Annotated in this window: 84 protein-coding genes (1 of these 84 cut by a window edge); 24 read left to right on the forward strand and 60 right to left on the reverse strand. The window is 44.5% G+C overall.

The features are described from left to right. The 5 genes from HFA01_RS05010 to HFA01_RS05030 form a co-directional block, all read right to left on the reverse strand. Nucleotides 1-1,372: the 5' portion of a GAF domain-containing sensor histidine kinase gene (locus HFA01_RS05010; RefSeq protein WP_146813842.1), read on the reverse strand. 149 nt of this gene lie to the left of the window's left edge; the window shows 1,372 of its 1,521 coding nt (coding positions 1-1,372); it begins with the start codon at nucleotides 1,370-1,372; the stop codon falls past the left edge of the window. Nucleotides 1,373-1,412: 40 nt separating this feature from the next. Next, on the reverse strand, nucleotides 1,413-1,931 hold the full coding sequence (locus tag HFA01_RS05015; RefSeq protein ID WP_146813844.1) for an NADPH-dependent FMN reductase: 519 nt from the start codon (nucleotides 1,929-1,931) through the stop codon (nucleotides 1,413-1,415). A gap of 105 nt (nucleotides 1,932-2,036) precedes the next feature. Beyond that, a complete protein-coding gene (locus HFA01_RS05020; RefSeq protein ID WP_146813846.1) occupies nucleotides 2,037-2,522 on the reverse strand; it encodes a hypothetical protein in 486 nt (161 codons plus the stop codon). A gap of 69 nt (nucleotides 2,523-2,591) precedes the next feature. Beyond that, entirely contained in the window at nucleotides 2,592-3,302 is a 711-nt protein-coding gene (locus HFA01_RS05025; RefSeq protein ID WP_146813849.1) for a helix-turn-helix transcriptional regulator, read from the reverse strand. Between the two features lie 107 nt (nucleotides 3,303-3,409). After that, on the reverse strand, nucleotides 3,410-3,955 hold the full coding sequence (locus HFA01_RS05030; RefSeq protein WP_146813851.1) for a GNAT family N-acetyltransferase: 546 nt from the start codon (nucleotides 3,953-3,955) through the stop codon (nucleotides 3,410-3,412). Between the two features lie 198 nt (nucleotides 3,956-4,153). Between HFA01_RS05030 and HFA01_RS05035 the strand changes: the two genes are divergently transcribed. After that, nucleotides 4,154-4,987: a hypothetical protein gene (locus tag HFA01_RS05035; protein WP_146813853.1), complete on the forward strand. Its 834-nt coding sequence runs from the start codon at nucleotides 4,154-4,156 to the stop codon at nucleotides 4,985-4,987. Nucleotides 4,988-5,095: 108 nt separating this feature from the next. Here HFA01_RS05035 and HFA01_RS05040 read toward each other — a convergent pair whose 3' ends face one another. The 10 genes from HFA01_RS05040 to HFA01_RS05075 all read right to left on the reverse strand — a co-directional run bounded on the left by HFA01_RS05040 (nucleotide 5,096) and on the right by HFA01_RS05075 (nucleotide 11,896). Continuing rightward, entirely contained in the window at nucleotides 5,096-5,353 is a 258-nt protein-coding gene (locus HFA01_RS05040; RefSeq protein WP_146813855.1) for a hypothetical protein, read from the reverse strand. A 72-nt stretch (nucleotides 5,354-5,425) separates the two neighbouring features. Beyond that, complete coding sequence (locus tag HFA01_RS18830; protein WP_167506168.1) at nucleotides 5,426-5,581, reverse strand: hypothetical protein; 156 nt, start codon at nucleotides 5,579-5,581, stop codon at nucleotides 5,426-5,428. Between the two features lie 143 nt (nucleotides 5,582-5,724). Continuing rightward, a complete protein-coding gene (locus HFA01_RS05045) occupies nucleotides 5,725-5,898 on the reverse strand; it encodes a PspC domain-containing protein (RefSeq protein WP_146813858.1) in 174 nt (57 codons plus the stop codon). 47 nt (nucleotides 5,899-5,945) lie between these two features. Beyond that, nucleotides 5,946-6,170 (reverse strand): hypothetical protein, encoded by a 225-nt coding sequence (locus HFA01_RS05050; RefSeq protein ID WP_146813860.1) that lies wholly within the window; start codon nucleotides 6,168-6,170, stop codon nucleotides 5,946-5,948. 109 nt (nucleotides 6,171-6,279) lie between these two features. Next, nucleotides 6,280-6,597, reverse strand: coding sequence for an LSm family protein (locus HFA01_RS05055; protein ID WP_146813862.1), 318 nt, complete (start codon nucleotides 6,595-6,597; stop codon nucleotides 6,280-6,282). Nucleotides 6,598-6,741: 144 nt separating this feature from the next. Next, nucleotides 6,742-7,035, reverse strand: coding sequence for a hypothetical protein (locus HFA01_RS05060; RefSeq protein WP_146813864.1), 294 nt, complete (start codon nucleotides 7,033-7,035; stop codon nucleotides 6,742-6,744). Nucleotides 7,036-7,044: 9 nt separating this feature from the next. Further along, a complete protein-coding gene (locus HFA01_RS18835) occupies nucleotides 7,045-7,200 on the reverse strand; it encodes a hypothetical protein (RefSeq protein ID WP_167506169.1) in 156 nt (51 codons plus the stop codon). A 15-nt stretch (nucleotides 7,201-7,215) separates the two neighbouring features. Further along, nucleotides 7,216-10,632: a hypothetical protein gene (locus tag HFA01_RS05065; protein ID WP_146813866.1), complete on the reverse strand. Its 3,417-nt coding sequence runs from the start codon at nucleotides 10,630-10,632 to the stop codon at nucleotides 7,216-7,218. 108 nt (nucleotides 10,633-10,740) lie between these two features. After that, a complete protein-coding gene (locus tag HFA01_RS05070) occupies nucleotides 10,741-10,980 on the reverse strand; it encodes a hypothetical protein (protein WP_146813868.1) in 240 nt (79 codons plus the stop codon). Between the two features lie 28 nt (nucleotides 10,981-11,008). After that, nucleotides 11,009-11,896: a TIGR01777 family oxidoreductase gene (locus tag HFA01_RS05075; protein ID WP_146813870.1), complete on the reverse strand. Its 888-nt coding sequence runs from the start codon at nucleotides 11,894-11,896 to the stop codon at nucleotides 11,009-11,011. Between the two features lie 205 nt (nucleotides 11,897-12,101). Between HFA01_RS05075 and HFA01_RS05080 the strand changes: the two genes are divergently transcribed. Together HFA01_RS05080 and HFA01_RS05085 are read left to right on the forward strand one after the other, a co-directional pair. Then, a complete protein-coding gene (locus tag HFA01_RS05080) occupies nucleotides 12,102-12,560 on the forward strand; it encodes a LytTR family DNA-binding domain-containing protein (RefSeq protein ID WP_146813872.1) in 459 nt (152 codons plus the stop codon). After that, nucleotides 12,557-12,970, forward strand: coding sequence for a DUF3021 domain-containing protein (locus tag HFA01_RS05085; RefSeq protein ID WP_146813874.1), 414 nt, complete (start codon nucleotides 12,557-12,559; stop codon nucleotides 12,968-12,970). Before HFA01_RS05080 ends, HFA01_RS05085 begins: the two co-directional genes overlap by 4 nt. 47 nt (nucleotides 12,971-13,017) lie before the next feature. Here the strand turns inward: HFA01_RS05085 and HFA01_RS05090 are convergent, their stop codons facing one another. The 4 genes from HFA01_RS05090 to HFA01_RS05105 all read right to left on the reverse strand — a co-directional run bounded on the left by HFA01_RS05090 (nucleotide 13,018) and on the right by HFA01_RS05105 (nucleotide 18,793). Further along, on the reverse strand, nucleotides 13,018-13,668 hold the full coding sequence (locus HFA01_RS05090) for a lysozyme family protein (RefSeq protein WP_246139275.1): 651 nt from the start codon (nucleotides 13,666-13,668) through the stop codon (nucleotides 13,018-13,020). A 183-nt stretch (nucleotides 13,669-13,851) separates the two neighbouring features. Continuing rightward, nucleotides 13,852-15,030 (reverse strand): type III PLP-dependent enzyme, encoded by a 1,179-nt coding sequence (locus HFA01_RS05095; RefSeq protein ID WP_146813876.1) that lies wholly within the window; start codon nucleotides 15,028-15,030, stop codon nucleotides 13,852-13,854. A 21-nt stretch (nucleotides 15,031-15,051) separates the two neighbouring features. Beyond that, nucleotides 15,052-16,980, reverse strand: a complete 1,929-nt coding sequence (locus tag HFA01_RS05100) for an IucA/IucC family protein (RefSeq protein ID WP_246139276.1) — start codon at nucleotides 16,978-16,980, stop codon at nucleotides 15,052-15,054. Next, nucleotides 16,961-18,793, reverse strand: a complete 1,833-nt coding sequence (locus HFA01_RS05105; RefSeq protein WP_167506170.1) for an IucA/IucC family protein — start codon at nucleotides 18,791-18,793, stop codon at nucleotides 16,961-16,963. The genes HFA01_RS05100 and HFA01_RS05105 overlap by 20 nt, the downstream gene beginning before the upstream one ends. 212 nt (nucleotides 18,794-19,005) lie before the next feature. Here HFA01_RS05105 and HFA01_RS05110 point away from each other — a divergent pair, with 212 nt between their 5' ends. After that, nucleotides 19,006-19,749, forward strand: a complete 744-nt coding sequence (locus HFA01_RS05110; RefSeq protein WP_146813880.1) for an IucA/IucC family C-terminal-domain containing protein — start codon at nucleotides 19,006-19,008, stop codon at nucleotides 19,747-19,749. Nucleotides 19,750-19,952: 203 nt separating this feature from the next. On the opposite strand, the gene HFA01_RS05115 is transcribed toward HFA01_RS05110, so the two are convergent. The 6 genes from HFA01_RS05115 to HFA01_RS05140 form a co-directional block, all read right to left on the reverse strand. Beyond that, nucleotides 19,953-21,098 carry a mannitol-1-phosphate 5-dehydrogenase gene (locus HFA01_RS05115; protein ID WP_146813882.1) on the reverse strand — a complete coding sequence of 382 codons (1,146 nt, stop codon included), beginning with the start codon at nucleotides 21,096-21,098 and terminating at the stop codon, nucleotides 19,953-19,955. 1 nt (nucleotide 21,099) lies between these two features. Further along, on the reverse strand, nucleotides 21,100-21,537 hold the full coding sequence (locus tag HFA01_RS05120; protein ID WP_146813884.1) for a PTS mannitol transporter subunit IIA: 438 nt from the start codon (nucleotides 21,535-21,537) through the stop codon (nucleotides 21,100-21,102). Between the two features lie 13 nt (nucleotides 21,538-21,550). Then, nucleotides 21,551-23,644 (reverse strand): BglG family transcription antiterminator, encoded by a 2,094-nt coding sequence (locus HFA01_RS05125; protein ID WP_146813886.1) that lies wholly within the window; start codon nucleotides 23,642-23,644, stop codon nucleotides 21,551-21,553. Between the two features lie 382 nt (nucleotides 23,645-24,026). Then, the gene (locus HFA01_RS05130) at nucleotides 24,027-25,502 is read right to left on the reverse strand and encodes a PTS mannitol transporter subunit IIBC (RefSeq protein ID WP_146813888.1); all 1,476 of its coding nucleotides are present in this window, start codon (nucleotides 25,500-25,502) and stop codon (nucleotides 24,027-24,029) included. Nucleotides 25,503-25,677: 175 nt separating this feature from the next. Beyond that, the gene (locus HFA01_RS05135; protein WP_146813890.1) at nucleotides 25,678-26,025 is read right to left on the reverse strand and encodes a hypothetical protein; all 348 of its coding nucleotides are present in this window, start codon (nucleotides 26,023-26,025) and stop codon (nucleotides 25,678-25,680) included. Continuing rightward, the gene (locus tag HFA01_RS05140) at nucleotides 26,022-26,453 is read right to left on the reverse strand and encodes an NAD(P)(+) transhydrogenase (Re/Si-specific) subunit beta (RefSeq protein ID WP_146813892.1); all 432 of its coding nucleotides are present in this window, start codon (nucleotides 26,451-26,453) and stop codon (nucleotides 26,022-26,024) included. The genes HFA01_RS05135 and HFA01_RS05140 overlap by 4 nt, the downstream gene beginning before the upstream one ends. A 137-nt stretch (nucleotides 26,454-26,590) precedes the next feature. Here HFA01_RS05140 and HFA01_RS05145 point away from each other — a divergent pair, with 137 nt between their 5' ends. Together HFA01_RS05145 and HFA01_RS05150 are read left to right on the forward strand one after the other, a co-directional pair. Continuing rightward, entirely contained in the window at nucleotides 26,591-28,225 is a 1,635-nt protein-coding gene (locus tag HFA01_RS05145; RefSeq protein ID WP_146813894.1) for an acetolactate synthase large subunit, read from the forward strand. Nucleotides 28,226-28,234: 9 nt separating this feature from the next. Beyond that, the gene (locus tag HFA01_RS05150; protein ID WP_174787802.1) at nucleotides 28,235-29,668 is read left to right on the forward strand and encodes an aldehyde dehydrogenase family protein; all 1,434 of its coding nucleotides are present in this window, start codon (nucleotides 28,235-28,237) and stop codon (nucleotides 29,666-29,668) included. Between the two features lie 35 nt (nucleotides 29,669-29,703). Here the strand turns inward: HFA01_RS05150 and HFA01_RS05155 are convergent, their stop codons facing one another. The 3 genes from HFA01_RS05155 to HFA01_RS05165 all read right to left on the reverse strand — a co-directional run bounded on the left by HFA01_RS05155 (nucleotide 29,704) and on the right by HFA01_RS05165 (nucleotide 32,038). After that, nucleotides 29,704-31,011 carry a Glu/Leu/Phe/Val family dehydrogenase gene (locus HFA01_RS05155; RefSeq protein ID WP_246139277.1) on the reverse strand — a complete coding sequence of 436 codons (1,308 nt, stop codon included), beginning with the start codon at nucleotides 31,009-31,011 and terminating at the stop codon, nucleotides 29,704-29,706. A gap of 90 nt (nucleotides 31,012-31,101) precedes the next feature. After that, complete coding sequence (locus HFA01_RS05160; RefSeq protein WP_146813898.1) at nucleotides 31,102-31,284, reverse strand: hypothetical protein; 183 nt, start codon at nucleotides 31,282-31,284, stop codon at nucleotides 31,102-31,104. A 127-nt stretch (nucleotides 31,285-31,411) separates the two neighbouring features. Beyond that, a complete protein-coding gene (locus tag HFA01_RS05165) occupies nucleotides 31,412-32,038 on the reverse strand; it encodes an FMN-dependent NADH-azoreductase (protein WP_146813900.1) in 627 nt (208 codons plus the stop codon). A gap of 303 nt (nucleotides 32,039-32,341) precedes the next feature. Here HFA01_RS05165 and HFA01_RS05170 point away from each other — a divergent pair, with 303 nt between their 5' ends. Then, nucleotides 32,342-32,527: a YjzC family protein gene (locus HFA01_RS05170; RefSeq protein WP_146813902.1), complete on the forward strand. Its 186-nt coding sequence runs from the start codon at nucleotides 32,342-32,344 to the stop codon at nucleotides 32,525-32,527. Nucleotides 32,528-32,584: 57 nt separating this feature from the next. Here HFA01_RS05170 and HFA01_RS05175 read toward each other — a convergent pair whose 3' ends face one another. Both HFA01_RS05175 and HFA01_RS05180 read right to left on the reverse strand, forming a co-directional pair. Continuing rightward, complete coding sequence (locus HFA01_RS05175) at nucleotides 32,585-32,809, reverse strand: hypothetical protein (RefSeq protein ID WP_146813904.1); 225 nt, start codon at nucleotides 32,807-32,809, stop codon at nucleotides 32,585-32,587. Between the two features lie 97 nt (nucleotides 32,810-32,906). After that, nucleotides 32,907-33,887, reverse strand: a complete 981-nt coding sequence (locus HFA01_RS05180) for an aminoglycoside phosphotransferase family protein (RefSeq protein WP_146813906.1) — start codon at nucleotides 33,885-33,887, stop codon at nucleotides 32,907-32,909. A 212-nt stretch (nucleotides 33,888-34,099) separates the two neighbouring features. Between HFA01_RS05180 and HFA01_RS05185 the strand changes: the two genes are divergently transcribed. The 4 genes from HFA01_RS05185 to HFA01_RS05200 are packed head-to-tail and all read left to right on the forward strand — an operon-like array spanning nucleotide 34,100 to nucleotide 38,649. Beyond that, a complete protein-coding gene (locus HFA01_RS05185) occupies nucleotides 34,100-35,335 on the forward strand; it encodes a Zn-dependent hydrolase (RefSeq protein WP_146813908.1) in 1,236 nt (411 codons plus the stop codon). 15 nt (nucleotides 35,336-35,350) lie between these two features. Next, the gene (locus HFA01_RS05190; RefSeq protein ID WP_146813910.1) at nucleotides 35,351-36,961 is read left to right on the forward strand and encodes an amidohydrolase; all 1,611 of its coding nucleotides are present in this window, start codon (nucleotides 35,351-35,353) and stop codon (nucleotides 36,959-36,961) included. Beyond that, nucleotides 36,958-37,179: a DUF3311 domain-containing protein gene (locus HFA01_RS05195; protein WP_146813912.1), complete on the forward strand. Its 222-nt coding sequence runs from the start codon at nucleotides 36,958-36,960 to the stop codon at nucleotides 37,177-37,179. Before HFA01_RS05190 ends, HFA01_RS05195 begins: the two co-directional genes overlap by 4 nt. Continuing rightward, nucleotides 37,180-38,649: a sodium:solute symporter family protein gene (locus tag HFA01_RS05200; RefSeq protein ID WP_146813914.1), complete on the forward strand. Its 1,470-nt coding sequence runs from the start codon at nucleotides 37,180-37,182 to the stop codon at nucleotides 38,647-38,649. It begins immediately after the preceding gene. Nucleotides 38,650-38,789: 140 nt separating this feature from the next. On the opposite strand, the gene HFA01_RS05205 is transcribed toward HFA01_RS05200, so the two are convergent. From HFA01_RS05205 to HFA01_RS05215, 3 genes are all read right to left on the reverse strand, one after another. Then, nucleotides 38,790-39,350, reverse strand: a complete 561-nt coding sequence (locus tag HFA01_RS05205; protein WP_146813916.1) for a histidine phosphatase family protein — start codon at nucleotides 39,348-39,350, stop codon at nucleotides 38,790-38,792. 518 nt (nucleotides 39,351-39,868) lie between these two features. Next, on the reverse strand, nucleotides 39,869-41,335 hold the full coding sequence (gene panF / locus HFA01_RS05210; RefSeq protein WP_146813918.1) for a sodium/pantothenate symporter: 1,467 nt from the start codon (nucleotides 41,333-41,335) through the stop codon (nucleotides 39,869-39,871). Continuing rightward, nucleotides 41,332-41,592 (reverse strand): YhdT family protein, encoded by a 261-nt coding sequence (locus HFA01_RS05215; RefSeq protein WP_146814015.1) that lies wholly within the window; start codon nucleotides 41,590-41,592, stop codon nucleotides 41,332-41,334. The genes panF and HFA01_RS05215 overlap by 4 nt, the downstream gene beginning before the upstream one ends. A gap of 298 nt (nucleotides 41,593-41,890) precedes the next feature. On the opposite strand from HFA01_RS05215, the gene HFA01_RS05220 reads away from it, so the two are divergent. Continuing rightward, a complete protein-coding gene (locus HFA01_RS05220; protein ID WP_146813920.1) occupies nucleotides 41,891-42,193 on the forward strand; it encodes a hypothetical protein in 303 nt (100 codons plus the stop codon). Nucleotides 42,194-42,386: 193 nt separating this feature from the next. Here HFA01_RS05220 and HFA01_RS05225 read toward each other — a convergent pair whose 3' ends face one another. The 8 genes from HFA01_RS05225 to HFA01_RS05260 form a co-directional block, all read right to left on the reverse strand. Next, on the reverse strand, nucleotides 42,387-42,914 hold the full coding sequence (locus HFA01_RS05225) for a GNAT family N-acetyltransferase (RefSeq protein ID WP_146813922.1): 528 nt from the start codon (nucleotides 42,912-42,914) through the stop codon (nucleotides 42,387-42,389). 55 nt (nucleotides 42,915-42,969) lie between these two features. After that, on the reverse strand, nucleotides 42,970-43,356 hold the full coding sequence (locus HFA01_RS05230) for a VOC family protein (protein ID WP_146813924.1): 387 nt from the start codon (nucleotides 43,354-43,356) through the stop codon (nucleotides 42,970-42,972). Beyond that, nucleotides 43,341-44,030 carry an HAD family hydrolase gene (locus HFA01_RS05235; RefSeq protein ID WP_146813926.1) on the reverse strand — a complete coding sequence of 230 codons (690 nt, stop codon included), beginning with the start codon at nucleotides 44,028-44,030 and terminating at the stop codon, nucleotides 43,341-43,343. The genes HFA01_RS05230 and HFA01_RS05235 overlap by 16 nt, the downstream gene beginning before the upstream one ends. Beyond that, nucleotides 44,027-44,470, reverse strand: a complete 444-nt coding sequence (locus tag HFA01_RS05240) for a GNAT family N-acetyltransferase (RefSeq protein WP_146813928.1) — start codon at nucleotides 44,468-44,470, stop codon at nucleotides 44,027-44,029. Before HFA01_RS05240 ends, HFA01_RS05235 begins: the two co-directional genes overlap by 4 nt. Nucleotides 44,471-44,474: 4 nt before the next feature. Continuing rightward, nucleotides 44,475-44,900: a DUF1801 domain-containing protein gene (locus HFA01_RS05245; protein WP_146813930.1), complete on the reverse strand. Its 426-nt coding sequence runs from the start codon at nucleotides 44,898-44,900 to the stop codon at nucleotides 44,475-44,477. A gap of 108 nt (nucleotides 44,901-45,008) precedes the next feature. Continuing rightward, nucleotides 45,009-46,550, reverse strand: a complete 1,542-nt coding sequence (locus HFA01_RS05250) for a methyl-accepting chemotaxis protein (protein WP_146813932.1) — start codon at nucleotides 46,548-46,550, stop codon at nucleotides 45,009-45,011. Between the two features lie 143 nt (nucleotides 46,551-46,693). Then, nucleotides 46,694-47,836: a D-alanyl-D-alanine carboxypeptidase family protein gene (locus HFA01_RS05255; protein ID WP_246139278.1), complete on the reverse strand. Its 1,143-nt coding sequence runs from the start codon at nucleotides 47,834-47,836 to the stop codon at nucleotides 46,694-46,696. Between the two features lie 283 nt (nucleotides 47,837-48,119). After that, nucleotides 48,120-49,283 carry an iron-containing alcohol dehydrogenase gene (locus HFA01_RS05260; protein WP_146813934.1) on the reverse strand — a complete coding sequence of 388 codons (1,164 nt, stop codon included), beginning with the start codon at nucleotides 49,281-49,283 and terminating at the stop codon, nucleotides 48,120-48,122. 245 nt (nucleotides 49,284-49,528) lie between these two features. On the opposite strand from HFA01_RS05260, the gene HFA01_RS05265 reads away from it, so the two are divergent. Next, nucleotides 49,529-50,341 carry an alpha/beta fold hydrolase gene (locus HFA01_RS05265; RefSeq protein ID WP_146813936.1) on the forward strand — a complete coding sequence of 271 codons (813 nt, stop codon included), beginning with the start codon at nucleotides 49,529-49,531 and terminating at the stop codon, nucleotides 50,339-50,341. Between the two features lie 358 nt (nucleotides 50,342-50,699). Here HFA01_RS05265 and ilvA read toward each other — a convergent pair whose 3' ends face one another. From ilvA to ilvE, 9 genes are all read right to left on the reverse strand, one after another. Continuing rightward, nucleotides 50,700-51,659, reverse strand: a complete 960-nt coding sequence (ilvA, locus tag HFA01_RS05270) for a threonine ammonia-lyase (protein ID WP_146813939.1) — start codon at nucleotides 51,657-51,659, stop codon at nucleotides 50,700-50,702. A 14-nt stretch (nucleotides 51,660-51,673) separates the two neighbouring features. Further along, nucleotides 51,674-52,279: a 3-isopropylmalate dehydratase small subunit gene (gene leuD, locus HFA01_RS05275; RefSeq protein ID WP_146813941.1), complete on the reverse strand. Its 606-nt coding sequence runs from the start codon at nucleotides 52,277-52,279 to the stop codon at nucleotides 51,674-51,676. A gap of 4 nt (nucleotides 52,280-52,283) precedes the next feature. Then, nucleotides 52,284-53,696 (reverse strand): 3-isopropylmalate dehydratase large subunit, encoded by a 1,413-nt coding sequence (leuC, locus tag HFA01_RS05280; protein WP_146813944.1) that lies wholly within the window; start codon nucleotides 53,694-53,696, stop codon nucleotides 52,284-52,286. Nucleotides 53,697-53,717: 21 nt separating this feature from the next. After that, nucleotides 53,718-54,824 (reverse strand): 3-isopropylmalate dehydrogenase, encoded by a 1,107-nt coding sequence (leuB, locus tag HFA01_RS05285; RefSeq protein WP_146813946.1) that lies wholly within the window; start codon nucleotides 54,822-54,824, stop codon nucleotides 53,718-53,720. A gap of 16 nt (nucleotides 54,825-54,840) precedes the next feature. Next, on the reverse strand, nucleotides 54,841-56,385 hold the full coding sequence (locus HFA01_RS05290; protein ID WP_146813948.1) for a 2-isopropylmalate synthase: 1,545 nt from the start codon (nucleotides 56,383-56,385) through the stop codon (nucleotides 54,841-54,843). Further along, nucleotides 56,372-57,403, reverse strand: coding sequence for a ketol-acid reductoisomerase (gene ilvC / locus HFA01_RS05295; protein WP_146813950.1), 1,032 nt, complete (start codon nucleotides 57,401-57,403; stop codon nucleotides 56,372-56,374). Before ilvC ends, HFA01_RS05290 begins: the two co-directional genes overlap by 14 nt. A gap of 24 nt (nucleotides 57,404-57,427) precedes the next feature. Beyond that, complete coding sequence (gene ilvN, locus HFA01_RS05300; protein ID WP_089654003.1) at nucleotides 57,428-57,949, reverse strand: acetolactate synthase small subunit; 522 nt, start codon at nucleotides 57,947-57,949, stop codon at nucleotides 57,428-57,430. After that, entirely contained in the window at nucleotides 57,946-59,661 is a 1,716-nt protein-coding gene (gene ilvB, locus HFA01_RS05305; RefSeq protein WP_146813952.1) for a biosynthetic-type acetolactate synthase large subunit, read from the reverse strand. Before ilvB ends, ilvN begins: the two co-directional genes overlap by 4 nt. Nucleotides 59,662-60,122: 461 nt before the next feature. Further along, the gene (gene ilvE, locus HFA01_RS05310; RefSeq protein WP_146813955.1) at nucleotides 60,123-61,025 is read right to left on the reverse strand and encodes a branched-chain-amino-acid transaminase; all 903 of its coding nucleotides are present in this window, start codon (nucleotides 61,023-61,025) and stop codon (nucleotides 60,123-60,125) included. A 502-nt stretch (nucleotides 61,026-61,527) separates the two neighbouring features. On the opposite strand from ilvE, the gene HFA01_RS05315 reads away from it, so the two are divergent. Next, the gene (locus tag HFA01_RS05315; protein ID WP_146814020.1) at nucleotides 61,528-61,641 is read left to right on the forward strand and encodes a YjcZ family sporulation protein; all 114 of its coding nucleotides are present in this window, start codon (nucleotides 61,528-61,530) and stop codon (nucleotides 61,639-61,641) included. A gap of 507 nt (nucleotides 61,642-62,148) precedes the next feature. Here the strand turns inward: HFA01_RS05315 and HFA01_RS05320 are convergent. Both HFA01_RS05320 and HFA01_RS05325 read right to left on the reverse strand, forming a co-directional pair. Further along, nucleotides 62,149-62,385: a hypothetical protein gene (locus HFA01_RS05320; RefSeq protein ID WP_146813957.1), complete on the reverse strand. Its 237-nt coding sequence runs from the start codon at nucleotides 62,383-62,385 to the stop codon at nucleotides 62,149-62,151. A gap of 240 nt (nucleotides 62,386-62,625) precedes the next feature. Beyond that, a complete protein-coding gene (locus HFA01_RS05325; RefSeq protein ID WP_146813959.1) occupies nucleotides 62,626-62,865 on the reverse strand; it encodes a ferredoxin family protein in 240 nt (79 codons plus the stop codon). 270 nt (nucleotides 62,866-63,135) lie between these two features. Between HFA01_RS05325 and HFA01_RS05330 the strand changes: the two genes are divergently transcribed. From HFA01_RS05330 to HFA01_RS05340, 3 genes are all read left to right on the forward strand, one after another. Next, on the forward strand, nucleotides 63,136-63,993 hold the full coding sequence (locus tag HFA01_RS05330) for a thermonuclease family protein (RefSeq protein ID WP_146813961.1): 858 nt from the start codon (nucleotides 63,136-63,138) through the stop codon (nucleotides 63,991-63,993). A 243-nt stretch (nucleotides 63,994-64,236) separates the two neighbouring features. Beyond that, nucleotides 64,237-65,250: a TAXI family TRAP transporter solute-binding subunit gene (locus tag HFA01_RS05335; RefSeq protein WP_146813963.1), complete on the forward strand. Its 1,014-nt coding sequence runs from the start codon at nucleotides 64,237-64,239 to the stop codon at nucleotides 65,248-65,250. Nucleotides 65,251-65,311: 61 nt separating this feature from the next. Further along, entirely contained in the window at nucleotides 65,312-67,282 is a 1,971-nt protein-coding gene (locus HFA01_RS05340) for a TRAP transporter permease (RefSeq protein WP_146813965.1), read from the forward strand. Nucleotides 67,283-67,299: 17 nt separating this feature from the next. On the opposite strand, the gene HFA01_RS05345 is transcribed toward HFA01_RS05340, so the two are convergent. Then, entirely contained in the window at nucleotides 67,300-68,208 is a 909-nt protein-coding gene (locus HFA01_RS05345; RefSeq protein WP_146813967.1) for an EamA family transporter, read from the reverse strand. Between the two features lie 492 nt (nucleotides 68,209-68,700). On the opposite strand from HFA01_RS05345, the gene HFA01_RS05350 reads away from it, so the two are divergent. Both HFA01_RS05350 and HFA01_RS05355 read left to right on the forward strand, forming a co-directional pair. Beyond that, nucleotides 68,701-70,380, forward strand: a complete 1,680-nt coding sequence (locus HFA01_RS05350) for a serine hydrolase domain-containing protein (protein WP_174787803.1) — start codon at nucleotides 68,701-68,703, stop codon at nucleotides 70,378-70,380. Nucleotides 70,381-70,538: 158 nt separating this feature from the next. Then, on the forward strand, nucleotides 70,539-70,865 hold the full coding sequence (locus HFA01_RS05355) for a nucleoside triphosphate pyrophosphohydrolase (protein ID WP_146813969.1): 327 nt from the start codon (nucleotides 70,539-70,541) through the stop codon (nucleotides 70,863-70,865). Between the two features lie 46 nt (nucleotides 70,866-70,911). On the opposite strand, the gene HFA01_RS05360 is transcribed toward HFA01_RS05355, so the two are convergent. Then, nucleotides 70,912-71,391, reverse strand: coding sequence for a site-2 protease family protein (locus HFA01_RS05360; RefSeq protein WP_146813971.1), 480 nt, complete (start codon nucleotides 71,389-71,391; stop codon nucleotides 70,912-70,914). 360 nt (nucleotides 71,392-71,751) lie between these two features. Between HFA01_RS05360 and rlmN the strand changes: the two genes are divergently transcribed. Together rlmN and HFA01_RS05370 are read left to right on the forward strand one after the other, a co-directional pair. Continuing rightward, nucleotides 71,752-72,837 (forward strand): dual-specificity RNA methyltransferase RlmN, encoded by a 1,086-nt coding sequence (rlmN, locus tag HFA01_RS05365; protein ID WP_146813973.1) that lies wholly within the window; start codon nucleotides 71,752-71,754, stop codon nucleotides 72,835-72,837. 320 nt (nucleotides 72,838-73,157) lie between these two features. Then, the gene (locus tag HFA01_RS05370) at nucleotides 73,158-73,586 is read left to right on the forward strand and encodes an excalibur calcium-binding domain-containing protein (protein ID WP_167506171.1); all 429 of its coding nucleotides are present in this window, start codon (nucleotides 73,158-73,160) and stop codon (nucleotides 73,584-73,586) included. A 121-nt stretch (nucleotides 73,587-73,707) separates the two neighbouring features. Here HFA01_RS05370 and HFA01_RS05375 read toward each other — a convergent pair whose 3' ends face one another. Genes HFA01_RS05375 through ccmA form a run of 3 tightly spaced genes read right to left on the reverse strand, consistent with a single transcriptional unit; the run spans nucleotide 73,708 to nucleotide 76,119 of the window. Beyond that, a complete protein-coding gene (locus HFA01_RS05375; RefSeq protein WP_146813977.1) occupies nucleotides 73,708-74,367 on the reverse strand; it encodes a TetR/AcrR family transcriptional regulator in 660 nt (219 codons plus the stop codon). A gap of 31 nt (nucleotides 74,368-74,398) precedes the next feature. Next, nucleotides 74,399-75,409, reverse strand: coding sequence for an ABC transporter permease (locus tag HFA01_RS05380; RefSeq protein WP_146813979.1), 1,011 nt, complete (start codon nucleotides 75,407-75,409; stop codon nucleotides 74,399-74,401). Next, nucleotides 75,406-76,119 (reverse strand): heme ABC exporter ATP-binding protein CcmA, encoded by a 714-nt coding sequence (gene ccmA / locus HFA01_RS05385; RefSeq protein ID WP_146814024.1) that lies wholly within the window; start codon nucleotides 76,117-76,119, stop codon nucleotides 75,406-75,408. The genes HFA01_RS05380 and ccmA overlap by 4 nt, the downstream gene beginning before the upstream one ends. Before the next feature lie 260 nt (nucleotides 76,120-76,379). On the opposite strand from ccmA, the gene HFA01_RS05390 reads away from it, so the two are divergent. The 3 genes from HFA01_RS05390 to HFA01_RS05400 all read left to right on the forward strand — a co-directional run bounded on the left by HFA01_RS05390 (nucleotide 76,380) and on the right by HFA01_RS05400 (nucleotide 78,048). Beyond that, on the forward strand, nucleotides 76,380-76,562 hold the full coding sequence (locus HFA01_RS05390) for a hypothetical protein (RefSeq protein WP_146813981.1): 183 nt from the start codon (nucleotides 76,380-76,382) through the stop codon (nucleotides 76,560-76,562). A gap of 65 nt (nucleotides 76,563-76,627) precedes the next feature. Then, on the forward strand, nucleotides 76,628-77,245 hold the full coding sequence (locus tag HFA01_RS05395) for a DedA family protein (RefSeq protein ID WP_146813983.1): 618 nt from the start codon (nucleotides 76,628-76,630) through the stop codon (nucleotides 77,243-77,245). Then, entirely contained in the window at nucleotides 77,236-78,048 is an 813-nt protein-coding gene (locus HFA01_RS05400; protein ID WP_146813986.1) for an undecaprenyl-diphosphate phosphatase, read from the forward strand. Before HFA01_RS05395 ends, HFA01_RS05400 begins: the two co-directional genes overlap by 10 nt. A 27-nt stretch (nucleotides 78,049-78,075) precedes the next feature. On the opposite strand, the gene HFA01_RS05405 is transcribed toward HFA01_RS05400, so the two are convergent. The 3 genes from HFA01_RS05405 to HFA01_RS05415 form a co-directional block, all read right to left on the reverse strand. Next, nucleotides 78,076-78,330: a phage holin family protein gene (locus HFA01_RS05405; RefSeq protein WP_146813988.1), complete on the reverse strand. Its 255-nt coding sequence runs from the start codon at nucleotides 78,328-78,330 to the stop codon at nucleotides 78,076-78,078. A gap of 119 nt (nucleotides 78,331-78,449) precedes the next feature. Beyond that, on the reverse strand, nucleotides 78,450-79,583 hold the full coding sequence (gene ald / locus HFA01_RS05410; protein ID WP_146813990.1) for an alanine dehydrogenase: 1,134 nt from the start codon (nucleotides 79,581-79,583) through the stop codon (nucleotides 78,450-78,452). Nucleotides 79,584-79,598: 15 nt separating this feature from the next. Next, the gene (locus HFA01_RS05415; protein WP_146813993.1) at nucleotides 79,599-80,945 is read right to left on the reverse strand and encodes an aspartate aminotransferase family protein; all 1,347 of its coding nucleotides are present in this window, start codon (nucleotides 80,943-80,945) and stop codon (nucleotides 79,599-79,601) included. Nucleotides 80,946-81,228: the final 283 nt, after the last annotated feature.

Below are 81,228 nucleotides of genomic sequence, written 5' to 3' on the forward strand. Positions count from 1 at the left end.
CGTCATCCGCTTCGATTTGAAATCCACTCCCATAATCCGTCACCGTCATGCCCGCTCCTCCTTCTGTATCAAAAAGGTGGACCATCACCTCTTTCGTATTCGCGTGTTTCGCGACATTGTTCATCGCTTCCTGACTAATACGCCATAGCGTTTCTTCTGCCTGACGCGACCAGTCAGGGAGACGTTCCATATCAAACTGAACACAGAGCCCAAGGTGCTCGCCATATTTCTTCATAGCTGATAGCAATCCCTCTTCCAGCCCCACCGGGCGCAACTGCCATATTAAGGAGCGCATTTCTTTCAAAGACTGCTGTGACATGGACCACATGTCATCCATCAATTCTCCAAGAGACGAGTCGTACTTGGACACCATTTCCTTCGCGCCTTTAGCCGTCAAAGATAAGGAGAAAAGTTTCTGATTCACTGAATCGTGCAAATCACGGGCCAGTCGTTTCCGCTCTTCATGAAGCAGCAACTCCTGTCGTTTCTCTTTTAGATTGATATTTTCATAAACGAGCGACAAATGCCGTCCCAGTGCGATCAGAAATTCATCATCACTAGGTTGAAATGAAGTGCTCTCTTGTGGTTGGATCCAAACGGCACCTCGAACCCCTTTTTCTCTGGTGATTGGTATAACTGCAAAATCCTCTTGGAGTCTCACCTCACCCGACATCACGAAAGCAGGCTTCGTACCTAGCTGATTTTCTATGTAACAACCAACCGAAGACCAGCCGAAAGTCTTTTGTCCTTCCCTCTGTAAAATCTCCCGCAATTCATAAAAGTCATCCGCAGACCATAAAAAACCGGCCAGCTGGTTCAATTTTTCAAAGCTTTCTGCACGCCTCCGCTCGTCTTGATACAAACGTGTCCTGCGTATGGCTGTACCAATTTGGAACCCTAGCGATTGAAGCAGCGTCAATTCTTCCTGAGAGAATTTTTCCTTTCGAGGGGAAGCAACATTCAACAAACCGAAAGATTCTTCCCCATCTCCAAGCGGAATTGTGGCATGGTGGGTAATCCCATTCGTGTCCCCCCAGGCATGCTGGATGGCTTCATTCAGTCGTTTACATTCAATGATGTTGACCGGCTGATTCAGCTTCCCATTGCGATAACGGCTCAAGCAGTAACAATCTCCACTGCACATCGGCTTATAGTCCCCCCATGATAAAGCAGGAGGAAGTCCATGATGCGCAGCGAGTACATATTCTTCTGAGTGATCAAGGAGAAACACCCAACCTGCATCCAGTTTCGTCAATTCCAGCAACTTTTCCAGTACGGTCTGAAGCATCGTCGTCATGTCGTTACAACGGTTAAGCGTTTCAGCAATGACTTTCATAATGTTCAATTCTTCTACCCGTTCATATCCACTCATTGTTCCACCCCCTATTGTCGAATTATAAAGTAACACCCATTCAACTACTCTTCACGTTCAGAAAACGAACAGCCATAAATTCCGCCAACAATAGATCGAGCTTCTCTTCCATCTCCACTCTCAAACGATCCCCTTCAAAATGTTCCGGATCAAAAATCAGCTGTCCTGGAGCCACAGCTGCGTAAAGTCCACGTCCAACGGTGCGCATCTGGTTCAGCGCATTGATGCCGCCTTTCCCACCTCCGGAAACAGCAAGCAGCAATGTGGGTTTCCCTTTAAATTGTGAGCCACTTAAAAACTCGAGCGCATTTTTTAACGCGCCACTCATACCATTATGATATTCCGGCGATACCCATATAAAACCATCCGCTTCCGCGACAATTCTCCGCAGCCACTGGACAGAAGGGTGTTTTTCCTGTGACTCTTCTCCATTAAATAAAGGGAGATCCAGCCTACTTAAGTCGACCAGCGTTCCATTCAATTTATGCTCTAGTGCCTGAGCGACAACCTTTGTCCGTCCATTCTTCCTCGGCGTTCCACTAAAAATCACGATACTCATTATTCATAACCTCCTTACTTATTAGGTTATGGGAAAAAGCAACAACTTGAATCCGAGAATGGAAGGAAGATCATCTACACCATTGGACCGAAAACATGCGTTCGTTTATAGAGATAGGAAATCATCCGGTTGAATGGATGGAGCCGGCGGAAGGGGTTGAACATCCCCGCCTTCTCCTGGAGGGAGGGGACGGATGTGGATGCTAGCATAAAAGAGTTCGAAGAAAGCTTTTCTGGACATGAACGTGGTTTCTTCATTTACAACCAAGTAGACGTTTTCCCTGTCCTCCCCATAATAGATGTGGATCAGTTCTTCATCTCCGAAGTCCAACGTTCCTAGTTTCTCTCTTTTCGTCCATTCACCTTTAACAGGGGCCGCTCCATAGATTCCCTCCATAATCGTCACCATCTCTTTGATGGATTCGACCTCTACTTTTCTTTTCATCTCAGAATCATGAAGAATGATGGTTGATGGAACTTGGATGAGATCTACGTCCCTAGACTGCTCTAAAGCCTCCTCTTTGACGAGAAAAGCATCGACAGGCATGGCACCAAGCAGTAAAAAAATAATGACGAGGGTCAACTTCTTCATCCACTCACCCTTTCTGGGATTTTATACAAAAAACACTTGAACCTTCATGGATCCAAGCGTCTCTCGCTGCTATTTTTTGAATAAGGACATGATTTTACCGAGGGTTCCACGGGAATGTTTGACCGAATGTTCCAATCGTTCATTGAACTCGCTTTGAGAGCGCCACTCTTTCTTCTGTTCTTCGCGCATCTCCCGGATTTCATTTTGGAGAAACTCCGACTTTTCCTGTTCTTCACGCAACAGTTCTTCATATTGTTCTTTCTGCTGCTGCATCATCTTATCCATTTTCGTATGCGTCTTTTGTGAAAAATTCCCGACTCCGGAGCTGATCACATGGTGATCCTGTTTTAAACGGGATACAGTCGTTTTCAGTTCAGCCATATCATTTTTCAACTGGACGTTCATTTCTCTTGAGGCCGCAAGCTCACTGGCAAGGAAACGGAACATCTCTTTCATCTGATCGGAATCCTGCATCTCCGTTCCGTCATATGTATCGGAAAGGGCGAGTTCGCGAGACTCATAGCCTGCGAGAAGCTCCTTCTGTTCTTCTACAATTTCTTTAATTTTATCTTCTTTCGGCATTTCTGTATCACGGATTTTTATGAGAGCCTCGACATCTGACCTCACAAAGATCCGTCGGTCGCCGTCTTTGAAAAACTCATACCCGTTCTGTTCCAAAAGCTGCCCATACCGTCTGACCGTGGTTGTGGCGATCCCGACTTCTTCAGCTACTTCCTTTGTAGAGAAAGCGCGTTCGTTCGGTTGTATATCGTGTCGCATATCGGGCCTCCTTTTCTATCTATGAAATGGTTAACAAACTTCACTACTTCTATTATAAGAGTTTTTCGACTTTCTGCCCATCCACATTCCGTTTTATTTTTCCCCTATTAATCTTCTTTGTTTGACTTGATTCCTAAGAATTTCTCCATACGAATGTCCGCCCACTTGCTTCCGTTCCAATACGTGAAATCCGGAATTCTAGCAATTTCTTTATACCCAAGGTTCCTGTAAAGCTTCTGGGCCTTTTCATTAAATTCAAACACGCCGAGCTCCACCCGGTCTAATCCCTTCTCTTTGATTCGATCCTCCAGGTACATCATGGCTTCGAATCCTATTCCTTTCCCTCTACCAGCTGCCTCCCCAATGGTAATTCCAATCCAGGCTGTATCCTGTTCTTTTTTATGTAGATGACCAGGGTTGATCATGTAATTCATTTCTCCAACAAGTTCATCATTCATATAGATAAGGAAAATCTCATGATTCTTCAACCGCTGTTTCAAATTTTCGGTTGTCACTTCATACCTTTTCTCCAAGGCGTCTTGATCCGGATTCGGCCGAACCATCGGAATGAGCGATGTATCATTTTCCCACCGATCATATGCCGATGCGATCTGTGACGTTGGCTCAGTCAGCTTTTTAAATGTAACTTCCATGACTACTTCCCCCTTTCACTACATAACTCCCATGATTTTATCCGCCAAATTTCCCATGCTATAGTTTTTCGGAGTGTTTTCTATATATATGGGAGTCTCTATCAAATCCTTGTACTTCTATTAAAACATATCCCAACCCTTTCAAGCATAGATTCATTGGTTTACAATAAGATGAGCTTGAACATCAGGAGGTCGAATGTGAGGAAAACAACACTCATGATCCTTATGCTTCTTACCGTTCTCACCGGTTGCATGAATGAATCAATGAATAAGGATGCTCAGGAAAAAAAGAAAGAGGAGAACAGCCAGTCCTATACCGCTGACAACGTCTATCAGTGGCTCCATGAGTCGAACTTGCTGGAAGGAGAAAAGGAGCCTTTGCCGGATAGCGTCAAGGAACACGGCCAATTCGTGAACGGCTACTCTATAGGAGATATCGACATCATCGAATATGAAACCGCTGAAGGAACAGAGCATCTTAAAGATCACCCGATCGCGCTCGTCCATGAGAATATCGTTCTCATGTTCCTTGGCCAGATGTCACAAAAAGATAGCTTTCAAGCTGTCCTCGAAGCAAGAAAGCCCCTTGATGGGCTTTATAGAGGCTACTTTAACTCTGCAGAACAACAGTCTTTTGTCCGTCAATTCCGAGATGAGTCAACCAATGGATTCAAAGAAACGGTCCACCATTTTTACAAGCTGGAAGATTCATTGAAGTCTGATACGTTCACAAGGTTCATGTATCAAAAAGAGGTGACATGGAAAGGGACACTTGTCCAAACTTCCCCTGATCTTCTCGTTGTCTATGCAGGCGACGCTTACAATGGAGAGAATTGGCTGAATATCAAAACGAACAGCACAGAGATGCTGCCCTACACCTTTGTCGTTGAAACCAAGAACCTTGAGAGACAATCATTGGAGTTTAATGTGGTGAGAGGAGACACCATTACTGTCAAAGGGCAGATCAATAAGCAGGGATCTTTAAAGAAGGAGACTCATTGGGGAATGGAGAACGGATTGGTCATTCAATAAGGGGTTCAGACAATTGTAGAACCCCTTTACAAAAAACACATCCCTTTAATCATAGGCATGAGATGGTCAAGATTCATGCCATTATTACAACCCTCCCAAATATCCTCTTTATGGAACGGGTACAGGGACGAACTCGAACAGATACGCAAAAAACAATACAAATGCCATAAAGGAAACGATCAGCTTACGCTTTCTGAATTCGATGATAGCAAATAATGCAATGCCTACTATGGTTAAACCATAGAAAACAAAATCGAACCAACGCTCTTCTATATAGAAAATTTTCACTGTATATAATAGCCAGTAAAAAACCACTGCATAAAGGTACCACATTGTATGTTTAGACTCTTTTTTCTCATCTGTCATGGCTACTCCCCCACAAAGGAAAAATGGTTGCATCTTTTTTATGTCGTTTTCATTTTCCCTTTCTCAAACGAATCATGATCCATCCGTGTATTGGTGAAAATGCGGCTTGCTGAAATAAACAGCCGTAAGCAAAAAGAAGAGCGAAGCAAGCACACCTGTTGCAGCCTGGTTCATGAATAGAGAAATGGGAATAACAATCGATGCCAATAGAAAAAAGATTTTCTTCATATTTTGCCCCTTTCCTCTTTCCCTTTTGAAAATGATTTACTCTCCTATAACTCACCGACTTCGCAAGAGGGTTCCTTCGCTTCTCCTCTAAAAAGCCAAGTAGTCTTGAAGGTGATTAGATGTGAAATTATGTAAAGGGAACCCTAAAGGGAAGGACGCTCTACATCCATCGTATTTGCAAGAAGGATGTAAAAGAAGAAAGAGATCGGGAATGTAACAATAAATAAAAGACGAATGGCCATAGGATAAAGACCCATCGAATCAGCAATGCCTGCACAAACCCCATGCAACGAATGGTTCGTGACGGATCTTTTCATTGTTCAATCCCCCTTTACACCCATACACACCATATCGATCTTCTCGATCATACCGACCCTTCCCCCTGTTCATATATTTTTCTCGCATCCGCCTTTTTCTGCGCCTGCCACGTCCGAATCATATTGGGAACCCCGACACTCATACTGACCAATAAACTCCACATCACGTACCGCCATTCTCCTGTAAATAAGGCAACCACAATAAAAAAGGCGAGCTGTCCCACAAGGGCAAACCATGAGGCAATCCAGGCAAACGTCAGGTTTTCTTTCATCCCATCCCCACTCTCTTATGGTAAATGATTCCTTTTACTCATCGTATCACAAAAATAGTGAATCAGAACAAAAAAAGCCACTGAATCTTTTCAGTGACTTTTATGATTTTCACCACCAATATGGATAATAATACGGCCACCACCTGCGGATTCCCCAAAACGGAAAGCCGAACAGCCCGAACGGTCCAAAGAATGGGAAAAACAGACGACTCTCTTCCTGGTTGAGGCTCCTATTCTGTCCCTGCTGGCTGGTCGGCATGAGTAGATTCATTTGGTTTTGATCATAGCTGTGCAGCAGTCCTGTATGTGTCTGCCCATCAGCCATTTCAATTTGTACCATTTGATAAAGGTTTTGCCTACAGAAGTCATGAACATTTTGAGGCTGGCTGCTACTTCCCTGCATCTGTGGGCTCCCTGTATTATTCACCACATCACCCTCCTTTAACTCCTCACATTTTATGCTGGGAGCCCAGGAAGGTGATAGAAAAACAAAGACCGAGCGCAAGATTTATCCAGGTTTTTAAAAGCTTGCCTCCTAGGTAACAGAGTGTTTCTGTCATGTGGAATGATGTCAAGATTCGTTTATCTTTTCAACCTTCCCTGCCTTCCCTCGAGGAGGCTGGCTGTCCAATACTTCACCCTCCAGCCAAATGTTGTAAGCTTTATCTTTTTCAATTGTGCCTTGTTCAACAGTCACTATAATTTCTTGTACATTCAACTTTCCTTCTTCATTCCTCACAAGGACTTGTTTGGAAGAAATGATATCGATTGCGGTACCTCTGATATCTGGAGATCGATCATAATTTTCTGCAGGACCACATGAGGTCAATAGAAAAACGAATAGGAACAGCATGAATAACCGCATAAATCCTCCTTATAGAAAAAGATTTCTCAAGTACAGCACACCATAGATGACTCCTCCCAGAAACCCAATAAATAAACCAACCATGATAAATCCATAGGTGAACCCTTTAATCATGGAAATGAAATCAAGCGCCATGTTTTCTAATGTATTTAAAATAAATCTCATGTGACGACTCCTTCTCTATTGCCAGTTCATAAATGCCTTCCAAAGCTTTTTCCACTTTTGTTCCATAGGCTTCTCTGATTCCGAACGTTGTTTCTGCCATTCATTGTAACTTGCAATCCCGATCAGAACGAGCCCGGCAATCAATAGGTAGACCCACCATGGAAGGTTGCCCCAGTACGGGCGCGTCTGGTAGATGATGTTAAAAATAAGCACACCCATCCCAATAAGGAAATAAGATTTGATTCGGAGCTGCATGCCGGCAACCATCGAGGTGAGCGACAATCCTCCGATGATCCAGGCATCCCAGATGGTGTGGCTCTGGATGGCATCAAGGACAAGATAGCCTGAGATGAAAAGCAAGGCAGCGAACTGAACATAGTTCATCGTCTCCGCAGCCGCAGACCATATGTTTTTCCTGACAAACAGAAGGACAAACAAAACCGGCAGCGTCTGTATTTCCGCAATGATTAAATCAGGAATGTAGTCATTATGTGCAGCAACGATCATCAAATAAGCGCCGTACAAACTGGCTGCCGTACCTGTATAAAAGACGTTCTGAATATATTTTTCGGAACACTTCTTTCCACCAAGATAAAACCACAAGCTGAGCAGCACAACAGGAAGAACGCGTATCCACACACTTTCATCCCACAAGGTGTACAAATTTAAATAGCCGATATATAAAAGTGCCGTCCATGTATAGGCATCAGCATTGATTCCAGGGCCGAAAAGTCTTTTTTGCAAAACCTTTCCTGCTCCAAGAAGTAGAACGATTCCTAAAGCCAGCACAACGATCATGTCCACATCCGTCCAAAACACCCGGAGTTTCTCCCATAACCCGAAGGTGAGGACCAATGGGACGAAGCGGACGATCGGCCATGGTCTCTGATGCAGGAAGAAAAGGTTGAAAACGGTGTAGGCAAGCACCAGCATCCATTCTCCCTCCGCTTCAAAAGGAACGTCACTGATGATGACGAACAGACCTAAAATGGAAAATGGAATGATGTACCACTCCATCCGTTTTTTCCACTGGGCAGAAACGAAGAACCAGACAAGCGCATACAAGAAGCTGCTGGCTAAAAACGCATACTCATAAGGAATTTCAACCCACCCTAGTTCTTTCGGAAGCGTGACAACGAAGAGGTATCCCGTTGTCAATGCAGCATACAGCATGGTTTTTGTTCCAGATTCTCTACCTGCTTTCAAAGTGCTGAAGACGTACACCGTTAATGGAATGATCAACAACACAGGATGTACATTCTCCGTTCCCAGCTGATCCAATAGAATAAGCAGGACAATGAACGGCTGAACGAGATGTCCCAGTAAATAGAAATGAGGACGCATCCCTTTCGATTTTCGCTCTCCCCATTCTCCGACGGCAATCAAGAGCACAGGAGCGAAGACCATATACATCAGTATGTTAGAAAATGAATCGATACGCAGTGGACTGATCAATGATGTATAAAAACCAAGGGATGCGACAGAAACGAAACTCCAGTAGCACGTTTTATTTGAGTAGCGGACAAGCAGGTACATCATCCCGATGCCTGTAATCAACAGGAGCGGCCTTACAAGGATTGGATCAACTCCATCATCTACGAGCAGGAGCAGCATGGCAGCTACGTAAGTCCCCTGGGCGATATAAAAAGTCGACATCTCAAAGTCGCCTTCTTTCGCCTTTTTCCATAAAAAGTGAAGACCAAGAAGAAGTCCGCCTGTCAAAGCCATATGGAAGGAAATCGAATACCCTTCGCTGTAGGCAGGCACCCACTCAAGAAATTTTTGATAAAAGATGACGGAAGCAGCGAGCAATCCAGACGGAAGCGTCCAGACTGCCGTACGCTTCCTATCGTCATGTGAATCACTCTTTTTCACGAAAAAGGCAAGCAGACTGACGATGAGCAGCATGAGGGCACTATACCCGTACTGCAGGTCATAGAGAGCGAAGTATAAACACCCCGTCAACACAAATAAAGACGTGTAAAGGTTGCTATCCTTCAGTTCCCGCAGCCACTTGACTTTTGTCCAGATTCCTCCGTATAAAAAGAGGAGAGATGCAGCTGTGAACAAAAAGAAATACCAAGGTCCTACTTTTATTAAATCCCATAGCTGTGCCGCAGAAACAAAAAAGAACAAAGATGCGAAATAAGGAAAAATCACATGGTTTGTCACATTGGCTAAGACAAGATAATTGACCATGATCACAAGGTAGGCCACGAGCAAGAGCCATGAACTGCTTTCGTCCTTGATCAGAATGCTCTCATATGTGATGTAGATGAACGCTAATAAGGAAACCACTCCGCTCGTCCATCGGAATACCTTTTCAATGAAAGTATGGCTCCGGAACGTGAATGCAAATCCGAGATAAATCAGTCCAATCAGCGCATATACGAGTGAATCCACAGCATATAACGGAGTATTCTCTACAAGTTGGTACACGGCATACACAAGCATCACAGAAAAGACAAACTGGTACTCCTTCGTCTTGTAAACAAAAACCATCGCCATATAAACACTTGCTGTCAGCAGCAGATTAAAACTGTAAAAAACCTCATTTTCATAGAAAAACAGCATCAACAATGTGGAAATGACTATATTTAACTGGGCGAACAAAGGCACCTCTTTGATGAATAACTCGAGGTGGTTCCTATTTTTCAATGTGATATATGCGAAAAGCAATCCGGCATTGTACAACATCAAGCCAAGATAAAAAGCATCGAGAGATAACGGGAGAGCTCCAAGTAGGAACCCTACGGAAAGCGACAGAAATAAGAGGGCAATCCATACATAAAGGCGCGAACGATGGACAAATGCGTGCCTTAGGTATAAAGGAAGTGGAATCGCCGTCCCCATCAACCCGAGCAGGTGCCTTCCTTCCCCATCCAAGGATAAATAGGGGCCAAAAAGCTCAAAGTACCCAATGGCCACAATGATAATGGGAATAAGCAGGCTTCCGAGTGTTAAAAATGCGAAAGCCGTCTGCTTGATTTTCAAAAATCGACCGGTCCCATAGCTTAGAGTGAAGAAAAAGAGGGACACACAGGAAATGGAAACGACCTTCGTCGCAGCTCCCATCTGATCCCACTGACTTGTCGCAACGATTAAGCCTGTGATCAGCAGGATGGAAACCCCTAAGATCAGAGTCCAAGTGATGTTCCGTTCCCGTATTTGTTCCGGCGTGCGTTCCTTTTTCTTTTTATCAGGCTTCGGTTTCGGCTTTGGTTTTGGCTTCGGCTGTGTGGTTGATTGGGTTTGAACCTCTTCCGTTCCCATCTTTCGACCGGGCTCTGGAGATTCATAGTCTGCCAGATACGCCCCCTGCGCCTGCATCAGTTTTGAGAATTCTTGGTCGGTTATGTACCCATTTTCCTTCAGGTGATTCAATTGTTCACGGAATACTGTCTGTTTCTCTTCCTTTGACAAGGCTGTCATTTCTTTTCCCTCCCCCTCTTGTTATCATAGTGTAATATTACACTTAAACCTTCATTTCTTCAACATTCTTCCATTAAAAAAGAAGGTTGCCCACTTCTGGAGCAACCACTACCTTATTTCAACCAAATACTTAAGAGGAGTCCACTCCCCATCTAAGACCATGGCTACTTTTTCTGCAGCTTCAGGGACTTCATACGTCGATTCTGATATAATTTTTGGTTTTCCTTTAGCAGATACGCTGTTCAACCCATCCACTTCCACCAACAGGCCAACCAGCCACAGCTGCCACTTTTTCATCTTCCCCATGGAAACACTGAACTTACATTTTTTGTAATTACATAGTAACATACTTGAAATATTATCCTAGTCTTCCATTCTATTTGCTTATGATTTCCTCCAAGGTTCGATCAAGCGTCGGATATTGAAAAGTGAATCCCTCTTCTTCTAATCTTTGCGGGATCACCCATCTGCTCTTCAATACAAGCTCAGTTTCCGTTCGAATGAGGGCCGAACCAATTTCAAGCATCCACTTCGGTGCAGGCAGCCCGAAAGACCGGTCAGACTTTTCCCGGAGAAGGCGCATCAGTTCTTCATTGGTGACAGGGTTTGGAGAAGAACAGTTAAAGACTCCTTCTAACTCTTGATTCTCCTTTATAAACAGGCAGATCCGGAAGAGGTCTTCCACATGGATCCAGCTGAACATCTGCTTGCCAGAACCCTGAGGACCACCGAGCCCAAATCTCACCAAGTTTTTATAAGGAGTCATCACACCGCCTTCATCTCCTAACACGATGGCTGTCCGGAGTGCGGCTTTTCGCGTATCAGGCGTGCGGAAAGCGAAAAAGTTTTCTTCCCAATTCGTAGCCACATCCACGGAAAATCCAGTCCCGATTTCTCCTTCTTCTTCCGTCATCGGACGATCCTCCGCGTGACGATAGATGGTGGCCGTACTTGAGTTCAGCCAGACTTCCGGTGGATGATCGCATTTTTGAACCGCTTCTCCAAGGATATTCGTAGTGACGACTCTTGATATCATGATCTCATTCTTGTTTTTAGCGTTATAACGGCAGTTGACCGATTTCCCTGCAAGATTGATGAGGATGTCCGCGCCATCAATAGCCTCGATGATAAGCTCTTGATCCTCCCAATGAATGTACCCTTTCCTTCTGGAGATGACTTCCACCTCATACCCCAGGTCCTTGAATCTTTTTTGAAAATATTCTCCTATAAAACCGGTCCCTCCAGCCAGGACAACTTTTTTCATTTCGAAAGACTCCCTTCTTAGCGTTTATTTCTTCTTCTATCCATTCTACGGAGTCCCCGTTTATTTGTACAATTTTCCAATGCAAGTGAACGACTACTAGAAACCACTGACCTCTTCTTTCGTGCCACATACCTCCCAGTCCATGACAGATCACCCCTTCCCATCTATACTGACAATAGAAAGACAGACGGGAGGCAGAGGGAGAATGAAACTGATTATAGATATCAATGAATCGTATGATGAAACAAAGGTAACCGTGGAGTGTAAGGAAATCGACCCATCCATTAGAAAAATCCTTGATGCTTTGGAGGAGAAGAAACAAGACTTGGTGATCGGAGATCGAGCGGATCGTCAGCACCTGCTCAAGCCCATAGACATCGAGTATTTTTACACAGAAAAAGAAATCGTCCATGCCGCTCATAAGGATGGGCCGTACAAATTAAAAGAAAAGCTTTATGAACTGCAAGACGCGCTGCCTTCCGACCAATTCATCCGTATTTCAAAATCCGTCCTCGCTAATGTATATAAAATCAGTCATTTTGAGCCCTCTTTCCATGGCACGTTGGTCGTTCATTTTCATTCCGGCAGCAAAGAGTACGCGTCCAGGCATTATGTAAAAGAAATCAAAAACACGTTAAAAATGAACAGGAGGAAAGAAAAATGAAAACATTTTTATTCAGAAGCATGGTCGGCATTTTCTTCGGTGCATTTCTCGCGATTCTTATGACGTTCGCTGTCATTTGGTTCGGGGATGTGCAAACACTCTCGGGTAATGCCTTTATCCGAAATTCGATTGGCAGTATGTTCTGTGGCTGGTTTTTCTCTGTAACGCCTTTATATTTTGAGATCCCAACACTCAAACTCTGGCAGCAAACTCTTTTACATTTCCTTACCGTCTCGCTGCTCTATTTCATCATCAGCTTCGGCATTGGATGGATCCCCTTTCAATTAACAGCTGCCCTCTTATCCATCCTTTCATTTTTGCTCATTTATTTGATCATATGGATCGGCTTCTATCTTTATTTCAGGTCCGAATCTAAGAAGTTGAATGAGGAATTGAATCAACTCCAATAAAAAAACGACGACAACCTTTGTAAGGTTGTCGCCGTTTTTATCCTCCATCAGGAAGAGGTCGCAAGTAGGTCCCCATCTTCTTCATAGTGGTCGAGTACAGCATCTACATAATAAATATCTCCATAACAAGCATCGTACTGTTCAGCTTCTTTACGGATACAGCTGTATTTACCTGTATGTTTTAATTCTTCATATTTCTTGGAGGAAAATTCAATGGCTAATTCCTGCGTATATTCCCCACCATGGTTCATGACAAAATCAATAAACCCTGCACCAAAATTGTATGATTGAAGCGCTAGTTTCACATCGCCATCAGCACGTTCCAATGTCTTTGCGAAATAAGCAACCCCTTGCTCGATAGACTTTTCAGGATTGTTAATACAGCCAACTTCCCCACAATGGGATTCTGACGCCTGCATCGGATCGTCTCCACGTCCACCTGACTCCTGGGTCATCAAAGCGAGCAATATTTCCTTGTATTCCCTGATCCCTTCCTGTTCCGCGTACGTTTCAACTTCATCTTCATACTGCAGCACTTGCTGAGGGAGGTCCGGTTCTTTTTCGACCTTTGTTGAGCTGCTGAACATTCCATCCCCAAGCTGACTTTTCAGGGTTAAGAAAACGAGTCCGAGTAGAAAGACGGGGAGAAGGAAGGCTCCCCATGAGCGGCCTATGTTTCTATTATTCTTTTTATTCACCCTTCTCCTCCTCTCTTCGAAGCTATTCTATTTATATCTTACCATTTTCTGTTTGAAAGCACCGTTTATAAGCATCCAATAGAGCCGATTGGAAACGACGTATTTCCTCTTCATCTAGTCAGTACCCTTTTTCATACCCCAGGATTGCTTATTGCACAAAAAAACCGCCACAAAATGTGACGGCTATTGCTTTTCTTCCAAATAGATGAATTCCGGCTCGGGGTGACTTAAAAATTCATGATGTGAAATCGTCCATGCATAAGCACCAGCATAATCAAAAATCACTACATCTCCCGCTCTCAGTTCTTCTACATATTCACTTTTCACAAGAACATCATTCGGTGTACATAACTCTCCGGCGATGGTCACTTCCGCACCCTTCATACCCGGCCTTTCATAGGGGGCTTCCCATTCCTCGATAGGATGAACCCGGAAAGGGTGACTCATTTTCCAGGCAGCAGGGAGTCGAAGGTGATGGGAGCCGCCCCGGATGAGGGCAAAATGATGATCATGGTTAGCCTTTACATCGATGACCTCCGTCACATAGGATCCGGCAGCGGCCGTCATGTACCTTCCAAGTTCAAGCACTAAAGTCAGCCCGTCCATTTGGGATTCCATTTTATGAAGTCCTGAAGTGAATAAACTCCAATCAAACGCCTCTTCCGGATTCCAATAATTGATGCCAATGCCTCCTCCGACATCGACCGTGTGGATGTCCAATTCAAAGCGGTTCTGCCAACTTTTCGCTTTTTCCAAACACATGGACACAAATTGCACATGAGCCTCAGCATTCAAGTTGTTGGACATGGCATGAAAGTGAAAACCTTCCACTCTTACATGATCCATCTGAAGCGCCTTTTGTATGATCTGTGGTACTTCACGTTCATCAACACCGAATTGAGTCGGAACGCCGGACATCATATGATGACTTTCCGGGACATCACGACTCAAATTGACGCGGATCAAGACCGGGGTGACAGCTCCTCTTTCTTTTGAAAGCCATTCAATGCGATTTAAGTCATGGAAACTTTCAACGTTAATGGCTTCCACTCCTGCATCAATCGCTTCCTCTATTTCTTCCTGTTTCTTTGCAGGGGCTCCAAAAAGCACTGTTTTTTCTTGATGCACTTTATGCAACTCCCCGCCCGAAGCAACTTCAAATCCATCCACAATCGGGGCGAGAGTTCCTAGAATACGTGGATCAGGATTCGCTTTCACCGCATAAAAAAGCCGGCAAAAAGCCGGGAGACCGCTTTTTAACGTGTTCACATGCTTTCGTAATCGACCTAAATCATAAACATAAGCACAAATGGGCCTCCCATGTACTCGTTTTTTATTTTCAATATACTGATCAATTCTCATGACTACATCCTCACTCTTTCTTCAAGCTAAAGGGTTTGGCACTTCGGTGTACGCATCCCCTCTACTATTGCTCAGTCTCATTTGGGTCAAGGACTTATGCATGACCCACGGCTGGAATAGGAACGTTCGATCTTCCGCCACTTGGCCCGCCAAATCATTCGCCAGTTCCAAACGATCCAGTTCTTCCTGTACCACTCTTTTTACTTCCATCCAAAATGTTTCTCCCGCTAGTCCGGAATACCGCACAAGCTGACGGATGATTTCTCCCAAATGGTTTTGAAAGACAGTGTAATACAGTTTGTTATGCATCGAAGAAAGGTCATTCGTCACACTGACCGAATCTGCAGCGAACTTTGGGGAGATCCCCTGTTTGCGAAGGCGTTCCGGATAAACCCTCGCTCCGCCCCAGTCCCGGAAAAAGAAGCGGGTTAAACGGCCATTCTTAAATACAGGAACACTGTTCTGAAGATGTCCTTCCAGTGCCACTCCATACTTGACCATCATCGTCATATAACCTGGCAGCACTTTTTTTATATAATGACAGAAAAACTCGTTGGCCGCCTGGGTCCGATTAAGGTGATGTTTCGTCTGAAATTCCTGGACCAGCTCATGCAGGATTGTCAAGCCACTAATCGGGGACTTGGCGTACAAGCTCATTCCAGCAACTGCGACTTCTCCTTCTTCCAGGTGCGGCTGGAGAGATTCCCGGACTAACATCGTCAAATTACGGCTTTTTAACCGCTCCTCAGACCGGAAAGCAGCTCCACCCCATTCATTTAAGGGGACAAAGAAGCGCAAATGGGACTCTCTTTCTTTAATATCTTGTATCATTTTTGAAAAAACGGTAGCATTCATCGCTGTCTGTGTAGAAATCGAACGGACGGTCGACGTCATCTGGCTGTTTACAGCAAGCTTTAGCACAGGTGCGTCTTTCCTTTTAGGAGCTACCGTCCGGAACGAAGAAGTCGCCTCTACATTCATAGGTCGTGAAGATAAAAGGATCACTTCTTCATCTTCAATCTCCTTTTGGTAAATCTCCGGTATGGCATGGTCGTACTGCCAAGGGTGGACAGGCAAAATCGTGTACAGACTCTTCTCGTATCCCAGCTCCTTTAATTCCTTGTGTCCAGCCTCAACGCTTTCTGGAAAACTGGATTCAAACGTTGCTCCTGTACTCAATATCAAGGACTTCTTCACGGCCGCCATGCGGATCGGAAACGTCTGATGAAATTCTGGGGAGTATCGGAACGTATCTTCATAGGTCAGTCCGATTTTCGTCTTGGCCCCAGGATGAAGGTGGTGCCCATCAACGACAAGCTGTTCGAAAAATAGATGAGCGTCTTCCCCTTTTTTCAACACATAGTCGATGGATGTATTCACATCCATACTGGCAGCTTCTGTGCGAACGGTCTGCTTCCATTCCTCATGAATAGTTAGAGCGAGGGCAAGGTTTGCCGTTCCATTATTCAACTCCTGGACAAAAGTGTCGCGATTTGGGTAGTCCTCTTTTTTAAACAAAAGAAAGACGAGCTCTGAGGCGGAAGATACGGCGCGAAGTCCTCGCTCCTCAATCAGCAAAGGTACATCGACTTCGACAAAGCGGAAAGCCGATTGATGGATGACCGGAAATAAGAGTTTGTTCCCCTGCTTTTGCACAAGTAAATAAGTTCGGTCATTCTCCAATAGTGATTCTTTACCTGCATGAATCGTACTACATAGATGAGCTACACCGTCCTCCAGGATGTCAGCACCCGAATAAACATCATCAATATTCTCCCGAATAATCGAATTCGCAAGCTTCAATAAGATTCCTTTTCTTGCTTCTGCAGAGCAGTCCCAAAAACGGTCGGCATAGGCAGGATAAGCCCTTTTCAAGAATTGATAGGCCTGGTCTTCTTCTTTATGTAAGCCGGGCCACGACTTCATACGTTCAGTTAAGGGCAGAATCATGTTGTTTCACCTCTCTTCTTTTGGCAAAAGGATGAGGAATTTCCACATAAAGGTTGTCGGTATATTGATCAGACAAACGCATTTTCACAAGAGCCTTCATCTTCGTGGGCTTTGTAAGAATTTCCTCTTTATCAAGTAATGCTTCTGCTGGTATTTGTTTATCCTCTTTCATTTGTTTATATGTTTCGTGGATCACATGCTCTACATAACTCCACATCTTTTCTTCCTTTGCAGCAGTTCGTCGGGCGAGTGCTACGATGATCTCTCCTAAATGATTATGAAAAAGCGCATGGGAGAACACATCTAATAACTCAGACCGCTCTTTTGTTAGTAGATTTGTACTTGGGTCGATTGGCTGCTCATCAAAATATTGTTCTAAGCGGTCATTCAGGATCCGGATGCCACCGTAATCACGGAGTACCGCCTTTTCCGGCTTTCCTTTTTTAAAAATAACAACACAATTTTGGAGATGAGCTTCCATACTGATACCATATTTCGTAATCAATGTAAGCACACCGGGCAGCACCGTCTTCGCATAGTCATAGATGAACGATTCGTATGAAGGGTACGCCTCCGCTACTTCTTCTACGATCAGTTTTCCTGAAAACGGAGAAGGCGCGAGCAAAGAAGCCGCCGGAATCGCAACTTCATCAATCACCAAATCACGTTCTGGATTTTCTCGTAGAATCGCCGCTGCGTTTTTTTGCAGGAAATTCTCGTGCTCTTTTTGAGCAGGCTTATAATGAATACCGACTTCCTCCCCTATGACGGATAATGATTGGGATAGTCCATGATCTCGACTAAAGACCGTTTGTAAGAGTCGCGATAAAGTAGGACCATTTTTTGTCGATGCTGCTGAAACGGTCCGCACCGCACTTGTCATTTGTACATTGACAGCGGTTTTGATGTGATGCTTGAACCGATCGTCTAGCGGTGCCAGCGACCGGAAAGAAATTAGTGCAGATGTAGGGATGCTGACTTCTTTAACCGGAAGTAGTAATTTTTCTTTTAAATCATCCTTATAATATTTTGTGATGGTATGTTCCCATTGCCATGGATGGATCGGAATCATTTCATAGTCTTCCGCATCTAAGTCATGATTTTCACAGGTGAGTTGAACAGCTTTATTTAACTCCGGGTACTCTTGCAAAAGGATGGACTTCGTGCTCTCACCGTTTTTGGAAGTCATATGATATCGATCTTTATGAACGAGCAGTGGCAGGACATCGGGCTTCCCTTCCCATTCCGGTGCGTACCGGGCGACATCTTCAGGCGTCACGCCCATTCTCGTTCGGCTGCAAGGGTGGATGGTATGCCCTTGAATCACCCACTGCTCAAGAAAGTTCAACGGGCTCTTGAGAGTAGCTGCATAGGATAACGCATCTTCTGCCAGGTTTTCGATTTGTCTTTTTCTATGCTCCGCTACTGTAAGTGCCAAAGCCAGGTTCGTCACACTGTTGAGGACTTCTTTATAAAAATCAGGTTGATTATTTCCCGGGAAAAGCAGTTCTAAGCAAGTTTCGGATTTATCGACTAAGATTTGATTTCCATCCCGATTCAGAAAGCGGATATCACCATCAATATCGATGTGATGAAATATGTAAAGATTAGCTACAGGTACGTGAAGTTCTCCACTGGTTAAGAAAAGAACCAATGTCTTTCCCTCGTTTCTCCATTCAAAAGGGACGACACGCTCCCGAAAAATCGCTTGTATGAATTGATGTAAAGTGAGGAGATCCGCTTTATTCATATATTCTAAAAATGTGGATTCATAACCCGGTAACTTCTTTTGTATTACATTCATGGCTTCCATTGTATTCACCTCCATGGAGGAATGATGTAGCATTGTGAACTTGCCTATTCCCTAAATCCGTGGATCGTAATCGACCCCTCTTGTGCCCATGACCTTAGCTTACTCCCAAGTCCATGTCCATTATGCTTCTTAAGTTGTTGTATGGATGGTTTTATTTTATAATTGAAAACAGTTATCAGCAAAAATAAAGCTTACTAACGGGAGACATCGATATGAAACGAGTATTTGAACAAATTCAGAACGACCATCGCATCTTTGTTGGTTCTGAGTACAAGGACCGTTCTCATTACAAAGTCGATGACCTCATACAAGATAAAGATGCGATGAAAGCATTACTGGAAATACAAAAAGATCAGTTGGGTGCCCCTAACATGGCCATTACTGGTTTATTGTTCGGGAAAATGTATTCTGTGCTCACAATGGGATTGTTCGAGACGATGATCAAGCACGGCGTCATTATTGATGCAAGCCCTGAAAACATCAGCATTGAACTAAAAGAAAAAAATGCGATGAATTACATGGTTGACGATTCAGCTTTTCACAAGATGGCGGACTTGCCGGAACACAAAGTGAAAGAATACGTTCATACTTTCATAACCCAGCACTTGCAGCCATTGTTCCAAACCGTTGCACAAGTGTCCAAGTGCAAGACGACACATATGCGTTCCATCGTCTCTCACAACCTTCACCAACGAAAATGTGCACTTGTGAAAGAACAGGCAGATGAATGGACAGAGACCGTTTTCCGCTGGTTCACCACCCATGAACTGTTCAAGGAAAACCGGAGGAACCCTCTCCATTTCAAGTTCCGCTTTTACCAGGCGGATAACGGAAAAGAAACCTACGTCAGACGTCACTGCTGCATGAAATATATGCTGCACGATGCTGATAAATCCAAATGCTGTCCCACCTGCCCCCTTATTCCAGACGAAGAGCGCGACGACAGGATCAAATAAAGCCCGAGCTAAACAAAAAGCTCAGGGCTTATTTTATGGAAAAAAATGTATGACCTGGTACACCAAAATACGTAAGACCTGGTCACACAATAACTTGTATGACCTGGCAAACCAATATTTTCCACAACCTTGTGTCCTATACTCGTTACTCATTAATGACGAAAACTCCCTACAAAATTTATATTGTAGGGAGCTTTTATTAGTTAGTTCATGTCTTTATACATTTTTTCTACCAATTGGACTAATCGATGATCATTACTTAGTTCGGAGATCTCCTGAAAAGCACCTGTAAGTCCTTGGTCCAAAATTTTATCCTGCAGCTCTTTTGCTTCAGTGTCTGATTCATTTTTGTAGCTCAGTGCAGCTGCAATAACAGTTACTAAATATTGCGGGTCCTCTTTCAACCGCTCTAAATATTCAACAGCTGGACGGACCAGACGGTCTTTCGGTCCAAGCTTCCGAATCGGAGCACGCCCAACACGGGTGACTTCATCCGACAGGTCCGGGTTTAAGAAACGGTTGATGATCTGGTCTATATAAGCCTCATGTTGTTCCTTGCCGAATCCATACTTCTCAATCAGTACAGCTCCCGTTTCACTTAGTGCGCCTTCAACCTTTTCCTTGACTCTATGATCGTCCATCGCGTCTTTGATCGTTGAATGACCATAATAGCTTCCGAGATAGGCCGTCGCTGCATGTCCTGTATTGACCGTGAACAACTTCCTTTCAATATAAGGTGTCAGGTCCTCCACATAGGTGATTCCTTCGACTTGCGGCTGGACCCCTTTTATAGTCGGGGTTTCCACTACCCATTCATAATAGGGTTCAACCTTCACAGTTAAAGGATCTTCATTGTGTTGATCCGGTACAATCCTGTCTACGGCTGCATTCGGAAATCCGATGGAATCTTCCAATTGATTCTGCAACGTTTCATCCATGTTTTCAAGCACATGTTGCTTCAATGTTTCAGACCCACCAATCATGTTTTCACAAGCAATGACATTCAAAGGTCCAGATTGATCTGTGATACGTTTTTCTACTCCTTCTGCCAAAAGCTTTGCGATGACAGGAAGAATGTTAGGTCCAACAGCTGTTGTGACAAGGTCTGCTTGAGCGATCGCTTCCACAACGTCTTTGGGCTGTTTCATACTGTTCAATCCGCTGACATTTTTAACCTTAATGTAAGAATCGTCCCCAGCCAACTCCACTAGGTACTGATTGCGTTCATTCAATAGATCGATCAACGCCTCGTTCACATCGACAAAAACGGTCTCGTAACCAGACTGATCAAGAAGCGCGCCGATGAAACCTCGTCCTATATTCCCTGCTCCGAAATGAACAGCTTTCATCTTACTCCACCTCGCTGAACGTCTGGAGAACTTCTTCCTTCGTTTCCGCTGCAATTAATTTTTCAACATTCTCTTCTTCTGAACAAACGATAGCAATTTGAGAAAGGATTTCTAAATGCTCGTTGCCTTTTCCAGCAATCCCGATTAGGAGTTTAACGATATTTCCGTCTCCGAAATCCACCCCTTCTGGAACCGTAACAACAGAAATACCTGTTTCATTGACGGCTTTCTTCGCATCCTCTGTACCATGCGGAATGGCTACGAAGTTCCCCATGAACGTGGATGTGATTTCCTCACGCTTCAGCATTTCTTCGATGTAAGCTTCGTCTACATAGCCTTGTTCATTTAGAATGCCGCCAACATAGCGGATGGCTTCTTCTTTTGTTGCCAAGCTCTTGTTCAATTCGATGTTTTCTTTTTTCAAAATGTTTGTAGACATTATAAAAACTCCCTTATCCTTTTGATTTTAAAAACGTATAAAGTTGGTTGGCTAAATAATGGAGGATGTTCTCCTCCTGTTCTGATTCTAAAATCGACGTACACTCTTCATCTTCTATAATGAGAGAACTAATGAAACTCAACGTCTCTAATCCTTCTTGACTGGGTGCTTCAGGTGCCAGCATAAGCAGCATCGTTTTGATGGGCATCTCTTCTCCGTCCATCCCCTGTACCTTCAAAGGTTCAGTCAAGATATGAACCGAAAAGGAAGGCTCGTCAATAAAAGAACTACGTGCATGGTAGAGCGCGAGTTTTGTACCCGGGATCCCAAGGCCGCCGACTTTTTCCCTTTCCAGCAAGTGGCGAACGATGCCTTGCACTTCAGACACAGCTCCACTTTCTTTTAAATCCCCCACCGCATGTTCCAATGCACGATCCACATGAGAAGCTTCTATGTTCGTCACAACTAGATGATCGAGAAGCTTTCTCATGGTATGAGCATAGCGTTCATAAGCCTCAATGCTTTCTCTAATTGACTGAAACGACTTCTCACCTTGGACCTTTTGTTCCATTGCAGGCTTTCTCATTTGCTTCGTCACACGCACACGTCGAATCGCATGCTCAATTTTGTGAATATCCTTTTGAGGTAATACAGGACTCACCTGCACATAGTCCTCTATATCTACAAGACGAATGGTTGATATGATTAAGTCGTAGTGAGCCCGATCCATTCCCTCAAGATCAAACAGAGAATGGTGTTCAATCTGCTCAATTTCATTGAATTTTTTTTGTAATTTGGCCGCCAGTATTTTAGCCGTGCCGATACCGCTCGAACAAACGACAAGGACATTAATCCCTGCTACACCTTCCATGTTCAGGAGTGCAGATGCAAAATGCATGACGATAAAAGCGGTTTCTTCACGCGGGAACTGCAATCCTGGAAAAACTTCCTGAAGCGACTTTTCCACTTCTTCGAACAAAACAGGGTAATCTTCTTCCATCTGATCAGTAAATGAATTTTCAATATCCATGTTATGCTGCAAACGGTACACACTAGGTTTCAAGTGGACCACAAGATCATTCAATAAACGATCATACTCGTGGAAATCCATCCCTACACGCTGAGATACTTTGGCGATCAGCTGCTTCGCTTTAAAAGCAATACTCATACTTGAATCCTCAAGCAAAGAATCTCGATTGTACCTGGCCTTGGCTCCCATCAAATGCATCGTAATATGGCCGGTTTCCGCTTCTGGTATAGAGAGTTGGAACGCGCCGGCTAATTGATCGATCAAGCCTTCCGCAAACGTGTACTCTTTTGTAGAACGAAGCTTTTCTAACTGTGCTTCATCGATATGAATCTTTTCCCCTTGCTGCATGCGTTCAATCGCTAAAGCAAGGTGGACGACTAAGGCTATATAGGCACTATCTGCGAGAGGATACGATAAGTCTTTCCGCAACTCATCGACATGATGTTCGATAAGCGCAAGCGTTTCTTTATTTACGATATCCAGCAACTGTGTGGATAAAGAATCTTCTACCACCTGATTCCCTTCCTGGATGTTCTGCCTTACCATGGAGAAAAAATCAAGCTCGTTCATATGGGTCATGATTAATTGGCTGATGGCTTCTCTTATTCCCGATTCTTCTCCGACAACTTCGACGCCATAGCCTCTTTTTCTAACAAGTTTCAATTGAAAGTCCTTGAGGTGTTCTTCAATCTTATCAAGGTCATGACTGATTGTTGCTACCGTGACACCAAGATCATTTGCAATCGCCACAAGCTTGACAGGTTCACGAGTTTCCAAAAGCTTAGATAAAATCAACACATGCCTCTCTTCCGGCGTATAATCCACCGAAGCTTGCTTCTTCAACTCCATTTTCAGCGTTTTCATCTGATCCACAGGCCCTTTTACCAAAAGGACGCCTCCGGATTCTTTCTCTAATGCCAACTCCCTTTCGGCCAGGAGATCTCCTAATCCTTTCAAATCCCGATGCACCGTTCTTGTGCTGATATCGAGTTCTTTGGCCAATTGCTTTACCGTCACTTGATCTTCCTGACCAAGCAGGCGATCTAAAATCTTCCTTTCACGACCTGTCACATACATCCCTGATCCACCTCCTTCAAGGACAAGATTTAACAACTATTGTTTCTATACTTCTATGATAGGTTGCATCGTAAGGGTTTTCAATGATTAGAAAAGTCATCTTCGTCACACGATCTGTGACAAAATTTAATAAGCTATCCTTTTTTAAAAATGGCATAATGATCTAGATAATCAACGTCCGTAGCATGTATCGATGGGTTTTGAACATTTATCGATGAGTTTCCTACGTTTATCAGCGGGTTATTGTCATTTATCGGTGACTTCGACTTTTGATCAGCCCCCTTGAACTCTTAAGCGATTTCAGTACTATGAGCAGCTTTAGAAGTTCGAACCTTGAAACAGAATACAAAGACCTGATCGCAGGATCAGGCCTCAAGAGTTGTTATTCAGATTTAAGTTCGTTTACGAGTTCATCATACTTCGGACTGTTCAAGAAATTTTCAACTGAGATGTGGTGAGCGTTTGGTACCCTTTGTATCGCACGTTCCGTCAAGTCTTTGTGAGTGATGACAATGTCTACATCATTAGGCAGATCATTGATGGCCATGTTGGTGACATCAATTTGGATGCCGGCTTTCTTGAACTTGTTCTTCAATAGAGATGCTCCCATTGCACTGGACCCCATCCCCGCGTCACAAGCGAAGATGATTTTATCGACACGGCTGCGGTCTACGGAAGGAACGACATCTGTGTTTCTTTCTGAAACCTCTTCATTCACTTTTTCTTTTTGCTCTTCTTGTTGAGAATTCAACTGTCCAGAAACAGAGCTCTTCTTCCCTTTCATTTCTTCCATTTTTGCTGTAGCTTCGTTCAAATTTTCTTCCTCGTCATTTTTGCTGAATTTAAGGATGAAGGAAGCGACTAGGAATGATGCTAGTGTCGCAAGAAGAACACCTGCAATGACACCAAGGTGATCACCTCTGGCAGTCAATGGCATAAGTGCAACAATACTTCCTGGAGAAGGAGTCGCCGTCAAACCAACACCGAATGCTACGAACGTTGTTGTTCCGGTTACACCACCGGCAATGGCTGCTAAAATCAATGCCGGTTTAGACAAGATGTAAGGGAAGTAAATTTCGTGAATACCACCAAAGAAGTGAATGATGGCAGCACCTGGTGCTGTCTGACGCGAAATTCCTTTTCCAAAGATACTGAATGCCAACAGAATTCCTAGTCCAGGACCCGGGTTTGTTTCAAGTAAGAATAGAATCGATTTTCCTAATTCCTGTGTCTGATCCACAGCGATCGGACTTAGAATTCCGTGGTTAATCGCATTGTTTAAGAATAAGATTTTTGCCGGTTCTATGAAGATATTAACAAGCGGTAATAATCCCGCATTCACTAACGCTTCAACGGCAGAACCCAAAATATTCGTCAGCCCTGACATAATTGGACCGATGATATAATAACCGACAATCGCTAGGATCGCTCCCACGATACCAGCAGAGAAGTTGTTGATTAACATTTCAAATCCAGACTTAATTTTACCTTCAAAAAGTTTATCTACCCATTTGATGGCCAGACCGCCAAGTGGACCAATCAGCATCGCGCCAAGGAACATTGGAATATCCGCTCCGACAATGACCCCCATCGTAGCTGTCGCACCTACGACACCTCCGCGAAGGCCGTGGACCAGCCGTCCACCTGTAAAACCGATGAGTAGTGGCAGCAAGAAGGTGATCATCGGACCGACCATTTCTGCTAAGTCTTCATTAGGAAAGTATCCATCAGGAATAAATAAAGCGGTTATAATACCCCATGCAATAAATGCTCCAATGTTCGGCATGATCATTCCACTTAAAAAGCTTCCGAACCGCTGAACACGAGCCCTTGCACCTGTTTGTTTTTTCTCACTCATGAGATTTCCTCCTCGTCTCGTTTGTTCTCTTTTTTCTGTACTTTCATAATAAAGCGGTTACACCCCTGTGCTCAAGACAATCTAAATGCAGCTTTGTCATACAAGACGTGACAAATCTAAAAAAGGTTGACAAAACGGAAGAAACGCCGGGCACAAACAGTGACCGACGTCCTTTTCAATCTCTTCTTTTCTTCAAACCTGCTTTTATTCCTTTCGCTACCCAATGGTGAATGAAAAGGGCCACACCGATTCGAAAATAGCTTTCAAATTCAATCAGAAAAAGGGAGATGAGCCATTCATAAACTACCCATGTCATTAGAACGGTCAATGTAGAGGACATGAAACCCAGCAAGATGGATTCGTGAGAAAAGTATTCCAAGTACGTGATCATGGTAAAACCAGTGAACAAAGAAAAACTTCCAACCCACTGTTCTCCACCCCATAGATGATTAAATAAAGCGAAGATCATCAAGATGAATGCACAACTAAATAAAATCGCTCGCTGAGAAGGGCGTTTTCTCATCCAGACTCGGATTCCTTCTCTTTTTTCTTATTCATGAGCTGTTCAATATAAGGTTCAATGCCTGTCCATTTACTGATCAGTTTCAACATCACTAAAAAGAAAATCCCTTCCAGAGTCACCCCTTTAACCGTATCCGCAGATAACCATTGCTCATAAATGGTGATCGGAACCATATCGATGAATTCAGAAAAAACAAAAGTTATACCAAAAGCAAAACACAGCAGGCCAAAACCCTTCCATATGGGATCCACACCTAAAAACCAGAGCAAGTAAACCATCAAGCCTATGGAGATAATGATGACCTGCTTCCCAAACTGAAGGTGAGTCCCTGTCAAAATGCCACCAATAATCATCATAGCCATAGAGAAAAATACCGCTATAAGTAAATGCTTTTCGTTCTTTCTTAGATGATGAATAAACTTCTTCATACGTTGCCTCCCCACAAAAATACCGGTCTCCATTTTATCGCTCGCCCTGGAGTGAAAACAATGGAATCATTCTCCACCCTTTTACTCATAACTTCTATAGCGATAACGCAAAATAAGACAAACAAGGAGGAAAAGATATGAACGTTGCGCAACTATTAATCAAATGCTTAGAAAACGAAGGCGTCGAATATATCTTCGGTGTGCCAGGAGAAGAAAACATCGATGTCATGGATGCCCTTCTGGACTCTTCCATCGAGTTCATTACGACGCGTCACGAAACAAGTGCCGCCTTTATGGCCGGCACCTACGGAAGGCTGACGGGCAAGCCCGGCGTCTGTCTGGCCACGCTCGGTCCGGGGGCGACCAACCTTTTGACGGGTGTGGCCAATGCGAACATGGACCACTGCCCGCTTATCGCGATTACGGGACAGGCGGGGCTGAACCGTCAACACAAGATCTCGCACCAGTACTATGACCTTGTAGACATTTACGCTCCTGTAACCAAGTGGAACGCACAAATTAAAACTGGAGAAATTGTCCCGGAAGTTGTTAGAAAAGCGTATCAGTTGGCGATGCAGGAAAAACCAGGAGCGACCCATATTGATTTACCTGAAGACGTGGCGAGCATGGAAGTATCGGCTGAGCCCCTTCCGATTACCGGTCATTCTCTTCCACAAGCTGATGAAAAAGTCATCAAGGAAGCGGCGGACCTGCTTTCCAAGGCCGAAAATCCTCTGATTTTAGCAGGAAACGGAATCACTCGGGAACAAGCAGCCAATGAGCTCCAATCATTAGCAGAAAAAGCGAACATCCCTGTGGTCCACTCCTTTATGGGAAAAGGTGCCCTGTCCTGGAAACACGAACTTAGTCTTCTCACAGCTGGACTAAGTGGGAAAGATCATATCACCTGTGGTTTTCAAAAAGCTGATCTAATCATTCCGATCGGTTTTGATATGGCAGAAACACCGCCACAAAACTGGAATCCGACCGGGGAAACCCCCATCTTGCATATCGATACGGAGGAAGCAGAAATTGATGCGTACTACCCTGTCGCCCTGAACGTTGTCGGAAATATCAAAGAGAACTTAAAACAACTGACAGAAGCTGTCCCGGCAAAAGAAAGAAACCTTGACTGGGCCGCTTCCATCCGTAAAAATGTGCTGGCAGACTTTGAAGAACATAAACAAGATGAGGCTTTTCCTCTCAAACCGCAAAAAATCATTGCGGATTTACGAAACGCCATGGGAGATGAAGACATCGTCATTTCAGATGTCGGCGCCCACAAAATGTGGATGGCCCGTATGTATCATACATCCAAACCGAACACGTGCCTGATCTCCAACGGACTTGCTTCCATGGGCGTAGCGGTTCCAGGAGCGATTGCAGCCAAAATGGCCGCTCCCGACCGTAACGTCGTCGCCGTTTGCGGAGACGGTTCTTTTCTTATGACAGGTGCAGAACTCGAAACCGCGGTAAGGCTGAACCTGCCGATCATCATTCTCCTTTGGAGGGACGATGGCTACGGGCTGATTGAATGGCACCAACTGAAAAAATTCGAACGTCCATCGAACATTGAATTTGGCAACCCGGACTTTATCAAACTCGCTCAGTCTTTCGGCATGGAAGCTTTACGTGTCGACCAAGCCCAAGACCTGCAGAAAGCTCTGGACCAAGCGATTTCCATAAATAAACCTGTCTTGATCGACTGCCCTGTCGACTACAGCGAAAACATGAAACTGACGGATAAACTAAAAAATATCACATGCGAATGAGGTGAAATCATGAAAATCGGATCGATTATCAACGGTGAAGAATTTCGCGAAGATGACCGCGAGACGATGACGGTCAAAAATCCTTACAATGCGGAAGTTGTTGCGGATCTGGCCTTAGCTAAAGAAGAAGACTTAAACAAGGCGATCGACATCAGCTACGATACATTTCATCAGACGATGAAGAAAATGGCTGCTCATGACCGGGCGGACATTCTTTTGAAAGCATCCCAACTTTTGGAGGAGCGACAAGAGGAATTTGCTGAAGCTATTACTAAGGAAGCAGGGAAACCTTTACAGTATAGTCAGGGTGAAGTGCAGCGTTCGATTCAAGTCCTCCGCTTTGCGGCAGAAGAAGCCAAGCATATCGAAGGAAAAGTCATTCCGATGGATGCAGCGATCGGTGGAGAAAACCGGGTCGGTTTCACGAAGCGGGTGCCACTCGGGGTCGTCGCAGCAATCACACCCTTTAATTTTCCGTTGAACTTAACATTGCATAAAGTCGCACCAGCTATTGCAGCCGGGAACACGATCGTATTAAAACCAGCGGAGAAAACGCCGGTATCCGCCTATAAACTCGTGAAGCTTCTCCATGAGGCGGGACTACCAAAGGGGGCTATTCACTTGCTGCTTGGAACAGGAAAAGAAATCGGAGACCCCCTTGTGAAACATGATAAAATCCACAAGGTAACGTTTACCGGAAGCCTGCCCGTAGGACGCACGATTCGCGAGAATGCAGGCTTTAAGAAAGTGACGCTCGAACTCGGTTCCAACAGTCCTAATATTCTTTTTGAAGATGCCGACCTCGACTATGCCGTTCCAAGTTTAGTTAAAGGCGCATTTGCCTTTTCAGGACAGGTGTGTATCTCCGCGCAGCGAATTTACGTGCATCAGAATATCTATGACCGCTTCTTAAAAGCGTTCATAGAAAAGACCGAGGAACTGAAGATCGGTGATCCGATGAGTGAAAAGACGGATTTTGGTCCAATGATCAATGAGGATGAAGCGAAACGCGCCAAAATGTGGATTGATGACGCCGTGGAAAATGGAGCGAAAATTGAAACCGGTGGCAAGCGTGAGGGCTCTTTATTAAGCCCCACCATCCTGACTGATGTGAAAAGCGATATGAAAATCATCGCTGAAGAAGTATTCGCTCCGATTGTATCAGTCATTCCATTTTCATCTGAAAACCAAGTGGTTAGTCAATCAAACGACTCTATCTATGGTCTCCAAGCAGGTATTTTCACAAGAGACATTAATCGAGCCTTTCGTGTAGCCGATCAGCTGGAAATGGGTGGTGTCTGGATCAATGAAATGTCCACTTATCGGCAGGACAACCACCCTTATGGGGGCGTAAAGCAAAGCGGAATTGGACGAGAAGGTGTCCAATATGCGGTGGAAGATATGACAGAATTGAAGTTTTACGGCATTCGACTAAATGGATAAACGAAAAACAGTCGTCCTAGTAGGACGACTGTTTTTTAATGATTTTCTTTTTCTCCAATCCAACCACGGGCATCCATGGCTTTTACCAAATGCTTGATGCCTACCATATAGGCTGCATCACGCATCCGACACCCTTTTTCCTCTTTCATTTCGATCACCTTCTCAAACCCTGAGAGCATCTTTTCTTCTAGCTGCTTGTTCACTTCGTCTACTTTCCAATAATAATTCATGTTGTTCTGCACCCATTCAAAATACGAAACCGTTACTCCGCCGGCATTACAGAGGATATCAGGGATGACGAAAATCCCTTTCTCTTCGAGAATTTGGTCCCCGGCTGGAGTTGTTGGTCCGTTTGCAGCCTCGGCGATAATTTTTGCTTGAATCGTCGGTGCTGTCTCTTCCGTGATCTGATTCTCAACGGCAGCAGGAATAAGAATATCTACAGGAAGGCTGAACATTTTCTCGTTTGTGATCGGCTCTGCTTTTTCATAAGAAGAAGCATAATGATCCCCACCGTTCGTATACGCTAACAAATCAGGTATATCCAATCCGCCTTCTTTGTAAATTCCCCCTTTCGCATCCGTCACAGCTACAATTTTCACGCCTAATTCATGCAAAAACTTAGCCGTCATACTTCCCACGTTACCGAACCCTTGAATGGCGGCTGTCGCTTCTCCCATTTCTATTCCGAGGACTTTACACGCTTCACGAATGGTGAAAACTACCCCTCGTCCCGTGGCTTGAAGACGACCGAGAGATCCTCCGAGAACCACTGGTTTTCCTGTCAGCATGCCAGGAATGTTATATCCCCGGAGCTGATCGAATTCGTCAATCATCCATCCCATGACTTTAGGGCTTGTGTTGACGTCAGGAGCAGGGATATCCTTCTGAGGACCAATGATCGGGGTGATTTTTTTAATGTAATTGCGACTTAACTGCTCCAACTCGCGTTCGGACAGTTGTTCAGGGTCCACAATGATGCCACCCTTCCCACCACCAAATGGGAGATCAATGATGGCAGCCTTCAAGGACATCCATATAGAGAGCGCCTTCACTTCATCCAGATTGACATCCGGATGAAAACGGATCCCGCCCTTCGTAGGTCCAAGGATATCCATATGCTGAGAACGATACCCCGTGTAATTCTCAATTCGTCCATCATCCATTCTTACAGGGATCGAGACTTCAAAGACGCGCATCGGCTTCTTCAACAAATGGTAGATGTTCTCATGGAGGCCGAGCGTCTCCACCGATTCCTTCAGTAACCCCTTAACGATTTCATAAGGATTATGTCCGTGCGTCATAATATCCGATTCCACTTTATCGTACTTTTCCTTACCCATATTCCCACCTCATCTATTCCATATTTCCCCACACCAGGTCTTACATTTTTCTCCTGACCAGGTCATACAATTATTCCCAATTCACCACACTTAATTAATATCTGGATCGTATGACAATTGATCTTCATCTGATTCAATGATCACTTCTGTGACCCCACGCCAGGATTTTTTCTCCATACCATCGAGGACGCAATCCACCTGCTCGATCGACATATCCGGATTGAATTCCAGCTTCAGTTCCACATGCAGCTCTTCTCCCTCTTTCATGACCATCAGCTTCTCTCCATAGTTTCTCAAGATTGAACGGAAATCATTCCATAAAATGTCTGACCAGGTCTTACATTTTATTCCATTAAAACCATAAAAAAAGCATCCCTCTAAGGGATGCTTTTTTTATGGTTTAGAATGAAACAGCTGCCGATGCGGCTTCTTCCAGGCCATCTTCAATAATTTTTTCCGCTCGATCAGGGAATTGGTTATGACCTTCGACCACAAGTGTCGTGATATCCTCGATTCCCCAGAATTGCAGGATATTTTCCACGTAATTAACGGCCATCTCAGCAGATTTTGCTGGTCCTTCAGAGTAAACACCACCACGGGCGTTCAAGATGGCTACCTTTTTATCAGGAAGCAATCCGACAGGTCCTTCCTCTGTATAGCGGAACGTCTGCCCAGCCTGAGCCAGGTAGTCGAAATACGTGTGCAGGACAGCAGGAATGGTGAAGTTCCATAGCGGGAATGCAAATACAACTTTGTCTGCAGCCAGGAACTGATCCAAGTATGCGGTTACCGTATTTGTCGCTTCGATTTCACCTTGAGTAAGCTCCATGCCTTTGGAAAGCTTGAACATACCATTGATTTTATCGTTGTCGTAATAATCCAGGTTTTCCTCGAACAAATCCAGCTCTTCTATTTCGTGATTTGGGTGAACCTTTTTATAGTTATCTAAAAATGTGTGGTAAAGTTTGACGCTCACAGACTGCTCCATCGGTCTGGAATTCGCTTTTACGAAAAGTACTTTTGTCATCATGTGAACCTCCAATTATAAAATTAGTTGTTGTAGCAACCGAAAGGTAAGAAGATAAACCTAATGATAGCTGTTCGGACGTGGGTATAGGTTTATGTCCGTAATTCAAGATGTTGCTACACAAACTATTTAACGTGATCTATCTTATAAACTTAACGTCTACTTGTCAATCCACAAGGCTCGGAATATGGAAAATCCTCCAAATGTAACATTTTTACAAAAAGAGGTTTTCACTTCTCTTTCTGCGGATATATAGCTTATGTGCGCACAACTAAAACCAATTTCGAAAGGATGTATTTCTAAATGGCTGATCGTTACAAGACTGGTGAACAAGCTCCAGAAGCAGGTACTTACGAATTTGATGGTTTAGTGGATGGTCGTAAAAATAATGATGTAACAGAGGATGAGAAACATATCGAGTTGAGCAATGGAGATACGTTCCCACCTCTTCGCTCCAGTAAAGAGGCAGCTTACTGGAAGAAAGCATAATCATACACACACAACACATAGAAAAGTCCTGGACATCCCCCTGCCCAGGACTTTTCGTCATTTTTTCTTACCGTTAATCACCTTTAATGTCGGCGCTTGTTTTTCATCTGGCTGACGTTCAAAAGACGTAATCGTCGCCCCAATTCCAATTGTGAGTGAACCATCTGACTCCACACGGAACAACGTACCGGGCTCTTTAACGCGGACGGATTGGACATTGTGTCTGGCAAACACCTGCTGCAAGTCACCAATCAATTCATCTTTTCCATATGTGAAACCCATTTTGTCACTCCCTAAATGATCCTCTATTACTAGTAGGATATGTAAAAAGAGAGACAAACATGCCCATGAATTCAAAGAGCTTTCTAAAGCCTTCGTATCATTCATAGAGAGACGTTCCATAACGCGCTATATATAACTCAAGCGCGCATAGATGAGTGGCTTTTGCTCTCTCTTGTGTTCGCTCTTTCACCTCAGGATACTTTTCTGCTTCTACATAATCTGCGAGAACATCAATGACGTCATCTAATAATTTGGCCTTAAAATAAAGCCTCATGCGATCCACCACCTGCTTTCCTGAAAGGTTTCTCACTTTTCCCTCCCAAATCGGCCACTCCTTACTATAAACCCAAGGCCACAGCAAGGAAGCATAATCGGCTGCGGCATCTCCGATGGTTAGATCGTCCCAATCGATCATGCAAAAGTTTTCCTCATTCACTAAAATATTATGCTGACTCAGATCATTATGAACGACATCTTCCGCTGGACACTGAAAATGATTCGCTTGTTGAATTTCTTTTTCCAACTGATCCGTCATTTTGTGAAACACGTCAAAGGTCTCCGCTTTTACAAAAGGAAGACACTCTCGATCAGCATCTATAATTTTCATGTCTTCCCGGAACCGATGAATATATGTATCAATCATTGCTTCTGCACAAGTCTTCTCTCCTCCCCCGAGCACCCGTTTAAGATTTGGATCACCATGGAGTTCACTTATATTTGATAAGATTTCATCCTGCCAGGCCTGCCCTTTCCATGCTTCTCCTTCAAAAAACTCAAATACAAGACCATATGGGTGACCAGGAATGAGGGACTCTTCAATTTCCACAAGCAATTTCGGGGCTTTATAAATTTCCGTCATATATTCATGAATAGAAGCCCACTGTTTTAACCGATGTTGATGGGCCTCATCGGCAAACTTTATATGCAAACGTTTTTGTCCATCCGAAATTTGGTAGGACTGATTGACAAACCCTCCAGGATTCCAAATGTACTGAATATTCATATCGTCTGATTTCAACCCCAGCTGAGCTTCCTGAATCCATTCTTTTATACGGCTTTCTTCACAATAGTCATTCATAGACCTTTCCCCCTTAACTAGTCATTCTCTATAAAAGCTGAACCTTCCTGTCTAACGAATAAAACCACAAGACAAAAAAACCTTTCCATGTGTCTATTTGTTTAAAAGATGTCTCTATTTCTTCCCCCAACGAACGCACCATTTAACATTTTGTCAATTGTCAGACAATTATGAACTTGATATAGTTAGTTAAAACAAGGAGGAGATCCAACTTGAAGATCAATCAAAAAAGATTTCAGGAACACATCGAAACCCTAGCCAAAATCGGAAAGATTGGAGAAACCGGTGTCTGCCGCCTCGCACATTCAAAAGAAGATCGAGAAGCTGTCGATGTTGTCCGTCTCTGGATGGAAGAAGCCGGACTGGATACACACATCGATGGATTTGGAAACTTAGTTGGTCGTATCGAAGGAAAAGAAAAAGATAAACCGATCCTCATGTTAGGTTCCCACATTGACTCCCAACCTTATGGCGGGCGCTATGACGGAACGTTAGGTGCTTTAGGCGCTATTGAAGTTGTACATACGATGAAAGAAGAAGGCATCACCCCCAACCGCTCCATTGAGGTGATCTGTTTTGCTGACGAAGAAGGGTCAAGGTTCAATAAAGGCGTTTTTGGCGTCCGTGGAATCATCGGCCAGCTCGAAGAAGGCGAACTCGAACGAAAAGATAAAAATGGAGTGACCCGCTTAGAGGCTCTCAGAGAATTCGGCGTGGAACCAGATTTGAGCCAAAGTCCTGTCTATAAACCTGGCGATATTGAAGCTTTCCTTGAACTCCATATTGAACAGGGACCTGTCCTCGAATCCCAGGACAAACCCGTTGGAATCGTATCGGCCATATCCGGTCCGATCTGGCTGACGGTGACTCTTGAAGGTTTTGCTGGCCACGCAGGATCCGTGCCAATGAACTTGAGGCAGGATGCGTTTCTTGGAGCCTCCATCATTACAAAAGAGTTTAATGAACTTGTCCGCAATGAAGGCACGCCGAATACAGTCGGTACCGTTGGCAGTGTCCAGACTTTCCCGAACTCCCGCAACATCATCCCTGAAAAAGTCGAGTTCACGATTGACCTTCGCGATATTGACTTGGATGCCCGCACAAAACTCGAAAAGAAACTGTATGAAATCATCGAACGCACGAGCAAAGAACTGAACCTTGAATACTCAATCAGTGAAGACACACGCAGTGATCCACGCTATTGCGCAGACTGGATTAAAGACATCATGAAAACAGAAGACGAACAACTCGGTTACGATTCACCAACCTTGATGAGCGGACCTTTTCACGATGCCTTATTCATGTCCTATATCAGTGATTACGGTATGATTTTTGTCCGTTGTGAAAAAGGCATCAGCCACAACCCGTTGGAGTTTGCCGAAATGGAGGACATGGAAAAGGGCGTGGAACTTCTTTATCACACAGCGATGAACATCGCTCAGTCTTAAATGGAGGGAGATGAAATGAAAGCAACCAAAGTATTCATCAATGGAGAAGTCATCACCGCCGATCAGTCAGGCACCGTTCATGAAGCCCTAGCTGTCAAAGGAGAGCGTATTCTCCAAGTTGGAACAACGACCGACATTATGGAACGGTGCGATGCTCATACAGAGATCATTGATTTGAATGGAAAAAGTCTGCTTCCCGGATTCAACGATGCCCATGCCCACCTCGAGTTATACGGCACCAATCAGCTCGGCGTCAACTTGAAGCAGGAGGATTCCATAGAATCTATCATTGAAAAACTTCAAATGCGGGCTGAGGAAACACCCTCTGGAGAATGGATCCGCGGATGGGGTTACAATCAGAACACACTGCTCGAAGATCGCCATCTGACCAAATGGGATTTGGACAAAGTGTCCACGTCCCACCCCATCATTGTCGTACGCACGTGTGGTCATATATCATGTGTGAACAGCAAAGCTCTAGAAATGGCAGGTCTCACGTCACAAACACCGAACCCTCCCGGTGGCACCTATCACAGAGATAATGAGGAACTTACCGGTCTATTGCTAGAAGCCGCCCATATGGAGATGTTCCAGCTTGCTGATTATTCAGAAGCAGAGGTGATGCTCGGACTGCAAATCGCCTCGGACCATTTTTCACAAAACGGAATAACGAGTGTCCATGATGCAGGTGGATACGGCACCAAACACATCCGTTATTTACAAAAGGCAGCCCAAGAAGGAAAGATTACACAGCGACTCTATGTCATGTATGGTTCCCTCTACGATTCTCCATCCGTTGTCAAAGCAGGTGTAGAGAGCGGCATCATGACAGGACTCGGAGACGATACATTTAAAGTCGGCCCTGCGAAAGTTTTTATTGATGGAAGCAGCAGCGGTCCGACATGCAAAACCCGTGATCCATATAAAAGTAATCCAAATGATTCTGGAATTCTATATATGAACCAAAACGAATTAGACCGACATCTCCTACCGGCGCATAAACAAGGATGGCAGATCACCGCACACGCTATGGGGGACGAAGCCGTACATATGCTGCTGACCACAATTGAGCGAGCGCTCAATCACAGTGGGAATATTAACCATCGTCACAGACTTGAGCATGCAGGGATCACTCCCCCTGACCTTGTAGAAAGGATAAAATCGACCCTTGCTGTCCCCATTCCAAACCCTGCTTTTCTTTACGAATTTGGGGATGGATATATCAACGATTACGGCGACAGAGTCCACCACTTTTTCCCGTTAAAAAGTTACGTGGATCAGAACATCCCGTTTGCCATCGGCTCTGATAGCCCGATTACAACGGTGAATCCGCTGATCGGCATCCACGCAGCCGTCAATCGGACAAGCAAACACGGCCACCCTGTAGGGCAAAACCAATCCATTACGGTCGAAGAAGCGATCCGTGCTTATACATGGGCAGGGGCTTATGCCAGTAATGAGGAAGATTTAAAAGGAACCTTAGAACCAGACAAGTACGCGGATCTTGTGATTCTCGATCAATCCATTTTGCGTTGTCCTTCCCTCCAACTGAAGGAGATCCAAGTAGAAATGACGATTCTAAATGGAGATATCGTGTTTGAAAAACAAAAGGAGGATGCCCATTGACCAAGCAAAAGTTTATTAAAATATACTGTCTTTCTTTAACCATCCCATTTTTACTTCTCGTCTTCCCGTTGTTCTCCATCGCCAACAGGGAAACACCATTCATTATCGGTTTACCTTTTTCAGTATTCTGGGTCATTTTTTGGATCGTTGTCACGTTCATCATCGTCTTATTCCTATACAAAATCGATCCTGACAAAGACGAAAAGGAGGTCCACTAAATGGCACAATGGCAAATTGCAATGATCATGATGATCGGTTATCTCGTCGTCGCTTTATTCATCGGAGTTTTAGCTGGCCGTAACCAGGACAAAAGTTCACTAGAAGAATTCACCACAGCGAAAGGGAATCTCGGGCTATTCGTCATGTGGTTCCTCATGGGTGGAGCCGTTTTCAGCGCCTTCTCCTTCCTTGGCGCACCAGGATGGGCCTTTTCCCGCGGTGCACCAGCTTTGTACATCATCACCTATACTGCCTTCGCCATCTTGCCTTGGTATATCATTGGCCCGAAAATCGGTGCCATTGGCCGCAAGCACAACATCTATACGGTCGCCGGGTTTTTACAGCTGCGCTACTCCAGCCGTGTGATTGCCATGATTATCGGAATTGTCGCTTTACTGGCTTCCATCCAGTACTTGGCCACACAAATGAAAGGGATGGCCTATATCTTCAACATCATGACAGAAGGACGGATTCCATTCTGGCTTGGTGCGCTGCTTTCTTACGGAATCGTCGTCGTCTACGTAGCTACCGGTGGACTTAGGGCGGCTGCCTGGTCTGATGTATTTCAAGGAATTCTCATGATCGTCATTTCCTGGACGGTCGGGCTAACAATCGTCAATCAGCTTCACGACAGTGTGCCGAACATGTTCCGTAATCTGACCCAGGACAACCCGGGCTTTCTGCAAATCGGTGCCGAAGGATCAACGATGTCCATGATGGCCTACACCACCACCATACTGGTATCAACCATCGGGTTTCTCATGTGGCCGCACTTGTTTTCAAAATCCTATGCCACAAAAGCACGTACCATCAAGAAAACCGTGCTCGTCTATCCGATGTTTGCCTTGTTCCTAATCCCGCTCCTGTTTGTCGGGTTCTCTGCTGTCAACGTCATCCAATCCGACCAAATCGGTTCACCGGATGAAATTCTACCCTACTTGATTACAACGGTTCTCACATTGCCGGGCTGGGTGTATGGCCTTGTCGGTGCTGGTGCGCTTGCTGCAGCCATGAGTACTGCAGATGCCATCACGCACAGTGCATCCCTTGAGTTTACAGATGGCTTGATCCGCAACGTCAAAAGAGATCTATCATCGAAAGCAACCCTTTTAATCATGAGGATCGGCGTTTTTGTCATCGGTGGACTCGCCTATTTCATTACCGTCTTCGGCGGACAGGGATTGATTGCCCTCCTCCTCGGAGCCTACGGATCAATCGTCCAATTCGCCCCAGGGGTGTACGGTGCTTTATATTCGAAAAAAATCACTGCTCCCGCTGTCATTACAGGGTTAATCTCAGGTACCGTCGTCAACTATTACTTCCAGCTTATTGCGGACGCTCCACCATTGGATATTAATCCTGGTATCCTCGGCTTAATCGTCAACGTTGGACTCGTCGTCCTGATCAGTGCTTTTTCTCAAGGAAAAGAAATGCCAATGGCAGAGGAGTATAGAAAAATCGGTTCATAATAAAAAGGACGCTGAGTTTACTAAACTCAGCGTCCTTTTTCATGAATAATCAAGCGGGGGCAATCTCTGCAAAGATAAACATCAAGAAGAGGGACCCGAAAAGAATAGCCCTTGTGACTTTGATAGGACAAGGGTGCTTGCTACACCCTCAATCTTATCCAACCCGTCTCTTTCGGGAAGTCCTCACGAGTCAGTATCCTCCCTTCGATCCATTGCCTGTACGCCGTCATGGTACCATCATGCGTAACAACAAAAACGCGGTCTTTCGCTTGTTGTTTACACCAATGAATCAGTTCAGAAGCCACATCTCCAAAGTTCTCTTCAGGGATTTCGTTAATCCCCGCTTCCCATCGTTCACCAATCAAGTGAAAGTCCGGAAATTCAGCAGACACCTGCTTTTCACCTAGTGTCCGATCGCAAGGTAGAGTTCTCCATTTCTTCTTCTGTGGAAACATCCGAGGACCAACGGCAGGAGACACAACCCTCCTGCATGGAATGTCTTCACTCCAGATATCAGCCGTTTGTAAAGTTCTTACCGTCGGGCTGACGATAAGTAGATCATCAGAAGTCAGCGGCCATGTTTCTTGTAATTCCTTTGCTTGGTTTTCTCCACCTTTTGTTAATGCCGGGTGGAGGATATGTAATCCATCCGGCTTTTTTGTATGTTCCCCTTCCCCATGACGGACAAATATAAGCTCCATGATCTCCCTCCTTTTAGGATACTTTCAATCTAAATCTTCTTACATAGCTAAGGATTGTATATACCAAGAAGTAACATCCAGGCACACCCGATGATAAAAGCCTTAACCATAAGCTCCTCTCCCCTTTCTAGTGAGGAAGTAACCATGACCACCCCACTTAAGCCAAGACTTATGAGCGTATAATAGGAAAAGCGTTGCCACCATTTTTGCCTATACCATGCACAGGCGATGAAAATAGATAAAGGGATTCCTAAGTAGACATAAATTGGGAACGCGAACAAAAATATAGGGGCTGAAACATCCCCTTTACCAGTCGAAAAGAAGTTTAACGTGATTGATAGAATGATGGATGAAAAGAAAGCGGCAAGTATCCCTATAGATTTTCATCATACATCCCCCCACCCTGACTTTTTGAACGTAATGTTATTTCCCGAGCAATATTTATCCATACTGTTACACATCCTATGATTTATTTTTAACAAAAAAAAGATGGAGCCTCCTCCACCCTTTTTGATATGTTAAGCACTCCACAGTTTTTGGAACACGTGTTCCTGAATGTCCGCATGCCGTTTCACCGTCAATAAGCTAAACAGGATGTAGGCCAGCAGACTCAAAAGTACGGGCAGGACCACTGTATGCATCCCGAACGCCTGAGGCATAAAGCTATGAAATAAGATATAGCTTCCTACCCCTGTCAAAATAGAAGCAATGGCTCCACTAGCATTGCCTTTTTTCCAGTACAGCCCCATGATGACAGGCCAAATGAAGGCTGCTTCTAGCCCGCCGAAAGCAAATAAGTTCAACCAGATCAGTAAATCCGGTGGCTGAACCGCCATAGCAAATACGAGAATTCCAATAACAGCGGTGACGGAAATACTTAGTCTCTTCACCTTCTTCGCACTTGCCTCGGGGTTTACATAGTTCAAATATACATCTTTCACCACTGCTGAACTGACAAGCAGGAGGAGAGAATCGACAGTCGACATGATGGCGGCCATCGGAGCAGCAAGCACAATCCCTGCCAGCCAGGCGGGCAGCACCTCCATTGCAATTCGCGGCATGACCGTATCTCCGACTTCAATTCCAGGAAGGACAGGTCTAGCAAAGACACCTGTCAAGTGCATGCCGAGCATGATGACACCGACCACAACAGTACCGATAATCAAAGCCCTGTGCATCCCGCGTGAGCTTTTATAGCTCATAGCACGGACAGCGACTTGTGGGAGACCGACTACACCGACACCCACAAGAATCCAGAAGGACGATACATACACGGGCGTAAGGGAACGATCCGCTCCGTACGGTGAAATTAAATCCGGGTTCTCTGCAGCAAGATCGGAGATGATGTTGTCAATCCCGCCTCCAGCAATAATCGTGCCGACCAAAATGATCATTGTCCCAAAAAACATGATAATGCCCTGCACAGTATCTGTAATCGCAACAGCACGAAACCCACCAATAATCACGTAAACAAGCACGGAAACAGCAAAAATGAACAAGGCTGCCGTGTAGGAAAGGCCTGTAAACGATTCAATCAGCCGTGCGCCTCCGACCCACTGGGCCGCCATCGCCGAAAACAAGAAAATGATAATACTTGCAGCAGATAGGATGACTACCCACTTACTCTGATACCGTTCCCTCAAGAAATCAACAAGCGTGACCGCACGAATTTTTCTTGCCATGATGGCGAACTTCTTTCCAAGTACCGACAGGACAAAATAACCCGTCGCAAGCTGAGTCATGGAAAGCAATACCCAGCCAAGGCCGACGGTGTAAGCAACTCCAGGCCCGCCTACAAAGCTGCTTGCACTTCCATAAGTAGCGACCATCGTCATCGCTAAAATGAATCCACCAAGCTGACGACTTCCTAAAAAATATTCCTGCAGGAAATCCGCACTCGACTTTAAGTATTTCGAAGCATAAAAACCAATAAAAAATATGATGACTAAAAATAGGATCAGCGGTATAACAACACCCCAATTCATTTTTCATCCTCCTCATCCAACGGTACTTCTTTAAATAAGAATCTGACCGCAAGAATCACAAGAAGAAAGATGAGGACTGTGACGGCGATACAACTATAAAAAAACCAGGCGGGAAAACCAAAAATGTAGTCATACTCCTCCACGGGCCCGGATCCGAGACCATAGGCAAACCCATACCAAAGAATAAAGTTTACAGTAACAAGCGCGACTCCGATCAACGCCTCTTTATTCGCAATTTTATACCGCGGATCTTCCATCCGCTTATCTTGATGATTCATAGAATATTCCCCCTTGACCATCCAAATGTCTAGTTATCTCTGTATTTGTCCGGTGCTGCCTTCTTGTTTTCTCCTTTTCCAAGCTTACCGAAAAATCGCTTCTCTGTCTGCACCCTTTTTTTACAAAAACGTGCTACTCCAACCTTTCCAGACATAAAGTATGAATGGTCCATTTTAAGTTAAACTTGACTATGTTTGGATTAGAAAACTTTTGCTTGCGTAAACAGCTGCATCATGTAAAATAAATATATTAATAGTTAAAAAGGGAGTGCGCCGAATGCAAAGACACTCAGCCTTGTTCATAGTCATCCTGCTTCTTAGTTTTGCATTGCCGTTCACATACGGTGAGCACCACAGCGGCTATTTCAAAGGCGACGTCCAAGAAAGCACTCTACTTGAAACCACGCCCTCAAACGATGATCAAACAGACAAAACGTTTGTCATTCCAGCTTTATTCGGATTTCTGTGGATCCTACATTTGTGTACGAACGTTCCATCAACACCTATGAGGGCCATCCGCAAGTTATTCTTTTTGAACCCTGTATTCTATCAGTCCAATTATGTGATTCATAACCTTTGATGTTGTCCGAACAGCCAACAATCAAAGGAGGTTTCACCCATGTTATGGTTCAGAATGATTATGATCGGAATGTTCTCGTTGACAGCTTTGTCTCTATTATCTTATCAGGGAACAGAAATCTACCATGCTTTCCTCGAATTTTTCAGCAAAAAATAAATATAGACCCATACGCGATTCACGCGTATGGGTTTTGTTATAGCCGTTTCTCCAGCTGAATATCTCTAGGTTCCCGGGCATAGATCGTTGGATGAATTTCTTTGGCAGGCACACACCCCATCTTCTGATAGAACCTTTGTGTCTCCACCGAGGGATGGGCCCCTATATACAATTTCTCCGCTCCCAGAGCTTTAGCGACCTCTCCCGCTTTCTGAAAGAGTCTTTTCCCTATCCCTTGACCGCGAAGATCCCGCGTTACGTGTATGTAAGATAATTCCCTATACCGGGATTTTTCACCAAAAGAAGCCGGCTCAATAACTGCAAAACCTTGGACTTGCTGCTCTTTCATAACGGTCACGACAGCTCCTCCGTTCATGCTCACAAATCGGAAGTGATGGATAATCTCTTGTTTATTCTCGAGAGTCCAATCTTCTTCAAATGAATCGGATTCTTCCACGATTTCTCCTGAGTCATCCACCAACACCCGGTCTGTCTTCTGATACCTATGAAAAGTGTCTAACATGTGAAGATGCATGTCATACACCTTCAATTGTAAAACCTCCATAGACTTCCCTCCTAGTCGCGAAAAAGGAGCACCTCTTGCGGTGCTCCTCTTCTCCTCACTTGTAAAGAAGATTCAAACGTTCTTCCTCTTCTTTTTTGTCATGATACTCATAAAAGCCTACTCCGTTGCCCCAAGGATCTTCAAACGTCCCCCACTTGACAGGAACTTCTTCACGCGAGTGAATATCAAAAGGGGCAATCCTTAATTCATCAACCAGAAAATCTCTCGTTGCTTCAAGGTCTGTAACCCCAATACGGAATGGACCGCTGTTTTCAGCTGGTGTTCCCTCTGCTAACTGCAGCCAGAACCCTGGGATGACCTCCCATTCGATAAAACCTTCATGAGGAATGAAATCAGGTTTCTTCCCGAGTAATTTCTCATACCATTGCTGTCCTTCTACAAGATCAGGGACACGGATTTGATTGGTCACTTCAAATAACATGGGCGTTCCTCCTTATTTAATTTTTTTATCAATGTTGGGAGTTCCTTCAAATGATAGATCGAATAGCGAACGAATGATTTTTCGTCTTGTCTACCTTTTTTCCATATGGCGGTCATCCCGATGTCTTCTGCTGCTCGAACATCTTTTTCCAAATGATCCCCCACATACACACAAGCATCAGAACGCAGATTCATCCGTTCCATCGCTCGTTTAAAAATCATCGGATCTGGCTTTTTCACTCCTTCCCACTCGGAGATGAGTATGGTTTCAAAAAATGGCTGAATTCCTAGAGCCTGAATGTTGTCCATTTGAAAACGTCCATATCCATTGGTGATCATACCTAAACGAAGTTTACTTGACCTTAACTGTAGCAATACCTCATGAAGTCCTTGAAAAGGTGTACAATATCGTTGGAAAGAATCGTTGTAATCCTTATAAAGCTTTTCCTCCAACCTCTTCTCCAAATCCAGTTCAACCATCAGTTGTTGGTAAACTTGATCTTTAGGCCTATACCCCCCCTGATCCAATTCAATAAATCTTGAGGTGAAAACTTCTTTTGATACAGACTCTAAAGACAGCTTGTATCGATCATATTGATGGTTGATGAAGTGCTCTACACTAGCATCACGATCCAAAAGCGTCCGGTCCAAGTCGAAAATGACGGCTTGTATCATAGGCGATGCCCTTCGTCTCTTGCTTTTCGATAGCCATAAAAAGAGCAGTTTTCCTCTACCTGAAAACCACATGACTCATAGAAAGAGAAGTTTTCTTCAGAGGTATGGGCAAACCAATCCCCATGCGGCAGTTTTTCCATACACAGTGAAATCAACTTGTGAGCAAGTCCTTTTCCACGGTACGATTCCGAAACGGCCAAGTCCATGATTGTCGCCATCATGATCTGATCCGACACGACTCGGACCATTCCTACCATTCTTTCTTCTTCCCATACGGTAAACGCCCATGTAGAGTTCTCAAATATGAGAGAAAATTTCTCATCTTGCCACGCAGGACCCCCTCGTGACCAGCCCACTTCTTCAAACAGCTGTTTTACACGTTCGGCAGGCACTCCGGTCGTGCCTTCGCGAATCGTCAAGCCTTGATAGTATTGATACATCTCCTCATTCCTCCGGATACGTTTGTTGTAAGAATGTGACAGATTGGAGGATGAGTGCTTTCAAAACCTCTTCATCAATGTCGTCCACTTTGTTGATGTACACACACGCTTTTCCGCTCTTGTGTTTCCCGAATTTTTCAAGAAGCTCTTCACGTTCCGGGTCGCCCGTGGCGAAATAAAGACTGATATTCGCTTTGCGTGGAGAAAATCCGACAAGTGGGGCATCCCCTTCATGACCTGTCTTATATTTGTAATGATACGACCCGAAGCCAATGATTGACGGTCCCCACATTTTCGCTTCATACCCAGTTGCCTCCGTGAAAATGTCCAACAGGCGGTATGCATCTTCCTTTTTTTTCGGGTGATCCACCTCTTCAATAAATTCAACCACACTTCGATCATTTTGCTTTGTCTTTTGTTCGTAAGCCAAGTCTCCCGCTCCTTTCTACCGTCTTCTTTAAGTATTTCCACTACATCCCCTCCATTTCCTGTTAAATAAGAAAAAAAGAAGGCCCCACCCTGGACCTCCTCACCTCTATCAGCTGACTATTTTCAAGTCAGGTTTACTTTCTTCTTTCTGTCCACCCATATCGTTCGTAATGCGTTGGACGTCCTGGACCATTTCTGACATGCGTTGTGCTTCCTTAGCAACGTTTTCAATACGCTCGAGCTGCTGCTTAGAAAATTGGACCATATTCTGGTTCTGGCCTTTTCCTTCTTTTGTAAAATCCAACATACTTTCAAAAGAATGAGAAAAAAGGTCGACCGTAGACAATAGCTGTTGACTAGATGCACGGATTTCATCCGTCTGCCCTTCCACTTCTTCTGACTGTTTCAAAATCCCCTTAAAGTTCCCATCCAAATGCGAAACATAGTCTAAACTCGTTTTCATTTTCTTCCTTCCGTCTCGAGCATGGAGGTCTGCTTCTGACACATGCTCCCTGATTGAATCCACAATTGAAAAAATACGCTCCGTAGCATTCCCTGACTGTGCCGCCAGCTTTTGTACTTCCTGGGCAACTACACTGAAGCCTTTTCCGTGCTCTCCTGCCCTTGCAGCTTCAATAGAAGCATTTAACGCCAGCAATTTCGTATGATCGGTAATCGAAGCTATTTCCTTCGTAAGCTGACTGATTTGCTCAGAGTATGTTTGTAAGACCTGGATATTTTCTCCGGTTTCTTTGAAGCTGGATTCTGTTGAATGAAGATGAGTGGAAATCTCAGCTAGAGAAGCTTTGCCATCTAGAGTGGCCGTTGATGTATGTTTCGCCTGTTCGGATACCACCTCAATGCTTTCTGTGATTTGTTCCATTGCTGCTTGAATATCCGACAGATTCAGTGCCTGGTTCTCTGCCTGCTCTACTTGCTCATCAGCATTTCGTCCTCGCTTTTGGATCATCTCTTCCATTTCATTTAAAGAATGCGATGATTGATGAGAGGTTTGATTAATGACATCCGATGTTTCTTTTAAAGAGTTCCCGACAGATTGGAGTTGATGGAGTAGTTGATCAGCTTCCGCTTCTTTCTGTTGAGAATGCTTTTTCAGTTCCTGTACGTGGGCATTCTTTTGAACGATCTGGTAAGAGGTTCCTGCACTCGTCAAGACCAAGTAAACAGCATGAAGCGAAAACATGAACCAAGAATAATGATCCGTTCCATAAAAGAATTCCATGCCCCAAAACATCGTGATGAAATGATAAAGGGCGAAAAGGAGCGTCATCATTGTAATGATTTCAATACGGTCATAAAAGGCAATCAATGCCACGACAAGAAAGATGGAAAAATGATAAACTACCATGCCTTCTCCACTCGTAATCATCCCTATGCTGAGGAAGGTGTATAAAAGACTCATCAACCAGGGGATAGCGACATGATCTCGTTTTTTTAAATAAACGAAAAGAGTCACCCCATACAAAGCAAAGGGAATCATTAAATATGTATATAAATAAGGAGCAAAATTCTGAAAGTCATTCATACTCCAACTTAGCAATAAATTTCTGTGAATAAAATGAATGACAAGAACCAGCAATAACCCTACAGCACCAAACATAAGCATGGTACGATTCTTCTTTTTTTCCATACAACCACCCTTAAATAAGACTTAAGAACTATAGTAACGGAAAAATTCAAAAATATCACTTATTTTGACTTCAAAAATTTAAATGCAAAGATAATTTTTCCGAAAACAAAAAACCTCCTAGCATAGGAGGTTTCTCATATCCATTATTTGATTTGTTCATAGATTTCGGTCACCCAAAAGTGGCGTGGAAAAATGAAGAGAGGCCAATAATCCTGCCAGTTTGGCTTTTCGGTTTTCTGCTCATTCCCTGGTCGCTCGGTTGCTTTTTCCTCCATTTTAGCCAGCTGGGTCGTATAAATGGCTGTTCCATCACGATAGGCAATAGAGAACTGACCAGAATCATCAACTTCTGTTTTAACCGCTTCTTCTTTTAAATGAGTGTAGGAAATCTCATCAGGAAGTTTGTATTCTTCATTTATATCTGCTGGAAGCTCTTTCCCGGGATTTAAGGTGGATGTTTGATAATGATCAAAGCCATAGTCTAAAAGCTTCTTCGTATCTTCATAAGACAAATTCTTCGTTCGGCTTTTCATTGTAATGACAATCAAATCCATATTCTCACGGCTCGCGCTCGTAGCCAACGTGAAACCAGATTGTGGGACATAGCCGGTCTTTCCGCCAGTCACACCTTCATAAGGGTCCTCTCTCATTAAACGGTGATGCGTGTATAGTGTGGCATCCCACTTTTCTCCATTCCAATCCAGAACCTCTAATCCGTATATTTCATTAAATGTTTGATTTCCTTGTGCATATTGCGTAATTTTCGCAAGGTCTTTCGCAGTCGTTCTATGCTCGGAGTCAAATAAGCCATGAGGATTCTGGAAATCCGTCCGCTCGACACCTGCTTTTTCCTCAAGGTAAGCATTCAAGTCTTCAGAGAACCGCTCGACACTCCCACTCAAATGCTCGGCAATGGCAACACCTGCATCATTCCCGGAGTTCAGAAGCAACCCCTGGACCAGCTCTTTTAATGTCGCCTGATCCCCCTCTTCAAGAAAAACACTGGAGCCACCTGTTTCATATGCTCTTTCACTGACAGTTACAGTCTCTTTAAGATCCCCGTTTTCAATCGCGTAAATGGCTGTTGCAATTTTCGTTAAGCTAGCCGGATACATACGCGTCTCGGCATTCTTTTCATATATGACTTTACCTGTATTCGCTTCAAGAACAATAGCCGCTTCACTATTAATCGATGGGGTATCCGGCTTGGACTTTGCCATCGTTATGTTTGGATGGATACTAAAAGTGGTAAATAAAGCTAAGATGATTACAATAAGTTTCTTCATTTAATAATGACTCCCTGTACACAGTTATTAATCTAAAAACACGCACTGTATTTAACCATGTATCAGTATATACATAATTGTCGCAATTTGAAGAAAACCCACGAATTCTTAAATAAATTGTAATCCTTTTGTAAACTATCTGGCTATTTCCTGAAAATTTTCCAACAGTTGTTTCTTCAAGCGAATCGCTATATTATAGGAAACTTAACATTTAAAACTTTGCTCTTCAGAATAGGGAGTAGAGGTAATAAAAGGAGAGGCTCGGTCAGAGCCTCTCCTTTTGTTATAGTGAACGTTGCAGAATATCTAAAACTGCTTCACGATTCATTTCTTTATATGTGCCCACGCCTGGTTTAATGAATGTTTTCTCCACAATATCGTCAAATGCTTCATCTGTGATGTCATAATCCTTAAGAGTGCTAGGTGCACCAAGCGAGTTCCAGAAATGGCGCAGTGCCTTCGCTCCCTCTCGCGCAACTTCCACATCCGTCTTCCCTGCAGAGTCGATACCAAAGACATTGGTTGCCAGCTGCTTCACACGGCTTGGATCATCTTCCAAGACATGCTCAAGCCAGTTTGGGAACAGTATAGCAAGACCTCCACCGTGCGGGATATCATAGATGGCGGATACCGCGTGTTCGATACGGTGGGTAGCCCAGTCCCCTCCATCTGTTCCATTCATTAAGGTTCCATTGAATGCGGTTGTACTTAAATACATCATCGTTTCCCTGTGTTCATAGGACTTCTGGTCCGCTATTAATTTCGGTCCGGTTTGGATAGCCGTCCGTAAAAGGGACTCGATGAACCCATCAATCATAGGTGTGTTCTCAGTCCGATGGAAGTAGTGTTCCAAGGCATGGGACATGCTGTCGACGATCCCGTACACAGTCTGGTTTTCAGGTACCGAAAATGTGTAGGTTGGATCCAGGATGGAAAATGTCGGATACACATGAGGCGATCCCCATCCGAGTTTGTCTTTCGTTTCCCAGTTCGTAATGACGGAAACAGCATTCATCTCAGAACCTGTGGCTGCAAGCGTCAAAACAGTACCGATCGGCAGAGCTTTTTCAATGGGAGCCTCTTGTGTGATTAACTCCCAGGCATCGGCATCGCTCACTGCCCCTGCGGCAATAGCCTTTGTACAATCGATGACGCTTCCGCCTCCAACAGCAAGCAAAAAGTCGATCCCTTCTTTTTTACAGATATCAACACCTCTACGGACTGTTGTCAGTCGTGGATTCGGCTCTACACCGGATAGTTCATAAACGTGGCCTTCAAGCTTCTCCAATTGTTGCAAGACGTCCTCATACACACCGTTCTTCTTAATGCTTCCCCCACCATAAATGACAAGCACTTTTGCTCCTTGTCCAATCTCATTCGGGAGTTGTGTGATTTGTCCCTCGCCAAAATAGAGCTTTGTAGGGTTATATTGTAAAAAGTTATTCATTGTTCCACCTCGCCTTTTTTATAACTTTTCTATTGTATCACTCTATAATCAAATCAGGTAAGGATGATTATTGATCGTACACATCTAAATCTTTGATGACCCTCTTTTCATTTTCTCAAAATCGCCTTTTCTTTGTGGATGATATAGAGCGGCTAGTAAAGGGAGTTCTTCCTATTCGTAATCTGTTTTATATGGAGGAAAAGGGGAATATTCTTCATAACATAAAAAAAGGAGTTTTTATAAAAATGTCACTCTATATTGAAGTAGATCATGATTACCATATCGACTTATTTGTAGAAGATATCGGGCAGGGACGGCCGATTGTATTCCTTCATGGATGGCCACTGAACCATAAGATGTTTGAATATCAGATGAACGAACTACCTCAAAAAGGCTACCGCTTCATAGGCATCGACCTGCGGGGATTCGGGAAATCAGACAAACCTGCTTTCGGTTATGATTACGATACGCTTGCCCATGATGTAAAAACGGTTGTAGAATACCTTCAACTTGAAAACTTCTATTTAGCTGGATTTTCCATGGGTGGACCCATTGCGATTCGCTATGCGACGAAATTTGCAAATAAAGAATTTGCACAGTTGATTCTGGCAGGACCGGCCGCTCCGAGCTTTACTCAAAGAGAAGGCTATTCCCACGGCATGAAAAAAGAAGAAGTAGATGAATTGATTGGATTCCTCCAAAAAGACCGCCCAGCTGCATTGAAAGATTTTGGTGAAGGATTCTACCATTCTAATATCTCCGAACCTTTTGGAGAATGGTTTCACAGTCTTGCCCTTGAAGCATCCGCTCACGCTACCATCGCCTGCGCAACGTCGCTAAGAGATGAAGATTTACGGGATGAAGCGAGTCAAATTGATGTACCTACCCTTTTACTTCACGGCAAACACGATGAGATCTGTGATTATGCATTTTCCGAGATATTGAACGAGAAAATCCCGAACAGCACACTCGTATCTTTTGAAAACAGCGGCCACGGAATGGTTTATGATGAAAGAGAAAAATTCAATCAAACGATGCTTGATTTATTGAAGGAGTAAAAAAGGAGAGCCCGGCTTCAAATGCCGGCTCTCCTTTTTTACTATGTACACGAAAGCACATTCCCATCTCTACTAACCTCGATTGTGTAGGAGAGGACCCAAAAATCCGAAGATGATAATAAAACTTCCAAAGTCGCTAATATATGTTCAAAAGATGCTAATAAGAGCATCAATGTTGCTAATATACACCCAAAAGGTGCTAATAAAAGCCTCAATGTTGCTAATAAGTTCCCGGGATACTATGTACAATACAGAAAAAGCACCAAAATCACTGATAGATACCCAAAACCAACGGATCAACGACCGAGTTCCAATAAAAATGCCAGGAAGAGTTTAAATACTCCTCCTGGCTGTCACCTTAAGCGATGACCACTTTCTTTGGATTGGCTAGCTTCTGGATCAGCGGCAATCGGGAAAGATCCATGTTTCCTCCACTCAAGACAACTCCGCATTGCTGTTGTTCAAACGTGTCACATGTACTAAGAAGACCGGCAAGTGCCGTTGCTCCCGCTCCTTCTACTAGCGTTTTTTCACGTTCGAGAAGCATGAGCATGGCTTTTGCGATTTCATGTTCTTCCACCGTGATCACTTGATCCACGTATTTTTGGATACACGTGTAGGTGAGTTTCCCTCTTTCCTTCACGGCAATTCCGTCAGCAATTGTAGAGACAGATGTCAGTTTTTCAGGTCCTTTTTTGTACAAAGCATTGTACATGGAAGGGGCTTTTGCAGACTGGACACCGATGACTTTGATGTCCGGCTTGAGCTGTTTGGCTGCGAAAGCAATACCTGCAATCAGACCGCCTCCCCCGATCGGCACGAATAGACGGTTCAAATCCGGCTGCTGTTGCAGCATTTCAACGGCGACCGTCGCTTGTCCTGCCATCACATCATAGTCGTCGAACGGATGAAGAAAAGTGGCACCTGTTCTTTCCTGCTCAAGCAAAGCGGCCTGATAAGCTTCCTGGAAGGACTCGCCGGTAAGAACGACTTTCGCTCCGTACCCTTGCGTCGCTTCCACTTTCGCTCTCGGCGTTCCTTCCGGCATGAAAATCTGCGCCTGGATGCCTCGCTTCGCTGCAGCAAGTGCGACGCCTTGAGCATGGTTCCCGGCAGATGCTGCGATCACACCGCGGGACGCTTCGACTTCCGTTAGACAGGCAACCTTATAGGACGCCCCCCTCACTTTAAAAGCACCTGTTTTTTGCTGATTCTCCATCTTCAAATACACGTGCTGCCCGGTTTTCTCATTGAAGGTTGTTGATGTTTGCAACGGGGTGCGGTGCACCACCTCCTGCAATTGTTCCTGTGCATCCATGACTTTAGCTAGCGTTAAGAAATCCCCAACGTCTTCACTCCTTTGTTTTGTTTTTCGTACTGGTCGATTTTGTCTTCATACGTCAAAGTGACAGCAATCTCATCCCAGCCATTCATTAGCATTTCTTTGTGGTAAGACTGGATGTCAAAGGACACCTCAAGGTCGCCGTCATCAATGATTTGTTTTTCCAAATCGACCTTCACTTCATACATCTCTTTCGTTGCCTTTTCCATCAGCTGATCTACAACCGGCTTCGGCAACTGAATCGGAAGGATTCCGTTTTTGAAGCAGTTGTTGTAGAAAATGTCGGCGAAACTCGGGGCGATGACCACTTTAAAGCCATAGTCCTGAATCGCCCATGGTGCGTGTTCCCTGGAGGAACCGCACCCGAAGTTTTCACCGCCGACAAGAACAGAAGCACCATCATACTTCGGGTCATTTAGAGAGAAATCTTCCCGCAGTGTTCCATCCTCATTGAATCGCCAGTTGTAGAAGAGGAACTGGCCGAACCCCTGTCGTTCAATCCTTTTCAAAAATTGCTTCGGAATGATCTGATCGGTATCGACATTCGATCGATCCAATGGGTAGACCAGACCATGATGTTGTTTGATCGGTTCCATCTCTTCACCCTCCTACCGTACTGGCGTATTTTCTAACATCGACAAAATGACCTTCCAACGCTGCCGCTGCTGCCATTTCCGGACTGACGAGATGGGTACGGGCACCATTTCCCTGACGCCCCTCGAAGTTCCGGTTGGAAGTGGAAGCACAGCGTTCCCCAGGTGGGACGATGTCATCATTCATAGCCAGACACATGCTGCAGCCGGCATCACGCCATTCAAATCCTGCAGTCAAGAAAATCGTATCCAGTCCTTCTGCTTCTGCTGCATCTTTCACAGATTTGGAACCAGGGACGACAAGAGCTCTCACCCCTTCATGGACGCGGCCGCCACGGACGATTTCTGCCGCTTTACGCAGATCGCTCAACCGGGAGTTTGTGCAGGAACCGATGAATACGTGCTCCACAGGGATTGATTCGATGCTCTGGTTTGCCTCAAGTCCCATATATTCGATGGCACGCTCGATGCCGTCCCGATCTTCATCCACCGATTCAGGATCAGGGACGCGACCACCGACAGGAACACATTGAGAAGGATTCGTTCCCCATGTCACCTGCGGTTCAATCTCATCCGCATGAATCGTAAGCGTCTGGTCATATTCACATCCTTCATCGGAAGCTAAAGCGAGCCACTGTTCAGCTGCTTCATCAAAAGCTTCTCCTTCCGGCACATAGCGCTTGCCCCGCATGTAATCGATCGTCGTTGCATCAGGACTGATCAACCCGGCTCTCGCTCCTGCTTCGATGGACATGTTGCAGACGGTCATGCGTTCCTCCATTGAAAGGTTACGGACAGCCTCGCCGGTGTACTCGATCACATGACCTGTGCCAAAGCGGACCCCATACTTCCCAATAATCGCAAGAATTAAATCTTTCGCTGTGACGCCTGTTCCAAGCACCCCCTCAACATTGACTTGAAGGGTTTTCGGAGGGGCCTGCCAGAGAGATTGGGTCGCGAGCACGTGCTCCACTTCACTCGTTCCGATTCCAAAAGCGAGTGCTCCAAAAGCACCGTGTGTGGAGGTATGGCTATCCCCACAGACGATCGTTTTTCCGGGCTGAGTCAAACCAAGTTCCGGGCCGATGACGTGAACGATCCCTTGATCCGGGTGATTGATGTCCGCAAGTCGGACACCGAACTCTTCACAGTTTGCTTTTAATGTTTCCATCTGCTTTTTGGAAACTTCATCTTTAATGACATTCCGGTGGATCGTTGGTACGTTATGGTCCATCGTCGCATACGTACGATCCGGTCTTCTCACTTTCCTTCCGGCCATCCGCAATCCTTCAAACGCCTGGGGAGAGGTCACCTCATGAATCAGATGCAAGTCGATGTAGAGGAGGTTCGGCTTCCCTTCTTCTTCATGGACGACATGCTGATCCCAAATTTTTTCTACAATGGTTTTTGGATGACTCATTCCGTTCCGCTCCCTTCGTGTTTATACGTAACAACGCATGATATTTTCTGTGGTATCACTTGTGGTGATTTGATCGACTACTCTTCGTGCCAATTCACTGCCACTGACGACGGTACCTCCGACGAGATCGATGTCTGCGGTATGGTATCCTTCGTTCAACACTTCCTGTACAGCCGCTTCCACTTGTTCTGCTTCTTCTTCCATGCCGAAAGAATGCTTCAGCATCATCGCGACAGATAGAATACTAGCGAGAGGATTCGCTTTATTCTCTCCTGCGATATCAGGGGCAGAGCCGTGGACCGGCTCGTAAAGTCCGACGCCTGTTTCATTTAAACTGGCAGAAGGCAGCATACCGAGCGATCCTGTCAGTACAGAAGCTTCATCACTCAAGATGTCCCCGAACATGTTCTCTGTGACGATGACATCAAAGTATGCCGGATGGGTCACAAGTTTCATCGCTGCGGCATCCACAAGCATATGTTCAACCTTTACATCTGGATACTGCGCTTTTTTCTCCTCCACGACTTCCCGCCACATGCGGCTCGACTCGAGGACGTTCGCTTTATCGACTGATGTAAGATGCTTCCTTCGCACCTGCGCGCTTTGGAATGCCTGTTCGACGATCCTTTCAATTTCCCGGCGTTCGTAAGCCAGGGTATCGACGACGGCATTTCCATTGTTTCGTCGTTCTCTGGGTTCTCCAAAGTACAACCCACCGGTCAGCTCACGGACGATCAACAGATCACTTGCCGCGACGACCTCCTGCTTCAAAGGTGATGCATGGAGCAACTGCGGAAACGCTTTGACAGGACGGAGATTCGCAAACAACCCGAGTTGTTTGCGGATCCCGAGCAGCCCTTTTTCCGGTCTCATATGTCCGGGGAGCTGATCCCATTTCGGTCCACCAACCGCTCCTAGGAAAATAGCATCCGCTTTCCTTGCTGCTTCGACCGTATCCTCCGGAAGGGGCGTTTCGTGATTATCGATCGCCACTCCTCCGATGTCATGAGTCTCAAAAGTGAAAGTGTGCTGAAAGCGGTCCGCCACCGACTGCAACACGTTTTTAGCGGCTTTTGTCACTTCTGGACCGATCCCGTCTCCTGGCAAAAGTACGATATGTTTTTCCATGTGCATCCCCCTTTAGTTATACTTGCACTTTTTGATAATTCTCCAACTTGCTTCTATATAATGTGCGGTTCACTGCGTTCAAGAAAGCATGAGCCGATGCTTCCAGAACATCCTGTGCAGATCCTCGGCCAGATGCTTTGATTCCATCGACAGTCAATTGAACGTGTACCTCTGCTAAAGCGTCGCGCCCTTTACCGATGGAACTCAATTGATAGTCCTGCAGATGAACATCGGCATCAATCAAATCATCCAGCGTGTTGTAGATCGCTTCGACACTTCCTTCTCCCGTATTGGCCTTCTCAACTTCTTCCCCATCCGGACGTGTCAAAAGAACAGTGGCTGTCGGACGGTTGATGCTTCCATATTGGACCTGGAAAGCTTTCAACTCGTATTTAGGCTGGTCTTCGTTTTCCGTCTGCGTGTCTGTCAAAATGGCGAAGAGATCATCATCCGTCACTTCTTTTTTCTTCCCTGTCAGTGTCTTAAATGATTCAAAAGCTTCCTTCAGCTTGTTTTCATTAAGATCAAACCCGAGTTCTTCCGCTTTCTGTTTGAACGCATGCCGTCCGGAGTGTTTTCCTAACACCATTCGATTGGAATCGATGCCAACCATCGCTGGGGTGATAATTTCGTATGTCGTGGACTCCTTCAACACGCCGTCCTGGTGGATCCCGGATTCATGGGCGAAAGCGTTGCGCCCAACAACCGCTTTGTTGCCAGGCACCTGCATCCCTGTCAGTCGGCTGACGAGATCGCTGGTGCGCTTGATTTCTTTCAGAACAAGCCCTGTTTCAAAATCAAAACGATCTTGACGGATTTTCAATGCGACAGCGATTTCTTCTAGCGCTGCGTTTCCAGCGCGTTCTCCGATGCCATTAATCGTCCCTTCGATTTGTCTCGCGCCATTTTCAATCGCAGCCAGGGAATTGCTTACGGCCATTCCCAAATCATCGTGGTTGTGGGTAGACAAGATTGCCTTATCGATGTTCGGTACGTTCTCTCTTACATACCGGAAAAGCCGTCCGATTTCGTCGGGTGTTGTGAAGCCGACCGTATCCGGAAGATTGATGACACTCGCTCCAGCGTCAATCACCTTTTCGATGATATGAACAAGAAAATCTTGATCGGATCTCAGTGCATCTTCTGCTGAAAACTGGACATGTGGAAACCTCTCTTTCGCATAGGTAACCATTTCTACCGCTTTTTCCACCACCTCATCTGGTGTCTTCTTCAGTTTGTGAGTCATATGAATTGGGGAAGTAGCGATGAAAACATGCAGCCTCGGCTCCGCTCCGCCTTTCAGAGCTTCCCATGCAATGTCGATGTCACGTTTGTTTGCTCGCGCTAAGCCCGTTACCGAACAACCGCGGACGGTATCAGCAATCTCTTTGACTGCCTCAAAGTCAGCTTGAGAGGAAGCGGGAAAACCCGCCTCCATAATATCTACACCTAAACGTTCCAGCTGTTTGGCAATTTCCACTTTTTCCAAACGATTCAAATTGACACCAGCGGATTGTTCTCCGTCTCTCAAGGTTGTATCGAAAACGTTAACGTGAGCCATGTGTGACCACATCCTTTTCTTTGGATTGGGACTTCTTGACGAACGGCATCAGTTCACGGAGCTCTCTACCCACCTTCTCGATTTGATGATTGTTTTCACGGGCATTGATTGCATTGAACTCTGGACGATTCACCTGGTTCTCAAGGATCCAGCCTTTGGCGAACTTCCCTGTCTGGATATCTGTCAATACGTCTTTCATGCGGGCTTTCGTACTTTCATCGACGACGCGTGGACCTGATACGAAGTCACCCCATTGTGCTGTATCGGAGATGGAGTAACGCATGCCTTCAAGTCCGCCTTCATACATCAAATCAACGATCAATTTGAGCTCGTGCATACATTCGAAGTAGGCCACTTCCGGCTGATAACCAGCTTCTGTCAACGTTTCAAAACCGGCTTTCACAAGGCTTGAAAGTCCACCGCAAAGGACGGCCTGTTCACCGAAAAGATCGGTTTCCGTTTCTTCCTGGAAGGATGTTTCAAGGACTCCTGCACGGCCACCGCCGATGCCTTTCGCGTAAGCAAGAGCGATTTCTTTCGCTTCCCCAGTGACGTCTTGCTCGACACCGATCAATGCCGGTACACCAGCGCCTTCTCCAAATGTACGGCGAACAAGGTGTCCTGGTCCTTTTGGAGCTACAAGGAAAACATCGACATTTGATGGAGGAACAACTTGATTAAAGTGAACGTTGAATCCGTGAGCGAAAGCGAGTGCAGCTCCGGACTTCAAATTCGGTTTGATGGACTCTTCATAGACTCTTGGCTGATATTCATCAGGAAGAAGAACCATGACCACATCAGATTCTGCTACAGCATCGGCAACACTTTTCACTTCCAGTCCGTCCTGTTCCGCTTTATCCCATGACTTTCCTTTACGAAGACCAACAACGACGTTATGACCGCTTTCCTTCAAGTTTTGAGCGTGTGCATGACCTTGAGATCCATAGCCTACAACAGCAATCTTTTTATTTTTTAGTACCTCGTCTTTGATATCGTTGTGGTAGTATACGTGTGCCATTTGTACATCCATCCTTTCGGGAAATTATTTTAATAGAGAGTAAGATTTGAATTCTGCTACTTGCGGCTGATGACCGCGGGTGAATGCGGTTAAGCCTGTTCTGGCAAGTTCTTTAATGCCATATGGCCTTAGTAGATCGATGAGCGCATCGACTTTATCCGATTTACCCGTCACTTGAACCGTAACGCTTTCTTTACTGACATCAATGATTGATGCACGGAACGGTTCGATGATCCCTTGGATTTCGCTGCGGATTTGCGGGTTGCTGATCACCTTTACCATCGCGAGCTCCCTGGCGACAATCGCTTTGTCTGTGATGTCTGATACCTTCAGAACATCGATTTGTTTGTTCAGCTGTTTGGTGAGCTGCTCAAGCTTACGATCATCCTCGACTTCCACGACGAACGTCATTTTTGAGACGCCTTCGGTCTCTGTCCGTCCGACAGAAATGCTTTCAATGTTGAATTGCCGCTTGGCAAGTAATCCTGTTACCCGGTTCAGCACACCGCTTCGATTATGAACGGTTGCTGTGACGATTCGCTTCATCGTTTCACCCCAATCATTTCGTGTAGTCCTTTTCCTGGTGCGATCATCGGATAGACGTTCTCTTTTTGGAGGACTCGGCAATCGATGACCGCCGGCTGATCGTCCCCCAGAACTTTCGGCAGGACTTCCAAGAGTTCTTCCTGTGTTTCGATCTTATAACCAGGTACCTGGTAGCTTTCTGCAAGTTTCACAAAGTCCGGCTGCACATCGATGATAGACTCTGAGTATCTTTCACTATAGAACTTCTCCTGCCACTGTCTTACCATTCCTAACGCCTGATTGTTGACGATCAGTACTTTGACAGGCAGTCTGCGTTCTTGTAAAACAGACAGTTCCTGAAGCGTCATCTGAAAACCACCGTCACCTACAACAGCGACACACGTGGAATCCATGTCAGCCAGCTGGGCTCCGATTGCTGCCGGGAACCCGTACCCCATCGTTCCAAGCCCACCTGAGGTGACCCAGCGGTTCGGCCTGTCAAATTGGTAGTATTGGGCCGCCCACATTTGATGCTGTCCGACATCTGTTGTAACGACTGCTTCTCCACCGGTATATTCATAAACTTTCTGCATGAGCCACTGAGGAACGATCAGTTCATCCGGCTGGTCATGCCAGAGTGGATAATCGATTTTGTTTTGGCTGATCGCATCCATCCATCCTTTATGGTGCAATCCTTTCACCGTTTTCGCGTTCAAAGCTTCCAGCGCTGCTTTGGCATCCGATACGATCGGAATGTGGGTCGGAATGTTTTTCCCGATTTCAGCAGGATCGATATCGATATGGGCGACTGTCGCGTTTGGGGCGAAGTGTTTCAAATTTCCTGTCAGTCTGTCATCAAAGCGAGAACCGATATTGATCAGAAGGTCGCATTCGTAAAGAGCTGTGTTTGCGGAATACGTCCCATGCATCCCAGCCATTCCGAGGGACAAATCGCAGGTGCCCGGGTAACTGCCGAGCCCGAGAAGCGTCGTTGTAACCGGAAGTTGGTAATTTTGGACGAATGCTTTCAACTCCTCCGAAGCACCTGCGTGAATGACACCGGACCCTGCAAGGACGACCGGTTTTTTCGCTTCCACAAGTGCGTCGTGCAGTTTACTCACTTGAAGTGGATTCGGTTTGACGGTTGGCTGATAGCCTGGCAAATGAAAATCACTCTTCACTTCCTTTGCGTAAACCGTTGAACTGATATCTTTCGGAATATCCACAACGACCGGCCCTGGTCTGCCTGTTGTCGCAATATGAAAGGCTTCATTCACGATCCTTGGCAGGTCCTCGATTTCCTGCACTTGATAATTATGTTTTGTAATCGGTGTTGTGATTCCCATGATGTCTGATTCCTGGAATGCATCGGTTCCGATGACCCCTTTGGCAACCTGACCGGTAAAAATTACGAGTGGAATGGAATCCATCATTGCATCCGCAATTCCTGTGACTAAGTTTGTCGCTCCTGGTCCAGATGTACCGATGACGACTCCTGCTTTGCCTGACACCCTTGCATATCCTTCCGCTGCGTGGATGGCGCCTTGTTCATGTCTTGGAAGAATGTGATCAAAACTGCCTTCTGCCCGGTAGATCGCATCATAAATCGGTAAAACCGCGCCACCTGGATATCCGAATAACGTTTCAACACCTTGACCGATCAAAGCTTCCACCAGCAAATCGGCTCCTGTCTTCGTCGCGGTCTGCTGTTCCGCACTTGCCTGTGCCTTCATTTTTTTCATCCCTCCTGTGTTAAACCTATCTTTTATGAAAAAGCGGATGACAACTGTATAGCCTCTCCGCTTAAAACCTTTCGTCTTTCGAACAAAAAAGAGACCTTCTTCCTCCTCAGATTCCTGCAACACAACAACTATGTTGTAAGAATGTGAGGGGTGAAAAGGTCTCTCTTTACTTCCACGGTACCACCCTCATTCGTGAAGCTCACTAAAACAAGCTCCACCTCATGGGATTCAACATGAACCCCTTTTGATAACAGGTGCGGTGAAACACCTGGTCCCGCCTACTGGAAGATCGTTCGGCGTGGACACTCAAGGATGATGTCAGAATAAGATGTATTTCCGGGCTTCCAGCAACCCCGGCTCTCTGGGAATACAAGTACTTATTCCTTTATTCCTTTCATCGTGTTCGTATCATTTAATTTTCAATGCCTCGGATTCTACTCGGCTTTACTCTATTAACTCACGTGCGCTTGATTTTTGCTGTACACTTTGTATCCATCTGTAGTCGTTACTTTTCTGAACTCTGAAAGCAGGTGGTTCGTGACAACGCCTGGCTTCCCTTCTCCAACTTTTCGCTGATCGACTTCCACGACGGCGATGACTTCTGCCGCTGTGCCTGTTAAAAATACTTCATCCGCAACGTAAACATCGTGTCGCGTAAACGGCTGTTCCTTGACTTTGTAGCCTTTTTCTTCGGCTATATCAATAATGGCGTTACGTGTAATCCCTTCTAAAGCACCCAAATATGTCGGCGGAGTCATGATCGTTCCATTCTTTACGATAAAGATGTTATCGGCAGATCCCTCCGTCACATAGCCTTGGTCATTCAGCATAAGCGCTTCATCTACTCCGGCTTGATTGGCTTCCATTTTCACAAGGATATTATTCAAGTAATTCAACGATTTCACTTGGGGTGGTAACACGTCCGGTCGGTTTCTTCTGCTTGAAACAGATGCGAGCCGGACTCCGCGTTCATATAATTCTTTCGGAAACAAAGCGAGTGCTTCAGCAATGACAACCAAGCGTGGATTTGCACAGCTGGCCGGGTCCAGACCCAGATTGCCGGCGCCTCTGGAAACGACGACGCGTATATATGCGGTTTCCAACTGATTTCGGCGGACGGTTTCAGCGATAATCTCTTCGAGTTCCTCCTTGCTATGTGGAATCTCGAGCATGATCGACTTCGCTGAATCATAAAGACGGTTCAAGTGTTCATCAAGCTTAAAAATGTTGCCTTCGTATACGCGAATCCCTTCGAACACCCCATCTCCATATAAGAAACCATGATCATAAACGGAAACAACAGCTTCTTCTTTCTTCACGTATTCGCCGCTCATATAAATCCATTGGCTGCTCATTTTCAGCACTCCTTTCTTTTATAGTTTAATGTTTGAAATGATTAAAGAATGATAAAGAAAATGTGGACCCTTCTGGTAAGCAATGATCTTACATTTTCAGGGTCCCAATCTCAGGTCTTACGCATGAACCAACCGGACGATTGAAGCGATCGATGTGGTTGATTGAGGACTACTTTAAACCCATTTCGAGGGAAGGTCAACAGGTTTTTAGTAAATTTTCTGAACACTCAAAAGATTCTATGAATAGGTTAAGCGCTTACACCGTTGAGAGGCTTGACATCTCGTCTCTTTTTCTCTTTTCTTTTTTTCTTTTTTATCTCAAATGAGCGTGAATTCAACATGGAAACACACGAAAACATTCAGGCAATTATTCGCATTTTTTCTGCAAGAAACCACTTTTGTACATGGAATTCTCAAATGAAAAATAGTGGACATTCGCCCTGCCTTCAGAGCCCGTCCCTTCATACAGTGTCGTATAGGATTAAAAAAGGTGGTGAAAGATATGGGCTGGTATGGTGGCTGCGGCGGATACGGCGGCAACTACGGAAGCACTTTCGTTTTGATCGTTGTATTGTTCATCCTTTTGATTATCGTAGGAGCTTCTTTCTACAACTAAAACCTTTTCGTGTGAACCGCCTTTACCCGTTATAAGTGGTTCACACAAAAGCGGATCGTCAATATAGGGCTTTCCGCTAATCGGGTGTGCATAAAAAAGAACCAGAGGTCCTCACCACCTTCTGGTTCATTGTTCGTTATCTTTGCAATTGAAAGAATTCGATAGAGAAATTGTTTTCTCAATATAGGTTTGGTTATAATAGACGGCGAGACATATTCTCTACAACCTCTACCTGTAGAATGTCTCCCTCTTTCAATACCAGAGCGTAACCGCTCTGGTTTTTTTATGTAATTAAATGTTTATTATATCAATATAATGACTATACTCTTTTTTGTGGGCCGGTTTTCATCACGTAATTCATCGCCGCACACCGGCCTTCCTAAAATTACTTTTTAGATCACCAAGATCTTAGTTTAAATCATGCATAAAGAAGCGAGTCGCCTATACATAATAGCCGTCCGCTTCTTTTTAGTTCCGAAGACTTCTTTGGTCCGGAATTTCCGCGTTTTAATTTTCAAGTGCACACTCTCTTTGATACTCTAAGTTGATGAAAATTTGCTGCAACTCAGGCAAAGTCATCTCAATTGTCCTTTTTCCAAAGGCATCCTCTGTGTAACCTAAATCCCTCAATTGATCAATTAAATAATATCTTTCTTGATATGATCCTTCGGGTGGATAAACTGACATGAGCATCCAATCAACTCCTGCACAAAGATTATTTATATAAGTTCTTTCTACTCTCATACCCTTTATTCCTCTTTTAAATCACACAAAGTTATCTAAATTATCTGATTCCAACAAAAAATTACATAGAGGGTCCTCTAAAAAACCAGCAAAACACCAATTTCTAATAAGTTCTTTAATTTATTAAATTTTGTTAAGATCTTAACTTACATAAGCTCCCGTTTCTTGCATCATTTTACGTCCATTCGCAACATATGATCAGGCAAATAAAAAAACGCCCATAAGATGGACGTTTTTTCTCTATATGTTGCCGAAGAACTTCTCCGCTTTTTCTAAATACGGCTCTTCTTCAGGCATCAGCTCATACTCTTCGACAATTGCGTCTACCGGGCACACCGATACACACGCACCGCAGTCTATACATAAATCAGGGTTGATGTAGTATTGGTCTTCTCCTTTTTCAATGCAGTCGACAGGACAAACGTCGACGCACTCCCCGGCTTGCTCGCCCTGGCAAGGTTGTGTAATGACAAATGCCATATGTATCTCTCCCTATTTCCTTATTGTTATTAGTGTCTCGAAAAGCAAGGGGTTTTGTCAATCTTTCTACTTTTTATTCTATCAAAAACCTTAGACAGATGTTTAGAGAGAATGCCTATCCGTTTGCCAACGGAAACAGCGGCTAGTAGAATTGAAATAGCAATTGAAAGGCTGAGACTATGATGAAAACGCAGGATTTGGATTTCCTGCGTTTTTCTATTTTTCAATCCTGTCTCACTTTTATTGTTAGAAAAGGAAGGAGGGATGTCCATGTCATCATGGATACGACCTTTTCATCGTCTCATTGTATTGCTGGTTCTATCCATTTCAATACTTACCGGTTGCACCGAAACGCAGCCTGTAGAAGAAGAGCCTGAAAGTCAAACCGAACAATCACAAAGTTCCGAAGCAAATGCTTTCTCAGAAAAAGAGGAGGAAGCACCTCTAGAAAAGGAATCAATGGCATCTGATGAAGAAAATCAGCCAGGAGATGTTGATGCTACGGTTATGAACGTTGTGGACGGAGACACCATCGACATAAAGATCAACGGCAGAGAAGAACGCGTCCGTTTGTTACTCGTCGACACTCCTGAGACCGTTCATCCCGACAAGCCTGTTCAGCCTTTTGGACCTGAAGCCAGTGACTTTGCGAAAGAAAAGTTGACAGGGAAAGAAGTGCGTTTCGAATATGACGGTCCAAAGCGTGATCACTATGACCGCCTTCTTGGTTATGTCTGGGTAAATGGTAAGAATTTCAATCAACAATTACTAGAAAAAGGGCTTGCCCGCTACGCCTATGAGTATGACCCCCCCTACGTTCATTCAGCCGCTTTGAAGAATGCAGAAAAGCATGCCCAACAACAGGCGAAAGGAATCTGGAGTATCGAAGGTTATGTTACGGATGAGGGGTTTCGCGAAGACGAATCATCGAGAGTGGAGGAAATGCCAGCCTCCTCTCCGTATGAAGGTAATCTTCCCTTTGACCCTCAGGGACCGGACCGGGACTGTAGTGATTTTTCTTCCCAAGAATCCGCACAAGCCTTTTATGAAGCAGCAGGAGGGCCCGCCCACGATCCCCACAGACTAGATGGACACGATCAGGATGGTCTCGTTTGTGAAAGTTTGTAAGTGAATATGAATACCCGATCCTAGCGAAGGTTTCTTACATCGATGATCGGTAGAAGAGGGTCTCCTACCAGGAGGTCCTCTTCTTTTTATATCTTCCGTTCTTTAATCGCCTTAATTTTTTCAATATTATTGTAATTCATCCATAAACAAGGTAAAATCATGTAAATATAAGGAACTTTTTGATTTAAATGGAGGAAATTGATCCTTTTAAATCAATCCAATTTCATAATAGGGGGTCTTCAAATGAAAAAGTATTCATGGTTGATGTTCGTTCTCCTCTTCACAGTAAGCCTATTCTTGAGTGCTTGTGGTGAAAGTGGGACAAGCGGTTCCGCAGGAGAAGACGGCGGAAGTGATGGTGGCGAAGAAATGACAAACTTGACAATGGGTACAGGTAGCGTCGGAGGCGTTTACTATCCACTTGGAGGAGAAATGGCGAACCTTTTCGCAGACAATATTGACGCTGAGGGATTTGACGTTAGTTCTGTCGAATCTGGAGCTTCTGTTGAAAACATCGCCAAAATTCAATCCGGAGATTTCCAGTTGGGGATTGCCCAGAACACGACAATGATCAATGCTGTTGAAGGAAAGGGTGAATTTGAAGGAAAAGATGTCGGAAATGTTGGCGTCATCGGCTCCCTTTACCCAGAGGCCCTTCAAGTGGTCACACTGGATTCTACAGGGATTGAGTCCATAGAAGATCTTAAAGGTAAGAAAGTAGCGGTCGGTCCTCCAGGTGGAGCGACTCGGGAAGCTGCTGAGATGGTTCTTTCCGCTTATGGCATCGAAGAAGGCGACTATGAAGCGTTCGAAGAAGGATTTGGTGACGCGAAGAGTAAACTTCAAAACAATACAATCGACGCATCCTTCGCAGTTGTAGGGGTTCCATCCTCAACAACAGATGAACTAGACGCGGCTACAGGAGAAGTAAAATTCCTGAACATTGAAGGGGACGCTTTAGAAGAAGTCGTTGCCAACAGTCAGTATGAAGCCTATACGGTCGAACCAGGAACGTATGAATGGCAGGAAGAGCCTGTTGAAACCATTACTGCAATGGCGCTTCTCCTCGGTTCAACAAGCCAGGTCAGTGAAGATTTAGCATATGAAATGACAAAAACACTTTATGAAAATGCTGGCGATATGTCGATCGCTCAAGCGAAGCTTGTCACTCAGGATAGTGCTTTGACAGGTGCACAAGATCTTCCTCTTCACCCTGGAGCAGAGAAGTACTTTAAAGAAGCAGGAATTCTAGAATAGGTAGCAAATGGAACCGGACATTGTTTTTGTCCGGTTCTTTATAGCGCTGATTGAGAAATGAATGGAGGGAAAAGGCGTGACAAAAAAAGATAATAAGGAAGTTGACAAGCAAGAAATGATGAAAAAATACGATAAAGAGAGCACATTCCGCACAAACCTTGGAACCTGGGGTTGGGTGACTTTGATCCTTGGAAGCGCTCTGACTATTTTTCAGCTTTATACAGCCTACCGTGGCGCTTATGTTTCACTCATTCAGGGTGCGATTCACCTGGGCGCGGCTCTGTGCTTAGTCTACCTCCTCTATCCAATCAAATCTTCCTTGACGAGCAAACGCGGCATCCCATGGTATGACCTGATTTTTGCTGCAATCGCTCTCTATGCGAACTTTTATATCATACAAAATTATGACCGTCTAATAAACGAGGCCATTATATTCGGCTTCACCTATATGGATCAATTTGTCGCAACCGCTGGCATCCTTTTGTTACTTGAAGCGACAAGACGGGTCGTCGGACTTCCAATTGTTATCATAGCTATTCTCGCCCTGCTTTATGGAATGTTCGGGAACTTCATTCCTGTGATTGGTCACGCGGGAAATGACTGGCCGACACTAGCAACGAAGATGTTTTTCAGTTCCAGTGCTATTTTCGGTATTCCGATTCAAATATCATCCACCTATATTTTTCTATTCCTTTTTTTCGGAGTCATCCTTGTCAAAACGAACATTGGACAGTTTTTCAATGATCTCGCCCTTCGCTTAACAGGGAAATATACAGGCGGAACCGCCAAAGCGGCCGTCGCTGCCAGTGGGCTTCAGGGAATGGTGAGTGGAAGTTCTGTCGCCAATACCGTCGGCTCTGGATCATTCACGATCCCGATGATGAAAAATGCAGGGTTCAAACCTCACTTTGCGGCAGCCTCTGAAGCTTCTGCTTCAACCGGTGGGCAGCTCATGCCACCTATTATGGGTGCAGCAGCATTCATTATGGCCTCTTATACAGGCATCCCTTATAACGAAATTATCGTCATTGCGATCATTCCCGCCCTTTTGTATTTTTCAGGTGTATTCTTAGGTACACACTTCGAAGCAAGAAAACAAAACATCCGCGGGCTTTCAAAAGAAGAACTACCTAAAACCAATAATCTGGTCAAACGTCTAGACTTGTTCCTGCCGCTTGTCATTATTATCGGATTCTTACTTGCAGGACGTACTCCGACATATGCCGCTTTATTTGCAATCGTGACGGCTTTCGTTATCAGTTTTTTCCGTAAAGAAACACGCATGTCCTTAAAAGGAATCATTAAATTGCTTGAAGAAGGAGCCCGGGTCGCCCTCCCCGTTATTGCTGCCTGTGCGACTGCAGGAATCATTGCAGGAACCGTGACCACTACCGGTCTCGGACCTAAAATTGCAGGAGGAATCATCGATCTTGCCCAAGGGCAGTTCTTCCTTGTCATGTTCTTCACTATGATTGCCTGTATTATTTTAGGGATGGGGCTCCCAACGACAGCCAACTATGTCGTAACCGCTACCATGGCGGCTCCAGCCTTGTTAGCGTTTGATGTTCCCGTTATTGCTGTTCACATGTTTGTCTTCTATTTTGGAATTGTCGCAGATATCACACCTCCGGTTTGTCTCGCTGCTTATGCAGGGGCAGGTATTGCAGGAGCAAATCCGATGAAAGCTGGAGTGACCGCTGTAAAACTTGCGATTGCTGCGTTTATCATTCCGTATGTGTTCGTGACCAACCCGCTTTTATTGCTTCAGGGAGACGTCACTGCACTCAACTTATCCATCAGTGTCATTACGGCCTTATTAGGTATGGCAGCCATCAGCTCTGCACTGATTGGATATTTCGCCACGAAAGTCACGTGGGTTGAACGAATTGCCCTCGTCGCTTGTGGACTCATGCTCGTTTATCCGAATCTGGTCATTTCTCTCATCGGGTTAGGCGTCTTCGGGGCCATTGCTGTCTTCCAATATGTAAAAAACAAAAAAGACGATTCTCAGAAACAGGAAGCTGTCGTGTGAATCAAAACCAGGCCTTTTTACAAGGCCTGGTTTTTTCTTGATGTTTTCCCTTTTAGCCATGAATCACCTAGCTCATTAATGAATATAGCGGCTATGATCAAAACCACCCCCAACCATTGAATCAAAGAAACAGATTCTGCAAGGATGATCATAGATGAAACGATGGCAACAGGTAGTTCAATTGAACTCAAGACATTTGCTAGTCTTCCAGAAATCAATGGGGCTCCCTGAGCAAAAAATAATGGTGGAATGACCGCTCCAACTAAAGCCACCCCGCCCCCAATGCTCCATAACTGCATGTCGAATAGAGGCAGTGTTGGGAGGTCTTGAACAAATACAACCAGTACAAGAATCAACGAGCCGGTCACCATTAGAGCACTTCGTACAAGGGGATCGATGCTCGTTGCTACCTGTCCGCTGAAGAAGACAAAACCTGCATAAGAAAACCCTGAAAGCAGGCCAAGCAAAAGCCCTGCCAATGGAAGGCTGAAAAAACCTCCTCCAATCACACCCGACGCCAATACAACTCCAAAGAGAGTAACAGCCAATGAAAGAAAATTGATTTTTGTTGGAATAACTTTCGTAAAGATCCATTCGTAAATCATTCCAATCCATACGAATTGAAAAAGTAGAATAATGGCAATCGAGGCTGGTAAATACTGCATCGCACCATAATAGAAGATACTAGTCAAACCGACGGATGTGCCCGTCAGCATCATTTTGAAAAGATCACCCTTGCTTGTTCCTTTCAAGGATATCCTTTTGAAGGAGCTCATTCCCCATAAACAGACAAAGGCGATGAACATTTGCACAATGTTCAATTCTCCGAGGGTGTAGCCTAATGAAAAGCCTGTTTTCACGAAAATTGGTGTAAACCCAAAGCTTGCAGCCCCGATTAATACGAGAGTCATGCCTTTCCCCTTCATACACCATCCTCCTCTCTCCCATCCGAAATGTTTCTTTAATCCCTTTTCCATAAAAAAAGGCCCCTCTTTAAAAGAGCGGCCCTTTCTATGTGTCTTGAATTATACGATTCTCTTAATCAATCTTCCTAAAGTACGTGGAATGAATAAGAGAATATCTACGATCGTATGGATTACCGAGCGAATCAGTTTCATTTTCATTCCTCCTTTTTTGATTTATAAATAAATACCTCAAATAAAGTAAGATGAAACTTCGTACCGTTATTTAGGGTGAATTGTCCTATCCTCCCTCATTTAAAAGTCCTGACAGCGAGAGAACGACCGAAAGGGAACAACGGTTGCTTGATTATTTAAAAACGGACAAGTGATTCCTTTATCCCATACCAATATAACCCTTTCCGCCATAGTATAATTTTTCCATTACTACTAAAGTGGTATAGACAACTAGATTGTTTAATTCTATGATTGAATTATCTGAAAAAAGGAGGTCATGAATTGAAAAAGAAAACCGTATCCATTTTATTAACAACTGCTTTAGGAGCAACTCTATTCATTCCAAATTCAAGCCTTGCCTCACCTGGACCAAGTATTGAGAAAAGAGTGAAACCGAATGTCCATACAAACCAAAGAACTGTCCACCCCTTTTCATGGGATCAACCTGGACCTTCCTCACCAATCCTGCACCCTGGATCTGTACGAGGAGCGGGTATGAGAGAAGAGCCTTTACAAGCAATTGATCCTCTCTTAACTTCTGCTATTGAAGATCACGTTATGCCAGGGGCTGTTGCTCTTGTCGCAAGAAGGGGGCATATTGTTAAAGAGGATGCTTACGGATATGCCGTGAAGTATGAAGACGATGAGTTTACACCATCTGAAGATCCAATCCCCATGACGAAAGATACCATCTTTGACCTTGCTTCCATCAGCAAAATTTTCACTACAACCGCCGCCATGATCCTGTATGAACAGGACGCCTTCGAATTGGATGACCCTGTTGCGAAGCATCTCCCGGAATTTTCTGCGAATGGAAAGGAAAACGTAACGATTGAGCAACTTTTGACTCATACCTCAGGTTTCAAGCCATGGATCCCTCTTTACACCGTTGAAGGTGACAGAACCGATCGTTTACAACATGTCTTACAATATCCCCTTACTAATGAACCTGGTTCCACCTATACTTACAGTGACTTAAATATGATTACATTAGGAGCTCTCGTTGAACGGCTCTCAAATATGCGCTTAGATAAATTTGTAGAAAAAAACATTACCGACCCATTAAAAATGGAAGATACGATGTATAATCCAGGAGAGGAATTGAAACCACGCATTGCTGCAACGGAAGATCAACCTTGGACGAATCGCGGTCTTGTATGGGGAGAAGTACACGATGAAAGCGCCTGGTCACTGGATGGAGTAGCCGGTCATGCGGGAGTTTTCTCTACAGCAAACGATTTAGCAAAATTCGCGCACATGTTTCTCAATGAGGGTACATATGGGAACCAAAAAATTCTTGAGCCTCAAACCGTCAAGCTGCTCACAGAAAACCGCATCCCTCAGTTTGAAGGTGATGACCACGGGTTAGGATGGGAACTTCAACAAGGTTGGTATATGGATGCTCTCTCAAGCCCCCGAACATATGGGCATACGGGTTACACAGGAACATCCATCGTAGTAAATCCGGAAAATGAAACGATCGCTATCTTATTAACAAACCGTGTCCACCCAACAAGGGAAACGGTTTCTACAAACGGGGCTCGCAGAGGCTTTGCCCGTAAAGTAGCGGATGCCATCCCAATCCAAATGGATAAAAAAGCGACTCCATGGTTCTCAGGGTATGGGGATCACTTGGAGAACCAGTTGGAGGCAGAGGTAACCCTTGACGAATCGGCCACCCTGTCATTCCGCACATGGTTTGAAATCGAAAATGGTTATGACTTCGGAACATTAGAAGTTTCATCTGATGGAGAAACCTGGAATACACTGGATCAATATACAGGCGATAGTAACGGATGGGTCTCACAAAAGATCGCACTCCCATCAGACACGACTCATATCCGCTTCACTTATGAAACCGATGGAAGTGTGAACAACCGGGGATGGTACATCGATGATATAGAACTAAATGGAAAGCCAGTAGATGTAAGAAGCGATTCATGGGAAAAGAGATCCTACTAACGAATTTCTGATTAGTCCGACAAGTGGAGACACTTGCCGGACTTTATTTTTGATCATTCCCATCTTCATCGCCTTGATCAAGCATTCTAAAGTATTTCATAGTTTTCTTTTTCCTGGAAACGGTTAAGGATGGATATAGCCGAAAGGAGAGTGGAACATTGACAAAGCACAACAAGCTCGTTCGAGATCACATCCCTAACTTATTAAGAGATTCGGGGAAAAATATCCGCACTCGAACCCTTGATCACAAGGAGTATGATGATTCATTGAAACACAAATTGAGAGATGAAGTCGAAGAATATTTCAACACCGCTGAGAATAAAGATTCGTTGACGAAACTCGCAGACCTTTTGGAAGTCATTCACGCCTTATCTTATACACATGGAGCAACAATTGAAGAACTTGAGCATATTCGTCAACATCGCAGAAAAGAACGTGGAGCTTTTCATACCCGCACCATGCTTTTGGACATTGAAGACGAGTAATCACAAAAAAAGGGGATGGCCAGAGTGGCTATCCCCTTTTTTCCTATTAATCGATCGGATCTTTGGCCTTGCCATAACGAATGACATCATAAATCGCCATACCGTCACTCGGTTTGCCTTCCTCATTTCGATAAGGAAATAGAGAAAAGAAGATAAAGTACACAGAAAAATAAGAATACTGGTAGAAGAATAAATCCACAGGAAGGACCTCCTGTATGATTAATACATTTAACATCATGATGACCGCTAAATTAAAAAGACTTCCCGCAAGATAGATCGACACATGTGCCCATGTCTTATTGTAGGTAAGTTTTTCGTATTGACACCAGCCCTCCATAAAATACATACGCCTCACTTCCAAAGGCCCCACATGAAACAGCAGTTTTCCTGTCCCTATACAATAACGTATTCTCCCTCCGAATATACGGGCGACAACGACATGACCCGTTTCATGAACGAGCGTGACGAGAGGCAGAATGAGAAAAAAATTTATTATAAACATCGGGATGTCATTCAATGTAAACATAGGCATTCCTCCGTAATGGTGTGAATAGAAGTTCTGAAAAGACACCTTCCCTTTTCTGTAAAAAGATAACGTAAATGCAGAAAACTGCTTCCATAGCCTCAGTATGGTGACCATTGACGTAGGATGGTCTTGTTTCTCATGAAAGACCCCCGTCCCAAGTCCAAACATCCGCATACTATCTATCGTTTCTACCATTCGAAAATTTTGACTCTCATGCTTTCCATTTCTCCATTTCAGTGGCCTCCATTAGAAGTTCACCTGCAAATGTTTGTAAAATTTCAACATTCCTCATCCTGTTGTTTTAGCCTTCGATTTCGAGTATGATAGGAATAGCGATTTTTTTTAAAGAGGAGCGTATTTATGAAACGATCCATTTACGGATTGACGTTTGACCAACTGACTGATTGGCTTATAGATCATGGTGAGAAAAAGTTCCGCTCCAAGCAAGTATGGGACTGGCTCTACCAGAAGCGCGTAACAGACTTTTCACAAATGAAAAACGTGAATCAATCGTGCATCGACGTTCTCGATGAACATTTTACGATTGAGACACTTTCTGAAGAAATAAAACAAGAATCAAAAGATGGAACCGTCAAGTTTCTATTTAAATTGGATGATGGGAACGTCATAGAGACAGTTTTAATGCGTTTTAATTATGGCTTATCCGTGTGTGTCACAACACAGGTCGGCTGTAACATTGGCTGTTCCTTCTGTGCCAGTGGAATTCTGCGCAAGAGCCGAGACCTATCCAGCGGCGAAATTGTTGAGCAGATTATGCAAGTCCAACAACACCTGGACAAACAAGGCAACGATGAGCGTGTCAGCCACATCGTGGTCATGGGAATTGGTGAACCCTTCGATAACTACGACAACTTGATCGACTTCTTGAAAGTTGTCAACGATCAAAAAGGGCTGTCCATTGGAGCGCGTCACATCACCGTATCCACAAGTGGAATTGCACCGAAAATGTATGAGTTCGCTGATGAAGGCATCCAGATCAACCTGGCTCTTTCTATTCATGCACCAAACAACGAACTGCGTACTCAAATCATGAAAATCAACCGTGCTTATCCACTAGAAAAACTGATGCCGGCCATTGATTACTATCTGGAAAAGACGAACCGTCGGATTACCTTTGAGTACATTTTACTCAAAGACGTCAATGACCATAAGAAGGAAGCAGAAGAACTTGCGGAATTGTTGAAGGATAAACGACACTTATCCTACGTCAACTTGATCCCGTACAACCCGGTCGCTGACCACCCTTATGAGCGAAGTGAAAAAGAAGCGATTCTTACGTTCTACCAAACGTTGATGGACCGAGGAATTAAGTGCGGAGTGCGTACAGAACACGGTACCGACATCGATGCCGCCTGCGGACAGTTGCGCAGTAAGCAGATTGAAAAAGAAAAAGCACGCAAAAAGAAAAAGATGCAAACCAACTAAAAAGCATGAGGCTCCGGCCTCATGCTTTTTTTAACCCTTATAATTTTCTTCTATATAGCCGGTCATCTCTTCAACGTTTAAGTCCTGCCCTCTTACTCACTGCTGTACATTCTCTACCTCCCTCCCCTGGTTTTGGATTGTAATGAATATACCCATCATAATCTTTAGGAACATCGCCGTCCTGGCATTTTATGCTCTCCCATAATTGTTTCATACAAAACTGAAATAAATGGTTTTATTTGTAAGAATATAGGTAATATATGAATATACAAAAATATCCAAGGGGTGATGGGAATCTATCAAAAAGGAGTTTTTCCAGGATGAGAAAATTTTTAGCATTTCTTTTCGTTTTCACTTTAACTTTTGGCAGCGCAGGAGTTGTAAGTGCGGACAACCATGACGGAGACAAAGATTGCAGTGACTTTGATTCTACAGCAGAAGCTGAGCAGTATTGGAAAGAAAATGGATATGATGAAAACAATGATCCTGATGGTTTAGACCGTGACAAAGATGGCGTACCATGCGAAAGCTTAGGTGGCAGCTCTTCAGATGATGGATCAGGTGATTCAGAAGCAGAAGAAGAAGAATCGATGGATGATTCTGAAGAAAGTGAAACAACAGAAGAATCATCGGACGAAGAAGGTGGAGAGCTTCCAGAAACCGCAACGCCGTATGCTACATATGCGTTACTCGGGATGGGGCTGTTTTTATTGAGTGGCGGACTGTTGTTTGTACGTAGGGAAAATTAAATACCCATCCCCATCCCCCTCTTTAGCGGACCTTCATGGTTCGCTTATTTTTTTGATCTTGATCTTCTAACCTATGATTTAGAACAAAACAGGTCTATCCATTTCTAGGATAGACCTGTCATTATTTCTGTGCTAATCCATGCATAATGAAGTCAATCGTATCGTCGATTTCCTTATCGTCATCCCAGTTTAAATCGGGTGCAATAATAAAACGGGTGACTAGAAACCCGACTACGGCAGAGATAATCATACGTATGATGGAGGCATTCGGTATTTCTACAAGTTTTCCTTTATCTTTCAATTGATTCAATGCTTCCTCGAATTTGGGGAAGATTTCTTTAAGGAATACTTCCTGAAACTTTTCCTGAAGTTCAGGGTGAAAAGCCATTTCCTGGATGACAATGCGTAAAAGAGGAGCGTTCTCTTTGGCAAATTCAAAGCGATTCTTCAAAAGGGTCCGCAATAAACTTTCCAACTCCTCCGGAGGTTCTTCAAAAACTTTATTGGCGAAATGAGAAGCAAAGAAAGGCAAAGTGAACTTCGTCATAAATGGGGTCACGATGGAGATCAAGAGCTCTTTCTTCGTTTTATAATGACGAAAAATCGTCCCTTCGGCCACATTCGCTTTTGCTGCAATTTCACTGGTGGAAGAAGAAGCGTACCCCTTTTCCGCAAAAATCTCTACGGCAGCTTTTAAAATTTGTTCCTGTTTCGGTGTTAACTTTCGATCTTTCTCTGTCGTCTGTTCTAATGTTTCCACCATTTTCTTAAAGTCAGTCATTCTTCCATCCTCCTCGAAGTCCATTCTCCCATTATAAACGTCGATGCTTCTTCAATGCGAATATATTCAATGTCGTGAACAACGCTGTAAACCCGAGTAGAATATAAATTTCCAGTTGGATATCCGCGAAAGAGGCTTGGCGCAGCATAATCCCTCTCATAGCTTCTGCCCCATATGTTAAAGGCATCATCTGACCTATGACCTGTACCCATGTTCCAAGCCCCTCTGTCGGGAATAAACCGGAGAAGAACACCTGGGGAACAATGATCAAAGGAATGAATTGAATCATCTGAAATTCATTCTTAGCAAATGCGGATACCAGTGTACCAAGGCTCAAAGCCGCTAGAGCAAGTAATATAGTAACCATGAGTACATAAAAGAAATTCCCTTCCATGAACACCCCCAGGATGTAGATGGAAAAGGAGGCAATCACGACTGATTGGAGGATTGTGAACAGTCCAAATCCTGCGAGATAGCCAAACACGATTTCAAATCGTTTGATAGGGGTAGCCAACAATCGTTCCAACGTCCCCTGTGTACGTTCTCTTAAAAAAGAAATCCCGCCTACAATAAATACGAAGAAAAAGACGAAAAAACCGATGAGGACTGGCCCCACGTAGTCAAATAAGCCGAGATCCTCTGAACCATGGTAAAACTCCACATCCACTGTATTCTGCTGATTCGCCCGCAAGGATTGCAATTCTTTTTGGATGGCCCCAGCAGCGTTTGGATCACTTCCCTCTAGAAGCAGGGATATTTCCTGATTTTTAAAATATATCACAGCATCCAACGTCCCCTCCTCCAGCTTTTCTTCTGCTTTAGTGGAAGACATTGTTTCAACAACAAGGGTATCAGACGACAATTTTTCAAGCATCGATTCTGGAACGTTGACGGCTCCTAATTCCAGGTTGGATTCGTCATGATCCAGTACCATCCACATGAGTGACAAGACGAGGAGTGGCGCCACCACCATCAGGGCTACACTTCTTTTATCCCGTTTAAATTGGAGAAGAATTCTTTTCATGACATGGAAGGTATTCATTTTGTTTCACCTCCGTAATGCAAAAACACGTCTTCCATAGACGACACATTCACTTTTTCCTTCAACCTTTCCGGAGTATCCATAGCGATCATTTTTCCATTTCTGAGCAGAGCCAGACGATCGCACTTCTCCGCCTCGTCCATGACGTGGGTGGTAACAATGATCGTAACCCCCTTATGCTTCAAATCATTCAGTTCATTCCAAATCGACTGCCGTAAGACAGGATCGATACCAACCGTAGGTTCATCAAGAATAATCATTTCCGGTTCATGGACGAGAGCTGCAGCTAGAGACAAACGCCTTTTCATCCCTCCAGAAAATGTTTCGACGGGCTGATCTTTAGAAGAGGATAAGTCAACCATTTCAAGTACTTCCCTGATTCTTTCCCTTCTCTTCTTTCTTGATAGGTGATAAATGGAGGCGAAGAAATCCAGGTTTTCCCATGCCGTCAGTTCTTGATAAAGAGCATCTGACTGGGCCATGAACCCAAAGTTCTTCATCTGCGAAAGATGCTGCAAATCGGACCCATGAAGGGAAATGGTTCCTTCTGAAGGCTGTAGGATTCCTGCCATCAACTTTACAAGGGTGGTTTTTCCTGCTCCTGAAGGGCCCAACAATCCAAAAATCTCACCTTTTTGAATGGAAAGATTCACCTGGTCAATAATCATATTTTTACCGTACCGTTGTATAACGCTTTTCATTTCAACCATCGTACTCAATTCAACCCCTCCTAAGTGAGTGATTACTCACTTTAATTATACATCGCTTCCTGCACATGTAAAGAGAGAAATAATCCTTTCGCTTCATTGCTCCTTAAAGCGCGTTTCGAAGGATGGCCACTTATTTCAAAAAAACGGTTTATTCTGTTCAATCAATATTTAATATTAGATATCCATCCGCATTTTCAACTGCTATAATATTCTCAACCACTAAGGGAATGTCTGTTCGTAAATATGAAAGGGGTAAAACGTTGAAAAACCATCAAGATCGCATTTCCCTTTACTATCTGTTTTCAGGAATAATACTCACTTTGTTTTTTGGAGTCATTTTTTTGGCAGGATGGCTGACAGGTGCGGACTGGAGCACCTATTCCATTGAATTCAGTTGGAGTATGTTGAATACCGATACGCTTAAAGACATATTCACAAACTGATTCCAGGTTCTATTTTGGAAGCTTGTTCGATACAATACATCGATCATCTTTTGGAGGAGAAGTTCATGGAAGATTGGATCATTTGGATGATGGAACAGTTCGGGTATCTAGGGGTTTATGCATTGATGGCGATTGAAAATCTCTTCCCCCCTATTCCATCTGAAGTTATTTTGCCGCTTAGTGGGTTTATGACGGTACGGACGGATTTAACGATAACAAGTGTCATCATTTATGCGACTACGGGTTCTCTGACAGGGTCTCTTCTACTTTATGGAATCGGGATGTCCATCAGCAGAGACAAACTGGAAGAGTGGGTGGAACGTCACGGAAAATATGTGCGCCTTACGAAAGCAGATGTGAACAAAGCTTTCCACTGGTTTGAAACTTATGGATATTGGGCCATCTTTTTTTGCCGTATGCTTCCACTTGTCAGAAGTTTCATTTCCATACCTGCAGGAATGGCCCGTTTCTCCATTGTTCCTTTTCTTTTCCTTACCTTTTCGGGAAGTTTGATTTGGAATACAGCCCTGATCTACACAGGTGCCATTCTCGGAGATTCCTGGCGCGATATTGTGCATTATATGAAGGTGTACTCCTTATGGACGTATGTCATCATCGTCGTTGTTGCTTTCCTTACCATCTGGTGGATGCGTAAAGGGAAAGGTATTCGCTTATGGAGATAATGGAATTTATTAAAGTCGTGATCCTTGGCATGTTTGAAGGTTTGACAGAGTTTGCGCCCGTTTCTTCAACCGGGCACATGATTCTGGTAGATGAAATGTGGCTGAAAACGGACTTGTTTTTAGGAGACTATGTGGCGAATACCTTTAAAGTGTTTATTCAGTTGGGATCTATTCTTGCCGTCGTAGTCATTTTTCGGAAGCGATTCAGGGAACTATTGATATCCTCACAGAAACGTAAAGGCGCCCGTTTAAAATGGTCCCATATCATCATAGGCCTCCTCCCCGCAGCTATTTTAGGTTTCCTTTTTGAAGGGTACATTGATGAATATTTGTTTACTCTCGAGACGGTTTTAATTGGATTGGGAGCTGGAGCTGTGTTCATGATTGCTGCTGATCTGCACCAACCGAAAGAATGGAAAGAAACGGTCGATCAAATCAGCCACACCCAAGCTTTCACAATAGGAATCTTTCAATGTCTATCACTGTGGCCTGGCTTTTCACGTTCTGGTGCTACGATATCAGCAGGTGTGTTCATGGGGCTGAGCCACAGAGCTGCAGCAGATTTCACTTTCATCATGGCTGTCCCCATCATGCTGGGTGCTAGTGTCCTATCCATTGTAAATAACCTGACCTACTTCCAATGGACGGCTGTCCCTTACTTTGCCGCCGGCTTCCTGAGTGCTTTTCTTTTCGCTCTTTTGTCGATTCGTTTCTTTCTGAAACTGATCAATCATGTGAAATTAATTCCATTCGCAATCTACCGTTTCCTATTAATCGTAGTCATCTGCTTTCTATATTTCTAAGTTAAAAAAAGACTGAGCAATAAATGCTCAGTCTTTTTTTCCATCTTCTTTTTTCTCTAAAAAATACTTAACTCCTGCAACCGTACCGATCCCAAGCAGAGCATACTTCAACCCTTCCACCGTTGCTGAAGGAGAGATGCCTTGCTGCCAATAGGAAAAAACAACTCCTAAGACGACAGCGATGATAGGGATGTATCGGTTTGGCACACGCTTAGTCTGCCTCATCGCATACAACAATACAGCAAGTCCCGCATATGGGGTGAAGTCCGTCATGAAGTCCATGGATTGATCTCCTCTAATATAGAATAAGAGCTTATTCTATATTATTCATGATGCGAGACTAGAAGTACTTTCTGCAAAAAATAACGCCCCGCCCCTCCCATGGGACAAGACGTTATTTTTTATGAAACGAACGATTTCGGCCCTAGGGCTTTCTCGACTTCCATGTAGTCCAGGCCATGCGCTTCTGCCACTTCACGGTAAGTCACACTGCCATTTACGACATTTACACCTTTTAGTAAAGCAGAATTTTCGATACATGCCTTTTGAAAACCTTTGTTTGCAATCTGAATCGCATAAGGAACGGTGACATTTGTGAGCGCAAGCGTGGATGTCTGTGGAACGGCTCCCGGCATATTGCCAACCGCATAATGGACAACTCCATGTTTTACATAAGTCGGATCGTCATGGGTCGTGACATGGTCGACCGTTTCGACGATGCCACCCTGATCGACAGCAACATCCACGATGACACTCCCCCGAGTCATCGACTTCACCATATCTTCTGTTACAAGTTTAGGCGCTTTGGCTCCTGGAATCAAAACGGCGCCTATGACCAGATCAGATTCTTTAACAGCCTCGCTCAAATTCAATGGATTAGACATCAGGGTATTGATGGATGAGCCGAATAGATCATCCAGCTGCCTGAGCCGATCTGGACTAAGGTCAATCATGGTTACGTCCGCACCCAGACCTATGGCGATCTTTGCAGCGTTTGTCCCTACGACACCCCCGCCGATAATCGTCACCTTCCCGCGCTTCACTCCTGGAACTCCGCCAAGAAGAATGCCTTTACCACCATGGGTGCGCTCTAAATATTGCGCACCTTTTTGTGTTGCCATTCTTCCAGCCACTTCACTCATTGGTGTAAGCAGGGGCAGAGACCCATTTTCAGCCTGAACCGTTTCATAAGCAATGGCGACTACTTTTTTCTCTGCCAAAGCTTTTGTCAATTCTTCATCTGCTGCAAGATGAAGGTACGTAAATAAAATTAAACCTTCATAAAAGTAACGATACTCTTCAGCAAGCGGCTCCTTGACCTTCAAGACCATCTGCTGTGCCCAAGCTTCTGCAGCCGTCCCTACAATCTTCACTCCAACTTCTTCATATTGCTGATCAGAAAAACCAGAGCGATCCCCAGCTTTTGACTCTAAGTAAACTTCATGTCCTTCATTGATTAGATTCACCGCACCCGCAGGAGTGATGGCTACGCGGTTTTCACTGTTTTTAATCTCTTTCGGTATCCCTATCCGCATTCAAGGAACCTCCCATCAAGAACTTATCGACTCAATCGCCTCTACCACAGTATCCAGCAGGAAAGTCAAATCCTCTTCATCAATAGACAAAGGAGGGGATAATGTAATGACATTATTGAATCCAGCCACTGTCATCCCATTTTTGCCGATCAATATTCCTTTGTTTTTGCAATAGCTGATGATTTGGTTCACTTTATCCACAGCCAGTGGTTCCTTCGTTTCCTTGCTTTCCACCATTTCAATACCAATGAGCAAGCCCTTCCCTCGCACATTTCCCACATGGTTATGGGTTTGAAGACGTGTGTTCAAATCATTTTTTGCTGCCTCTCCTAAATCATGTGAACGCTCAAACAAGTTTTCTCTTTCCATAATTTCTATATTCTTGAGTGCAACCGCACAAGCTGCTGGATGGCCTCCGAAGGTATTAATATGACGGAAGAAGTCATACGTATCATCTCCACAAAAGGCTTCATACACTTCCCGCTTTACGGCCGTTGCTGATAGAGGAAGATACGCACTCGTAATCCCTTTCGCCATCGTAATAATATCCGGTTTCACTCCATAGTTCATAAAACCGAACGGCTTACCCGTGCGTCCGAATCCACAAATCACCTCATCCACGATCATGAGGGCTCCATGTTTCTTACAAATGGCTTGAACTTCTTTCATATACTGCTCAGGAGGTACGATCACTCCACCACCAGTAATGATTGGCTCCATGATTACCCCGGCAATGGACTCGCTATATTCCCAAGTCATTACATCATCAATTTCCTTTGCTCCAAAACGGTCTTTTTCACTATGTTCATTCCGATACTCATCAGGTGGAGCGACATGCAAAAAACCAGGGCCGAGAGGTTCATACTTATACTTTCGCTGTGCTTGGCCCGTGGCAGCTAACGCGCTTGTGGAATTCCCATGATAAGCTCTGTACCTTGAAATGAACTTCGTTCGATAATGGTCCCCTTTTTGCTGATGATATTGGCGAACCATTTTAAACGCAGCCTCATTCGCTTCCGATCCACTATTTGAGAAAAAAACAACATAATCATCCCCAAGAAGCTGGTTGATTTTTTCTCCTAATTGAATGGCTGCTTCATGACTTTGTGTAAGCGGCATATAAGAAAGATCCTTAATTTGTTCATAAGCTGCTTTCGCAAGCTCCTCCCGCCCATAACCAACGTTCACACACCATAAGCCTGACATCGCATCCAAGTATCGATTGCCATCTATATCGGTGATCCAGGAACCTTTCGCACTTTTGGCTACCATTGTTGAATCAGGGTTATAGGGTTTCATGGAGTGCCATACATACTTCTCGTCTTTTGAAAGCAATTCACTCTTTACATCAGCTTTAGTCAACGGAGATTCCTCCTTAATGGTCTTTCATTAGAATTATCTTAATTATCTAACATTTTAGTTGCGCTTTCATTAGACATTGTGTCAAACCGTCATCTCCCCACTTTCACATAATGACAAGAGCACTTATTGAACAATCTGGCAGGATTGTGGAAGACTCAGTTCCGAGATGTTTCCAGGGTTCGTTGCCTTGTTGGGCGTCAAGGGTGGCTGGGAAGCTACTCGCTTTCCTGTGGGGGAGTGGCGAGCTTCCTCGGGCTAACGCCCAGCGGGATCTCGCCTATCT

This window comes from Halobacillus faecis (assembly GCF_007991335.1).
GTDB classification, from domain to species: domain Bacteria; phylum Bacillota; class Bacilli; order Bacillales; family Halobacillaceae; genus Halobacillus; species Halobacillus faecis.

Bases quoted from the DNA above. Each gene is read 5' to 3' on its own strand.
- HFA01_RS05135 (WP_146813890.1), bottom strand. From the start codon at position 26,025: ATGAGAAAACGCCCTTCTCAGCGAGCGATTTTATTTAGTTGTGCATTC.
- HFA01_RS05060 (WP_146813864.1), bottom strand. From the start codon at position 7,035: ATGCGGTTATTCATGCTGTTCCTATTCGTTTTTCTATTGACCTCATGT.
- HFA01_RS05180 (WP_146813906.1), bottom strand. From the start codon at position 33,887: ATGAATGACTATTGTGAAGAAAGCCGTATAAAAGAATGGATTCAGGAA.
- ilvB (WP_146813952.1), bottom strand. From the start codon at position 59,661: ATGAAGGCACAGGCAAGTGCGGAACAGCAGACCGCGACGAAGACAGGA.
- HFA01_RS05220 (WP_146813920.1), top strand. From the start codon at position 41,891: ATGCAAAGACACTCAGCCTTGTTCATAGTCATCCTGCTTCTTAGTTTT.
- HFA01_RS05335 (WP_146813963.1), top strand. From the start codon at position 64,237: ATGAAAAAGTATTCATGGTTGATGTTCGTTCTCCTCTTCACAGTAAGC.
- HFA01_RS18830 (WP_167506168.1), bottom strand. From the start codon at position 5,581: ATGAAGAAAATCTTTTTTCTATTGGCATCGATTGTTATTCCCATTTCT.
- leuD (WP_146813941.1), bottom strand. From the start codon at position 52,279: ATGGAACCGATCAAACAACATCATGGTCTGGTCTACCCATTGGATCGA.
- HFA01_RS05290 (WP_146813948.1), bottom strand. From the start codon at position 56,385: ATGGCTCACGTTAACGTTTTCGATACAACCTTGAGAGACGGAGAACAA.
- HFA01_RS05250 (WP_146813932.1), bottom strand. From the start codon at position 46,550: ATGGAAAAAAAGAAGAATCGTACCATGCTTATGTTTGGTGCTGTAGGG.
- HFA01_RS05150 (WP_174787802.1), top strand. From the start codon at position 28,235: ATGAAAATCGGATCGATTATCAACGGTGAAGAATTTCGCGAAGATGAC.
- HFA01_RS05175 (WP_146813904.1), bottom strand. From the start codon at position 32,809: ATGGGTTTCACATATGGAAAAGATGAATTGATTGGTGACTTGCAGCAG.
- HFA01_RS05315 (WP_146814020.1), top strand. From the start codon at position 61,528: ATGGGCTGGTATGGTGGCTGCGGCGGATACGGCGGCAACTACGGAAGC.
- HFA01_RS05190 (WP_146813910.1), top strand. From the start codon at position 35,351: ATGAAAGCAACCAAAGTATTCATCAATGGAGAAGTCATCACCGCCGAT.
- HFA01_RS05345 (WP_146813967.1), bottom strand. From the start codon at position 68,208: ATGAAGGGGAAAGGCATGACTCTCGTATTAATCGGGGCTGCAAGCTTT.
- HFA01_RS05165 (WP_146813900.1), bottom strand. From the start codon at position 32,038: ATGACAAAAGTACTTTTCGTAAAAGCGAATTCCAGACCGATGGAGCAG.
- rlmN (WP_146813973.1), top strand. From the start codon at position 71,752: ATGAAACGATCCATTTACGGATTGACGTTTGACCAACTGACTGATTGG.
- ilvE (WP_146813955.1), bottom strand. From the start codon at position 61,025: ATGAGCAGCCAATGGATTTATATGAGCGGCGAATACGTGAAGAAAGAA.
- HFA01_RS05260 (WP_146813934.1), bottom strand. From the start codon at position 49,283: ATGAATAACTTTTTACAATATAACCCTACAAAGCTCTATTTTGGCGAG.
- HFA01_RS05360 (WP_146813971.1), bottom strand. From the start codon at position 71,391: ATGTTTACATTGAATGACATCCCGATGTTTATAATAAATTTTTTTCTC.
- HFA01_RS05095 (WP_146813876.1), bottom strand. From the start codon at position 15,030: ATGAGAATTGATCAGTATATTGAAAATAAAAAACGAGTACATGGGAGG.
- HFA01_RS05015 (WP_146813844.1), bottom strand. From the start codon at position 1,931: ATGAGTATCGTGATTTTTAGTGGAACGCCGAGGAAGAATGGACGGACA.
- HFA01_RS05325 (WP_146813959.1), bottom strand. From the start codon at position 62,865: ATGGCATTTGTCATTACACAACCTTGCCAGGGCGAGCAAGCCGGGGAG.
- ccmA (WP_146814024.1), bottom strand. From the start codon at position 76,119: ATGGTTGAAATGAAAAGCGTTATACAACGGTACGGTAAAAATATGATT.
- ald (WP_146813990.1), bottom strand. From the start codon at position 79,583: ATGCGGATAGGGATACCGAAAGAGATTAAAAACAGTGAAAACCGCGTA.
- HFA01_RS05120 (WP_146813884.1), bottom strand. From the start codon at position 21,537: ATGTCTACAAACATTTTGAAAAAAGAAAACATCGAATTGAACAAGAGC.
- HFA01_RS05155 (WP_246139277.1), bottom strand. From the start codon at position 31,011: ATGGGTAAGGAAAAGTACGATAAAGTGGAATCGGATATTATGACGCAC.
- HFA01_RS05330 (WP_146813961.1), top strand. From the start codon at position 63,136: ATGTCATCATGGATACGACCTTTTCATCGTCTCATTGTATTGCTGGTT.
- ilvA (WP_146813939.1), bottom strand. From the start codon at position 51,659: ATGGATGCACAGGAACAATTGCAGGAGGTGGTGCACCGCACCCCGTTG.
- HFA01_RS05340 (WP_146813965.1), top strand. From the start codon at position 65,312: ATGGAGGGAAAAGGCGTGACAAAAAAAGATAATAAGGAAGTTGACAAG.
- HFA01_RS05100 (WP_246139276.1), bottom strand. From the start codon at position 16,980: ATGATTCTGCCCTTAACTGAACGTATGAAGTCGTGGCCCGGCTTACAT.
- HFA01_RS05225 (WP_146813922.1), bottom strand. From the start codon at position 42,914: ATGGAGGTTTTACAATTGAAGGTGTATGACATGCATCTTCACATGTTA.
- HFA01_RS05050 (WP_146813860.1), bottom strand. From the start codon at position 6,170: ATGAAAGAAAACCTGACGTTTGCCTGGATTGCCTCATGGTTTGCCCTT.
- HFA01_RS05065 (WP_146813866.1), bottom strand. From the start codon at position 10,632: ATGACAGCCTTGTCAAAGGAAGAGAAACAGACAGTATTCCGTGAACAA.
- HFA01_RS05375 (WP_146813977.1), bottom strand. From the start codon at position 74,367: ATGACTGACTTTAAGAAAATGGTGGAAACATTAGAACAGACGACAGAG.
- HFA01_RS05405 (WP_146813988.1), bottom strand. From the start codon at position 78,330: ATGGACTTCATGACGGACTTCACCCCATATGCGGGACTTGCTGTATTG.
- HFA01_RS05125 (WP_146813886.1), bottom strand. From the start codon at position 23,644: ATGTATGTGACAGGTCGTGAAAGGAAGATTTTAGATCGCCTGCTTGGT.
- HFA01_RS05130 (WP_146813888.1), bottom strand. From the start codon at position 25,502: ATGAGTGAGAAAAAACAAACAGGTGCAAGGGCTCGTGTTCAGCGGTTC.
- HFA01_RS18835 (WP_167506169.1), bottom strand. From the start codon at position 7,200: ATGAGATTTATTTTAAATACATTAGAAAACATGGCGCTTGATTTCATT.
- HFA01_RS05160 (WP_146813898.1), bottom strand. From the start codon at position 31,284: ATGGTCATGAAAGAGGGAGAAGAGCTGCATGTGGAACTGAAGCTGGAA.
- HFA01_RS05170 (WP_146813902.1), top strand. From the start codon at position 32,342: ATGGCTGATCGTTACAAGACTGGTGAACAAGCTCCAGAAGCAGGTACT.
- HFA01_RS05255 (WP_246139278.1), bottom strand. From the start codon at position 47,836: ATGAAGAAACTTATTGTAATCATCTTAGCTTTATTTACCACTTTTAGT.
- HFA01_RS05045 (WP_146813858.1), bottom strand. From the start codon at position 5,898: ATGAAAAGATCCGTCACGAACCATTCGTTGCATGGGGTTTGTGCAGGC.
- HFA01_RS05370 (WP_167506171.1), top strand. From the start codon at position 73,158: ATGAGAAAATTTTTAGCATTTCTTTTCGTTTTCACTTTAACTTTTGGC.
- HFA01_RS05320 (WP_146813957.1), bottom strand. From the start codon at position 62,385: ATGAGAGTAGAAAGAACTTATATAAATAATCTTTGTGCAGGAGTTGAT.
- HFA01_RS05085 (WP_146813874.1), top strand. From the start codon at position 12,557: ATGAAAACATTTTTATTCAGAAGCATGGTCGGCATTTTCTTCGGTGCA.
- leuC (WP_146813944.1), bottom strand. From the start codon at position 53,696: ATGAGTCATCCAAAAACCATTGTAGAAAAAATTTGGGATCAGCATGTC.
- HFA01_RS05240 (WP_146813928.1), bottom strand. From the start codon at position 44,470: ATGTATCAATACTATCAAGGCTTGACGATTCGCGAAGGCACGACCGGA.
- HFA01_RS05400 (WP_146813986.1), top strand. From the start codon at position 77,236: ATGGAGATAATGGAATTTATTAAAGTCGTGATCCTTGGCATGTTTGAA.
- HFA01_RS05105 (WP_167506170.1), bottom strand. From the start codon at position 18,793: ATGGAAGCCATGAATGTAATACAAAAGAAGTTACCGGGTTATGAATCC.
- HFA01_RS05235 (WP_146813926.1), bottom strand. From the start codon at position 44,030: ATGATACAAGCCGTCATTTTCGACTTGGACCGGACGCTTTTGGATCGT.
- HFA01_RS05205 (WP_146813916.1), bottom strand. From the start codon at position 39,350: ATGGAGCTTATATTTGTCCGTCATGGGGAAGGGGAACATACAAAAAAG.
- HFA01_RS05230 (WP_146813924.1), bottom strand. From the start codon at position 43,356: ATGTTATTTGAAGTGACCAATCAAATCCGTGTCCCTGATCTTGTAGAA.
- HFA01_RS05215 (WP_146814015.1), bottom strand. From the start codon at position 41,592: ATGGAAGATCCGCGGTATAAAATTGCGAATAAAGAGGCGTTGATCGGA.
- HFA01_RS05140 (WP_146813892.1), bottom strand. From the start codon at position 26,453: ATGAAGAAGTTTATTCATCATCTAAGAAAGAACGAAAAGCATTTACTT.
- panF (WP_146813918.1), bottom strand. From the start codon at position 41,335: ATGAATTGGGGTGTTGTTATACCGCTGATCCTATTTTTAGTCATCATA.
- ilvC (WP_146813950.1), bottom strand. From the start codon at position 57,403: ATGGCACACGTATACTACCACAACGATATCAAAGACGAGGTACTAAAA.
- leuB (WP_146813946.1), bottom strand. From the start codon at position 54,824: ATGGAAAAACATATCGTACTTTTGCCAGGAGACGGGATCGGTCCAGAA.
- HFA01_RS05025 (WP_146813849.1), bottom strand. From the start codon at position 3,302: ATGCGACACGATATACAACCGAACGAACGCGCTTTCTCTACAAAGGAA.
- HFA01_RS05080 (WP_146813872.1), top strand. From the start codon at position 12,102: ATGAAACTGATTATAGATATCAATGAATCGTATGATGAAACAAAGGTA.
- HFA01_RS05145 (WP_146813894.1), top strand. From the start codon at position 26,591: ATGAACGTTGCGCAACTATTAATCAAATGCTTAGAAAACGAAGGCGTC.
- HFA01_RS05265 (WP_146813936.1), top strand. From the start codon at position 49,529: ATGTCACTCTATATTGAAGTAGATCATGATTACCATATCGACTTATTT.
- HFA01_RS05115 (WP_146813882.1), bottom strand. From the start codon at position 21,098: ATGAAAGCTGTTCATTTCGGAGCAGGGAATATAGGACGAGGTTTCATC.
- HFA01_RS05030 (WP_146813851.1), bottom strand. From the start codon at position 3,955: ATGGAAGTTACATTTAAAAAGCTGACTGAGCCAACGTCACAGATCGCA.
- HFA01_RS05395 (WP_146813983.1), top strand. From the start codon at position 76,628: ATGGAAGATTGGATCATTTGGATGATGGAACAGTTCGGGTATCTAGGG.
- HFA01_RS05040 (WP_146813855.1), bottom strand. From the start codon at position 5,353: ATGACAGATGAGAAAAAAGAGTCTAAACATACAATGTGGTACCTTTAT.
- HFA01_RS05200 (WP_146813914.1), top strand. From the start codon at position 37,180: ATGGCACAATGGCAAATTGCAATGATCATGATGATCGGTTATCTCGTC.
- HFA01_RS05380 (WP_146813979.1), bottom strand. From the start codon at position 75,409: ATGAATACCTTCCATGTCATGAAAAGAATTCTTCTCCAATTTAAACGG.
- HFA01_RS05070 (WP_146813868.1), bottom strand. From the start codon at position 10,980: ATGTTACTATGTAATTACAAAAAATGTAAGTTCAGTGTTTCCATGGGG.
- HFA01_RS05110 (WP_146813880.1), top strand. From the start codon at position 19,006: ATGAAACGAGTATTTGAACAAATTCAGAACGACCATCGCATCTTTGTT.
- HFA01_RS05075 (WP_146813870.1), bottom strand. From the start codon at position 11,896: ATGAAAAAAGTTGTCCTGGCTGGAGGGACCGGTTTTATAGGAGAATAT.
- ilvN (WP_089654003.1), bottom strand. From the start codon at position 57,949: ATGAAGCGAATCGTCACAGCAACCGTTCATAATCGAAGCGGTGTGCTG.
- HFA01_RS05020 (WP_146813846.1), bottom strand. From the start codon at position 2,522: ATGAAGAAGTTGACCCTCGTCATTATTTTTTTACTGCTTGGTGCCATG.